Consider the following 110945-nt stretch of genomic DNA (forward strand, 5'->3'; position numbering starts at 1 on the left):
TGGAAGGGCCATCGCTCAACGGATAAAAGGTACTCCGGGGATAACAGGCTGATACCGCCCAAGAGTTCATATCGACGGCGGTGTTTGGCACCTCGATGTCGGCTCATCACATCCTGGGGCTGAAGCCGGTCCCAAGGGTATGGCTGTTCGCCATTTAAAGTGGTACGCGAGCTGGGTTTAGAACGTCGTGAGACAGTTCGGTCCCTATCTGCCGTGGACGTTTGAGATTTGAGAGGGGCTGCTCCTAGTACGAGAGGACCGGAGTGGACGAACCTCTGGTGTTCCGGTTGTCACGCCAGTGGCATTGCCGGGTAGCTATGTTCGGAAGAGATAACCGCTGAAAGCATCTAAGCGGGAAACTTGCCTCAAGATGAGATCTCACTGGGATCTTGAATCCCCTAAAGGGCCGTCGAAGACTACGACGTTGATAGGTTGGGTGTGTAAGCGCTGTGAGGCGTTGAGCTAACCAATACTAATTGCCCGTGAGGCTTGACCATATAACACCCAAGCAATTTGCTGACGCAGATTGCGGTGGTGAAGACGAAAGACCCGAAAATTCGTAAGACCACAAATATCGCATATCCGGATTCGCTGGGCTGTCCATCTGGACATTCTGGCAACAGAATTTCTTGACGACCATAGAGCATTGGAACCACCTGATCCCATCCCGAACTCAGTAGTGAAACGATGCATCGCCGATGGTAGTGTGGGGTTTCCCCATGTGAGAGTAGGTCATCGTCAAGATTCATTTCGCAAAACCCCTATCTGCGCATGCAGGTAGGGGTTTTGTCTTTTTGGGCAAAAAAGCCTGGCCTGCCACTGCTTCTCTCTGTGATTGCGATACAAGGCCTCTCCTGCAGGCCCTTTTCCTATGCAAGCCAACAGCCCATGGCTATCATGCCTCCCTTATTCCAAGTCGAGACTGGCATGCTGAAGTTGTTGAATCTCCTCAAGGACGGTCGGTTCCATTCCGGAGAAGCTCTGGGGGCAGCCCTAGGGGTGAGTCGCAGCGCAGTTTGGAAGCAGCTGCAGCATCTGGAAAGTGAGCTGAACCTCACCATTCACAAGGTTCGTGGGCGCGGTTACCAGTTGGCCGCGCCACTGGCTTTGCTTGAGGCCCAGGCAATCGCCGAGTTCGCCGTGGGCGAACAGTGGCCGGTATTCATCCACGAAACCATCGATTCGACCAATGCCGAAGGCTTGCGCCTTGCCAGTGAAGGGCAGGCGGCTCCATTCCTGGTTCTGGCTGAGCGCCAGAGCGCCGGACGCGGTCGGCGCGGCCGGCAGTGGGTCAGTCCATTTGCTGAAAATCTCTATTACAGCCTGGTGCTGCGCGTCGATGGAGGCATGCGTCAGCTCGAGGGGTTGAGCTTGGTAGTGGGGTTGGCGGTAATGCGCACCTTGCAGGCGTTCGGTGTAAAGGATGTCGGGCTCAAATGGCCTAACGATGTGCTGGTGCGTGGGCAGAAGATCACCGGGATTCTCCTGGAGTTGGTGGGCGATCCTGCAGATGTCTGTCATGTAGTGCTAGGCATTGGTGTCAATGTAAACATGCAGGTAAACGAACAGGTCGATCAGCAGTGGACCTCTATGCGGCGTGAGGTTGGAGCAGCCATAGATCGCAATCACTTGGTAGCGCTGCTCAGTCAGCAGCTACAGCACGAATTGGCGCGCCATCGCCGCTACGGCTTTGCTGCATTCCAGGAGGAGTGGGAGCAGGCACACTTGTGGCAGGGGCGCAATGTATCGCTTGTTGCTGGTAGTACACGTATTGATGGCGTGGTTCTTGGCGTCGACGGGCAGGGTGGTTTGCGCCTTGAGGTGGACGGGATGGAAAAGAGCTTCAGTGGTGGTGAGCTCAGTTTGAGGTTGCGTGATGATTCTTGAGCTCGATTGCGGTAACAGCTTCATCAAGTGGCGGGTGATCCATGTCGCCGATGCTGTGATTGAAGGTGGCGGGATCGTCGATTCCGACCAGGCGCTGGTGGCCGAAGTGGCTGCGCTCGCTTCAGTACGCCTCACGGGATGCCGTATTGTCAGTGTGCGCAGCGAAGAAGAAACCGATGCGCTTTGCGCGTTGATTGCTCAGGCATTTGCCGTGCAGGCAAGAGTTGCCCACCCTGTCCGTGAAATGGCAGGTGTGCGCAATGGCTATGACGACTATCAGCGTCTGGGTATGGATCGTTGGCTGGCGGCGCTGGGGGCATTTCACCTGGCCAAGGGCGCGTGCCTGGTGATTGACCTGGGTACCGCGGCCAAAGCGGACTTCGTGTCTGCAGATGGCGAGCATCTGGGGGGCTACATCTGCCCGGGTATGCCATTGATGCGTAGCCAGTTGCGCACTCACACCCGTCGTATCCGCTATGACGATGCCTCTGCGGAGCGCGCATTGAACAGCTTGTCACCAGGTCGCTCGACTGTCGAAGCGGTGGAGCGCGGTTGCGTATTGATGCTCCAGGGCTTTGCCTACACCCAGCTTGAGCAGGCTCGTGTGCTATGGGGTGAGGAGTTCACCGTGTTCCTCACTGGCGGTGATGCGCCGCTGGTGAGGGCGGCCCTGCCACAGGCGCGGGTCGTGCCTGACCTGGTTTTCGTTGGCCTGGCAATGGCCTGCCCATTGGATTGAGGTGCCTATGCGCTGGTTGTTTCTGCTGTTACTGGTGCTCAACGTCTTTTACTACGTATGGCATCAGCAGGAAGCCCCGCTGAAGGTCAAGGAAGTCGCCCCATTGTCGCTGTACAAGGGGAATCAGCAAGAAATCCGTCTGTTGCGTGAGACAGGTGTGTCGGCACCGCCCAAGCGTCGTGATGAATGCCTGGTAGTCGGAGGCGTGAAGGGGCAGGAGCAGTTGGATGCGCTGCGTCAACGCCTGCTGAGTCTGGATATTGCCACCTCGCCGGTTGCAGGACAGCTGCCTGGGGCGGATGGTCGCTGGCTCAAGGTTGCTCCAGAAAGCGAGCGTTTGTTGGACCAAACGGTGCTCTTGGCTCTTTCCAATGATTTCAAAGACTTAAAACATAAAATTATTTTCTGCCAGGGTATTGCAACTGGCGAATAGCTTGATAGAATGGCGCCCGCTTCACAGGGAACACCACTCAGGTGGTAGAGCTGGAAGCGGTGTCAAAGCAGCTAAGTTTCAGATTTGATTGAAAAAATTTGAAAAAACGCTTGACACTAGGGCGGCAGACAAATAGAATGCCGGCCACATCTGGAGGGATTCCCGAGCGGTCAAAGGGGACGGACTGTAAATCCGTTGCGAGAGCTTCGAAGGTTCGAATCCTTCTCCCTCCACCAGTTTTAGCGAGAGCCGCAAGCTCCGCGGGTATAGTTTAGTGGTAGAACCTCAGCCTTCCAAGCTGATGATGCGGGTTCGATTCCCGCTACCCGCTCCAAGTTTGCTGGATTTTGCACAAAGTGTTTCGCTCTTGTAGCTCAGTTGGTAGAGCACACCCTTGGTAAGGGTGAGGTCAGCGGTTCAAGTCCGCTCAAGAGCTCCATATAAACAAGGCAGATATGAAAATATCTGCCTTTGTTTTATCAGCGCAAGACTATTTCTTCTGCGGAGGATTGTATCGATGGCTAAGGAAAAGTTTGATCGTTCCCTTCCCCACGTTAACGTCGGCACTATCGGCCACGTTGACCACGGTAAGACCACTCTGACCGCAGCTCTGACTCGCGTTTGCTCCGAAGTTTTCGGTTCGGCAATCGTTGAGTTCGACAAGATCGACTCGGCTCCGGAAGAAAAAGCGCGCGGTATCACCATCAACACCGCTCACGTTGAGTACAACTCGACCATTCGTCACTACGCTCACGTTGACTGCCCAGGTCACGCTGACTACGTGAAGAACATGATCACCGGTGCTGCCCAGATGGACGGCGCGATCCTGGTTTGCTCGGCCGCCGATGGTCCGATGCCACAAACCCGTGAGCACATCCTGCTGTCCCGTCAGGTAGGCGTTCCGTACATCGTGGTCTTCCTGAACAAGGCTGACCTGGTAGACGACGCTGAACTGCTGGAACTGGTCGAGATGGAAGTTCGCGACCTGCTGTCCACCTATGACTTCCCAGGCGACGACACCCCGATCATCATCGGTTCGGCTCGTATGGCGCTGGAAGGCAAAGACGACAACGAAATGGGCACTACCGCTGTTAAGAAGCTGGTAGAAACTCTGGACAGCTACATTCCTGAGCCAGTTCGTGCCATCGACCAGCCGTTCCTGATGCCGATCGAAGACGTATTCTCGATCTCGGGTCGTGGTACCGTTGTTACCGGTCGTATCGAGCGTGGTATCGTCCGCGTTCAGGATCCGCTGGAAATCGTTGGTCTGCGTGACACCACCACCACCACCTGCACCGGTGTTGAGATGTTCCGCAAGCTGCTGGACGAAGGTCGTGCTGGCGAGAACTGCGGCGTTCTGCTGCGTGGCACCAAGCGTGACGACGTTGAGCGTGGTCAGGTTCTGGTCAAGCCAGGTTCGGTCAAGCCGCACACCAAGTTCACCGCAGAAGTCTACGTCCTGTCGAAGGAAGAAGGCGGCCGTCACACTCCGTTCTTCAAAGGCTACCGTCCACAGTTCTACTTCCGTACCACTGACGTGACCGGTAACTGCGAGCTGCCGGAAGGCGTTGAAATGGTAATGCCAGGTGACAACATTCAGATGACTGTTACCCTGATCAAGACCATCGCAATGGAAGACGGTCTGCGCTTCGCTATCCGTGAAGGCGGTCGTACCGTCGGCGCCGGTGTCGTAGCAAAAATTATTGAATAAGTAGTTGATTTACTTGATCAGGCCGGTATAATGGCCGGCCTGATACAGCGTTACAGGTCAGTAGCTCAATTGGCAGAGCGACGGTCTCCAAAACCGTAGGTTGGGGGTTCGATTCCCTCCTGACCTGCCATTTCACCTCGGTGTGATGGCTTTCTTCTTACAGGATCCTCCTCGATGACCCCCAAAACTGAAGCCCAAGAATCGCGTTTTGATCTGTTCAAGTGGCTGGCTGTAGTGGCTTTGGTGGTTGTTGGTGTCGTGGGTAATCAATATTACTCCGCCTCTCCAATCCTGTATCGCGTTCTTGTGCTTCTCGTCCTTGCTGCTGTCGCGGGCTTTGTGGCTCTGCAGACTGCGAAGGGCAAGTCGTTCTTTGCGTTGGCGAAGGAAGCTCGTACCGAGATTCGTAAAGTCGTGTGGCCGACCCGCCAGGAAACCACCCAGACCACGCTGATTGTCGTGGCTGTCGTGCTGGTTATGGCACTGCTGCTGTGGGGGCTCGACTCCCTGCTCGGCTGGGCGGTCTCCTTGATCGTTGGCTAAAGGTGTCCCGTGGCTAAGCGTTGGTATGTTGTGCATGCTTACTCGGGTTACGAGAAGCATGTAATGCGCTCCCTCATCGAGCGCGTCAAGCTGGCTGGCATGGAAGACGGTTTCGGCGAGATCTTGGTCCCGACCGAAGAAGTCGTCGAAATGCGCAATGGCCAGAAGCGCAAGAGTGAGCGTAAATTCTTCCCTGGCTATGTACTGGTCCAGATGGAGATGAATGAAGGGACTTGGCACTTGGTCAAGGACACCCCTCGCGTGATGGGCTTTATCGGCGGTACTGCTGACAAGCCTGCGCCGATTACCGATAAAGAAGCTGAGGCCATCCTGCGTCGCGTTGCCGACGGTAGCGATAAGCCGAAGCCCAAGACGCTGTTCGAGCCAGGTGAAGTGGTTCGAGTCATTGATGGTCCGTTCGCTGACTTCAATGGTAGTGTCGAAGAAGTTAACTACGAAAAGAGTCGCCTGCAGGTTGCGGTGCTCATTTTCGGTCGCTCTACTCCGGTGGAGCTCGAGTTCAGCCAGGTCGAAAAGGTCTAGGCGGACGAAGCATCCCATACCCCGCAGCCCTGTGTGCTGCGGGGTTTTGTCGTCACTGGGATAAAACGCAAGTCATCCGGGGAGCCATCAGGCGTTCGTACCCGATTTTGGAGTAGCTCATGGCTAAGAAGATTCAGGCTTACATCAAGCTGCAAGTTAAGGCCGGCCAGGCCAACCCAAGCCCACCCGTTGGTCCAGCTCTGGGTCAACATGGTGTGAACATCATGGAATTCTGCAAGGCCTTCAACGCCCGTACCCAGGGTCAAGAAGCCGGCCTGCCGACTCCAGTGATCATCACTGTCTACAGCGACCGTAGCTTCACCTTCGAGACCAAGAGCACCCCTGCCTCGGTTCTGCTGAAGAAAGCTGCTGGCCTGACCAGTGGTTCGGCTCGCCCGAACACCGTTAAAGTCGGTACCGTTACCCGTGCTCAGCTGGAAGACATCGCGAAAGCCAAACAGGCTGACCTGACTGCCGCTGACCTGGACGCTGCTGTACGCACCATCGCTGGCTCTGCCCGCAGCATGGGCCTGAACGTGGAGGGTGTGTAATGGCTAAGCTGACCAAACGCCAAAAGGCAATCGCCGAGAAAATCGAAGCAGGCAAGGCCTACAACTTCGAAGAAGCGGCAACTCTGCTGGCCTCGCTGCCTGCTGCCAAGTTCGTCGAGTCCTACGACATCGCTGTTAACCTCGGTGTTGACCCGCGTAAATCCGACCAGGTCGTACGTAGCGCTACCGTGCTGCCACACGGCACTGGCAAGACCGTTCGCGTTGCTGTCTTCACCCAGGGTCCAGCTGCTGAAGCTGCTCTGGCTGCCGGCGCTGATCGCGTAGGTATGGACGATCTGGCTGCCGAAATGAAAGGCGGCGACCTGAACTATGACGTCGTTATCGCATCGCCTGATGCCATGCGCGTTGTAGGTCAGCTGGGTCAGGTTCTGGGTCCTCGCGGCCTGATGCCTAACCCGAAAGTTGGTACCGTGACCCCAGACGTAGCCACCGCCGTGAAAAACGCCAAGGCTGGTCAGGTTCGCTACCGTACCGACAAAAACGGTATCATCCACACCTCCGTTGGCAAGATCGGCTTTGAAGCTGACAAGCTGAAGGAAAACGTTGAAGCCCTGATCGCTGACCTGAAGCGTATCAAGCCAGCTTCCTCGAAAGGTATCTACGTTAAGCGCGTTACCCTGAGCACCACCATGGGCCCAGGTCTGGTCATCGATCAGAGCTCGCTGAACGTGTAAGAACATGGCGGCGCGACCAGTCGCGCCGCCAGCAAAAATTGGGGTCCCTGCCTGGCGGGGGCTATCCAAGACCGTAGGCGGCGCAAGCCTTAAAATATCAGCCCACGCAGATGGTGCTCCCGATTCGTTACCGAATCAGACACCAAAACGACATCCGGCCTCGGCCAGATGAAACGGTAAAAACCAGGAGTAAACCCGTGGCAATTAAACTCGAAGACAAGAAGGCCATCGTCGCTGAAGTCAACGAGGCTGCCAAAGTCGCTCTGTCCGCTGTCGTGGCTGATGCCCGTGGTGTGACTGTAAGCGCAATGACCGGACTCCGTAAAGAGGCCCGCGAAGCTGGCGTATACGTACGTGTAGTGCGTAATACCCTGCTCAAGCGCGCTGTTGAAGGCACCGAATTCTCGATCCTCAACGACGCGTTCAAAGGCCCGACCCTGATTGCTTTCTCCAACGAACACCCGGGCGCTGCTGCTCGTCTGTTCAAAGAGTTCGCCAAGGGTCAGGACAAGTTCGAGATCAAGGCAGCTGCGTTTGACGGCAATTTCATTGCAGCGAACCAGATCGACGTGTTGGCTACCCTGCCGACCCGCGACGAAGCTATTGCACGACTGATGAGCGTTATTCAAGGCGCCACCAGCAAGCTGGCTCGTACTCTGGCAGCCATTCGCGACCAGAAAGAAGCTACCGCCGCCTAAGGCGTGCGAACTCTTTCAAAATCATACGTTTAATTTGATGGCTGCGTAGGCTGTCACCCCAATACAGGATTGAGTCATGTCTCTGACTAACGAACAAATCATCGAAGCAATCGGCCAGAAAACCGTTCTGGAAGTTGTTGAGCTGATCAAAGCAATGGAAGAAACCTTCGGCGTTACCGCTGCTGTTGCCGCTGCTGGCCCAGCTGCTGCTGCTGCCGTTGTTGAAGAGCAGACCGAGTTCAACGTTGTTCTGGTTGAAGCCGGCGACAAGAAAGTGAACGTGATCAAAGCCGTTCGCGAACTGACCGGTCTGGGCCTGAAAGAAGCCAAAGAGAAAGTCGATGGCGCTCCTCAGGTTGTAGCTGAAGGCGTTTCGAAAGAAGCCGCTGAAGACGCTAAGAAGAAGCTGGAAGAAGCAGGCGCTAAAGTCGAGCTGAAGTAATCTCGACCTTGCGATGCCAGCCTGAGCGTTGAGCGAAAGGCTGATGGCTGGTGGCTTATGCCACCGGCCTTTTTCCGTTATTGGTGGCCGGTCAGGCCGGTCCCGATAACGAGCTGCAAGACACCCATGTGGGTGGCGCAAACCAAGGGGTTTGCACGATTTTCTGGCTGCTCCCGCCGGGAGAAGCCAAACAAGCAGGTGACCAAGCTGGGGAACGCTGATGGCTTACTCATACACTGAGAAAAAACGTATCCGCAAGGACTTTAGCAAGTTGCCGGACGTCATGGATGTGCCTTACCTCCTGGCCATCCAGCTGGATTCGTATCGCGAATTCCTGCAAGCGGGAGCATCCAAGGATCACTTCCGCGACGTCGGCCTGCACGCGGCCTTCAAATCGGTATTCCCGATCATCAGCTACTCCGGCAATGCTGCCCTGGAGTACGTAGGCTATCGCCTGGGCGAACCCGCCTTCGATGTGAAGGAATGTGTCCTGCGTGGCGTGACCTTCGCGGTCCCACTGCGGGTCAAGGTGCGCCTGATCATCTTCGACAAGGAATCGTCGAACAAAGCGATCAAGGACATCAAAGAGCAAGAAGTCTACATGGGTGAAATCCCCCTGATGACTGAGAACGGTACCTTCGTTATCAACGGTACCGAGCGTGTGATCGTTTCCCAGCTGCACCGTTCGCCTGGTGTGTTCTTCGACCACGACCGTGGCAAGACCCACAGCTCGGGCAAGCTGCTGTACTCCGCTCGCATCATCCCTTACCGCGGTTCCTGGCTGGACTTCGAGTTCGACCCGAAGGACTGCGTGTTCGTGCGTATCGACCGTCGCCGCAAACTGCCGGCCTCGGTGCTGCTGCGCGCCCTGGGTTACAGCACTGAAGAAGTGCTGAATACCTTCTACACCACCAACGTGTTCCACATTTCCGGCGAAAAACTCAGCCTGGAACTGGTGCCACAGCGTCTGCGTGGTGAAGTTGCGGTCATGGACATCCATGACGAAACCGGCAAAGTCATCGTCGAGCAAGGCCGCCGTATTACCGCGCGCCACATCAACCAGCTCGAGAAGGCCGGCGTCAAGCAACTGGACGTTCCAATGGAATACGTCCTGGGTCGCACTACCGCCAAGGCTATCGTGCATCCGGCTACCGGCGAAATCCTCGCCGAATGCAACACCGAGATGACCACCGAGCTGCTGATCAAGGTCGCCAAGGCGCAGGTTGTCCGTATCGAGACCCTGTACACCAACGACATCGATTGCGGTCCGTTCATCTCTGACACTCTGAAGATCGATACCACCAGCAACCAGCTGGAAGCTCTGGTCGAGATCTACCGCATGATGCGTCCAGGCGAGCCGCCAACCAAGGATGCAGCCGAGACCCTGTTCAACAACCTGTTCTTCAGTGCCGAGCGTTACGATCTGTCCGCCGTAGGCCGCATGAAGTTCAACCGTCGTATCGGTCGTACCGAGATCGAGGGTTCGGGCGTGCTGAGCAAGGAAGACATCGTCGAGGTTCTGAAGACCTTGGTCGATATCCGTAACGGCAAAGGTATCGTCGACGACATCGACCACCTGGGTAACCGCCGCGTACGTTGCGTCGGCGAGATGGCCGAGAACCAGTTCCGTGTTGGCCTGGTGCGTGTCGAGCGCGCGGTCAAGGAACGCCTGTCGATGGCGGAAAGCGAAGGCCTGATGCCGCAAGACCTGATCAACGCCAAGCCGGTAGCGGCGGCGGTGAAAGAGTTCTTTGGCTCCAGCCAGCTGTCCCAGTTCATGGACCAGAACAACCCTCTCTCGGAGATTACCCACAAGCGCCGCGTCTCTGCACTCGGCCCTGGCGGTCTGACCCGTGAGCGTGCCGGCTTCGAAGTCCGTGACGTACACCCGACCCACTATGGCCGTGTGTGCCCGATCGAGACCCCTGAAGGTCCGAACATCGGTCTGATCAACTCCTTGGCGGCCTACGCCCGCACCAACCAGTACGGCTTCCTGGAAAGCCCGTACCGCGTGGTTAAGGAAGGCGTTGTCAGTGACGACATCGTGTTCCTGTCGGCAATCGAAGAGGCGGATCACGTCATCGCACAGGCTTCGGCCGCGATGAACGACAAGAAGCAACTGATCGATGAGCTGGTAGCAGTTCGTCACCTGAACGAATTCACCGTCAAGGCGCCGGAAGACGTCACCCTGATGGACGTTTCGCCGAAGCAGGTTGTTTCCGTTGCAGCGTCGCTGATTCCGTTCCTCGAGCACGACGACGCCAACCGTGCGTTGATGGGTTCGAACATGCAGCGTCAGGCTGTACCAACCCTGCGTGCCGACAAGCCGCTGGTAGGTACCGGCATGGAGCGCAACGTTGCCCGTGACTCCGGTGTCTGTGTGGTTGCTCGCCGCGGTGGTGTGATCGACTCGGTCGACGCTAGCCGTATCGTTGTTCGCGTTGCCGACGACGAAGTGGAAACCGGCGAAGCAGGTGTGGATATCTACAACCTGACCAAGTACACCCGTTCGAACCAGAACACCTGCATCAACCAGCGTCCGCTGGTGAGCAAAGGTGACAAGGTTCAGCGTGGTGACATCATGGCCGACGGCCCGTCCACCGACATGGGTGAGCTGGCTCTGGGTCAGAACATGCGCATCGCGTTCATGGCGTGGAACGGCTTCAACTTCGAAGACTCCATCTGCCTGTCCGAGCGTGTGGTTCAGGAAGATCGCTTCACCACCATCCACATTCAGGAACTGACCTGTGTGGCGCGTGACACCAAGCTCGGCCCAGAGGAAATCACTGCGGACATCCCGAACGTGGGTGAAGCCGCACTGAACAAGCTGGACGAAGCCGGTATCGTTTACGTAGGTGCTGAAGTTGGCGCTGGCGACATCCTGGTTGGCAAGGTCACGCCAAAAGGCGAAACCCAGCTGACTCCGGAAGAAAAACTGCTGCGCGCAATCTTCGGTGAGAAGGCCAGCGACGTTAAGGACACCTCCCTGCGTGTGCCAACCGGCACCAAGGGTACTGTCATCGATGTACAGGTCTTCACCCGTGATGGCGTGGAGCGCGATAGCCGCGCGCTGGCCATCGAGAAGATGCAGCTCGACGAGATCCGCAAGGACCTCAACGAAGAGTTCCGCATTGTTGAAGGTGCAACCTTCGAGCGTCTGCGTTCTGCCCTGAACGGCCAGGTGGTTGATGGTGGTGCGGGCCTGAAGAAAGGCACCGTGATCACTGACGAGGTGCTGGACGGTCTGGAGCACGGCCAGTGGTTCAAACTGCGCATGGCTGAAGATGCACTGAACGAGCAGCTGGAAAAGGCTCAGCAGTACATCGTCGACCGTCGCCGTCTGCTGGACGACAAGTTCGAAGACAAGAAGCGCAAGCTGCAGCAGGGCGATGACCTGGCACCGGGCGTACTGAAGATCGTCAAGGTTTACCTGGCAATCCGCCGTCGCATCCAGCCGGGTGACAAGATGGCCGGTCGTCACGGTAACAAGGGTGTTGTCTCGGTCATCATGCCGGTTGAAGACATGCCGCACGATGCCAACGGTACTCCGGTTGACGTCGTACTGAACCCGCTGGGTGTACCTTCGCGTATGAACGTTGGTCAGATCCTTGAAACCCACCTGGGCCTCGCGGCCAAGGGTCTGGGCGAGAAGATCGACCGCATGCTCGAAGAGCAGCGTAAAGCTGCTGAGCTGCGCGTGTTCCTGACCGAGGTCTACAACGAGATCGGCGGTCGTCAGGAAAACCTCGACGAGTTCACCGACGAAGAGATCCTGGCCCTGGCTAACAACCTGAAGAAAGGCGTGCCGATGGCTACCCCGGTCTTCGATGGTGCCAAGGAGCGCGAGATCAAGGCCATGCTGAAGCTGGCCGACCTGCCAGAGAGCGGCCAGATGGTGCTGTTCGACGGCCGTACCGGCAACAAGTTCGAGCGTCCTGTGACCGTTGGTTACATGTACATGCTCAAGCTGAACCACTTGGTGGACGACAAGATGCACGCGCGTTCCACTGGTTCCTACAGCCTGGTTACCCAGCAGCCGCTGGGTGGTAAGGCGCAGTTCGGTGGTCAGCGTTTCGGGGAGATGGAAGTGTGGGCGCTGGAAGCATACGGCGCGGCATACACCCTGCAAGAAATGCTCACAGTGAAGTCGGACGACGTGAACGGCCGTACCAAGATGTACAAGAACATCGTGGATGGCGATCACCGTATGGAGCCGGGCATGCCCGAGTCCTTCAACGTGTTGATCAAAGAGATCCGTTCGCTCGGTATCGATATCGATCTGGAAACCGAATAACACGTGACGCGAAGGGGAGTGGGGCAGGTAATGCCCGCTCCCTGCTCCGCCAGGAGGAAAGGCCTTGAAAGACCTACTGAATTTGCTGAAAAACCAGGGTCAAGTCGAAGAGTTCGACGCCATCCGCATCGGTCTGGCGTCGCCTGAAATGATCCGTTCGTGGTCGTTCGGTGAAGTTAAGAAGCCGGAAACCATCAACTACCGTACGTTCAAGCCTGAGCGTGACGGCCTGTTCTGCGCCAAGATCTTTGGCCCAGTCAAGGACTACGAGTGCCTGTGCGGCAAGTACAAGCGCCTCAAGCACCGCGGCGTAATCTGCGAGAAGTGCGGCGTTGAAGTTGCCCTGGCGAAGGTTCGTCGTGAGCGCATGGCGCACATCGAGCTGGCCTCGCCGGTTGCCCACATCTGGTTCCTGAAGTCGCTGCCGTCCCGTATCGGCCTGCTGATGGACATGACCCTGCGTGATATCGAGCGCGTGCTCTACTTCGAGAGCTATGTCGTTATCGACCCGGGCATGACTACCCTGGAAAAGGGCCAGCTGCTGAACGACGAGCAGTACTTCGAAGCGCTGGAAGAGTTCGGTGACGACTTTGACGCCCGCATGGGTGCCGAGGCTGTCCGCGAGCTGCTGCACGCTATCGACCTGGAGCACGAGATCGGCCGCCTGCGCGAAGAAATTCCGCAGACCAACTCGGAAACCAAGATCAAGAAGCTTTCCAAGCGTCTGAAGCTGATGGAAGCTTTCCAGGGCTCGGGCAACCTGCCTGAGTGGATGGTCCTGACCGTCCTGCCAGTGCTGCCGCCGGACCTGCGTCCGCTGGTTCCGCTGGATGGTGGCCGTTTTGCGACCTCCGACCTGAACGACCTGTATCGTCGGGTGATCAACCGTAACAACCGTCTGAAGCGCCTGCTGGATCTGTCGGCGCCGGACATCATCGTGCGCAACGAAAAGCGCATGCTGCAGGAAGCGGTCGACGCCCTGCTGGACAACGGCCGTCGTGGTCGCGCCATCACTGGCTCGAACAAGCGTCCGCTGAAGTCCCTGGCCGACATGATCAAAGGTAAGCAAGGTCGCTTCCGTCAGAACTTGCTCGGTAAGCGTGTTGACTACTCGGGCCGTTCGGTAATTACCGTAGGTCCGACCCTGCGTCTGCACCAGTGCGGTCTGCCGAAGAAGATGGCCCTCGAGCTGTTCAAGCCGTTCATTTTCGGCAAGCTGGAAATGCGTGGTCTGGCGACCACCATCAAGGCTGCCAAGAAGATGGTCGAGCGCGAGCTGCCAGAGGTGTGGGACGTTCTCGCCGAAGTGATTCGCGAACACCCCGTACTGCTCAACCGTGCACCGACTCTTCACCGTCTGGGTATCCAGGCGTTTGAACCCGTACTGATCGAAGGTAAGGCTATCCAGCTGCACCCGCTGGTCTGTGCTGCGTACAACGCCGACTTCGACGGCGACCAGATGGCCGTTCACGTGCCGCTGACCCTGGAAGCCCAGCTCGAAGCGCGTGCGCTGATGATGTCGACCAACAACATCCTGTCGCCAGCCAACGGTGAGCCAATCATCGTTCCGTCGCAGGACGTTGTACTGGGTCTGTATTACATGACCCGTGAAGCGATCAATGCCAAGGGCGAGGGTCGCGTGTTCGCCGACCTGCAGGAAGTCGACCGCGTATTCCGCGCCGGCGAAGCCGCCCTGCACGCGAAAATCAAGGTTCGTATCAACGAAACCGTGAAAGAGCGTGATGGCTCGGTGGTCAAGAACACCCGCATCGTCGACACCACCGTCGGCCGTGCGCTGCTGTTCCAGGTTGTGCCAGCAGGTCTGCCGTACGACGTGGTCAACCAGCCGATGAAGAAAAAGGCGATCTCCAAGCTGATCAACCAGTGCTATCGCGTGGTTGGTCTGAAAGAGACCGTTATCTTCGCCGACCAGCTGATGTATACCGGTTTCGCTTACTCGACCATTTCTGGCGTTTCCATCGGTGTTAACGACTTCGTTATCCCAGACGAGAAAGCCCGCATCATCGGTAACGCTACCGACGAAGTGAAGGAAATCGAGAGCCAGTACGCCTCCGGTCTGGTAACCCAGGGCGAGAAGTACAACAAGGTCATCGACTTGTGGTCGAAGGCGAACGACGAAGTGTCCAAGGCGATGATGGCCAACCTCTCGAAAGAGAAGGTCATCGACCGCGAAGGCAAGGAAGTCGAGCAAGAGTCCTTCAACTCGATGTACATGATGGCTGACTCGGGTGCGCGGGGTTCCGCAGCCCAGATCCGTCAGCTGGCCGGTATGCGTGGTCTGATGGCCAAGCCGGACGGCTCCATCATCGAGACGCCGATCACTGCGAACTTCCGTGAAGGTCTGAGCGTACTTCAGTACTTCATCTCGACTCACGGTGCTCGTAAGGGTCTGGCGGATACCGCACTGAAAACCGCTAACTCCGGTTACCTGACTCGTCGTCTGGTGGACGTTGCCCAGGATCTGGTTGTGACCGAGATCGACTGCGGCACCGATCAGGGCCTGGTGATGACGCCACACATCGAAGGCGGCGACGTTGTAGAGCCGCTGGGTGAGCGTGTATTGGGTCGTGTCATCGCCCGTGACGTGTTCAAGCCAGGCACCGAGGACGTTATCGTTCCGGCCGGTACCTTGGTCGACGAGCAGTGGGTTGAGTTCATCGAGCTGAACAGCATCGACGAAGTGATCGTGCGTTCGCCGATCAACTGCGAAACCCGCTACGGCATCTGCGCCAAGTGCTACGGTCGTGACCTGGCTCGCGGTCATCAGGTGAACATCGGTGAAGCTGTCGGCGTTATCGCTGCCCAGTCGATCGGTGAGCCGGGTACCCAGCTGACCATGCGTACGTTCCACATCGGTGGTGCCGCAAGCCGTACTTCGGCTGCCGACAGCGTCCAGGTGAAGAATGGCGGTATGGTGCGTCTGCACAACCTGAAGCAGGTTGAGCGTGCCGACGGTAACCTGGTTGCCGTATCGCGTTCGGGTGAGTTGGCGATTGCCGACGAGTTCGGTCGTGAGCGTGAGCGCTACAAGCTGCCTTACGGTGCGGTGATTTCGGTCAAGGAAGGTGAAAAGGTCGAAGCTGGCGCCATCGTTGCCAAGTGGGACCCGCACACTCACCCGATCGTTACCGAGCTGAAAGGTACCGTGACCTTCGTGGGCATGGAAGAAAACATCACCATCAAGCGTCAGACCGATGAACTGACTGGCTTGACCAACATTGAAGTACTGGACGTCAAGGATCGCCCTGCCGCAGGCAAGGAAATCCGTCCAGCAATCAAGATGGTCGATGCCTCAGGCAAGGACCTGTACCTGCCAGGTACCGACGTACCTGCCCAGTACTTCCTGCCAGCCAACGCCCTTGTCGGTGTGGCTGACGGTGCGCAGATCGGTGTTGGTGACGTTATCGCGCGTATCCCGCAAGAAACGTCGAAGACCCGTGACATTACCGGTGGTCTGCCGCGTGTTGCCGACCTGTTCGAAGCGCGTCGTCCGAAAGAAGCCTCGATTCTGGCTGAAGTCAGCGGCACCATCGCATTCGGTAAAGAGACCAAGGGCAAGCGTCGCCTGGTAATCACTCCGACCGACGGTAGCGATCCGTACGAAGAGCTGATTCCGAAGTGGCGCCACCTGAACGTCTTCGAAGGTGAACAGGTAAACCGCGGCGAAGTTATCTCCGACGGCCCGAGCGATCCGCATGACATCCTGCGTCTGCTGGGTGTGAGCGCGCTGGCGAAGTACATCGTCAACGAGATCCAGGATGTTTACCGTCTGCAAGGCGTGAAGATCAACGACAAGCACATCGAGACCATCCTGCGTCAGATGCTGCGCAAGGTCGAGATCTCCGAGTCGGGCGATTCCAGCTTCATCAAGGGCGACCAGATGGAACTGACTCAGGTGCTGGTAGAGAACGAGCGTCTCGCTGGCGAGGACAAGTTCATCTCCAAGTTCACCCGTGTGCTGCTGGGTATCACCAAGGCCTCGCTGTCCACCGAGTCGTTCATCTCCGCGGCTTCCTTCCAGGAAACCACCCGCGTACTGACCGAAGCGGCTGTAACCGGCAAGCGCGACTACCTGCGCGGCCTGAAAGAGAACGTGGTCGTGGGTCGTCTGATCCCGGCTGGTACTGGTCTGGCCTACCACAGCGAGCGTAAGCGTCGCCGTGATGCCGACAAACCGCTGCGTGTAAGCGCCAGTGAAGTGGAAGCTGCACTGACCGAAGCGCTGAATTCCAGCGGTAACTAAGTACAGGGCAAGGCCCCGGCAAGCCTCGGGCGAGCATCGGCGACATGAAATGTTGCCGATGATCGGGCGGGGAGGGCCGGGGCCTCGTCTTGACTGGGTGCAAGATCCTCTTTAGACTTTTGTACCCTTAAATTTGGTGAGGCTCCGTCTCGCCAATTTTTGGCTTTCTTGCAAGACAATAGAGTCGCAAGACAATCAGTGGAGCTAGTAGATGGCAACTATCAACCAGCTGGTACGTCAGCCGCGTAAGCGTTCGGTCGAGAAGTCCGACGTTCCTGCGCTGCAGAACTGCCCGCAGCGTCGTGGCGTGTGCACCCGTGTGTACACCACCACGCCGAAAAAACCTAACTCGGCACTGCGTAAAGTATGCCGTGTGCGTCTGACCAACGGTTTCGAGGTTTCCTCGTACATCGGTGGTGAAGGCCACAACCTGCAAGAGCACAGCGTCGTCCTGATTCGTGGCGGCCGTGTAAAAGACTTGCCAGGTGTTCGTTACCACACCGTTCGCGGCTCTCTGGATACTTCGGGCGTTAAAGGCCGTAACCAGGGTCGTTCGAAGTACGGTACCAAGCGTCCGAAGTAATCGGTCGTTTGCAGACATCCATTTTTTTGAGTCGATAAGAGTAAGGTCGGGCGTGGGTCGAATGACCTGGTCCCGGGCTAACCTGAAGACCGTTTGAGGGCTTATCATGCCAAGACGTCGTGTAGCAGCAAAACGTGAGATCCTTGACGATCCGAAGTACGGATCCCAGATCCTCGCGAAGTTCATGAACCACGTGATGGAAAGCGGCAAGAAGGCCGTAGCCGAGCGCATCGTTTACGGTGCCCTGGATACCGTCAAAGCACGCAAGAACAGCGACCCCCTGGAAATCTTCGAGAAAGCTCTCGACGCCATCGCTCCGCTGGTCGAAGTAAAGTCCCGTCGTGTCGGCGGTGCCACTTACCAGGTTCCGGTTGAAGTTCGTCCATCCCGTCGTAACGCTCTGGCAATGCGCTGGCTCGTAGACTACGCCCGCAAGCGCGGCGAGAAGTCGATGGCTCTGCGTCTGGCCGGCGAGCTGCTGGATGCTGCCGAAGGCAAGGGTGCTGCAGTCAAGAAGCGTGAAGACGTTCACCGTATGGCTGAAGCCAACAAAGCGTTCTCGCACTACCGCTTCTAATTCAAGCATCAATCTTTTTGCGAGGGCTTTATGGCTCGTACTACAGCAATTAACCGCTACCGTAACATTGGTATCTGTGCCCACGTTGACGCGGGCAAGACCACCACTACCGAGCGGATCCTGTTCTACACAGGTCTGAGCCACAAAATGGGCGAGGTGCATGACGGCGCCGCGACCACCGACTGGATGGTGCAGGAGCAGGAGCGGGGTATCACCATTACCTCCGCTGCCGTTACCACCTTCTGGAAGGGTTCCCGTGGTCAGTATGACAACTACCGCGTAAACGTCATCGATACCCCTGGCCACGTTGACTTCACCATTGAAGTAGAGCGTTCGCTGCGTGTACTCGACGGCGCGGTCGTTGTGTTCTGTGGCACCTCCGGCGTTGAGCCGCAGTCCGAAACCGTATGGCGTCAGGCCAACAAGTACGGCGTTCCGCGTGTTGTTTACGTGAACAAGATGGACCGTGCTGGTGCAAACTTCCTGCGCGTCGTAGGTCAGATCAAGAACCGTCTGGGTCACACTCCGGTTCCTGTTCAGCTGGCCATCGGTTCGGAAGATAACTTCCAGGGTCAGGTTGACCTGATCAAGATGAAGGCTATCTACTGGAACGACGACGACAAGGGTACTACCTACCGCGAGGAAGAAATTCCTGCGGATATGGTCGAGCTGGCTAACGAATGGCGCAACAACATGGTTGAAGCCGCCGCCGAAGCCACCGAAGAGCTGATGAACAAGTACCTTGAAGAAGGTGAGCTGTCCGTCGAAGAGATCAAGGCAGGCCTGCGCGCGCGCACCCTGGCCAGCGAGATCGTTCCGGCTGTCTGCGGTTCGTCGTTCAAGAACAAGGGTGTTCCCCTGGTTCTCGATGCCGTTATCGACTTCCTGCCAGCTCCGACCGAGATCCCTGCGATCAAGGGTATCCACCCTGACCTGATCGACGTGCCTAAGGACGAAGTCAAGCCAGAGCAGTTCGACGAGCGTCATGCTGACGACGACGAGCCGTTCTCGGCCCTGGCCTTCAAGATTGCCACCGACCCGTTCGTTGGTACTCTGACCTTCGTTCGCGTTTACTCGGGCTTCCTGACCTCCGGTGACTCCGTCATCAACTCGGTCAAAGGCAAGAAAGAGCGCGTTGGTCGTATGGTCCAGATGCACGCCAACCAGCGTGAAGAGATCAAAGAAGTACGTGCAGGCGACATCGCTGCTCTGATCGGCATGAAGGACGTCACCACTGGTGATACCCTGTGCAACGCCGACAAGCCGATCATCCTTGAGCGTATGGACTTCCCTGAGCCTGTGATTTCGCTCTCTGTAGAGCCGAAAACCAAGCAGGACCAGGAGAAGATGGGTATCGCACTGGGCAAGCTGGCTCAGGAAGACCCATCGTTCCGCGTCAAGACCGATGAAGAAACCGGTCAGACCATCATCTCCGGTATGGGTGAGCTGCACCTGGATATCCTCGTTGACCGCATGAAGCGCGAATTCAACGTCGAAGCCAACATCGGCAAGCCGCAGGTTTCGTACCGCGAGAAGATCACCAAATCCAACGTCGAGATCGAAGGCAAGTTCGTTCGTCAGTCGGGTGGTCGTGGTCAGTTCGGTCACTGCTGGGTTCGCTTCTCCGAGCCGGACGTGGACGACAAGGGCAACATCACTGAAGGTCTGGTGTTCTCCAACGAAGTCGTTGGTGGTGTGATTCCTAAGGAATACATCCCTGCGATCCAGAAGGGTATCGAAGAGCAGATGAAAAACGGCGTTGTTGCCGGTTATCCTCTGATCGGCCTGAAGGCCGCGGTATTCGACGGTTCGTACCACGACGTCGACTCCAACGAAATGGCGTTCAAAATCGCTGCTTCGATGGCGACCAAGCAACTGGCCCAGAAGGGCGGTGGCGTGGTTCTCGAGCCGATCATGAAAGTCGAAGTTGTAACCCCGGAAGACTACCTGGGTGACGTGATGGGTGACCTGAACCGTCGTCGTGGTCTGGTCCAGGGTATGGATGAGTCGGTCTCTGGCCGTGTCGTCCGTGCTGAAGTACCGCTCGGAGAAATGTTCGGTTACGCAACCGACGTTCGTTCCATGTCTCAGGGTCGCGCAAGCTACTCCATGGAATTCTCCAAATACGCCGAAGCTCCGTCGAACATCGTCGAAGCACTCGTTAAAAAACAAGGCTAATCCCCTTTAGGCAAGAGGTTCACTGTCGTGGCTAAAGAAAAATTTGATCGTTCCCTTCCCCACGTTAACGTCGGCACCATCGGCCACGTTGACCACGGTAAGACCACTCTGACCGCAGCTCTGACTCGCGTTTGCTCCGAAGTTTTCGGTTCGGCAATCGTTGAGTTCGACAAGATCGACTCGGCTCCGGAAGAAAAAGCGCGCGGTATCACCATCAACACCGCTCACGTTGAGTACAACTCGACCATTCGTCACTACGCTCACGTTGACTGCCCAGGTCACGCTGACTACGTGAAGAACATGATCACCGGTGCTGCCCAGATGGACGGCGCGATCCTGGTTTGCTCGGCCGCCGATGGTCCGATGCCACAAACCCGTGAGCACATCCTGCTGTCCCGTCAGGTAGGCGTTCCGTACATCGTGGTCTTCCTGAACAAGGCTGACCTGGTAGACGACGCTGAACTGCTGGAACTGGTCGAGATGGAAGTTCGCGACCTGCTGTCCACCTATGACTTCCCAGGCGACGACACCCCGATCATCATCGGTTCGGCTCGTATGGCGCTGGAAGGCAAAGACGACAACGAAATGGGCACTACCGCTGTTAAGAAGCTGGTAGAAACTCTGGACAGCTACATTCCTGAGCCAGTTCGTGCCATCGACCAGCCGTTCCTGATGCCGATCGAAGACGTATTCTCGATCTCGGGTCGTGGTACCGTTGTTACCGGTCGTATCGAGCGTGGTATCGTCCGCGTTCAGGATCCGCTGGAAATCGTTGGTCTGCGTGACACCACCACCACCACCTGCACCGGTGTTGAGATGTTCCGCAAGCTGCTGGACGAAGGTCGTGCTGGCGAGAACTGCGGCGTTCTGCTGCGTGGCACCAAGCGTGACGACGTTGAGCGTGGTCAGGTTCTGGTCAAGCCAGGTTCGGTCAAGCCGCACACCAAGTTCACCGCAGAAGTCTACGTCCTGTCGAAGGAAGAAGGCGGCCGTCACACTCCGTTCTTCAAAGGCTACCGTCCACAGTTCTACTTCCGTACCACTGACGTGACCGGTAACTGCGAACTGCCGGAAGGCGTTGAAATGGTAATGCCAGGTGACAACATTCAGATGACTGTTACCCTGATCAAGACCATCGCAATGGAAGACGGTCTGCGCTTCGCTATCCGTGAAGGCGGTCGTACCGTCGGCGCCGGCGTTGTGGCCAAAATCATCGAGTAATCACTCGACCGATTGAAAAAACCCCCGCTCAGCGGGGGTTTTTTTTATTGGGTTGACACTAATTGGGGGCGTCTATAGAATCACGCCTCCTTTTAGCGGGCGTAGTGCGTCCGTTGGGAACAGCCTGGAGTCTGAAATCCAATGCAAAATCAGCAAATCCGTATCAGGTTGAAGGCTTTCGACCATCGCCTGATCGACCAATCCACCCAGGAAATCGTGGAAACCGCGAAACGTACTGGTGCACAAGTGCGTGGTCCAATTCCACTGCCTACCCGCAAAGAGCGTTTCACCGTTCTGGTCTCCCCGCACGTCAACAAAGACGCGCGTGATCAGTACGAGATTCGCACTCATAAGCGTGTTCTGGACATCGTCCAGCCAACGGATAAAACCGTTGACGCGCTGATGAAGCTTGATCTGGCGGCAGGTGTGGAAGTACAGATCAGCCTCGGCTAAGACTTCGGTCTAGTCGTGTAACGCTCTGAAATGGGCGGCCATAGCGGGTGAAAGCCCCGTACACTCATGAGGTTTACAACATGACTATTGGTGTAATCGGTCGCAAGTGCGGTATGACCCGCATTTTCACCGAAGAAGGTGTCTCCATTCCGGTCACGGTCATTGAGATCGAGCCGAATCGCGTCACCCAGTTCAAAACTGAAGAAACCGATGGCTACCGTGCAGTGCAAGTCACTGTCGGCGAGCGTCGTGCTTCGCGTGTGACTGCCGCTCAGGCAGGCCACTTCGCCAAGGCCAACGTTGCCGCTGGTCGCGGTGTTTGGGAGTTCCGTCTTGAAGAAGGCGATTTCCAGGCTGGCGATCTGATCAAAGCTGAACTCTTCACTGCAGGCCAGCTGGTTGACGTTACTGGTCAGTCCAAAGGTAAAGGCTTCGCCGGTACCATCAAGCGCTGGAACTTCCGTGGTCAGGACAACACCCACGGTAACTCCGTGTCGCACCGTGTTCCTGGTTCCATCGGCCAGTGCCAGACTCCTGGTCGTGTGTTCAAGGGCAAGAAAATGTCCGGTCACATGGGCGCCGAGCGCGTGACTGTTCAGTCCCTGGAAGTAGTTCGCGTAGACGCTGAACGCAACCTGCTGCTGATCAAGGGTGCCGTACCTGGCGCTACTGGCGGCGACGTGGTTGTACGTCCAGCTGTCAAGGCTCGCGGTTAAGGGGAAACTGACATGCAACTTAATGTAAATGACGCTCAGGCGATCGAAGTTTCCGAACTGACTTTCGGTGGCGAATTCAACGAGACGCTGGTTCACCAAGCAGTCGTGGCCTACATGGCTGGCGGCCGTCAGGGTACCAAGCAGCAGAAGACCCGTTCCGACGTGGCTGGTGGCGGTAAGCGCCCATGGCGTCAGAAGGGTACTGGCCGTGCTCGTGCTGGTACCACTCGTGGTCCGATCTGGCGTGGCGGTGGTGTAACCTTCGCAGCTCGCCCTCAAGATCACTCGCAAAAGCTCAACAAGAAGATGTATCGCGCAGCACTGCGCTCCATCCTCGCTGAGCTGGTGCGTAGCGACCGTCTGGTCGTGGTTCAGGACTTCGCTGTTGAAGCACCGAAAACCAAAGATCTGCTGAACAAGCTGAACGGCATGGGTCTGAGCGACGTATTGATCGTTTCCGACGCTGTTGATCAGAACCTGTACCTGGCTGCTCGTAACCTGCCGCACGTCGATGTACGTGACGTACAAGGTTCCGACCCGGTCAGTCTGATCGCATACGAGAAAGTGTTGATCACTGTCTCGGCCGTGAAGAAATTCGAGGAGCTGCTGGGATGAACCAGGAACGCGTATTCAAAGTCCTCCTTGGCCCGCACGTTTCCGAGAAGGCTACCGTTCTGGCTGAGAAAAAAGGCCAGTTCGTATTCAAGGTTGCTACTGATGCAACCAAGCTGGAAATCAAGAAAGCTGTCGAAGGCCTGTTCAACGTAAAAGTTGAAAACGTGTCGACTGTTAACGTTCTGGGTAAAACCAAGCGTACCGCACGTGGTCTGGGCAAGCGTAATGACTGGAAGAAGGCGATCGTCTCCCTTCAGCCAGGCCAAGATCTCGATTTCAGCAGCAGTGCTGAGTAAGGAAGGGGTGCATCATGGCAATCGTTAAATGCAAACCGACTTCCCCTGGCCGCCGTTTCGTGGTCAAGGTGGTCAACAAGGAGCTGCACAAAGGCGCTCCTCACGCACCGCTGATCGAGAAAAAATCGAAGTCTGGTGGTCGTAACAACAATGGCCGCATTACCACTCGTCACGTTGGTGGTGGTCACAAGCAGCATTACCGTCTGGTCGACTTCCGTCGCAACGACAAAGATGGCATTCCAGCCACTGTCGAGCGTATCGAATACGATCCAAACCGTACTGCTCACATCGCCCTGCTGTGCTACGCAGACGGTGAGCGTCGCTACATCATCGCGCCTAAAGGCGTGAGCGCTGGCGACCAGCTGATCGCAGGTGCCCTGGCCCCAATCAAGGCCGGTAACTCCCTGCAGCTGCGCAACATTCCAGTAGGTAGCACCATTCACGGCATCGAACTGAAGCCGGGTAAAGGTGCTCAGATCGCTCGTTCCGCTGGTGCTTCGGCTCAGCTGATCGCTCGCGAAGGTGTCTACGTGACCCTGCGTCTGCGCTCTGGTGAAATGCGTAAAGTCCTGGCTGAGTGCCGTGCGACCCTGGGCGAAGTCTCGAACTCCGAGCACAGCCTGCGTTCGCTGGGTAAAGCTGGTGCCAAACGCTGGCGCGGCGTTCGCCCAACCGTTCGTGGTGTTGCCATGAACCCGGTTGACCACCCACACGGTGGTGGTGAAGGTCGTACCTCCGGTGGTCGTCATCCGGTATCGCCATGGGGCTTCCCAACCAAGGGTGCTAAAACCCGTGGTAATAAGCGTACCGACAACATGATCGTCCGTCGTCGCAAGTAACTAGAGGGATACGACAGTGCCACGTTCTCTGAAAAAAGGTCCTTTTATCGATCTTCACCTGTTGAAGAAGGTCGAAGTGGCGGTGGAGAAGAACGATCGCAAGCCAGTTAAAACCTGGTCGCGCCGTTCGATGATCCTGCCACAAATGGTCGGTCTGACCATCGCGGTTCACAACGGTCGCCAGCATGTTCCAGTTCTCGTGAACGAAGACATGGTCGGCCACAAACTGGGCGAGTTCGCCGGTACCCGCACCTATCGCGGGCACGTGGCTGACAAGAAAGCCAAGCGTTAAGGGGTAAGGAAATGGAAGTAGCCGCTAAGTTGTCGGGCGCTCGCATCTCCGCCCAGAAAGCCCGCTTGGTCGCCGACCAGATCCGCGGGAAGAAGGTGGGCGAAGCGCTCAACCTGTTGGCCTTCAGCAGCAAAAAAGCCGCTGAAATCATGAAGAAAGTCCTCGAGTCGGCCGTAGCCAACGCCGAACACAACGAAGGCGCAGACGTTGATGACCTGAAGGTCTCCACCGTCTTCGTCAACGAAGGGCGTTCGCTGAAGCGCATCATGCCACGTGCCAAAGGCCGTGCTGATCGCATCGTCAAGCGGTCTTGCCATATCACTGTCAAGGTTGCGGACAAGTAACGGAGTCGATCAGATGGGTCAGAAAGTACATCCCACTGGCATTCGCCTGGGAATCGTCAAGGAGCACACCTCCGTCTGGTACGCAGACGGTGCTACTTACGCAGATTACCTGTTGAAGGATCTGAAAACGCGTGAGTACCTCCAAGACAAACTAAAAAGCGCGTCCGTAAGCCGTATCGATATTCATCGTCCGGCTCAAACTGCACGCATCACCATCCACACCGCTCGTCCCGGTATCGTTATCGGTAAGAAAGGTGAAGATGTCGAGAAGCTGCGTCAGGACCTGACCAAGCAGATGGGTGTGCCTGTGCACATCAACATCGAAGAGATCCGCAAGCCGGAACTCGACGCTATGCTGGTTGCGCAGAGCGTAGCTCAGCAGCTGGAACGCCGTGTAATGTTCCGTCGCGCCATGAAGCGCGCGGTACAGAACGCCATGCGTATTGGTGCCAAGGGCATCAAGATCCAGGTGAGCGGTCGTCTCGGCGGTGCTGAGATTGCTCGTACCGAGTGGTATCGCGAAGGTCGTGTGCCTCTGCACACCCTGCGTGCCGATATCGACTACAACACCTACGAAGCTCACACCACTTACGGTGTGATCGGTGTGAAGGTTTGGATCTTCAAAGGCGAAGTTATTGGTGGTCGCCAAGAAGAACTGAAACCACAAGCACCAGCGCCTCGTAAAAAAGCTGCTAAGTAAGGGGTACGCCAAATGTTGCAACCAAAGCGTACAAAATTCCGCAAGCAGATGACTGGCCACAACCGTGGTCTGGCACTGCGCGGTAGCAAAGTCAGCTTCGGCGAATTCGCCCTGAAAGCTGTTGCTCGCGGTCGCCTCACCGCTCGCCAGATCGAGTCCGCACGTCGTGCGCTGACCCGTCACGTTAAGCGTGGCGGTAAGATCTGGATCCGTGTGTTCCCGGACAAGCCGATCTCCAAAAAACCTCTTGAGGTTCGTATGGGTAAAGGTAAGGGCTCCGTGGAATACTGGGTTGCCCAGATCCAGCCAGGCAAAGTCCTGTACGAGATCGAGGGTGTTTCTGAAGAGCTGGCGCGCGAAGCTTTCGCCCTGGCTGCTGCAAAGCTGCCTCTCGCCACCTCCTTTGTTAAGCGGACGGTGATGTGATGAAAGCGAATGAACTTCGTGAAAAATCGGCACAGCAACTGAACGAGCAACTGCTCGGCTTGCTGCGCGACCAGTTCAATCTGCGTATGCAGAAAGCAACTGGCCAGTTGGGGCAGTCGCACCTGCTCTCGCAAGTTAAGCGTGACATCGCTCGCGTGAAAACTGTGCTCAACCAGCAGGCAGGTAAGTGATCATGGCTGAAGCTGAAAAAACCGTCCGTACGCTGACTGGCCGTGTCGTCAGCGACAAAATGGACAAGACCATCACCGTTCTGATCGAGCGTCGCGTAAAGCACCCGATCTACGGTAAATACGTTAAGCGTTCGACTAAGCTGCACGCGCACGACGAAGCCAACCAGTGCAAGATCGGCGACAAGGTTTCCATCCGTGAAACCCGTCCGCTGGCCAAGACCAAGTCCTGGGCACTGGTTGAAGTCCTCGAACGCGCTGTTGAAGTCTAAGGGCTAGGGGTCGGAGAAATTTTATGATTCAGACTCAATCCATGCTCGATGTGGCCGATAACAGCGGCGCTCGTCGCGTCATGTGCATCAAGGTACTCGGCGGTTCGCACCGCCGTTACGCCGGTATCGGTGACATCATCAAAGTAACCGTCAAGGAAGCAATTCCGCGCGGTAAGGTCAAAAAAGGCCAGGTGATGACCGCTGTCGTCGTACGTACCCGTCATGGTGTTCGTCGCGCTGACGGTTCCATCATTCGTTTCGACGGCAACGCTGCTGTTCTGCTGAACAACAAGCAAGAGCCGATCGGCACTCGCATCTTCGGGCCAGTGACCCGTGAACTTCGTACTGAGAAGTTCATGAAGATCGTCTCGCTCGCCCCTGAAGTGCTGTAAGGAGATCCGACATGCAAAAGATTCGTCGTGACGACGAGATCATCGTGATCGCCGGCAAAGACAAAGGTAAGCGCGGTAAGGTGCTGAAGGTTCTGGCTGATGACCGTCTGGTTATCGGTGGCGTGAACCTGGTCAAGCGTCATACCAAGCCTAACCCGATGGCGGGCGTACAGGGCGGTATCGTCGAGAAAGAAGCGCCTCTGCACGCTTCCAACGTTGCCATCTTCAACGGTGAAACCAACAAGGCTGACCGCGTTGGTTTCAAAGTAGAAGACGGTAAAAAAATTCGTGTCTTCAAGTCGACCCAAAAAGCGGTTGATGCTTGAACACTGCTAGGTAGAAGACCATGGCACGACTGAAAGAGATTTACCGGAACGAAATCGCTCCTAAGCTTAAGGAAGAACTTAAGCTGTCGAACGTTATGGAAGTTCCGCGCGTTACCAAGATCACCCTGAACATGGGTCTGGGCGAAGCGATCGGCGACAAGAAAGTCATCGAGCACGCTGTTGCCGACCTGGAAAAGATCACCGGTCAAAAGCCGGTCGTGACTTTCGCTCGCAAATCCATCGCTGGCTTCAAAGTCCGCGAAGGCTGGCCGATCGGCGTCAAGGTGACCCTGCGTAGCGACAAGATGTACGAATTCCTGGACCGCCTGCTGGCGATCTCCCTGCCTCGGGTTCGCGACTTCCGCGGCCTGAATGCCAAGTCCTTCGATGGTCGTGGCAACTACAGCATGGGCGTGAAAGAGCAGATCATCTTCCCGGAAATCGACTACGACAAGATCGATGCTCTGCGCGGTTTGGACATCACCCTGACCACCACTGCTCGTTCGGACGACGAAGGCCGCGCTCTGCTGCGTGCTTTCAAGTTCCCGTTCCGCAACTGATTGGAGTAGGAAAATGGCCAAGAAGAGCATGAAAAACCGCGAGCTGAAGCGTCAGCTCACGGTAGCAAAGTTCGCTAAGAAGCGTGCTGAGCTGAAAGCGACCATCGTCAACCTGAACGCCTCTCCAGAAGAGCGTTTCGCTGCCGTTGTCGCTCTGCAGAAGCAGCCACGCGACGCTAGCGCCTCGCGCCTGCGCAACCGTTGCCGCCTGACCGGTCGTCCTCACGGTGTATACCGTAAGTTCGGCCTGGGCCGTAACATGCTGCGTCAAGCTGCAATGCGCGGTGACGTACCAGGCCTGGTCAAGGCCTCCTGGTAATCGCTGCAGGGAAGGCACGGGTGGAAGGGGAGCAATCTTCCGACCGCCGGTGACCTTGCCAACAAACAAGCCCCTATATGGGGCTTGTTTCGTTTCTGCCTTGTGTCTAGAATGACCGGCTCACCTGAGCCTGGGTTTTTGCCCAAACCGTTCGGGTGGTTGTCATAGCCGCAAGGCTAATAATTCTTGTATCAGGAGCATCTAGCCCATGAGTATGCAGGACCCGTTAGCGGACATGCTAACTCGCATCCGTAATGCCCAGATGGCTGAAAAGTCCGTCGTAAGCATGCCTTCCTCTACCCTGAAGGTCGCGGTTGCCAAAGTTCTGAAGGACGAAGGTTACATCGCTGGCTACCAGGTAACTGGTGAGGCCAAGCCTTCCCTGTCGATCGAACTGAAGTACTTCGAAGGCCGTCCGGTCATCGAGGAACTGAAGCGCTCCAGCCGTCCAGGCCTGCGCCAGTACAAGGCCGTCACCGATCTGCCGAAAGTACGTGGCGGTCTGGGCGTGTCTATCGTCTCCACCAACAAAGGTGTGATGACTGATCGCGCTGCGCGCGCTGCCGGTGTCGGCGGCGAAGTTCTGTGCACAGTGTTCTAAGGGGGGATAGACATGTCTCGCGTCGCTAAGAACCCCGTTAAGCTGCCATCCGGTGTCGAAGTCAAATTCGCCGGTCAGCAGCTTTCGGTGAAGGGTGCCAAAGGTACTCTCGAACTGAACGTTCACTCGTCTGTTGAAGTTACCGAAGAGTCTGGTGAGCTGCGTTTCGTCGCTCGCAATGGTGACCAGCAAGCTCGTGCCATGGCCGGTACCACCCGCGCTCTGGTCAACAACATGGTCCAAGGCGTGAGCCAAGGCTTCGAGCGCAAGCTCCAGCTGGTCGGTGTTGGTTACAAGGCACAGGCTAAAGGCACCGTCCTGAACCTGGCCCTGGGCTTCTCTCACCCAGTGGACTACGAACTGCCAGCCGGTATCACCGCTGAAACACCTAGCCAGACCGACATCCTGATCAAGGGTATCGACAAGCAGCTGGTAGGTCAGGTGGCCGCTGAAATCCGCGACTTCCGTCCGCCAGAGCCTTACAAAGGTAAAGGTGTGCGTTACGCGGACGAAGTAGTCCGTCGTAAAGAAGCCAAGAAGAAGTAGGGCCTAGTAAATGACCGACAAAAAAGTTATTCGACTGCGTCGCGCTCGCAAAGCACGTCTCAAGATGCACGAACTCGAAGTCGTGCGCCTGTGCGTGTTCCGCTCCTCGCAGCACATCTACGCCCAGGTCATTTCGGCCGACGGCAGCAAGGTTCTGGCAAGCGCCTCGACCTTGGACAAAGACCTGCGTGATGGCGCCACTGGCAACATCGACGCGGCCACTAAGGTTGGCAAGCTGGTAGCTGAGCGTGCGAAAGCCGCCGGTGTATCTCAAGTTGCCTTTGACCGTTCCGGCTTCAAGTACCATGGCCGCGTCAAAGCGCTGGCTGATGCTGCTCGTGAAGGCGGGCTGGAGTTCTAAGTTATGGCAAATAACGATCAAAAGCGCGACGAAGGCTACATCGAGAAGCTGGTTCAAGTTAACCGCGTTGCCAAAACCGTAAAAGGCGGCCGTATCTTCACCTTCACCGCGCTGACCGTGGTTGGTGATGGTAAAGGTCGTGTTGGCTTCGGCCGTGGCAAGTCGCGCGAAGTACCAGCCGCGATCCAGAAGGCCATGGAAGCTGCTCGCCGCAACATGATCCAGGTTGACCTGAAGGGCACCACCCTGCAGTACGCCACCAAGGCTGCCCACGGCGCCTCGAAGGTTTACATGCAGCCTGCCTCGGAAGGTACCGGTATCATCGCCGGTGGCGCAATGCGTGCTGTCCTGGAAGTTGCTGGTGTTCAGAACGTTCTGGCCAAGTGCTACGGTTCGACCAACCCAGTGAACGTGGTTTACGCCACCTTCAAGGGTCTGAAAGCCATGCAATCTCCTGAATCCATTGCCGCCAAGCGTGGCAAGAGCGTCGAGGAGATCTTCTGATCATGGCAACCGTAAAAGTAACGCTGATCAAGAGCGTCTCGGGCCGTCTGCCTAACCACAAGCTGTGTGTTAAAGGCCTGGGTCTGCGTCGCATCGGTCACACTGTAGAAGTCCAGGATACTCCCGAGAACCGCGGGATGATCAACAAGGCTTACTACATGCTGAAGGTCGAGGGCTAATCGATGAAACTCAATGATCTGAGTCCAGCGCCGGGTTCCCGTCGCGAGAAGCATCGTCCAGGTCGTGGTATCGGTAGCGGTCTGGGTAAGACCGGCGGCCGTGGCCACAAAGGTCAGACTTCCCGTTCGGGTGGTTCGATCGCTCCTGGCTTCGAAGGCGGTCAACAGCCGCTGCACCGTCGCCTGCCGAAGTTCGGCTTCGTTTCCCTGAAAGCCATGGACCGCGCTGAAGTGCGTCTGTCCGAGTTGGCCAAAGTGGAAGGCGACGTGATCTCCGTGCAATCCCTGAAGGATGCCAACGTGATCAACCAGCACATTCAGCGTGTGAAAATCATGCTGTCTGGCGAAGTTACTCGCGCAGTCACCATCAAGGGTATCGCAGCCACCAAGGGTGCGCGTGCGGCTATCGAAGCAGCTGGCGGCAAATTCGAGGAATAAATGGCTAAGCAAGGTGCTCTCTCTTCGCTCGGTAAGGGCGGGATGTCGGAACTCTGGGCTCGTCTGCGCTTTCTGTTCATGGCGATCATCGTCTATCGGATAGGTGCGCATATCCCGGTTCCCGGCATCAATCCGGACCGTCTGGCGGATCTGTTTCGGCAGAATGAGGGGACCATTCTTAGCTTGTTCAACATGTTTTCCGGTGGCGCGCTCGAGCGCATGAGCATCTTTGCACTGGGGATCATGCCGTACATTTCGGCATCGATCATCATGCAGTTGATGACGGCGGTCAGCCCGCAACTGGAGCAGTTGAAGAAGGAAGGTGAAGCTGGCCGTCGCAAGATCAGCCAGTACACCCGCTACGGCACCGTTATCCTGGCACTGGTCCAAGCCATTGGCATGTCCATTGGCCTGGCCAACCAGGGCGTGGCGTTTTCTGTAGGCCTGGGCTTCCATGTCGTCGCTGTTTCCACTTTCGTGGCAGGCGCGATGTTCATGATGTGGCTGGGCGAGCAGATCACCGAGCGCGGTGTGGGCAACGGTATCTCGATGTTGATTTTCGCGGGTATCGTTGCCGGTCTTCCGAGAGCAATCGGGCAGTCTTTCGAGTCTGCACGCACAGGCGATATCAACATTTTCGCCCTGGTCGCCATCGGTTTGCTGGCAGTAGCGATTATCGGTTTTGTGGTGTTCATTGAGCGTGGTCAGCGTCGTATCGCCGTTCATTACGCCAAGCGTCAGCAGGGCCGCAAGGTCTTCGCTGCGCAGACTAGCCACTTGCCGCTGAAGGTGAACATGGCGGGGGTTATCCCGGCCATTTTCGCGAGCAGCATTTTGCTGTTCCCGGCTTCGCTGGGTGCCTGGTTTGGTCAGTCCGAAGGTATGGGCTGGCTGCAGGACATCTCGCAGTCGATCGCTCCTGGTCAGCCGTTGAACATTCTGCTGTTTAGTGCAGGGATCATTTTCTTCTGCTTCTTCTACACAGCGTTGATGTTCAACCCGAAAGACGTAGCGGAAAACCTGAAGAAGTCCGGTGCCTTTATTCCGGGTATCCGTCCTGGTGAGCAGTCGGCGCGCTACATTGATGGCGTTCTGACCCGTTTGACCATGTTCGGTGCTCTTTACATGATGGCCGTCTGCCTTCTGCCCCAGTTCCTGGTGGTGGCAGCAAATGTGCCGTTCTACCTTGGCGGGACCTCGTTGCTGATTGTGGTAGTGGTTGTGATGGACTTCATGTCCCAAGTACAATCGCACCTCGTTTCGCACCAGTACGAATCCCTGATGAAGAAAGCCAACCTGAAAGGCTACGGTGGCAGCGGTTTGCTGCGCTGATACGCCCCTAAGGTTCGAGGAGTCGGTAATGAAAGTTCGTGCATCGGTGAAAAAGCTGTGCCGTAACTGCAAGATCATCCGTCGCGAAGGCGTCGTACGAGTGATCTGCAGCGCGGAACCGCGTCACAAACAGCGCCAAGGCTGAGTGTGATCTGCGCTTCAAACCCAGCAGCTAGTGTGCTGCTGGGTTGATTATTCGTTTCTACAGCGATATTATCTCGCGCCCTATTTCTTGGCTTCCGGGGCGTAGGTAGCTGTCAATTGGAGTCCCACTGAATGGCCCGTATTGCAGGCGTCAACATTCCAGATAACAAGCATACTGTTATCTCGCTGACCTACATCTATGGTGTCGGTCGCACAACTGCACAGAAGATTTGTGCAGACGCTGGTGTAAACCCAGCCGCTAAGATCAAGGATCTGAGCGACGAGCAAATCGAAACCCTGCGTGGCGAAGTCGCGAAGTTCACCACCGAAGGTGACCTGCGTCGTGACATCAACATGAAGATCAAGCGCTTGATGGACCTGGGTTGCTACCGCGGCCTGCGTCATCGTAAAGGTCTGCCGGTTCGCGGTCAGCGCACCAAGACCAACGCACGCACCCGTAAGGGCCCGCGTAAGCCGATCCGCAAGTAATCGCCCAGGAATATAGACATGGCAAAACCTGCTGCTCGTCCTCGTAAGAAAGTCAAAAAGACAGTGGTTGATGGCATCGCCCACATCCATGCTTCTTTCAACAACACCATCGTGACCATCACCGACCGTCAGGGCAATGCTTTGTCCTGGGCGACCTCCGGTGGTTCGGGTTTCCGTGGTTCGCGCAAATCCACCCCGTTCGCAGCTCAGATCGCTGCTGAGCGTGCTGGTCAAGCTGCGCTGGAATACGGTCTGAAGAACCTCGACGTTAACGTCAAGGGTCCAGGTCCAGGTCGTGAGTCCGCCGTTCGTGCATTGAACAGCTGCGGCTACAAGATCGCCAGCATCACCGACGTGACGCCAATCCCGCACAACGGGTGCCGTCCGCCGAAGAAGCGTCGCGTGTAATCAGGAGACAGAAGAATGGCACGTTACATTGGTCCAAAATGCAAACTGTCTCGTCGTGAAGGCACCGATCTGTTCCTGAAGAGCGGCGTTCGCGCTCTGGAATCGAAGTGCAATATCGAAGCAGCCCCAGGTATCCACGGCCAGCGCCGTGGCCGTCAGTCCGACTACGGCACCCAGCTGCGTGAGAAACAAAAAGTCCGTCGTATCTACGGTGTTCTGGAGCGTCAGTTCCGCGGTTACTACCAAGCTGCTGCCTCGAAAAAAGGCGCAACCGGTGAGAACCTGCTGCAACTGCTCGAGTGCCGTCTGGATAACGTCGTTTACCGTATGGGCTTCGGCTCGACTCGTTCCGAGTCCCGTCAGCTGGTTTCGCACAAAGCGATCAGCGTCAACGGTAAGACTGTAAACATTCCATCCTACCAAGTTCGTCCGGGTGACGTGGTCGCAGTCCGCGAGAAATCGCTGGGCCAGTTGCGCATTGTTCAAGCCCTTGAACTGTGCGCCCAGCGTGGCCGCGTTGAGTGGGTTGACGTGGATGCTGCTAAAAAGTCGGGCGTTTTCAAGAACGTTCCTGCTCGCAGCGACCTGTCTGCCGACATCAACGAAAACCTGATTGTCGAGCTCTACTCCAAGTAAGGGCTAGAAAATAGGTGCATCCATGCAGATTTCGGTAAATGAGTTCCTGACTCCCCGCCACATTGATGTGCAGGTAGTCAGTCCGACCCGCGCCAAAATTACGCTCGAGCCTCTCGAGCGTGGTTTCGGCCATACCCTGGGCAACGCGCTGCGCCGCATCCTGTTGTCCTCCATGCCTGGCTGTGCAGTAGTCGAGGCCGAGATCGATGGCGTACTCCATGAGTACTCCGCGATCGAAGGTGTTCAGGAAGACGTAATTGAAATCCTGTTGAACCTGAAAGGTCTCGCTATCAAACTGCATGGTCGTGACGAAGTTACGCTGACCTTGTCGAAAAAGGGTTCGGGGGTGGTTACCGCTGCCGATATTCAGCTGGATCACGATGTCGAGATCGTCAACCCCGATCACGTAATCGCGAACCTGGCGTCGAACGGCGCTCTGAACATGAAGCTCACTGTAGCTCGTGGTCGTGGTTACGAGCCGGCCGACTCCCGTCAAACCGACGAAGACGAAAGCCGTAGCATTGGCCGTCTGCAGTTGGACGCCTCCTTCAGCCCGGTGCGTCGTATCGCCTATGTGGTCGAGAACGCCCGTGTTGAACAGCGTACCAACCTGGACAAACTGGTCATTGATCTGGAAACCAACGGCACCCTGGATCCTGAAGAGGCTATCCGCCGCGCTGCGACCATTCTGCAACAGCAGCTGGCCGCGTTCGTCGACCTCAAAGGTGACAGCGAGCCTGTCGTAGTCGAGCAGGAAGACGAGATCGATCCGATCCTGCTGCGTCCGGTTGACGACCTGGAACTGACTGTACGTTCGGCCAACTGCCTCAAGGCGGAGAACATCTACTACATCGGCGACCTGATTCAGCGTACCGAAGTAGAGCTGTTGAAGACTCCTAACCTGGGTAAGAAGTCCCTGACTGAAATCAAGGACGTTCTGGCCTCTCGTGGTCTGTCTCTCGGCATGCGCCTCGACAACTGGCCGCCTGCAAGTCTTAAGAAAGACGACAAGGCGACCGCCTGATCGTCGTAATCACCGAACGTAGTGTTTGGTAAGGAATGAATCATGCGTCATCGTAAAAGTGGACGTCACCTGAGCCGTACCAGCTCTCACCGCAAGGCTATGTTCCAGAACATGGCAGTGTCGCTGATCGAGCACGAGCTGATCAAAACCACCCTGCCGAAAGCCAAGGAACTGCGCCGCGTTGCCGAGCCGCTGATCACCCTGGCCAAGGAAGACAGCGTTGCTAACCGTCGTCTGGCCTTCGACCGTACCCGTTCGAAGTCCGCTGTTGGCAAACTGTTCAACGACCTGGGCAAGCGTTACGCCACCCGTCAGGGCGGCTACCTGCGCATCCTGAAGTGCGGTTTCCGCGCTGGCGACAACGCGCCTATGGCGTACGTCGAGCTGGTTGATCGTCCGGTCGGCGGTGCTGTAGAAGCTGCTGAGTAAGACGTTCTGTCTGCTACAAAAAACCGGGCCTAGTGCCCGGTTTTTTGTTTTTACATCTATTGTTTATTTCTATTGATGTAAGTCATGTAATGAATTTGTTCCTGTAATCTTGCTCGTCAATACTCTCTCTACAGCCGATTAGCCGGCCCTTGAAGACCGAAAAGGAGAGCCCATGAGCAAGATTCTCACCACCGCCAGCGGTGCACCTGTAGCCGACAACCAGAACTCCCGCTCCGCCGGCCCGCGCGGTCCGCTGTTGCTCGACGACTTCCACCTGATCGAGAAGCTCGCCCATTTCAATCGCGAGAACATTCCTGAGCGTCGCGTCCATGCCAAAGGCTCGGGCGCCTACGGTACCTTTACCGTTACTCACGATATCACCGGCTATACCAGCGCCAAGCTGTTCGAAGAGGTCGGTAAACAAACCGAGACTTTCTTACGCTTCTCCACCGTTGGTGGCGAGCGCGGCTCTGCAGATACCGAGCGTGACCCGCGTGGCTTCGCGGTGAAGTTCTACACCGAGGAAGGCAACTGGGACATCGTCGGTAACAACACGCCAGTGTTCTTCATTCGCGACCCATTGAAGTTCCCGGACTTTATCCACACCCAGAAGCGCCACCCGCAGTCCAACCTGAAGAACGCTCAGATGATGTGGGACTTCTGGTCGCATTCCCCAGAAGCGCTGCACCAGGTCACCATCCTCTTTTCCGATCGTGGCATTCCGGACGGCTATCGCCACATGCATGGCTTTGGCAGCCACACCTACAGCCTGATCAATGCAAAGGGTGAGCGCACTTGGGTCAAGTGGCACTTCAAGACCCAGCAAGGCATCAAGAACCTCACCCCGACAGACGCTGCACGCCTGGCAGGTACCGACCCGGATTACGCTCAGCGCGACCTCTTCGAGGCCATTGAGCGTGGCGACTACCCGCGCTGGACTGTCTGCATTCAGGTGATGAGCGAAGCCGAGGCTGCCAGCCGCGACGAGAACCCATTCGACGTGACCAAGACCTGGTCGCAGAAGGATTATCCGCTCATCGAGGTGGGTGTGCTGGAGCTCAACCGCAACCCGCTCAACTATTTTGCAGAGGTCGAGCAGGCCGCGTTCGGCCCGAGCAATATGGTGCCCGGCGTCGGTCTTTCACCGGACCGCATGCTGCAAGGCCGTGTATTCGCCTACGCCGACGCGCACCGCTATCGCGTTGGCACCAACCACCAGCAATTGCCAGTCAACGCGCCACGTTGTCCGGTCAACAGCTATCAGCGCGACGGCTCGATGGCCACCGGCAGTTACGGTAGTGCACCGAACTACGAGCCAAACAGCTACAGCGATGCCCCGAAACAGTCGCCACGTCATGCTGAGCCAGCATTGGCCCTGAATGGTTCGGCTGATCGCTACGATCACCGTCAGGACACTGACTACTTCAGTCATGCCGGCGCGTTGTTCCGTTTGATGAGCGATGAGCAGAAAGCCCTGCTGATCAGCAACATCGCCGGTACCATGGCGGGTGTCAGCGAAGACGTGATTCAGCGTCAGCTACAGTACTTCTTCAAGGCGGATCCGGCCTATGGCGAAGGGATTGCGAAGGCTTTGGGCATCAATCTCGCCTAAGTCGAAGTGATAAGAAGAACCGCCCTCATTTGGGCGGTTTTTCAATGAATATCACTACTGTTTAACCGATTTTTTGCGTCTGATTGCGCGTTTTTCAGTGACCATAGGCAAAAGCTGGTTCACACTATGTGGCATAGACGTTTTCACATGGAGAATCAGGGCGATGCAAGGCCACCCGGATGTAATCAACTATCTCGTCACGCTGCTGAAGGGCGAACTGGCGGCACGCGACCAGTACTTCATTCATTCGCGCATGTACGAAGACTGGGGCCTGTCCAAGCTCTACGAGCGCATCAACCACGAGATGGAGGAAGAGACGCAGCACGCCGATGCCCTGATGCGTCGTATCCTCATGCTCGAAGGGACCCCTGACATGCGTGCGGATGACCTGGAGGTTGGTAGCACCGTGCCGGAAATGATCGAGGCAGACCTCAAGCTCGAATACAAGGTGCGCGGTGCGCTTTGTAAAGGCATCGAGCTGTGCGAACTGCACAAGGACTACGTCAGTCGTGACATCCTGCGTGCGCAGCTGGCCGACACCGAAGAAGATCACACCTACTGGCTTGAGAAGCAGCAGGGCCTGATCAAGGCCATCGGGCTGGAAAACTACCTGCAGTCGCAGATGTAAGTTATCCACTCAAGTAAAAGCCCCTGGCACCCTCGGTACCAGGGGCTTTTTCATTGCGCTGGTAATACTCAGGCCCGATCCCGCTCCAGCAATGGTTTCAGGTAATGGCCGGTATATGACTGCTTCATCTCGCTCAGCTCTTCTGGCGTACCGCAGGCAATGATCTGCCCACCCTTGGAGCCACCCTCAGGCCCCAGGTCAACCAGCCAGTCGGCGGTCTTGATCACATCCAGGTTATGCTCGATCACCACCACGGTATTGCCGTGGTCGCGCAGGCGATGCAATACGTCCAGCAGCTGCTGGATATCGGCAAAGTGCAGGCCGGTGGTAGGTTCGTCGAGGATGTACAAGGTCTTGCCGGTATCGCGCTTGGACAGTTCGCGCGACAGCTTCACCCGCTGCGCCTCACCGCCGGACAACGTGGTCGCTGATTGCCCCAGTTTGATGTACGACAGGCCCACATCCATCAATGTTTGCAGCTTGCGCGCCAGCGCCGGCACCGCATCGAAGAACTCGCGGGCATCCTCGATGGTCATTTCCAGCACCTCGTGGATGTTCTTGCCCTTGTACTTGATCTCCAGGGTTTCGCGGTTGTAGCGCTTGCTCTTGCACACGTCACACGGCACGTAGATGTCCGGCAGGAAGTGCATTTCCACCTTGATCAGGCCATCGCCCTGGCAGGCCTCGCAACGCCCCCCCTTGACGTTGAACGAGAAACGCCCCGGGCCATAACCACGCGAGCGTGACTCCGGTACACCGGAGAACAGCTCGCGGATCGGCGTGAAGATGCCGGTGTAGGTCGCCGGGTTGGAGCGTGGTGTGCGGCCGATCGGGCTCTGGTCGATATCCACCACCTTGTCCAGGTGCTGCAGGCCGTCCATGCTGCTGTGCGGTGCGGCTTCCAGGCTGCTTGCGCCATTGAGGGCGGTGGCGGCCAAGGGGTAAAGGGTATTGTTGATCAGCGTCGATTTGCCCGAGCCGGATACACCGGTCACGCAGGTCAGCAGGCCGATTGGTACTTCCAGGTCGACGTTCTGCAGGTTGTTGCCACGTGCGCCTTTGAGCTTGAGCTGCAGCTTCTTGTTGCGCGGTGTGCGCTTGGCCGGCACGACGATCTTCTTGCGCCCGGACAGGTACTTGCCAGTCAGCGAATCGGGATGGTCCATGACCTCCTGAGGCGAGCCCTCGGCGACGATCTGCCCACCGTGAACACCGGCGCCCGGGCCGATATCCACCACGTAGTCGGCCAGCCGAATGGCGTCCTCGTCGTGTTCCACCACGATCACCGTGTTGCCCAGGTCGCGCAAATGGTTGAGGGTGGCCAACAGGCGGTCGTTGTCGCGTTGATGAAGGCCGATGGACGGTTCATCGAGGATGTACATCACCCCCACAAGACCGGCGCCGATCTGGCTGGCGAGTCGGATACGTTGCGCTTCACCGCCGGACAGGGTGTCGGCGCTACGATCCAGGGTCAGGTAGTCGAGGCCGACATTTACCAGGAACTGAAGTCGTTCGCAGATTTCCTTGAGGATTTTTGCCGCGATTTCGCCACGCCGGCCAGTAAGGGTCAGTTGACCAAAGTAGTTGCTGGCTTCACCGATCGGCAAATTGGTTACCGCCGGCAGGGTTTTCTCGCCCACCCACACGTGGCGCGCCTCGCGGCGCAGGCGCGTACCCCGGCAATCCGGGCACGGTTGCGTACCAAGGAATTTGGCCAGTTCTTCACGCACGGTGGCCGACTCGGTTTCGCGGTAGCGGCGCTCAAGGTTCGGCACAATGCCTTCGAAAGGGTGCGATCGCTTGACGATGTCGCCTCGGTCGTTGAGGTACTTGAAATCGACAGTCTGCTTGCCGCTGCCCTGCAGGATCACTTTCTGGTGTTCGGCTGACAGCTCGCCGAAAGGCTCCTCCAGGCTGAAGCCGTAGTGCGCAGCCAACGAACCGAGCATCTGGAAGTAGTACACGTTACGCCGGTCCCAGCCGCGGATCGCGCCTTCGGCCAAGGTCAGTTCGGTGTTGACCAGGCGTTTGGTGTCGAAGAACTGCTTGACCCCCAGGCCGTCGCAAGTCGGGCAAGCGCCAGCCGGGTTGTTGAAGGAGAACAGCTTCGGTTCCAGCTCGCTGATCGCGTGGCCGCACACCGGACAGGCGAAGCGGGCGGAGAAGATCGTCTCTTCGCCTTGTTCGTCGTCCATCGGTGCCACCAGGGCAATACCGTCGGCCAGCTTCAACGCGGTCTCGAACGATTCGGCCAGGCGCTGTTGCAGGTCGGCGCGGACTTTGAAGCGGTCCACCACCACATCGATGCTGTGCTTCTTCTGCTTGTCCAGCTTGGGCAACTCATCGAGTTCGTAGAGCTTGCCGTTGACCCTGGCCCGCACGAAGCCTTGGGCCCGAAGCTCGTCAAACACTGCCAGGTGCTCGCCCTTCCGCTCGCGCACCACCGGCGCGAGCAGCATCAGCTTGCTGCCTTCCGGGCGCTCCAGCACCAGGTCGACCATCTGGCTGATCGTTTGCGCCTCCAGCGGGATATCGTGGTCCGGGCAGCGTGGAGTACCGACGCGGGCGTACAGCAGGCGCAGATAGTCGTAGATTTCGGTGATGGTGCCGACCGTGGAGCGCGGGTTGTGCGAGGTCGACTTCTGCTCGATCGAAATCGCCGGCGACAGGCCTTCGATGGTGTCGACGTCGGGCTTTTCCATCATCGACAGGAACTGCCGGGCGTAGGCCGACAGCGATTCCACATAGCGGCGCTGGCCTTCGGCGTACAAGGTATCGAACGCCAGGGACGACTTGCCGGAACCGGACAGGCCGGTGATCACGATCAACTTGTCCCGGGGCAGGGTCAGGTCGATGTTCTTCAGGTTGTGGGTACGTGCCCCACGAATCAGGATCTTGTCCACTGCGGCCTCGCTTGGCGGGCATAAACAAGGAAGTATACGGCGCGCCAGTATGACGCGGCAAAGCGTCGCGTAGATGCCGTCAAGCTGTCGGACTGATAGAATCGCCGCCGGTTCACACGAGGTTAATCCATGCACGACACCCACAACGAGCGCATGAGTGGCGGCGAAACCCGCGCCGCTGGCGGCCTTGCCCTGGTCTTTGCCTTTCGTATGCTGGGCATGTTCATGGTCTTGCCGGTACTGGCCACCTACGGCATGGACCTGGCTGGCGCCACGCCTGCCCTGATCGGCCTGGCCATTGGTGCCTATGGCCTAACCCAGGCGATATTGCAGATCCCGTTCGGGATGATTTCCGACCGCATCGGTCGTCGGCCGGTGATTTATCTGGGGCTGGTGATCTTCGCCCTGGGCAGTGTACTGGCGGCCCAAGCCGACTCTATCTGGGGCGTGATTGCCGGGCGCATCCTGCAGGGCGCGGGGGCAATTTCTGCTGCGGTCATGGCACTGCTGTCGGACCTCACCCGCGAACAACACCGGACCAAGGCCATGGCCATGATCGGCATGAGCATCGGCCTTTCGTTTGCTGTCGCCATGGTCGTCGGTCCATTGCTGACAAGTGCCTTTGGTTTGTCAGGTTTGTTCCTGGTCACGGCTGGGCTTGCCCTGGTCGGCATGCTGTTGATCGCGTTTGTCGTGCCCAACACCCACAGCATTTTGCAGCACCGCGAGTCGGGTGTGGCGCGCCAGGCCATCGGCCCGACCCTGCGCCATCCGGACCTTCTGCGCCTGGACGTAAGCATTTTCATCCTGCACGCCATCCTCATGGCCAGCTTCGTTGCGCTGCCGCTGGCGTTCGTCGAGCGTGGCGGCCTGCCCAAGGAGCAGCATTGGTGGGTGTACCTGACCGCGCTGTTCATCTCATTTTTTGCAATGGTCCCGTTCATCATCTACGGCGAAAAAAAGCGCAAGATGAAACGTGTGTTGGCCGGCGCGGTCAGTGTCCTGCTGCTGACGGAGATATACTTCTGGGAGTGGGCTGACGGTTTGCGCGGACTGGTGATTGGCACCGTGGTATTCTTTACCGCATTCAACCTGCTGGAGGCTTCGCTGCCTTCTCTGGTGAGCAAGGTGTCGCCTGCCGGTGGCAAGGGGACGGCAATGGGGGTGTATTCCACCAGCCAGTTCCTCGGTGCAGCGTTAGGCGGGATTCTTGGCGGCTGGCTGTTCCAGCACGGTGGGCTGAACACGGTGTTCCTCGGTAGCGCGGTGCTGTGTGCTATCTGGCTGATCGTCGCCTTGCGCATGAACGAGCCGCCATATGTGACCAGCCTGCGCATGCCCCTGACGCCTGAGGCTGTCCGGGAAGCCGGCCTGACCGAGCGCCTGATGGCCATGCCGGGTGTGACCGACGCTGTGGTGGTGGAAGAAGAAGCCGCCATCTATATCAAACTGGATACGAAAATTTTGGACCGTGCGACCCTCGAGCGACTGGTGAATCCAGCCTCTTCGGCGTGCGAAGCCTAGGAGAACGTTATGGCCCGTGGGGTTAACAAAGTCATTCTGGTCGGTACCTGTGGCCAGGATCCCGAAGTCCGCTACCTGCCCAACGGTAACGCCGTGACCAACCTGAGCCTGGCCACCAGCGAGCAGTGGACTGACAAGCAGTCGGGCCAGAAGGTCGAGCGTACCGAGTGGCACCGTGTGTCGCTGTTCGGCAAGGTTGCCGAAATCGCTGGCGAATACCTGCGCAAGGGTTCGCAGTGCTACATCGAAGGCAAGCTGCAGACCCGCGAGTGGGAAAAAGACGGCATCAAGCGCTACACCACCGAGATCATCGTCGACATCAACGGCACCATGCAGCTGCTCGGCGGTCGTCCGCAAGGCCAGCAGCAGGGCGGCGACCCGTACAACCAGGGTGGCGGCAATTATGGTGGTGGCCAGCAGCAACAGTACAACCAGGCACCGCCACGCCAGCAGGCCCAGCGCCCGCAACAGGCCCCTCAGCGCCCAGCGCCGCAACAGCCTGCGCCGCAGCCGGCGGCTGACTTCGACAGCTTCGATGACGATATTCCGTTCTGATCAGAGCGGTAAGGCGTTCAGCAAGACCAGAAACCCAGGGCAGTTGCCCTGGGTTTTTTTATGGGCAGCACCGCGTATCTGGCATCGCTTTCAGTAGAACAACCGAGGTTCCGGCGAATCCAGCAGGCTTGCCAGCTTGGTCAGGGCAAAGCCCAGTGCCTGGCGGCTGGGTGCCATCAGGGCGATGCGCACACCGCTGGTGGCGTGGCTGCGTTCTGGCAGGAACTGGCTGCCGCTGACCACCGTTACGCCGTTGTCACGCGCCAGGTTGGCAAACTCGTCGCTGGTCCACGGTTCTGGCAGCTCCAGCCAGATATGGAAGCTGTGGGGCTGACTGCGGATCTTGTATTGGCCAAGAATCTCCCGGGCCATGTGCTGGCGCGCGGCCGCCTCCTGCTGCTGCATACGCACCAACTGGTCGGCCTTGCCGCTGTTGATCAGGTTACTGGCCAATTGCGCCATCAGAGGTGATGGCATCCACACGCTGCTGCGTACCATCGATGATAACCGCGACAGGGTTTGCGGCGGGGCGTACAGGTAGCCGATGCGCAGCGCCGGCAGCACGCTTTTGGACAGGCTGGTGAGGTATACCGAGCGTTCAGGCGCATAAGCTGCAAGCGGCTTGTAGTCCGGGCTGGGCTCGAGAAAACCGTAGATATCGTCATCCACGATGAACAGGTCGAACTCACGGGCGATCTCGGCGATAGCCTGGCGCCTTGCTGGGGGCATGATCGAGTTGGTCGGGTTCTGGTGCGTGGTGACGCACACCAGCAGGGAAGGGCGGTGTTCCAGGCAGGCCGCGCGCAATGCCTCCGGGATGAGCCCGTGTTCGTCCATGGCGACGCCGCGCAGGCGCCGGCCCAGGCTGTGGGCCAGGGATATGATGCCCGGGTAGCAGAGCGACTCGCACAGCACCACATCGTCACTCTTCGACAGGCTGCTGATGGCCACCAGCAGCCCATGTTGGGCGCCAGCGGTCAGTACTACCTGCTGCCAGCGAGCATCAGGCAGCCAGCGCTGTATCCAGGTCGCACCGGCTTGTTTGTGGGACGTGTGGCCACCTTCTGTCACATAGTCGAGTACCTGCCCCAAGTCCGATGAGGCGGCCAGTTCGCTGATAGCCGTGCCTAGCCACTCGCTCATGTGAGCGTCGTTGGGCTTGATGATCGAGAGGTCGATCTGGCTACTCTCGCCGGCAACGGGTGTGGGCACCGACGGGGCGGGTAATGGCTGCCGCAGCTGCCTGACAAATGTGCCTCGGCCTACCTCGCCAGCCACCAAACCACGCTTGGCTGCTTCGTCGTAGGCCCTGCCAATCGTGCCGGGGGTTACATTCAGCGCCTCGGCGAGGTCCTTGAGCGTGGGTAAGCGATCGCCTTCTGCAAGCCGACCACGTTCGATGTCCTGTTCAAGGGCATCAGCGATCATCAGGTAAACCGGCTGTGTTTGATGGCTGTATTGGGGGACCCACATGGAGATGGCACCAGGCTCTGCAAGAGCGCGAAAGCCTAGCATGAAAGCTCGGATGCAAGTAATGATGGTAATTGGTTAAATTGAGTTGAGTTTATTTTAGATTGAATCGATTCAATTTTTGAAATTACAATCATCGCACCGATCAGGCCAGCCGCTCTCAGGCTGCGCCTGGCATAACGCTCCACTGGATGGACTTTGCTATGGACATGTTGGGTTCTTACTGGGCGGAGCACTGGTTGCTGGCAATCCTCATGCTTGGCGCGATCGCTTTTGTTGCGGGCTTCGTTGACAGCATTGCCGGTGGTGGAGGTTTGTTCCTGGTGCCGGGTTTTCTGCTGGTTGGCATGCCGCCCCAGGTGGCACTGGGCCAGGAAAAACTGGTCAGTACCCTTGGCACGCTGGCGGCTATCCGCAACTTCCTGGCCAACAGCAAGATGGTCTGGCAGGTAGCGTTGGTCGGGGTGCCATTTTCGCTATTAGGCGCCTACCTGGGGGCACACCTGATCGTATCGATCTCGCAGGAAACGGTGGGCAAGATCATCCTGGCACTAATCCCCCTCGGCATTCTCATTTTCCTTACCCCCAAGGATCGTCCGGTCGAGGAGCGCGAGCTGTCTTCGCGAATGCTGTACACCGTAGTGCCGTTGACGTGCCTGGTCATTGGCTTCTATGACGGCTTCTTCGGCCCCGGTACCGGCAGCATGTTCATCATCGCTTTCCATTACCTGCTGCGCATGGACCTGGTCTCCAGTTCAGCCAACTCCAAAACCTTCAACTTCGCTTCCAACATCGGTGCTTTGGTGGCGTTCGTCAGCGCAGGCAAGGTCGTCTACCTGCTGGCATTGCCACTTGTGGCCTGCAACATCCTCGGTAACCACCTGGGCAGTTCCCTGGCCTTGCGTAAAGGCAACGACGTGGTGCGCAAGGCGTTGGTGTTCTCGATGCTCTGTCTGTTCACCAGCCTGGGCGTGAAGTACCTCACCTGACCCATTGATAGGAGATAACGAATGAAAACCGCATTTGTAACCGGTGCTTCCTCAGGCTTTGGCCGCGCCATCTGCTGCACCCTGATCGGCAAAGGCTACCGTGTGATCGGTGCAGCCAGGCGCATGGACAAACTGAAAGCACTGGAGGCCGAACTGGGCGTAAATTTCATTCCGCTGGCGCTGGATGTCACTGATTCAGTGTCGCTCGAGAAGGCGGTCGAGCAGATGCGTGAGGCGTCGCTGCAGATCGATCTGCTGGTCAACAACGCGGGGCTGGCGCTGGGCGTGGACCGTGCCCAAACCAGCAGTGCCGCAAACTGGCAGCAGATGATCGACACCAACATCACCGGCCTGGCCATGGTCACCCACAAGATCCTGCCGCAGATGGTGGAAGCCGATAGCGGCATGATCATCAACATCGGCTCGATCGCCGGCACTTACCCCTACCCGGGCGGTAACGTGTATGGCGCCAGCAAGGCGTTCGTCCGCCAGTTCAGCCTCAACCTGCGTGCCGACCTGGCTGGCACCCGGGTGCGGGTGAGCAACATCGAGCCGGGGCTGTGCTCAGGCACGGACTTCTCGGTGGTGCGCCTCAATGGCGACATGGACGCCGTGCAGGCCTTGTATCGGGATGTAGAGGCCCTCCTGCCGGAGGACATCGCAGCAACGGTAGCCTGGGTTGCCGAGCAGCCGGCGCACGTGAATATCAATACCATCGAGATCATGCCTGTGGCGCAGAGCAGTGCGGCGCTGAATGTGGTGCGCAACCTGCCACGTGCCTGATCGGTGCCACACCACTGACCCAGGTCATCGCACCTTCTGGATTCTTGACTAGTCTTATCCTTTGGCGGCCATCAATTGGCCGCCACCGTGACTACCAAGAGGCGCCGGCAATGTTCCGCGCGTCCACCACCTGATCAGGAGTGCACGATGGACCTGAACCGTCGGCAGTTCTTCAAGGTCGCCGCCGTCGGCCTTGGAGGCTCGAGCCTTGCGGCGTTGGGCATGGCCCCAACGCCGGCATTCGCCGAGCAGGTGCGTCACTTCAAGCTGGCGCATACCAAAGAAACCCGTAACACCTGCCCCTACTGTTCGGTCGGCTGCGGCCTGATCCTGTACAGCCAGGGTGATGCGGGGAAAAACGTCAAACAGAACATCATCCATATCGAAGGGGACGCCGACCACCCGGTCAACCGCGGCACACTTTGCCCGAAAGGCGCCGGCTTGCTGGACTTTATCCACAGCCCGAGCCGCCTGCAGTACCCCGAGGTTCGCAAGCCGGGCAGCAAAGAGTGGGTGCGGGTCAGCTGGGACGAGGCACTGGACCGCGTCGCCGACCTGATGAAGCAGGACCGCGATGCCAACTTCATCGAGAAGAATGCCCAAGGCCAAACGGTCAATCGCTGGCTCACCACCGGTTTTCTTGCCGCTTCCGCTGCTTCCAGCGAGGCTGGCTACCTGACCCACAAGGTCATCCGCGCAACAGGCATGCTGGGGTTCGATAACCAGGCACGTGTCTGACATGGCCCGACGGTGGCAAGTCTTGCCCCGACGTACGGCCGTGGCGCCATGACCAACCACTGGTCCGATATCGCCAACGCGAATCTGGTCCTGGTGATGGGTGGCAACGCAGCAGAAGCGCATCCGTGCGGCTTCAAGTGGGTGACCGAGGCCAAAGCGCACAACAAGGCGCGGCTGATTGTGGTCGACCCGCGGTTTACCCGTACCGCTTCGGTGGCGGACTACTACGCGCCGATCCGTACCGGCACCGATATCGCCTTCATGGGCGGGCTGATCAACTACCTGCTCAGCAACGACAAGATCCAGCACGAGTACGTGCGCAACTACACTGACGTGTCGTTCATCGTCAAAGAGAACTATGGCTTCGAGGATGGGCTGTTCAGCGGCTACGACGAGGCCAAGCGTGTGTACGCCGACAAGTCCGGCTGGGGTTACGAGCTGGGTGAGGACGGCTATGCCAAGGTCGACCCGACATTGCAGCACCCTCGCTGCGTGTTCCAGCTGATGAAGCAGCATTACAGCCGCTATACCCCGGAACTGGCGAGCATGACCTGTGGCATGCCACAGGACGCCATGATGAAGGTCTGGGAAGAGATCGCCTCCTGCTCGGTTCCGGGCAAGACCATGACGATCCTTTATGCGCTAGGTTGGACGCAGCATTCGATCGGTGCGCAGATTATCCGCAGTGCGGCCATGGTCCAGTTGCTGCTCGGCAACGTCGGCATGCCCGGAGGCGGGGTCAACGCCCTGCGCGGGCACTCCAACATCCAGGGCCTGACCGACCTCGGCCTGCTGTCCAACTCGCTGCCGGGCTACCTGACCCTGGCGGGTGACGCCGAGCAGGACTACGCCGCCTACATCGACAAGCGCGCTTCCAAGCCGCTGCGGCCTGGGCAGTTGTCGTACTGGCAGAACTACGGCAAGTTCCACGTCAGCCTGATGAAGGCCTGGTACGGCGCCAACGCCACGGCGGAAAACAACTGGGGTTATGACTGGCTGCCCAAACTCGATGTACCGGCCTACGACGTGCTGCGCATGTTCGAGATGATGGGCCAGGGCAAAGTCAATGGTTATATGTGCCAGGGCTTCAACCCGATCGCCGCGCTGCCGGACAAAAACCGCGTCACTGCGGCACTGGGCAAGCTCAAGTGGCTGGTGATCATGGACCCCTTGGCCACCGAGACCTCGGAATTCTGGCGTAACGTCGGGCCGTTCAACGATGTCGACACGGCCTCTATCCAGACCGAAGTGATCCGCTTGCCCACTACCTGCTTCGCCGAGGAAGACGGCTCGCTGGTCAACAGCAGCCGCTGGCTGCAATGGCACTGGAAGGGTGCCGACGGCCCTGGCGAAACGCGCACCGACGTGCAGATCATGAGCGAGCTGTTCCTGCGCCTGCGCCAACGTTACCAGGCCGAAGGTGGCGCCTACCCTGACGCGATAAGGAATATCAGCTGGCCGTACAAGATCCCTGAAGAGCCCTCCCCGGAGGAGCTGGCCAAGGAGATGAACGGCTGGGCGGTGGCCGATGTCACCGACCCGACTGGCGCGGTGATCAAGGCGGGCCAGCAACTGGCGGGTTTCGGTCAGCTCAAGGACGACGGTAGCACCGCGTCTGGCTGCTGGATCTTCGCCGGTAGCTGGACCGAACAGGGCAACCAGATGGCTCGCCGCGACAACAGCGACCCGTATGGCATGCATCAGGTGCAGAACTGGGCCTGGGCCTGGCCGGCCAACCGCCGCATCCTTTACAACCGTGCCTCCAGCGACCCGCAAGGCAAGCCGTGGGACCCGGAGAAAAAGCGCCTGGTATGGTGGAACGGAAAGGCCTGGACCGGCACCGACGTGCCGGACTTCAAGGTCGACTCGCCGCCCGAGGCGGGGATGAACCCCTTCATCATGAACCCCGAAGGCGTGGCGCGTTTCTTCGCCATCGACAAAATGGCCGAAGGCCCGTTCCCCGAGCACTATGAGCCCTTCGAAACGCCGATCGGCATCAACCCGCTGCACCCGCAGAACAAGAAGGCCACCAGCAACCCGGCCGGGCGCATCTTCGATTCTGTGTGGGACACCCTCGGCACGCATGACGAGTTCCCTTATGCGGCGACCACCTACCGGCTGACCGAGCATTTCCACTTCTGGAGCAAGCATTGCCGGCTCAACGCCATTGCCCAGCCCGAGCAGTTCGTCGAGATAGGCGAGGTGCTGGCCAACGAGAAAGGCATCAAGGCCGGAGACCGGGTACGGGTGTCGAGCAAGCGTGGGCATATCGATGCGGTGGCGGTGGTGACCAAGCGGATTCGCCCGCTGCAGGTCAACAATCAGACCGTGCACCAGATCGGCATTCCGCTGCACTGGGGCTTCACCGGCGCTACCCGGCATGGCTACCTGACCAATACCTTGGTGCCGTTCCTCGGTGACGGCAACACGCAGACGCCAGAGTCCAAGTCGTTCCTCGTGAAAGTGGAGAAACTCTGATGGCCAGCCAAGACATCATCGCCCGCTCGGCCACCACTACCGTGCCGCCCTCGGTGCGTCAGCAGGAGGAGGTCGCCAAGCTGATCGACACTACCAAGTGCATCGGCTGCAAGGCCTGCCAGGTGGCGTGCTCGGAGTGGAATGAACTGCGTGACGAGGTTGGCCACAACCACGGCACCTACGACAACCCCCAGGACCTCACTGCCGAGACCTGGACACTGATGCGCTTTACCGAGCACGAGCGCGACGACGGCAACCTGGAGTGGCTGATCCGCAAGGACGGCTGCATGCACTGTGCCGACCCAGGTTGCCTGAAGGCCTGCCCGAGCCCGGGCGCGATCATCAAGCACGCCAACGGTATCGTCGATTTCAACCAGGACCACTGCATCGGCTGCGGCTACTGCATCACCGGCTGCCCGTTCAACATCCCGCGCATCTCGCAGAAAGACCACAAGGCGTACAAGTGCACCCTGTGTTCCGATCGCGTGAGCGTGGGGCTGGAGCCGGCGTGCGTGAAAACCTGCCCGACCGGGGCGATCGTGTTCGGCAGCAAGGACGAGATGAAAGTGCATGCGGCCGAGCGCATCGTCGATCTGAAGTCGCGGGGCTACGACAAGGCCGGGTTGTACGACCCGGATGGCGTCGGTGGTACCCACGTGATGTACGTGCTGCACCATGCCGACACGCCGAAGCTGTATGCCGGCCTGCCGGACCAGCCAGTGATCAGCCCGTTGGTGGGGTTGTGGAAGGGCTTCACCAAGCCGCTGGCGCTGTTGGCCATGGGCGCGGCGGTGCTGGCGGGGTTCTTCCACTATGTGCGGATCGGCCCACAGCGTGTCGAGGAGGAGGAACACCCGACACCGCCGGACGAAAGCGTGCATCAAGTGGACCCGTCGGTCCATGTCTATGATCCGAAGCAGCCCGGTGGGCAAGGGGAGCAGCGGCCATGAACGACAACAAACCCATCCTGCGCTACAACGCCAACGAGCGTAGCAACCACTGGGTGGTGGCGATCCTGTTCATCCTGGCTGGGCTGTCGGGGCTTGCGCTGTTCCATCCGGCGCTATTCTGGCTCAGCAACCTGTTCGGCGGCGGGCCGTGGACGCGCATTCTGCATCCCTTCATCGGGGTGGCGATGTTCGTGTTTTTCCTCGGCCTGGTATTGCGCTTCTGGCGGGCCAACTTCATCACCGCCAATGACCGCCTGTGGCTGCGCCGGGTGGACCGGGTAATGCGCAACGAGGAGGAGGGCGTACCGCCGATCGGCAAGTACAATGCCGGGCAGAAGCTGCTGTTCTGGACCCTGCTGGTGTGCATGCTGGTATTGCTGGTCAGTGGCGTGGTGATCTGGCGCGCATACTTCAGCCATTGGTTTGGCATCGATGCCATTCGCTTGTCTGCGCTGCTGCATGCGCTGGCGGCCTTCGTGCTGATTCTCAGCATCATCGTGCACATCTACGCCGGCATCTGGATCAAGGGCTCGATCGGCGCCATGCTGCATGGCTGGGTCAGCCGCGCCTGGGCACGCAAGCATCATGAGTTGTGGTACCGCGAAGTGACCGGCGACAAGACGCCGGGTGATCACGGACGAAAAGAAGGATGAGCGCTTGAGCACCCTACTTGAACCCGGGCAGATCGAAGCGTCGGCAGTCACGCCGCCATTTCTGCACCTACCCCCCGCCAACCTGTTTGAACTGCGTGCCGCGCGCCTGGAGTATCTGGCTGAGGGCAACGCGCTTGGCGACTACCTGAGGTTGATTGCGCGGTTATGCCGCATCCAGCAGCAGCTTGTGGATAACCCGCCCGGCGGCATGCCCGTGGCCGAGGAGCGTCAGCGCCTGTGCATGGATCATGGTTTGCCGCCGCTGGCGGCTGACAGCCTGGTGCGTGAAGGCCCATGGCTGGTCTGGTTGCAGGCACTGCTAGAGCACCTCAGCGGCGAACGCAGTGGCCCGCTGGGTGAGGCGCTGCAGGTGCTACGAGGCAGTGATGACAATCAGCGCAAGGGCTGGGGCATTGCTTTGCTGGCAGGCCAGTACGATGGTGTGCCTGCAGCACTGGTGCCGTTTCTCGGGGCCGCGCTGCAGGCGGCCTGGTCCAGCTGGTTGCTGGCGCTGCCCGCACACCAGCTCGAGCCTGCCGGCAGCCTGGCCCAATGCCCGGCTTGTGGTTCGCCGGCGATGGCCGGGGTGGTGCGCAACCGTGGAAAGCACAACGGCTTGCGTTACCTGGCCTGTTCGTTGTGTGCCTGTGAGTGGCATGTGGTGCGGGTCAAGTGCGTGTACTGCGAGTCGAGCAAGGACTTGCGTTACACCAGCCTTGAGGATGATCGCCATGCGCCAGGCAAAGCGCCGCTGCGCGCGGAATGCTGCCCCGGGTGCGACAGCTACCTGAAGCAGAACTACCTGGAGAACGATGCGGCGGCCGAGCCGCTGGCCGATGATCTGGCCAGCCTGGCCCTGGATATACGTCTGGACGGGGAGGGCTTCCATCGCCTGGCGCCCAACCTGATGCTCGCCCCGGGTAGTGGCTGAGGGTCTACACTGAAACACCGACTTGCCTTCGTACCTACAGGTAATTGCGCCAACCTTCCGGATCACGCTGTACTTGTAGGAGCGGGTTCACCCGCGAATGGGCCAGCACAGACAACGGATCAGTCCAAGGTAGTACCGCATGTCCAACAGCCTAGCCAGCGACACCCCACGCCTGCCGTCCATCGATACTCTCCTTCGCCACCCGGCTTGCCTCCCACTGATCGATCGCCACGGCCGCGACGCCGTGCTGAATACCCTGCGCCAGCTGCTCGACGACCTGCGCGAGCCCGCCCGTCATGGCGAAATCGGCAGCGCCGAACTGGCTCCGGAAATCCTCCTTGGCCGCAGCGGCGAACGCCTCGCCCTCCAGCAACGCAGCCAGGTTCGCCGCGTGTTCAATCTCACCGGGACCGTGCTGCACACCAACCTGGGCCGCGCCTTGCTACCGGAAGAAGCCATCGAGGCCATGCAGACCGCCGCTCGTTACCCGCTCAACCTGGAATTTGACCTGGCCACCGGCAAACGTGGCGACCGTGATGACCTGATCGAAGGCCTGATCCGCGAGCTGACCGGCGCCGAAGCCGTCACCGTGGTCAACAACAATGCCGCCGCCGTGCTGCTAGCGCTCAACAGCCTGGGCGCGCGCAAGGAAGGCATCATCTCTCGCGGCGAGCTGATCGAGATCGGTGGGGCGTTCCGTATTCCCGACATCATGGCCCGTGCCGGCGTGAAGCTGCACGAGGTTGGCACTACCAACCGTACTCACGCCCACGACTACGAGGCGGCCATCGGCCCGCGCACTGGCCTGCTGATGCGGGTGCATTGCAGCAATTACAGCATCCAGGGCTTCACCACCCAGGTGCCTACTGCCGTGCTGGCACGTATCGCCCACCAACATCAACTGCCACTGCTTGAAGACCTGGGCAGCGGCAGCCTGCTCGACCTTACCCGCTGGGGCCTGCCCGCCGAACCCACGGTACGCCAGGCTCTGGCCGATGGTGCCGATATCGTCACCTTCAGTGGCGACAAGCTGCTGGGGGGGCCGCAAGCCGGGATCATCGTCGGCCGCAAGGACTTGATCACCAGGATCAAGAAAAATCCGCTCAAGCGTGCCTTGCGCGTGGACAAGATCACCCTCGCTGCACTCGAAGCGGTGCTGATGCTGTACCGCAACCCCGATCGCCTGGCCGAGCGCCTGCCCAGCCTGCACCTGCTGACCCGCAGCCAGGCCGAGATCCAGGCCCAGGCTGAGCGCCTGGCGCCTGAGCTCCAAGCGCGCCTCGGCGAGCAATGGGCCATCCGTGTAGAGCCTGCGTTGGGCATGATCGGCAGTGGCAGCCAGCCGGTTGCGCGCTTGCCCAGTGCCGCGCTGTGCCTGCGCCCGCAAGTGTCGAAGAAGTTGCGCGGGCGTAGCCTGCATGTGCTGGAGCGCGCCCTGCGCGACCTGCCGGTGCCGGTGCTGGGCCGCATTGACGACGATGCCCTGTGGCTGGACCTGCGCCAGCTGGATGACGAAGCCCAGTGGCTGGCCCAGTTGCCAGCCCTGCAGCTGGGGCCGGTGCAGTGATCGTTGGTACCGCTGGCCACATCGACCACGGCAAGACCGCACTGCTGCTGGCGCTGACCGGCCAGGCCGGCGACCAGCGGCAAGAAGAGCGCGCCCGCGGCATGACCATCGACCTTGGTTATCGCTATGCGGCGCTGAGCGAAGGCGCGCCGCTGACCGGCTTCATCGATGTGCCGGGCCACGAGCGTTTTATCCACAACATGCTGGCCGGCGCCCATGGCATCGACCTGGTGTTGTTGGTAGTGGCGGCCGACGACGGTGTCATGCCACAGACCCGTGAACACCTGGCGATCATCGAGCTGCTGGGCATTCCCCACGCTTTGGTGGCGATCAGCAAATGCGACCGGGTCGAGCCGTCGCGTCTGGCCGAGGTGCAGATGCAAGTCAGTGAATTGCTGGCGCCTGGGCCATATGCCGGTGCGCGGCAGTTTCCGCTGTCGAGCATCAGCGGGGAGGGCGTGGACGCGTTGCGTCAGGCCCTGCTGGAGGCCGAAGCAGGAACACGGCAGCGTAGTGTCTTCGGTGGTTTTCGCCTGGCCGTCGACCGTGCCTTTGCGGTTACCGGCGCCGGAGTGGTGGTCACCGGCACGGCACTGGCCGGGCGGGTCAGTGCGGGTGATACGTTGTTGCTGGGCAAGGCCGGCAAGGTGGTACGCGTGCGTGGCCTGCATGCACAGAACCAGGCCGCATTGGTGGCAGAAGCAGGCCAACGGGTGGCGCTGAACATCGCTGCCGAGCGCCTGGCCGTGGAGCAGGTGCACCGGGGCGACTGGCTGGTGCCCGAATGGTTGCATGCGCCCAGTGTTCGGGTGGATATCGAGCTGAACCTGTTACCGGACGAGAAGCGTGCTTTCGAACATTTCAGTGCTGTGCATGTGCACCTCGGCACCCAGGATGTAACGGCCCGAGTCGCCTTGCTCGAAGGCGAAAGCCTGGCTGCCGGCCAACGCATGTTTGCCCAGTTGTTGCTCAACGCGCCGTTGCAGGCCGTGCACGGCGACCGCCTGGTGCTGCGCGATCAGCGCGCCCAGCGCACACTGGGCGGCGGCACGGTGCTCGACCCGTTCGCACCAAGCCGCCAACGCCGCAGCGATGCCCGTCTGCAACAGTTGCAGGTGCTGCGCGATGCAGCGGATCTGGAGCAGGCACTGCCAGCACTGCTCGCCAGTGCACCGGGCGGCATTAGCCCGCAGCGGCTCGAGCGGCAGTTCAACCGCCTGCGGGAAACCTGGCAGTTACCGGACGATGTGCGGGTGGTGGCCACCCGGCAGGGCCAACTGCTGTTCGCCAACGCCCAATGGCAGGCGCTCAAGCAGCAGGTTCTGGAACAGCTGGCGCGCTTTCACGAGCAAGAGCCCGACCAGCTTGGCCCTGACCGTGATCGCTTGCGGCGCTTTGTAGCCTTGCCCCTGGAACGGCCGGCATTCGTCAGTTTGCTGGATGAACTGCTCGACGACAGCGCCATCGCCAGCAGCGGGCCATGGCTGCATCTGCCCGATCACAAGGTACAGTTGAGCGAAGCCGACAGTGCATTGTGGGCACGTCTGCAGCCGAAGTTGATCGCAGGGCAATTTGACCCACCCTGGGTCAGGACGCTGGCAAGTGAGGAGAACCATGCCGAAGCCGATGTGCGCCTGTTACTGCGCAAGTTGGCCCGGCTGGGCCTGGTACATCAGGTGGTGCGCGACTTGTTCTACCCCGAGGCGACGCTACAGCGCATGGCAGCGTTGATGCTGGGGCAGGCCAGCGAAACGACGATAGTGCAGGTTGCCGCGTTTCGCGATATGTTGGGCATCGGTCGCAAGCGCAGTGTGCAGATTCTGGAATACTTCGACCGCATCGGCCTGACCCGGAGGGTGGCCGACCAGCGTCACATCCGCGCCGACAGCGCTCTGGCCCTACAGCACGCCAGGCACTGAGTTCAAGGAAGGCAATCGCGCCCGGTGGCGCGGCCGGGCTTCAAACCCGGTTGGGGACGGCAGCCGTTCCCGGGCAGGTTCGACTCCCGCTGCCTTCCGCCATTTTTTCACCCTTTAGGGCCTCTTCGCGGGTGAACCCGCTCCTACACAGGAAACGCTATCGTCGTAGGCGCGGGTTTACCCGCGAAGAGGGCCCTCAAGGGCGCTGATCAAGCCCGCTCGCCACACAAATCCAGGACAAACCAGTGGTCAGCTGCGTCGGCATCCAACCCTGCGCCCAGTAACGCCACCATCTTGCCCAGCGCCGCTTCACGGGTCATGCCACCGCCACTGACCAGCCCGGCCCCGCGCAAGCGGTTACCCGCTGCATAGGTGTCGAACACCACCGAGCCTTCCGGGCACTGGCTGATAGCCGCCAACATCACGCCGCGCTGGCGCGCTGCGCTCAGCACATTCAGCAGCGCCTGGTCATCCGACGGCCCTGTACCGCTGCCGTAGCACTCCAGCAGCAAACCCTGCACACCACTGTCGAGCAAGGCCTGCAAATGCCCGGCCTGAAGCCCTGGGAACACCGGCACAACCGCCAGGTTGACCGGCTTGCGCGGCTGCTTGTAGCCCAGTTCGGCAGGGATCGCATCGGCCCGCTCAGCGTCACGATGACGTGGCAGCGCAGCAAAGGCATCGAACGCTTCGCTGCGCAGCTTCGACGCCCGACAGCCATGCAGCAGCTGGCCGTGGAAGTACAGCTGCACGCCATCTTCCAGGCCGTGTTCGAACTGGCGCAATGCGCCGCACAGGTTGTCCCAGGCATCGCTGTCCGGGGCACCTGCCGGCAGCATCGAGCCGGTCAGCACTACCGGTGCTGGCAGGCCCAGCAACAGGAACGACAACGCAGCAGCGCTGTAGGCCATGCTGTCGGTACCGTGCAGCACCAGCACGCCATCGTGGCCCGCGACATCCACCGCCGCGACGATGGCATCGCGCATCGCCAGCCAGTTGTGCTGTTGCATATTGGCGCTGTCGAGCAGCGGGTTCAGCTCTTGCAGCGCCCATTGCACCTGGGGTGCATTGGCCATCTGGGCAAAGTGTTCACGCATCCGCGCGTCAAAACCACCGGCCGGTGCCAGGCCTTCCGGGGTTTCGAGCATGCCGATGGTGCCACCGGTATAGAGAACGAGAAGATTCTTTACTGCGCGCATGGAAAGCATCCGTAGCGGTGAGCGGACAAAGAAAAGCCGCCCGCGGAAGGGGCGGCTGGGCAGGGGAGGATATCAGCGCTGCGTCTGAACTTGGCCGACTGCTTTGTCAGTGGCTGTTTCCACCTGAGGATTGGCAGGCCAGGCATTGCGGTCCAGGTCCAGGTCGGCAAACTTGGACGAGTCGAACACAGGCTGCTTTACACCGGCCTTGCGCTGGTCGTCATAGTCGCGCATGACCCGCAGGCCGACCTTGAACAGCAGGGCCAGGGCCACCAGGTTGACGAAGGCCAGGCAGGTCATGGTGATGTCGGCGAAGGCGAACACGGTCGACAGGTCTTGCATCGAACCCCACACGACCAGTGCCAGCACCAGGCCACGGAACACCATCAACACTACGCGGTTACGGCTGAGGAATTGCAGGCTGTTCTCGCCGAGGTAGTAGTTGTAGAGGATGCAGGTAAAGACAAACAGCGACAGCGCCACGCTGACGAACACGCGACCCCAGTCACCGACTACGGCGGCCAGCGAGTTCTGGGTCAGGACGATGCCGTCACCTTCGAAGCCCGGGGTGTAGAAGCCCGACAGCAGGATCAGCAAGGCGGTGCAGGTGCAGATCACGAAGGTGTCGAGGAACACGCTGAAGGCCTGGACCACGCCCTGTGCGCCCGGGTGTTTCACCGCGGCCACGGCGGCGACGTTCGGCGCGCTGCCCAGGCCTGCTTCGTTGGCGAACACGCCACGTTTCACGCCCATGACGATGGCGCTGCCGAGCAGGCCGGCAAACGCCGGGTCGAGGCCGAAGGCGCTCTTGAAGATGGTTTCCAGCATGGCTGGCACGTGTTCGATCTGGGTGCCGATTACGTACAGGGTCACGCCGATGTAGGCCAGGGTCTTGACGGGTACCAGCAGGTCCGACACCGCCGCGATGCGCTTGATGCCGCCGATGAAGGTGATGGCCAGCAGTACGGCCAGGACAATACCGGTGTGGCTTGGGTCGAAGGCAAACGCATTCTGCAGCGAGTGGGTTACGGTGTACGACTGCAGGCCGATGAAGGCGAAACCGTAGGTGACCAGCAGCAAGATCGAGAACACGATGGCCATGCTCTTGCGCTTCAGCCCGTGCTGGATGTAGTAGGCCGGGCCGCCACGGTACAGGCCGTCGCCATCAGCGCGCTTGTACACCTGGGCCAGGGTGCACTCGAAGAAGCTGCTGGACATGCCCACCAGTGCGGTAACCCACATCCAGAACACGGCACCAGGGCCACCCAGGGTCACTGCGATACCGACACCGGCGATGTTGCCGGCGCCCACGCGGCCGGCCAGGCTCAGCATCAGGGCCTGGAAGGAGCTCAGCTGGCCTGCCTGGCCACGCAGCGATTCCTTGAACACGCTGAACATATGGGTGAAGTGGCGGAACTGGACGAACCGGGAGCGAATGGTGAAATAGCTACCCAGCCCTACGATCAGCACGATGAGGAGTTTCCCCGAAAGGAAATCGTTGATTACTTCGAGCATTGGAAAATGACCTCGATTCTTATTCTTCGTGTGGAAAGACCAGCGGACGGCAGGCGCACCGCTATTCGTTGGGGCGCATGGTTGGCTATGACAAGAGTGGTTACAATTTCGCGGATTGCTCTGACTTGATGCGACTTGATGCTACAATGGCGTCATTCGCGTCACCTGGACTCCGCATATGAGCGATCACTTCGCTACAAACCTCAAACTTGCCTGCAGCCACTACCGCTCTATTTCCGAAGTTTGCCGCCAGCTGTCGATCAACCGCGCGCAGTTCAACAAGTACCTGAGCGGGCAAAGCCGTCCGACGGCTTTCAACCTGAAGCGTATCGGCGACTTCTTCGGTGTCGAGGATTACGAACTGAACCTGCCCGCCGAGCAGTTCGCCCGTCTGATCGGTGCGCGGGTATCGCCCCAGGCCCAGCAGCCCAGTGACCCGATCAGCGAGTTGTTCCGCCCGTTGCACGAACATGGCGGCAACCTTTCGCGCTATTGCGGTTACTACTTCGAGTACTCCAACTGCATGTCGGTGCCGGGCACGATCCTCGTGTCGCTGGTGCACCTGTGGGAAGAACGCGGCCGTTTTCTGTTCGAGCGCCAGGAACGGCAGGAGCGCTCCAGCGCCACCGATCAGCATGCCGAGGTGCGCTGCCGCTACTTGGGTGCGGCGTTCCAGCTGCAGGACCGGATGTTCCTCATCGACTACGAGTCGCTGACGTTCAACGAAATGAGCCAGACCATCCTCATCCCCAGCTTCAAAAGCCGCATTACCCGGCTGAATGGCCTGAAGGCCGGTGTATCCAGCGGCGACCGGCGCAACCCGGCCTGTACCCGGGTGGTGTGGGAATACCTGGGCGAGGAGATCAATCGCATCAATGCGTATCGGCAGGTGAAACTGTACCGGCCGGATGATCCGCGTATAGATGACGATGTGCGTGAGCGGTTGAGTGTGGCGCCGTTGCGCAACGGTCTGTTCGAGATCGAGTAATGCTCAATGCCTCAAGCATTGTCGAGGATGAACGTTGCTACTGCGTCCGCAACCTGGTCCGCTATTGCGGGAGTACTGCGCAAATGAGCTGCGATGCCATGGTCGCAGTCGGTAAGAAACAGACATTGCAAACGCGACGCTGGAACTGCTCGCATCAAGGCGAGGGTAACTTCTTCAGGAATCGGGCTATAGCGTTCAGTGCCGGCAAGCCACAGGTTGCCAGCGCTGGTGCCGGGGCCTTTGCCGAATCGCTGGGAGTTGAGCCCGTCGTACTCGCCGATCACCATCAATACTCTTCCACGAAACTGGTTGAGGAAGGTATAGCTATCGCTCTCCAGAAAACCGAAAGGCTTGTTGATGGCGGCAGTGAATGCCGGGCCGAACGGCGCCTGGTGGGCATCGTCTGGATAAACTGCAGGGCAGATCAATACGATGCTGTCCACTTGTGGCAACTGTGCTGCAAGCTTAAGCGTAATTGCCGCGCCAAGGCTGTGGCCGATGAGCGTTCGGCATCGAGGCGCGATATGCGCGTGAAAACGCTTTGCTTCATCAAGGTTCGTCGCCAGTGACGGCGCCATTGCGCCTGGCTCGCTGGCGAGGCTGTGACCTGACAGATTGCCAGTGAGTGAACCAATGCCTGCGGCTTGCAGGCGATAAAGCAGGGGGTTGAGCCGGGTAAAGTCGGAACGCGCGCCCCCCAAAACGAATGCGGGGGCTGCGCGCTCGATATCAGGTACCAGCAATCGCGCCTGTTGCTGGTAGTTTTCAAAGACTTCATTGATGAACAGCTCTTTGCCCGGGGCGGGCTCGTCAAACTGCCACTTCACGCGCTGCGGGGAAGCCTTTTGAATGTGCATGGTGCTCTCTAGAAGAACTGGTTGAGCCATTCGCCGAGCGGGTTGCCGGTATCGAGCAGCAGTTTGAGTGCCATGATGCAGCAGACACTGACCAGCAGCGGTTTTATGAGGCGCGAGCCGAAGCGCACTGCGCAGCGAGCCCCCAATTGTGCGCCCAGAAAGGCGGCGAGCGCCATTGCCAGCGCCAGCGGCCAGATGATCGCCCCGCTGAGAGAAAAGACTGATAGTGCGCCCAGGTTACAGGCTGCGTTCAAAAGCTTGCTGGTGCATACGGCTTGAATGAGATGCTGGCCCAAGAGGACCACGCAGGCCAGCATGAAGAACGAGCCGACTCCGGGGCCGAAGATGCCGTCATAAAAGCCAATGATGGGTGCAGCCGTCACGCAGAATAGGCTAGTCGATACCTTTGCCTTGCGCGCTTGTTCATTCGGCTTTGGACTGAAGGCAAAGTAGGCGGCGATCAGGATCAGCAGTGGTGGGACGCACGCCTGCAAAACGCTTTTGGGGACGTAAGTTATCGACAAGGCCCCCAACGCCCCACCGATAAACGCCATGACAGCCATGGGACTGCCTCGTCTCCAGTCGATCATGCCTTTGCGGGCGAAGGCGCACGTAGCCGAAACCGTAGCCGAAGCTGCCTGGAACTTGTTAGTGGCAATAGCTGCCAAGGGTTCTACACCGGCAATAAACAACACCGGGAGCGTGATAAGGCCACCGCCGCCGGCGATAGCATCAAAAAAGCCGGCCATCAGTGCAACCAGTGCGAGTAGCAGAACAAACGTCAAGTCGATTTCGATCATGGGGTATTTTCCTGTGCTCAACCACGTACCAGCAGCGGGTCTTCAGCGAGCACCAACGGTACGGCGAAGGGGGAGTATCCGAATTGACGGATAAGCAGGCGCCGGTTGTCCTGGACCTTGTCGCGGCCGTGCAAGGCTCGGCTGTTGTTGATCAACAATGCGCTGTCAGGTTGCAGGGCAAACGTCAGCGGTTGTGCAGTGCTCAGTGCTTTTTGAAAGGCGTTGAACGCGCGCGCCGCAGCGCTGCAGGCACGTTCATTCAGACTGAAGCGATAGCTGTTGTATCGAACAGAGAAACCACCATTGGGCTCGAACTGCAGCATTGAAACTGCTTTGCCAGCACTGCCCTGTCCCTGAGCGAAGCAGTCACTGCGTGTGAAGTCGAAAGACTTTGAAGTCAGCGCAAGTGTGTCCAGGCTACTCAAGCGTTCGATGACTTCCCGGAGCGGGAAGACATTCGTAGGTTCATTGGCGGGGTTCCAGTGCGCAGTGAGAATCAGTGCTGAGGGCGCAGGGGAGTGAGCGTTGCTGGCGTTTGTTGAGCAGTTGTAAGGTGCTTCAGTGTGTGGCCCTAAGCGCAAGCCCGCATGCGAGCTGGTTTCAACCTCCAGGCAGGGATCTTCGTCGGGGCGTGGGACGCGGCCACCGCCCTTGAAGTTGCCGACCAGGCGGACCTGTTTGCCATCGTTGTCGATATCGAAGGCGAAACTGCGGTGGCGTACGAGCTCCAGCAGGAGTTGATTGCGCGAGGCAAGGTATTGGCAGCGAGGGCTTTGCGCCAGGGCGGTAATGTCGGGTAGGTATTCTGGTATTGGCTCGTTGGCACAGTACATGTGCCTGTACATCAAGGCAGATAGATGGCCTTCACTGAAGCGCTGTAGGAGCGCACGCTGTTCTTCACTCAAGGCTTTTTCGAGTTGATCGGCGAATATACGAGCCTGAAGTGCTACTCCTTTAGCCTCCGGTCCACCCAAATCAGCAAGGGTTTGGCTTGCAAAGGCTATGGCCTGGCTTTGCTCTGGGTAGAAATCCAGATAGGCAGCTTCCGAATGAGGCATCGAACGTTCCTTGTCGTTTTTGTGTGAAACTCCCTGGCTGGCAAGTGGGGAGTCGACTATTCAATGCAGTTATGCCGTGACGTGGTAGTCAGCCCATTCCTCGTGTGTCGTAGGAAATTTCTGTCTGTGGCGGTATTGAGCGGTGAAACTGTGGAATCACGCCCTGTGGCATCGAACGGGGCCGGTGTTGGACTTCCCGGGCAGGAAACCGCAAAATGACTCTTTTTTCTCATCAACCTCTCCGGATCTGCTGACTCTATGCGTATGCGCCTAATGCTGTTGGGTGGTGGCAATGCCCTCGGGCAAGCGCTGATTCGTCTTGGGGCCGAGGAGGACATCGCATTCCTGGCACCGCGCCCGCCCGAGAACGGCTGGGCGCCCTCAAGCCTCACTCAGTTGCTCGATGACCATCGCCCCGACGCGCTGGTGAACCTGGCCTATTACTTCGACTGGTTCCAGGCCGAGTCGGTCAGCGAGCAGCGCCTGGCCCAACAGGAGCGGGCGGTGGAGCGGTTGGCAGAGCTGTGTCAGCACCATCAGATCACCTTGGTGCAGCCATCCAGCTACCGTGTGTTCGATGGTTCGCGGGCCACGGCCTATAGCGAAAAGGACGAGCCAGTGCCGCTGGGCTTGCGTGGCCAGGCCCTATGGCGCATCGAGCAGAGCGTGCGTGCGGCCTGCCCGCAGCATGTGTTGCTGCGCTTTGGCTGGTTGCTGGACGAGAGCATCGATGGCGCATTGGGCCGCTTCCTGACCCGTGCCGAGCAACCACAGGAGCTGCTGCTGGCCGATGATCGACGTGGCAACCCGACGCCGGTCGATGATGCTGCCCGAGTGATCCTGTCGGTGCTCAAGCAACTTGATTGCAATGCGCCGCTGTGGGGCACCTACCATTACGCCGGCAATGAGGCGACCACGCCGCTGGCGCTGGGCCAGGCGATCCTCGCCGAGGCCGGTCAATACCGCCAGCTGGCCGTTCAGGCCCCCACGCCGCAGGCCCATGCCGCGCGCCCGGATGCCAGCGAAGAGCCACAGCACGCGGTACTGGCCTGCAAGAAAATCCTTCATACCTTCGGTATCAAGCCGCGTGCCTGGCGCGCTGGCTTGCCACCTCTACTGGACCGGTTCTACCGCCATGGCTGACGCCCCCATCCTGATCACCGGCGGTGCCGGCTTCATTGGCTCCCACCTGTGCGATGCGTTGTTGGACAAAGGCTACGCCGTACGCATTCTCGACGATTTCTCCACCGGCCGGCGAAGCAATCTGCAGGTCGACCACCCACGGCTGGAACTGATCGAAGGTGATGTTGCCGATGCAGGGCTGGTCACTCAGGCGGCGGCTGGCTGCCGTGCTGTGGTGCATCTGGCAGCAGTAGCGTCGGTTCAGGCCTCGGTCGAAGACCCGGTGCGCACCCACCAGAGTAACTTCATCGGTACCCTCAACGTTTGCGAAGCCATGCGCGTGCATGGCCTGCGTCGGGTGCTCTTCGCCTCCAGCGCAGCGGTGTACGGCAACAATGGTGAAGGGGAGTCGATTTCCGAAGACACGCCCAAGGCGCCGTTGACCCCTTATGCCGTGGACAAGCTGGCCAGTGAGCAGTACCTGGACTTCTACCGTCGCCAGCATGGTCTGGAGCCGGTGGTGTTTCGCTTCTTCAACATCTTCGGGCCACGGCAGGACCCTTCCTCACCGTATTCCGGGGTGATCAGCATCTTCTGCGAGCGTGCTGTGCAGGGCTTGCCGATTACAGTGTTCGGTGACGGCGAACAGACCCGGGACTTCCTTTATGTGGGCGACCTGGTGCAGGTGATGGTGCAGGCACTGGAGCAGCCGCAGGTCGAGGAAGGGGCGGTGAATATCGGGCTGAACCAGGCGACCTCACTGAACCAGTTGCTGGCCGCGCTGGAGAAGGTTGTGGGGAGCTTGCCAGCGATCAGCTATGCGGCGGCGCGATCGGGTGATATCCGCCATTCGCGAGCGGATAACCACCGGTTGTTGGCGCGGTTCGAGTTTGCGCAGGTGACGCCGATGGTTGAAGGCCTGACAAAACTTCTCGGTAAAGGCTGAACCCCTCGGGGCTGCTCAGCAGCCCTGACATCACCCATGCCGCACCCTTCTGCGCTGGCAATCTTCGGGATGTAAAACCCGCCCATCCTGGCCACGGACCTGCAATATCTCAAGCGCCTGCCCCGTCACGCCGTCCACCAGCTCCGAACGCGCTTCTCCCGCCTCGAACAGAAACCGCTCCCCCCACTGCCTCAAACCAACCACCACTGGAAACACCGACCGCCCTTTATCGGTCAGCACATATTCTTTGTAGGCACTACCATCCGACGCCGGCTGTGTCATCAGCAACCCACTTTCCACCAACAGCTTTAGCCGCGAGGTGAGGATGTTCTTCGCCAGCCCCAGGTTCTTCTGAAATTCACTGAAACGCCGTAGGCCGTCAAAGGCATCGCGCAGGATCATCAGCGCCCAACGGTCACCCAGCACCTCCAGAGCCCGGGCCACGGGGCACTGCGCATTGTTTTCATCGAGCATGGGGCAAGCCTGTCTTGATTATCTGGTTGCAGATTAAAACCACATTTGCTAAATAGCCAGCATGTGGTTTCAAATTGAAACCAGATTCCAGAGGCTTTGCCGGATGACACCTTCGCTGACACGCTGGATAACCCTGTTGCTTGCCACCACCAGTGCGATGGCTGTGGCGACGGTGTACTTCGCTCAACCGCTGCTTGAGTCGATGGCTGCTGAGTTGGGGGTGGCGCAGCAGCAGATTGGCTGGGTCGTTGGCGCGACCCAGGGGGGTTACGCCCTGGGGCTGCTACTGATTGTGCCGCTCGGGGACTTGGTCGACCGTAAACGTCTGTTGCTTGGCCAGTTGCTGTTCTCGGCGCTTGCGCTGGTCGGCGTTGGCATGGCGCCGAACTGGGCAATATTGCTGCTGGCTCTGGCTATCGCCGGGTTGATGGCAGTCATGGTGCAGGTGATGGTGGCTCATGCCGCGAGCCTGGCCTCACCTGGCCAGCAAGGGCAGGCGGTAGGCACCGTCACCAGTGGTGTGGTGCTGGGTATTCTGCTGGCACGGCTGGCTTCGGGCGGGCTCGCTGACCTGGCCGGTTGGCGAAGTGTGTACCTGGTCGCCGCAGGGCTCTTGATGCTGTTGGCGCTGGTGCTGTGGCGCAGTCTGCCCGGCGGGCAGCCGATGAGGAGTCGGCCGGGTTACCGGGCGCTGATCATGGCTCAGTTCAGCCTGTATCGGCACGACCGGTTGCTGCGCCAGCGCGGCGTGTTCGGTGTGTTGATCTTCGCCGCATTCAGCGTGCTGTGGAGTGCCATGGTCATGCCGCTCAGTGCTGCGCCGCTGGCGCTGAGCCATACCGAGATCGGCCTGTTTGGCCTGGCAGGTGTCGCGGGTACGCTGGCGGCTTCGCATGCCGGTCGTCTGGCCGACCTTGGAAGGGGGGAGCGTACGACCGGGGTGTCGTTGGCCCTGCTGACGCTGTCGTGGCTGCCAACAGCGTTCGTCGAGCATTCATTGCTGGCCTTCGTGCTGGGTGTGCTGATGCTGGACTTTGCCGTGCAGGCAGTGCATGTCACCAACCAGAGCCTGTTGCTGGTCGGACGTGGTGCGATGGCTAGCCGATTGATCGGCGCTTACATGTGTTGCTATTCGCTGGGCAGCGGTTTGGGGGCGGTGTTGGCGAGCTGGGTGTTTGCACACTGGGGCTGGGTTGCGGTGTGTGGGCTTGGCATGGGCATCAGTGCCGCCGCACTGTGCTACTGGCTATGGCTGCAACGCGCGAGGGCGGCCGAGGCCGCCCTGCAATGTTCAGGTCAGAACTTGTAGCCAAGGCCGACCATGTATACCCACGGGTCGACGTCGACGTCGACCTTGGTCTTGCTGTAGCCAAGGGCGGTCGGGCCGTTGAGGCTGGCCTTGGTGTCGATGTCGACGTACCAGACCGAGGCGTTTACCAGCAGGTTGTCGGTCAGCATGTAGTCCATGCCCAGTTGGCCGGCGATACCTACCGAGTCCTGCAGCTTGAGGTTGCTGAAGCCTTGTTCCTTGCGTGCGCTGCTCAAGTCTTCGTCAAAGAACAGGGTGTAGTTGATACCGACGCCAGCGTACGGCTGGAAGCGCGAATTTGGCTCCATTGGGTAGTACTGCAGCGACAGCGTTGGCGGCAGTTGCTTGATGTCCGCCAGCTTGCCGTCCAGCCCGCCGCCCAGACCTTTTACGCCGACGGTGTGCTTGAACGGGGTAGCTGCCAGCAGCTCCAGGCCGATGTGGTCGGTGAGCATGTAGGCAAAGGTCAGGCCCAACTGGGTATCGCTGTCCAGGGTCGCCTTGGTGCCCGACACCTTGTTGCCGTCGAACTTGAGGTCGCCGCTGCTCTCGTTCGGGGCGGTGGTGATGGCGCCTGCGCGCAGGATCATGTCCCCCGCCTGATAGGCGTGGGCGGCAGGGGCGGCGAGCGCAAGGGCCACAAGCGAGGCACCCAGCAAGGACTTGTTCATGGAAGCTCCCAAAGGACGTTATTAATCGAGTAGTCCAATGGTACGGAGCTGGTTAAACGGAAAGTTTGACCCAGCTCAACGAAGCGTCTTCACGAATTCGAAACAGTTCTCATCTCAGCTCATAAGCGTAGATTTTCTCGGCTTCCATCTGGTAGCCGGCGTCGGCCAACTCGCTGCTGGAAGCTCTAACCTGCATCTTTCCCTCGATCCAGTAGGGCTGGTAGAGGTCTTCGACGCGCACGCCCATCTCGCTGAAAATGTGAACGATCTGGTTCGGCGGTGGCGGCGGCACGTGGATGCACGCGCCATAGTAAGGGACCAGCAGGAATTCGGTGGTGCGGCCTTCTTCGCTGACCTCCAGTGGCACGATGTAGCCGGGAAGTTTGACCTGTTGGCCGTCGAGGCTTTTTACCACTGGCGCGTCGGGCGCCTGTTGGCGCGCGGGAGGTGCGGATTCGGCAGACAGGGCGTTGCTGAGCTGTGACATGTCGTGCAGCGGGGTGAGTTGCGGCGGGACGACCGGCGCACCTTCAGGGATCAGTGCGGGCCAGTCGAGCTCCTTGGGTTCGGCGGCCCATAGAGGCATCGCTACCAGCAACAGCAGGGCCAGCAGCATGTGCATTGCCGGCCTCTTCGCGGGCGTGCCTGCGAAGCAGGCGGTGAGGTGTTTGATCATTACGCGCACTCAGAGGTGTATGGACAGGCCGTCAGCCAGCGATTGCCGGTAAGCCCGCCACGCCGGCACGCTGCCCATCAGCAACGCGGCCCCCAGGATGATCGCCAGCAAGGTCCACTCATGCGCGCTCGGCAGCGCCAGGGGCAGATACAAACCGTAGTTGGCCTGCACATACCCCTGCGCCAGGGCGATCCCTGCATAGAGCAAACCCAGCCCGGCGAAAATGCCGACAGCCGCCAGCGACAGCGCCTCCAGTACCAGCAGCCCGGCGATATGCCACGGCCGTGCCCCGACCGAACGCAGTATCGCCATCTCCCGGCGGCGCTCATTGAGGCTGGTGAGAATCGCCGTAAGCATCCCGATCAAGCCCGTCAGCACCACGAACAGCGACACCACGAACAGCGCCTGCTCCGCGGTGCCCATCAAGCTCCACAACTCCTGCAAGGCCACGCCAGGCAGGATCGCCAGCAATGGCTCACTGCGATACTCGTTGATCTCCCGTTGTAGGCTGAAGGTGGCGATCTTGTTGTTCAGGCCCAGCATGAACGCGGTAATGGCGGCAGGTTGCAGGTCCATCGTACGCGCCTGATCGGCGCTGATCCGCCCGGCACCGCGGGCCGGTACACCGTTGTGCCAGTCAATATGGATCGCCTCCATGCCGGCCAGGCTGATATGCAGGGTGCGGTCGACCGGCGTGCCGGTACGCTTGAGCACACCGACCACGGTAAACGGCTTGTCGTCATGCTTGACCAGGCTGATTGCAGCTACGCCGTGGGCCAGCACCAGCTTGTCACCCAACTTGTAGTGCAATGCCTCGGCCACTTCGGCACCGAGCACCACTTCGAACGGGTCGCCAGCAAACTCCCGACCTTGGCTCAGTTCCAGGTGCTGGCGTCGGCCGTACTGGTAATGGCTGAAATAAACCGTGGTGGTGCCCATCACCCGGTAACCGCGGTGCGAATCGCCCAGCGAGATCGGAATAGCCCATTTTACCCGGGGGTCCTTGGCGTACTGTTCATAGCTGTCCCAGCGGATGTTGTTGGTGGCGTTGCCGATGCGGAACACCGAATACAGCAACAGGTTCACCGAGCCAGAGCGCGCACCGACGATCAGGTCGGTACCACTGATGGTGCTGGCGAAGCTGGCACGAGCCTCGGTACGAACCCGCTCCACAGCCAGCAGCAGGCACACCGACAGGGCGATGGCGAAGGCCGTGAGGCAGGCGGTAAAGCGGCGATTGGCCAGGCTGGCCAAGGCAAGGCGGAGCAGGTACATCAGGCCTCCCGGGGCTTGACGGCACGGTTGAGTTCAGCCAGGGACAGGTGGCGGTCGAACAGCGGCGCCAGGCTCTGGTCGTGGCTGACGAACAGCAGGCTGGAACCGGCGGCGCGGCATTCGGCGAACAGCAGGTGGATGAACGCTTCGCGGGTATCGGCATCCAGCGCCGAGGTCGGCTCGTCGGCAATCACAAGTTCGGGCTGGCCGATCAGTGCGCGGGCAGCGGCAACCCGCTGCTGCTGGCCGATCGACAGGCTGTCGGCGCGGCGCGCGAGCAGCGCCGGATCGCCCAGCCCCAGGTGCGCCAACAACGTGCTGGCGGCCTGGTCGACACTGCCATGGCGCTGCTCGGCGCGGGCCTTGCGGCTGTTCGAGAAACGGCAGGGTAGCTCGACGTTCTCACGCACTGACAGGAACGGCAGCAGGTTGAACTGCTGGAAGATGTAGCCGGTGTGGTCGACCCGGAAGCGGTCACGGGCGCCTTGGCCAAGGCTGCCAAGATCCTGGCCGAGCAAATGGATGCTGCCCTGATCGGGTACGGTTACCCCGCCCAGCAAACCTAGCAGCGTGGTCTTGCCACTGCCGCTGGGGCCTTTCAGGAACACCGCTTCGCCGGCATCCAAGCGGAACGCCGGAATATCCAGCAGCGGCGCCTGGCGGGGCCAGGCGAACACCAAGTCCTGCAGTTCAATCAACGCCTGGCTCATTTCAGAAGGCGACCACAGCCTTGGCTGGCGAGGTCTCGACGCCTTTCTGGCCATTCGGGCCGATCAGTTGCACATTGATTTTCTGCGTGGCCGGGAAGGTCTTGTACAGCGGGGTGAGGTCGATCTGGGCCAGTTTTTCCGGGGTGGCGCAGGTCAGCTGGTAGTGGGCATTGATGTCGCTGTGCACGTGGCCTTTCTCATGCTCGTCACCGTCGTCGTCCGCTTTGGCGGCGTCACCGAACAGCGGGCTTTCCAGTTCCTGCTGGTCTTCCTTGCAGCCTGCGGCCGCCGCGAGGCCGAACAGCTTCAGGGGTTGTTCCAGTTGCTGGCGCACGGCGGCGACCTTGGCCTTGTCGGCATCGCTGCTGGCGGCATGCTCGAAGCCGACCAGGTTCATGGCCGGGCTGTCCAGTTCCAGCTCCAGGGTATTGCCATCGAGCACGGCGTTGAGCTTGGCCACGCCATGCTCATGGGCGCCAAGAGTCCCATGGGCGTGATCGTGATCATGGTCATCGTGGGCATGGGCCACGGCTAGTGGCAGCAAGGCGAGGGACAGGGCGAGTAGCAGGCGACGCATGGACAACTCCGAGGCGGGCTGTAATATTGAGTTATGTTATAACAAATTTTCTGCCGGCTGCCAGCCTGGGTGGTGCAGGTTTCATGTTCCTGTAGCATGGGTGCATTGACCTTGTTCAAAGGATGCATCGTGAGAATTCGTGGACAGATTGGTGACTGGCCGGTGGACCTGACCATTGAGCTGGCGCCTGAAGAGTGGGCGCAGCTGGGGCGAGAAGTGCCGAGACAGGAAGTGACTGCAGAAGCAGCCCCGATGATCACTGCTGTGCCTGGTCAGGAAGATGGGCAGTGGGCACGTGCGCGTGAGCTACTGCAGCAGGCAGGGCATCTCAGAGGCCCCCAGTTGCTGGAGCAACTGGAGGCGCTGGTAGGTAGTGTCGGCGCGGGTAAACGACTGTTGGTCAGGCTGCGACATAGTCCGGATGTGAGGGTGGAGAGCGCCGGTGATGCGCCGGTTTACCATTGGGTTGGCCCAGGCAAGGCCGACTGACCTGTCATTTTTGCCAGTTGCGAAGTATTGACGTGCTGGTACAAGTTACCAGCACGTCAATATCACCGGTGGCCAAAGTGGATATCAACGAAGTCGTAAGTGGAGAAACGCTCTCAGGTGTAGACAACCTCTACGGCTGGCCTTTCATACTGTTTTTCAATAGGGTTGAGTTCAATCGATATTGGAATGCTCATGTGCTTGCGCCGCAAGGCCTAGGGTTCACCTCAGCGAATATCGAGTTTGAAATCAAAACATCAACGCAAACGACAGAGTTCTATCGCTGCGCCTTGGGGCCGTCAAGATTGCAGATGCTCGGCGGTGAAGGCCGGCCAGCCCGGCTGGTGGTTAGGCGGAAAATCCTTTCCTGCGTAAATCTTCACCTGTACCGATCACTAGGTGCGCCTAAAAGAATGGTTACCGAAGTGCGGCACATCCTGGAGGAGCAGGGCATTGAGCTTTGCCTGGAAATAGACATCGATTCCAACGTTGGTGTATATGAAAGTGAGGGTGGGGTAACACTAGGATGGGCTAACAACCCCGTATTCTATCTTTCCAGTACGTATGACGGCTCGCTCCGTGATGAGCTGGGGGCGTTGCCCTATGCCCTGTATTTCAGGGGGCGTGCTGATTCCGATAAATTCATCCAGTTGGATCGAATCCATCCACTGAGCGATAATGTACTCAAGCCCCTGCATTTTCAGCTTCGCTCAGTAGACCCAGAGTCGACGTGGATTGCTCTGCATCCTTTGGTTGAGCGGAACGGTCGCGGTGTGTTTCCGAATACCTATCCGCCTATTCCTGAATCAAGGGCAGGGGTGTCCATCCTCCTTGATTCGAGACGTTACTCATCACTGAACGAGCAAGATATCCATGACTGCCCCAGCCTTTTGCTCCCAGCGGGGCTAATGCGTGGTGGGGCCTGGCAGTGGGATGGCGCCATCGTGAAGAGCGCCTATGAGCCTCAAACGAATGTGCGCACACTCGCACAGCCCGAAGTTGAAGGTGAGCATTTTGGCCTTACCCCCTTGGTGCGGGTAATAAATGGCAGTGACACAGTAACGCTAAAACTTTTGCCCAGTGGTGCCATCGATCAGCCGCCCCTCTGGTGGAGTCAATACGACGGGCGGGTAGATCCAGAGGGTTGGGCGTGCACGTTCATACCCCGCAACTGGCTATCACGCAGCAATCATGACGACGCTGAATCTGCGGAGCAGGAAACCCGTGGTATCGAGCGGGTCTGCGAATATTGCGTGGTTCAGGCGAGCGTGGCATCCAGTAACTTTACGTCCACGATTGTCGTCCTGCGAGGCGCGCCGAGCGGTTACTTTCGTGCGGCGCTGTGGGGGGGCGTTATAAGTTTGAAATTGTGCTATCAAGTAGGTAACGAAGAAGTTGCAGTCCCTTTGAGCAACATTTCATGGAATGGACATAACTGCTTTATCACTGGCGGCGGCGCGATAGAGCCCTTTGGAGATGAACCCTATTGTATTGTACGGGCGCACGATACACGGAATGAGCATATCTGGGCAGTGCTGGTCTTACCCGTCCCGCTTGTTGATGCGGAGACTGTTTTAAGCTTTGGTATTGCCTGAGGCATGTAGAACCCGTTGAAGCGGCTGCCTGATGCCAGGCAGTCGCCCCCGGTGTCGGTTGTCAATACATTGCAGCGAACAGCTTGCGGCGGTAGGCATTGACCAGCGGGTGATCGTTACCCAGCAATTCGAATACCTGCAACAACGCCTTCTGCGGCAACCCGTTCTCGTAGCTTCGATTACGCTGGAACAGCTTCAGCAGGCTGTCCAGAGCTGGCTCGTACTGCTGGCGTGCCAGTTGCTGAATGCTCAGCTGATAGGTCGCCTCATCATCCTGCGGGTTTTGCGCCAGGCGGCTTTTCAGGTCGGCCACTTCCGGTAGGCTGGCAGCCTGGCGCAGGAAGGTCAGCTGGGCCTTGGCGCCGGCCAGCGCGGCCTTGTGCTCATCCGTCTTGACGGCATCCAGCACCACTTGGGCTTCGCCCAGCTCCCCACGCTCGGCCAGGCAGCGGGCGTACAGAATCAGCGCCTCGGCATTGTTGTTGTCTTCACCCAGCAGTGCCTGCAGCAGGGCTTCGGCCTCGGCAAAGCGGCTTTCGGCAAACAGCGACTTGGCTTGCTCCAGTGGCGAAGCAGTGGGGGCGGCGGGCAGTTGCACGTGCGGCTCGAGCATGGCGCGGATCGCTGATTCCGGCTGTGCTCCGGCAAAACCGTCGACCGGCTGGCCATCCTTGAACAGCACCACGGTCGGCAGGCTGCGTATGCCGAACTGGGCTACCACTTGCTGCTCGATGTCGCAGTTGATCTTGGCCAGCAGCAGCTCGCCCTGGTAACCCTCGGCGATCTTCGCCAGCAACGGCATCAGTGCCTTGCACGGCGCGCACCACTCGGCCCAGAAGTCCACCAGCACCGGCTTGTGGAAGGAGTTTTCGATCACCAGCTGTTGGAAGGTGGCATCGGTGGCATCGAAGATGTACGGCGTTTCCTGACTCATCGCGACTCTCGCAAATCCGTGAATAGCACCACTATAAAGGCTCGCGACTGGCGTGGTACAGGCTGACCCGGCGGAATTCGTGCGGCTCGGCCAGGTCTGGCAGGGTCAGCGCCTCGAGCACGCCCAGTTGCTGGTACAGCGGGTGACGGAAGTCGCGTACCCGTGAATCGGCCACCAGCGCCTGGCGCCCACGGCCAAGAAAGGCATCCAGCAGCGGCAGGTTGGCGCGGTCGTACAGCACATCGGCAACCAGGATCAGGTCGAAACGGTCATCTTCGGCGAAGAAATCCTCGCTGTAGCTCAGTTCCACACCGTTCAGTTCAGCGTTCGCACGACAGGCATCGAGTGCCAGTGGGTCAAGGTCGCAGGCCACTACCTCCAACGCACCCGCGCGCGCTGCAGCAATGCCGGCGATACCCGAGCCGGCGCCGAAGTCCAGCACCCGCTTGCCGGCGACCCATTCCGGGCGCTCGGCCAGGTAGCGGGCCATGGCCAGGCCACTGGCCCAGCAGAAGCTCCAGTAAGGCGGGTCTTCAAGAATGCGCCGGGTTTCTTCGCTGCTGAAGGCGCGGTCCATGTTCTGGTCGTCGATCAGCCACAACTTCAGGTCGCAGTCGGGCAGTTCGCTGACGACCAGGCGCGCTTCGCCGATCAGGCCGCTGAGGGCCTGTTGCAGAGCCAGCGGCATCACTTAAGGCGCCTTCTCGAAACGCAGCGGGCCGGTGGCCTGGGTTTGTGCCTGGGTAATGCGCACCGGGGGCAGGTGCATGATCAGCTGGCCGGAGTTGCTGGCGCGGCCACGCAGTTCGACCCGGGCACCGGGCGGGAAGGCTTCGGGGTTGAAGCGCAGGTGGTAGGGCAGTGCCTGGCCGGTACCGGTCAGATTACTGCTGGCCAGCAGGCGCTGCGGGCGGTCGCGTTCGTCGATCACCAGCAAGGCCAGTTCCACCTCGGCACCCGCCGGAATTTCCAGCAAAGTGCCGCTCAGCTCGCGCTGGTAGGCCGGCAACGGGCCCAGTACTTCGGCCTTGGCCGAGGGGGCTGGCGCGGGCGCCGGGTTGTCGGTCTTTGGCCTGTCGCTGCCGCAGGCGGCAAGCAAAGCGGCGCAGCACAGCACGACGAGCGCTCGGTAGTGCATGGGGGAGTCCTTCACGGGCATATTTCCCATGGATGTTAACCCCTTTGGCTTGTCTTGCCAGTGCAATGCGCTACCATGGCCCTCCCTTTTTTTGTTGCCTGCCACCATGCACTGTCCCTTTTGCGGTGCCAACGACACCAAGGTCATCGACTCTCGCCTCGTCGCCGAGGGCGAGCAGGTGCGCCGCCGCCGTGAATGCGTGGCCTGCGGCGAGCGCTTCACCACCTTCGAAACCGCCGAGCTGGTGCTGCCCCGGCTGATCAAGCAGGACGGCACGCGCCAGCCCTTCGACGAAGAAAAGCTGCGCGCTGGTATGCAACGGGCCCTGGAAAAGCGTCCGGTCAGCGTCGAGCGCCTGGAAGCTGCGCTGGCGCACATCAAGAGCCGGCTGCGTGCCACAGGCGAGCGCGAAGTCAAATCGCTGGTGGTCGGTGAAATGGTCATGGCCGAGTTGCGCAAACTCGATGAAGTGGCCTATATCCGCTTTGCTTCGGTGTACCGGCGCTTCCAGGACCTCGACGAGTTCCGCGAAGAAATCGACCGCCTGGCCCGTGAGCCAGCTAAAGAGTGAACATGCCCAGCCAAGCTGCCATTCTCGACGCTCACTACATGGCCCGCGCGCTGGAGCTGGCGCGTAAAGGCCTGTACACCACCCACCCGAACCCGCGCGTAGGCTGCGTGATCGTGCGCGATGGCGAAGTGGTCGGTGAAGGCTGGCACGTGCGCGCCGGCGAGCCCCATGCCGAAGTGCATGCTCTGCGCCAGGCCGGTGAACTTGCCCGCGGTGCTTGTGCCTACGTCACCCTGGAACCATGCAGCCACCATGGCCGTACGCCACCGTGTGCCGAAGCACTGGTCAAGGCCGGCGTGGCGCGTGTAGTCGCAGCCATGCAGGACCCTAACCCGCAAGTGGCGGGACAGGGCCTGCGGCGCCTGGCCGAAGCCGGAATCGAAGTGGCCAGCGGAGTGCTCGAAGCCGAGGCCCGCGCCCTCAACCCAGGCTTCCTCAAGCGCATGGAGCACGGCCTGCCGTTCGTTCGCGCCAAGCTGGCCATGAGCCTGGACGGCCGCACCGCCATGGCCAGTGGTGAAAGCCAATGGATCACCGGCCCGGCCGCGCGCTCAGCCGTGCAGCGCTTGCGCGCCCGCTCCAGCGTGGTGCTGACCAGCGCCGCCAGCGTGCTGGCAGACAACGCACGCATGACCGTGCGTGGTGCCGAGCTGGGCCTGGATGCCGAAACTACTGCCCTGGCTCTTAGCCGCACACCCTTGCGGGTGCTGGTCGATGGCCGTCTGCGCCTGCCACTGGCGGCGCCATTCTTCCAGGCCGGCCCGGCTCTGGTGGTGACTGCTGTCGCAGATGACCCGCGCTATGCCGCTGCCGGCCACGAATTGCTCAGCTTGCCGGGCGACAATGGCCAGGTCGACCTGGCGGCGCTGCTTCGCGCCCTGGCTGCCCGCGGCGTCAACGAAATCCTGCTGGAAGCCGGTGCCGGCCTGGTCGGTGCCTTCGCACGGCAAGGCCTGGTCGACGAGTACCAGCTGTTCGTCGCTGGCACCTTCCTCGGCTCTCAGGCCCGGCCGCTGCTGGACTGGCCGATGGACAAGATGAGCGAAGCACCACGGCTGAAAATTACCGAAATGCGCGCAGTGGGCGATGACTGGCGGGTCACGGCCATCCCCCTGCCGGCGCCCGGCGTATAATGCCGGGCTTGCCCCGCGCAAACCGTTTTTGAGGAAGACCCCATGTTCACCGGCATCATCGAATCCATCGGCACCATCCGCAGCCTGACTCCCAAGGGTGGTGACGTGCGCGTCTACGTAGAAACCGGCAAGCTCGACCTGGGGGACGTCAAGCTCGGCGACAGCATCGCCGTCAACGGTGTATGCCTCACGGCCGTAGAGCTGCCGGGTGACGGCTTCTGGGCCGATGTCAGCGTCGAAACCCTCAAGCGCACCGCCTTCATCGACCTCAAGAGCGGCAGCAAGGTCAACCTGGAAAAAGCCCTGACCCCCACCACCCGCCTGGGCGGGCACCTGGTCAGCGGCCACGTCGACGGGGTTGGCGAAATCATTTCGCGCAGCGATAACGCCCGCGCCATCCAGTTCCGCGTGCGTGCACCGAAGGAACTGGCCAAGTACATCGCCCACAAGGGTTCGATCACCGTCGACGGCACCAGCCTGACGGTCAATGAGGTCAATGGCGCCGAGTTCGAGCTGACCATTGTCCCGCACACTCTGTCCGAAACCATCATGGCCGATTACCGTGCAGGGCGTCGGGTAAACCTTGAGGTCGACCTGCTGGCCCGTTACCTGGAGCGCTTGCTGCTGGGTGACAAGGCCGCCGAACCGAGCAAGGGCAGTGGCATTACCGAAAGCTTCCTGGCCGCCAATGGCTTCTTGAAATCCTGATTGAGAAGGGGGTGCCGCGTGGCGCTCAACAGCATCGAAGAACTGGTCGAAGACATCCGCCAGGGCAAAATGGTCATCCTGATGGATGACGAAGACCGCGAGAACGAAGGCGACATCATCATGGCGGCCGAATGCTGCCAGCCGGAGCACATCAACTTCATGGCCAAGCATGCCCGTGGCCTGATCTGCATGCCGATGACCCGCGAGCGTTGCGAAACGCTGAAGCTGCCGTTGATGGCACCGCGCAACGGCTCGGGCTTCGGCACCAAGTTCACCGTGTCGATCGAGGCCGCCGAGGGCGTCACCACCGGTATTTCCGCCGCCGACCGCGCCCGCACTGTGCAGGCTGCTGCTGCCAAGGACGCCAAGGCCGAAGACATTGTCAGCCCTGGTCACATCTTCCCGCTGATGGCCCAGCCAGGCGGTACGCTGGCGCGTGCCGGCCACACCGAAGCCGCCTGTGACCTGGCGCGCATGGCCGGTTTCGAGCCAAGTGGCGTGATCTGCGAAGTGATGAACGACGACGGCACCATGTCGCGCCGCGCCGAACTGGAAGTGTTCGCCGCCGAGCACGGCCTGAAGATCGGCACCATTGCCGACCTGATCCACTACCGCATGATCCACGAGCGCACCGTGCAGCGTGTTTCCGAGCAATCGGTGGAGAGCGAGCTGGGTGAGTTCAACCTGGTCACCTACCGTGACGCGGTCGAAGGCGACGTGCACATGGCCTTGACCCTGGGCAAGATCTGCGCCGAAGAGCCGACCTTGGTACGGGTACACAATATGGACCCACTGCGTGACCTGCTGCTGGTCAAGCAGCCAGGCCGCTGGAGCCTGCGCGCGGCCATGGCCGCAGTGGCCGAAGCCGGCAGTGGCGTGGTGTTGCTGCTGGGGCACCCGCTGGACGGCGACGTGCTGCTTGCGCACATCCGCGAAAGCGCGGGCGATGCGCCGGCCAAGGCACCGACCACCTACAGCACTGTGGGTGCCGGTTCGCAGATCCTGCGCGACCTCGGTGTGCGCAAGATGCGCCTGATGAGTTCGCCGATGAAGTTCAACGCGATATCCGGATTCGATCTGGAAGTTGTAGAATACGTGCCCTCCGAGTGACTTGAGGCGGCATTGACGCCCTCTGCTCGAGTCCAGACCCCTGTCGAGGCCGCTTGTATGCGGCCTCGCTCTTGAAGATGAGAATATCGGAATGACCCTGAAGACCATCGAAGGTACCTTCATCGCCCCCAAAGGTCGCTATGCTTTGGTGGTTGGCCGCTTCAACAGCTTCGTTGTCGAAAGCCTGGTAAGCGGTGCCGTTGATGCCCTGGTACGCCACGGTGTCAGCGAAAGCGACATCACCATCATCCGTGCCCCGGGTGCATTCGAGATCCCGCTGGTAGCACAGAAGGTCGCCCAGCAAGGCGCCTACGACGCGATCATCGCCCTGGGCGCCGTGATTCGTGGCGGTACCCCGCACTTCGAATACGTGGCGGGCGAGTGCACCAAGGGCCTGGCCCAGGTGTCCATGGAGTTCGGTGTTCCGGTGGCCTTCGGCGTACTGACCGTCGACTCCATCGAGCAAGCCATCGAGCGTTCTGGCACCAAAGCCGGCAACAAAGGTGCTGAAGCTGCCCTGTCCGCACTGGAAATGGTCAGCCTGCTGGCGCAGTTGGAGGCCAAGTGATTAGCGACGAAAGCGATCGTTTCAACCCGCGCGATCCAAAACCTGCGGATGCCGGCAAGCCCTCGAAGAGCGCCAAGCGCCGCGAAGCCCGCAAGCTCGCGACCCAGGCCCTCTACCAGTGGCACATGGCCCAGCATTCGCTGAACGAGATCGAAGCGCAGTTCCGGGTGGATAACGATTTCACCGATGTCGACGGTGCCTATTTCCGCGAGATCCTGCATGGGGTCCCGGCAATCAAGGGCGAAATCGACAAAGCGCTGGTGCCTTGCATGACCATCGCACTGGAAGAGCTCGACCCGGTCGAGCTGGCCGTGCTGCGTCTGTCCACCTGGGAACTGATCAAACGCGTCGACGTGCCGTACCGCGTCGTGATCAACGAAGGCGTGGAGCTGGCCAAGGTCTTCGGTGCCACTGACGGCCACAAGTTCGTCAACGGCGTGCTCGACAAGCTAGCCCCGGCGCTGCGTGAAGCAGAAGTCAAGGCGAACAAGCGCTGATCCTGGCGCTGCCTGGTCATGGGTGAGTTCGAGCTGATCAACCATTACTTCGCCGCTGCGCCCTGTGCGCAGGGTGGCGAGGGCGTGGCGCTGGGTATCGGCGACGACTGTGCCCTGCTGGACCTTCCCCCCGGTGAGCAACTGGCGGTGTCGACCGACACCCTGGTCGCCGGGGTGCACTTTCCTGCTGTTTGCGATCCGTTGCTGCTTGGCCAGCGATCGTTGGCTGTGGCGGCCAGTGACCTGGCAGCCATGGGCGCGATTGCAATCGGCTTTACCCTCGCACTGACCCTCCCTGACGTTGGCCCTGACTGGCTGGCGGCCTATGCCGACGGCCTTGGTCGCATGGCCCACCGTTGCCGCATGAGCCTGATCGGTGGTGACACGACGCGCGGCCCCTTGAGTATCACCGTCACCGTGTTCGGCCGCGTGCCGGCTGGCCAGGCCTTGCGCCGCAGCGGTGCAAGGCCGGGTGACCTGTTGTGTGTCGGCGGTTCGCTGGGCAAGGCCGCCGGTGCCTTGCCCTTGGTGCTGGGCGAGCGCGAGGCGCCTGCCGCGCAGGCCGAGCCGCTGCTGGCCCATTACTGGTCACCGATGCCGCAGCTCACCCTCGGTGCCCTGCTGCGTGGCCGGGCCACGGCGGCGCTGGACATCTCCGACGGGCTGCTCGCCGACTGTGGGCATATTGCCAAGGCATCCGGTGTCGCGTTGGAGGTGAACCTGGCGCAAGTGCCAGTGTCTCCTGCTCTGGAGGCCTTCCTCGGCCGTGAAGCAGCCGTGCAGGCGGCGCTTACCGGTGGCGACGATTACGTACTGGCCTTCACCTTGCCACCCGAGGCGCTGGCGCCCTTGGCAGCCTTCGATTTTATCGAAGTGCATACCGTCGGTCGTGTGCTCGAAGGGCAAGGCGTGACCTTGCGCGACGCGCAGGGCCAGGACATAACCCCCGTCCAGCGGGGCTATCAACACTTTAGGGAGAGACCGTGACCGATCACCCCAACCAGGTGCCTGCGGAGTTCGTTCCGCCTTCGGTCTGGCGCAACCCGTGGCACTTCATCGCTTTTGGCTTCGGTTCTGGCACCTTGCCCAAGGCGCCAGGTACCTGGGGCTCGCTGGTGGCCATACCGTTTATCCCGCTTTGGCAGATGTTGCCCGACTGGGGATACTGGCTGTTGCTCGGCGTGAGCATGCTGTTTGGCTTCTGGTTGTGCGGCAAAGTTGCCAATGACTTGCGTGTACACGACCATGAAGGCATTGTCTGGGACGAGATTGTCGGCATGTGGATCACCCTCTGGCTGGTGCCGGAGGGCTGGCAGTGGCTGTTGGCAGGGTTCCTGATGTTCCGCTTCTTCGACATCCTCAAGCCGTGGCCGATCCGCTGGATCGATCGTCATGTGCACGGGGGCGTCGGCATCATGCTCGACGATATCCTGGCCGGCGTGTTTGCCTGGCTGGGCATGCAGGTTCTGGTGTGGGCGGTTGCCTGAAACAGGGAGTGCGTGAATGGCCGTAAGGACTGTACTGCTGGCAATGCTGCTGAGTATTGCCCCGTGGGTAACGGCTGCCGAGGGTATCCCGAAACAGATCCATCTGGTTAGCGAGGAGTGGCTCGACTACACCAATGCCGACGGTACCGGGGTGGCCTGGGATGTGCTGCGCAAAGTGTTCGAGCCGGCCGGCGTCGAGGTGGTTACCCAGAGCGCGCCCTACAGCCGGGCGGTTGGCCTGGTCAAGCGCGGCGAGGCTGATGCCTGGGTTGGCTCGTACAAGGAAGAGAACGACGACAACCTGTACCCGCGCTGGCACTTCGACATGGACCACATTTATGCCCTGGGGCTGGCCAGCAAACCTGCGCCTACCCTGGATACCATCGGCAAGTACCGGTTGGCTTGGGTGCGTGGTTATGATTACGGCAGCTACTTGCCCAATGTGCACGAATTCCGCGAAATCCAGCGTCGCGAGGGCATTTTGCCGATGCTCGAGCACGACCGGGTGGACTACTACATCGACGCACTGACCGAGGTCGACTACGTGCTAGGGCAAGCCTCCCAGCCTGAGCGCTTCCGCCGTACCCACGTGGCCGAGTTGCCGTTGTACCTGGCTTTTGCCCGTAACGACCAGGCCAAGGCCCTGTGCGACCTGTTCGACAAGCGCATGAAGGAGCTGGTGCGTAGCGGCGAACTGAAACCGATTTTCGAGCACTGGAAACAGCCCTATCCGTTCAACGCCGGTAGTCACCCGCACTGAGGCTGAATACACCAAGGTACATCGCGGCCCCCTGTGGCAGCGGGCTTGTGATTGAGCGATGGCTTTTTAATAAGTATCGAACTTTTCGATCTTAAGCCACCGTATACAGCCAGCCCACATCCCCCAACCTGCTGATACAATCGGCCCACGAGAAATTTCCTACTTATTCCAGGAGCACAACGTGCCCGTCGTCTTTGTTGCCGCCTCTAAACTCCCGACGCCCTTCGCGACCTTCACCATGCATGGCTTTCTCGACGAAGCCACAGGCCGTGAGCATGTGGTGCTCAGCCTGGGTGATATCGCGGACGGCCAGCCGGTACTGGGGCGCCTGCATTCCGAGTGTCTGACCGGCGATGCACTGTTCAGCCAGCGCTGCGACTGCGGCTCGCAGCTGGAAGCCGCGCTGCAGGCCATCGCCCGCGAAGGCCGTGGGGTGCTGTTGTACCTGCGTCAGGAAGGCCGTGGCATCGGCCTGCTGAACAAGATCCGCGCCTACGAGCTGCAGGATGGTGGCGCCGACACCGTCGAAGCCAACGAACGCCTGGGCTTCGCTGCCGACCAGCGTGACTACGCCATATGCCTGCCGATGCTCGAGCACCTGGGCGTGAAGTCGCTGCGCCTGATGACCAACAATCCGCGCAAGGTCAAAGCCCTGACCGACATGAACATCGTGGTTGCCGAGCGTGTGCCGCTGCACACCGGGCATAACCCGCACAACCGCTACTACCTGGCGACCAAGGCCGGCAAGTTGGGCCACATGCTGGGCAACGAACACCAGGGCGAGGTGCCCCAGGCGTGACTCGCGCCGAGGTCAAGCGGCGCCTGGCGCTGGCCTGGTGGCAGTACCTGGCGGTGGGCCTGGTGCCGCTGCCAGTCATGGCTTGGGCCTTTGGGGGCGGTGATGCACTGATCCCGGTGTTGGCCATGCCACTGTTCATCGCCGGTGCGGCCACCATGTTCCTCAGCCTGCCGCGCTTCGGTGCCTACAAGCGCGCACTTATCGCCACCTCAAAGGTGCTCGGTACGGGCGAAGAAGCCGCTGCCTGGATCGAACTGGCGCGGGTGCGGCGCATGGCCATGCTGTATGCCTGCTTCCCGGCTTGGGTCGCCGCACTGTCGGTGCTGGTCGGTCTGGAGGCAGTGCCGCAGATCCTCCTCGCATTGTCTACCGTTGTAGTGCTGTACCTCTATCGCATTCCGCGCCAGCTGGGCTGATGCGACTGCTACCTGGCCTGCTGGCGTTGTTCGCCTGCACTGTACTGGCTGCAGAACCGCTGCGTGTCGTCAGTCTGGCCCCCTCGATGAGCGAGATCATGCTTGAGCTGCAGGCAGACGACCTGCTGGTGGGCGTGCTCGACGGTGGCGAACGGCCGGCTGCGCTGCGCCATTTGCCTTCGGTCGGGCGCCAAGGGCAACTGGACATGGAGCGCCTGCTCAGCCTGCGCCCCGACCTGTTGCTGCTGTGGCCAGGCAGTGTGCCACCGGCCCAGCGCGACCAACTCAAGCGCCTGGGTATGGCCACCTTCAGCGCCGAACCCCACGACATCAGCCAGCTGATCGAGCAGATCGAGGCCATTGCCGGGCGTATCGGGCGTGCCGAGCAAGGCCATTCCTACGCACGAGCCCTGCGTGAGCGGCTGCAGCAGCTGCGCCAGCAGTATCGGCGTGACGAACCCTTGCAGGTGTTTTATCAAGTCTGGGATCGGCCGTTGTACACGCTCGGTGGCCGACAGGTCGTGACCGACGCCCTGGCCGTGTGCGGGGCGCGCAATGTGTTCGCCGACCTTGGCCAGCCGGCGCCACAGGTGAATGTGGAGTCCGTGCTGCAGCGTAATCCGCAGGTCATCCTGGCAGCTGATGAGGCGCAACTGGCCAGCTGGAAGGCTTGGCCGCAGATTCGAGCGGTGGCTGATGGGCGCCTGCTGGTGGTGCCGGACAAAGGGCTGGAGCGCCCCAGCGGGCAGATGATCGAAGCCACCGCCCGCTTGTGTGCGTTGCTGGACGCTAAAGCGCCGGTGTCCAGGTGATGCTGAAGAGCACAGTGCGGCCCTCTTCGCGGTAAGGGTGATACGCACCCTCGTAGCTATAAAGGGCGCGGCTGTAGCTGCGGTCCAGCAGGTTATCCAGCTTGGCTTCGAGTTTCAGTTCGTCGTTAGCCGCCCAACTGCCGCGCAAACCTAGCAGGCCATAGCCACCGATGCGGTTACGGTTGGCCTCATCGTCATAACTGCTGCTGACCGCCTGCCAGCTGGCACCCACGCTGAAACGCCCGAACTCACGGTCCAGGTCCAGGCTCAAGGTGCGGCGGGCGCGGCGGGCGAGGGTGTGGCCAGTGTCGCGGTCGCGTGGGTCGGTCAGCGCCAGGCCAAGCTGGCTGTGCCAGGCGCCCCATTGCTGCGCCAGCGCCATTTCCACGCCATTGATTCGTGCCGAGGCGACGTTACGGGGTATCGAGTCCTGGCCAAAGATGATCGCGTCGCGCAGGTCGGTGCGGTACAGCGAAGTCTCCAGCCGGCTCTCTGCAGTCAGCTGGCTGCGCCATTGCAGCTCGTAGCTTCTGGAGTGCTCTGGGTCCAGGTTCGGGTTGCTGAACTGTGGGTAATACAGGTCGTTGAACGTTGGCGCGCGAAAGCCTTCGCTGTAGGACAGCAGCACATCGTTGTGCGCGTCCAGCGGTACGGTCAGGCTGCCGCTCCAGGTGGTCTGGCCACCAAACTGCTGGTTGCGGTCATGGCGCACGCCCAGCTCAGTGGAAATCTGCTCGCCCTGGTAGCGGTGCTGGGCGAACACGGCACGGTTCCAGCGGCTGTCCTCAGTGAAGTCGGTACTGCCGTGTACGCGGTCTTCGTACCAGTCGCCACCGATCAATATGGTGTGCTGTTCGCCGAGGGCCAGGTCGTTCTGCCAGGTGGCCTGATCGCGGTAGGTGTTGAACACGAAACGCTCAGCGCTGAGCTTGTCGCGTTTGTCGTCTCGGTTCTCGCCATGGGCCAGTTCAAGGCGTGAATGCCAGGTTTCGGTGACCTGAACGTCAACGTAACTGCCCAGGCTGCTGACGCTGAAGTCGGTGTAGGGTTGTTGACCGAAGCTCTCGAAGGTAACGGGGTCGAAGCCGCCGAACGGGTTGTCGTACTCGCTGCGCCCACGGCTGTCGAGCAGGTTCAAGCCGGCCTCGAAGCGCTCACCGAAGGTGTGGCTCAGGCTCAGGTTCAACGCCTTGTTGCGGTAGGCGTCGTGGTCACCATCACTGTCGAAGGATGGCCCGGTCGAGTCGATGCCGGCAGTTTCGTCCAGGCTGGCGCCAAGGTTGAAGCGGGTCGTGTCGTTGCCGCCAGAAAGCCCCAGGCTGCGTTGGAATGTCTGGTTGCTGCCGGCGGCCATGCGCAGGCGTGGCTGCAGACCGGGGCCACTGCTGCGTCGGGTGAAGATCTGGATCACCCCGCCAATGGCATCGCTGCCGTACACCGCTGAGCGCGAGCCGCGCAGTACTTCGATGCGCTCGATCTGGTCGATGTCCAGAAACTGCAGGCCGCTGTCGCCCGAGGTGGCATTGGCGATGCGCACGCCATCGACCAGCACCAGGCTTTGCGCGGCCTTGGTGCCACGGATAAAGATGCCCGGCAGGCTACCACGGCCACCGGTAGGTGCTACTTGCACGCCCGGCACGCGGGAGAGCAAGTCGGTGACGCTGGAGGGTTGCAGGCGGTCGATGTCGGTGCGGGTGAAAACCGTGTTGGCTGCACTGGTGGCTGTACGCGATTCGACCTGGCGGCTGGCGCTGATCAGCACGTCGGGGAGTTTGAGGGCGTCGTCGCGCTCAGCGGCCAGAAGGAATGTAGGGGCACAGAGAATCGTGGTACAGGCTAATTTTTTCATGGGCAGTTCCAAAGGATTTCCACAGCACTGTGCTGTCCCCGTAGGAGCGGGTTTACCCGCGAAAGGGCCGGGCCTGCAGGCCAATTTTCACCCGCCGTTCACCGTTGTTGCCGCTACCGTATTCGCGGGTAAACCCGCTCCTACAGTGAGCACACATCGGTGATCGGGCGCAGGCCGTCGTAGGAGCGGGTTCACCCGCGAAAGGGCCGGGCCTGCAGGCCAATTTTCACCCGCCGTTCACCGTTGTTGCCGCTACCGTATTCGCGGGTAAACCCGCTCCTACAGTGGGCACACATCGGTGATTGGGCGCAGGCCATCGTAGGAGCGGGTTCACCCGCGAAAGGGCCGGGCCTGCTGGCCAATTTTCACCAGTCGTTCACCGTTGCCGCCGCTACCGTATTCGCGGGTAAACCCGCTCCTACAGTGGGCACACATCGGTGATCGGGTGCAGTCCGTCGTAGGAGCGGGTTCACCTGCGAAAGGGCCGGTCCTGCTGGCCAATTTTCACCAGTCGTTCACCGTTGTCGCCGCTACCGTATTCGCGGGTAAACCTGCTCCTACAGTGGGCACACATAGGTGATCGGGCGCAGGCCGTCGTAGGAGCGGGTTCACCCGCGAAAGGGCCCTAGAGCCCGAGCCTGGCCATGCGGGCCTTCACCGAAGCCTCGATCCCGGCCGCATCCAGCCCGCACTCAGCCAGCATTTGCGCAGGCTTGGCATGCTCGACATAGATATCCGGCAGCCCCAGGTGCAGAAGCGGCTTGAGCACTGCCTGGCTGGCAAGGAACTCACCCACCGCAGCGCCCGCGCCACCCATGATGGCGTTTTCTTCAATGGTTACCAGCAGTTCATGGCTGCCTGCTAGCTCCAGCACCAGCGCCTCGTCCAGCGGCTTGACGAAGCGCATGTCGACCACCGTGGCGTTGATCTGTTCGGCCACTTGCATGGCCTCGGCCAGTTGTACGCCGAACACCAGCAAGGCCACTTTCTCGCCTTGGCGGCGGACCACACCCTTGCCGATCTCCAGTGGTTGCAGGTCACCGCTGATCGGCGCATTCGGGCCGGTACCACGCGGGTACCGTACAGCGGCCGGACCGTTGTACAGGTGGCCGGTGCTGAGCATCTTGCGCAGTTCGTTCTCGTCGCTGGGGGTCATCACCAGCATGCCCGGGATGCAGCGCAGGTACGACAGGTCGTAGCTGCCGGCGTGGGTCGGGCCGTCCTCGCCGACCAGGCCGGCGCGGTCGATGGCGAACAGCACGTCGAGGTTCTGCACCGCCACGTCGTGGATCAGCTGGTCGTAGGCGCGCTGCAGGAAGGTGGAGTAGATCGCCACCACCGGCTTGCTGCCCTCGCAGGCCATGCCGGCCGCCAGGGTCACGGCATGCTGCTCTGCGATCGCAACGTCGAAGTAGCGCTCAGGGTAGCGCTCGCTGAAGTCGACCAGGTCCGAGCCTTCCTTCATTGCCGGGGTAATGCCCACCAGGCGGTTGTCGGCGGCGGCCATGTCGCACAGCCACTGGCCGAACACTGCGGAGTATTTCGGACCGCTGGCTTTCTTCGGCGCAGCTGGCTTGTCGGCCGGCTCCAGCTTGGTAATGGCGTGATAGCCGATCGGGTCAATCTCGGCAGGGGCGAAGCCTTTGCCCTTCTTGGTCACCACATGCAGGAACTGCGGGCCCTTCAGGTCACGCATGTTGCGCAGGGTGGCGATCATGGTGGGCAGGTCGTGGCCGTCGATCGGGCCGATATAGTTCCAGCCCAGTTCTTCGAACAGTGTGCCTGGCACCAGCATGCCCTTGGCGTATTCCTCGGTGCGACGGGCAATTTCCCAGGCGCCTGGCAGTCGCGACAGCACTTTCTTGCTGCCTTCGCGCATGCTCGCGTAGGTGCGGCTGGAGAGGATCTTGGCCAGGTAGTTGGACAGGCCGCCGACGTTGCGCGAAATCGACATGTCGTTGTCGTTGAGGATCACCAGCATGTCGGCATTGACTTCCTGGGCGTGGTTCAACGCCTCGAACGCCATGCCGGCGGTCAGCGCGCCATCACCGATCACCGCGATCGACTTGCGTGCGCTGTTCTGCAGACGGGCAGCAATGGCCATGCCCAGCGCGGCGCTGATCGAGGTGCTGGAGTGGCCAACGCCAAAGGTGTCGTACTCGCTTTCGCTGCGGCGCGGGAAGGCCGCGATGCCGTCCTTCTGGCGCAGGCTGAGCATGCGGTTACGACGCCCGGTGAGGATCTTGTGCGGGTAGGCCTGGTGCCCTACGTCCCACACCAGCCGGTCGTCCGGGGTGTCGAACACGTAGTGCAGGGCGATGGTCAGCTCGATCACGCCCAGACCGGCACCAAAGTGCCCACCGGTCTGCCCGACGGTGTAGAGCAGTTCCTGGCGCAGTTCGTCGGCCAGCGTCTCCAGGTCGGCTTCGGCCAACCGGCGCAGGCCGGCAGGCGTGTCAGCGCGGTCGAGCAACGGCGTGACCGGGCGTTCGCGGGGGATCTCTTGAAACGTCGTGGGCATCAGGCGAGTCGTTATAGGTGTGTGAAGACGCGGCAGTTTACCCCATTGTGGGAAAAGTGCCCATTCGACCACAGGTTACGCGGTCCCCTGTGGGGGCGGGTTTACCCGTGAATGCGTCGGCAAATTCAAGATCGCATTCGCGGGTAACCCGCTCCTACAGGGATAGGTGAAGCTGTTTAGTTACGGCGTTCGACGATGTAACGCGCCAAGGCCCGCAGCGGTTCGGCCGTTTCGCCGAACCCTTGCAGTGCAGCCAGCGCCTGGTCGCGCAGTTCGATTGCATAGGCTTTGGCGGCTTCCAGGCCCAGCAGGGCCGGGTAGGTCGGTTTGTCACGCGCTATGTCTGCACCTTGGCGTTTGCCCAAGGTAGCAGTGTCGCTTTCCACGTCGAGGATGTCGTCCTGCACCTGGAATGCAAGGCCAATGGCCTGTGCATAAGTCTGCAGGGCATCCAGCTGCGCCTGTTCGGCACGGGCACTGGCCAGGGCGCCGAGGCGTACGCTGGCTTCGATCAGCGCGCCGGTCTTGTGCCGGTGCATGAACTCCAGCGCCTGCTGGTCCAGCTTCTGGCCCACCGAACCGAGATCGATCGCCTGGCCGCCAACCATGCCGGCCGGGCCGGCAGCTTTGGCCAGTACCTGAACCATGGCCAGGCGAATGCTGTCGATCTGAGGGCTCAGGCATGGGTCGAGCAGGGCACTGAAAGCCAGGCTCTGCAAACCGTCGCCCGCGAGGATTGCGCACGCTTCGTCAAACGCCTTGTGGGTGGTCGGCTGGCCGCGACGCAGGTCGTCGTCGTCCATGGCCGGGAGGTCGTCATGCACCAGCGAGTAAGCATGGATCAGCTCTACCGCGCAGGCTGCGCCGTTGGCTTGTTCGGCCGGGGCGCCCAAGGCTTCGCAGGCCGCATAGGCCAACAGCGGGCGCACGCGTTTGCCGCCGTTCATCACGCTGTAGCGCATGGCGGCGTAGAGGCGTTCCAGCTCTTTGCTCGGGGCGATGAACAGCGGTTCGAGGGCTGCGTCGACTCGGGCCTGGCAACTGGCCTGGTAGGTGCCAATCATGCTTCCGGCTCCGCGTCGAAGGGCTGGGCAGCCAGTTCACCGTCGCGCTCCAGCAGAATTTGCACCTTCTGTTCGGCCTGGGCCAGGGCGCCCTGGCAGTCACGGGTCAGGGCGATGCCTTGTTCAAAGGCGGCCAGCGACTCTTCCAGCGACAACTCGCCGTTCTCCAGGCGCTCGACCAGTGCTTGCAGGTCTGCGAGGGATTGCTCGAAATCGAGGGAGGCTTTTTTGCGGGCCATGGCGACTGTCTCGGTGGCATTCAGAACGGCGCGACACTAGCAGAGCGGGGCGGGGGGAGCAAACTTCCGGCAACTGCATCGGCTGATGCAGACCGATGGAGGAGCGGCCCTGTGTCGCGAAAGGGCCGCTCACACAAGGACCGCAAAGCGTCCCGGTTCGGTGGATCAGGCCGGCTCTGCTTCCCGTTCCAGCATCGCCTCACGGTACCGCGCCAGCTCCTCGATGGTCAGCACCGGCAAATTGTACTGCCGTGCATATACCGCTACCTGCTCACCACGGGCCATGCTGCCATCGGGGTTCATCAACTCGCACAGCACCGCCGCCGGGCGCAGGCCGGCCAGGCGCGCCAGGTCTACCGAACCTTCGGTGTGCCCACGGCGGGTCAGCACACCGCCATTGCGGGCGCGCAGCGGAAAAACATGCCCCGGGCTGACGATATGGCGCTGTTCGGCGCTGGAACGCAGTGCTGCGTCAATGGTGGTGATGCGGTCTTGGGCGCTAACCCCGGTGGTGATACCTTCGGCTGCCTCGATGGTGACGGTGAAACCGGTGCCGTGGCGGGCCTGGTTGTTCTGCACCATGGGCGCCAGTTGCAGTTCGTCGACGGTGGCTTCGTCCAGGCACAGGCAGACGATGCCGCTGCAATCGCGAATCATCATGGCCATGGTCTGCAGCGTAATGTTCTCGGCGGCGGCAATGATGTCCGCTTCGTCCTCGCGGTCGTCATAGTCGAGCAACAGTACAGGGCGCCCGGCCTGGAAGGCGGCGATGGCGGCGGAAACAGTGGGAAATTGCGTGTGGTGCTGGGTGAACATGAAACGCTCCTCGTGAATGATCGATGAACGTCTCGGGGCGAACAAAATGCGCGCGCAAGGGCGCCCGGATGGCCCCTGCATGACGCCTTCTTTCATCCGGACTATGACCGTCGGCTCTGGAGTTGCACCAGATCTGCTGACCCCCGACATGGTCGGGGCGCTCGCGGGCTCATCTTTCGATTTACCGCCGGTGGGGACTTACACCCCGCCCTGAAGACCGACCAAGCATACAGCACAGGGCCACCCCAGTGGCAACCCGCGGTTCTACTACCTTCGACGAGACTTGCAGCAGTAACCATCTACCCCTTTGCACTTGCCGCAGCGCTTACCTTCGTGACGGTCACATTGGCAAACCTAGGAAACGAACCGTCATGTCCTCTCTCTATCCTTTTACCGATACCGATCTCCATCTCGCATTCAGAAAGGTCGTCGACACTTTGTTCGACAAGAAGCGCGACTACGTCGACGGCGTGCTCAAGCCCAAAATGCTCATCATTGCCGGTACACAAGGCTCGGGTAAGACGTACTTGCTGGAAAACACGCTGCTGAAGAGCGGGCGCTACGACAATTATGTTCGCCTTTACGAAACCCATTTTCGTGAACTGCACCCTCATTATCGGGCGATGGAAGACAAAGGCGTGCTGCATGTCTATGAGCATACCGAGTCGTTCATCTGGCGGCTGGGGGCCATGATTTGCACGTATGCGATGGAAAACAAATACAACATCATCATGGAAACCGCGCTCGACAGCCCTCATTTCGCTGATTTTCCACCTGAAGCTGCCCGGCAGGGCTATCAGAGCGAGGTCCATCTGATAGCGTGTCAGAAAGAGTTCAGCCACTGGTCGACCCTGGACCGTGTGGTCAACAGCGTTGGCAATCATGAGATCGAGCGTGTGGTCAGCCTGACGCAGATCGAAGAGGCGCAAATCAATGGCAGGTCCATCATCGATGCTTTCGAAAACGCCTGTATCGAGGTACCGGGTTCCGAAATCGTGATCTATCGACGTGGCCTGGAGACGGAAAAGAACAGCCTGCCGGTCTGTCACAGCACCTGTCCTGAAAAAGGGCTCCTCGTGCCCCAGCAGACCTACCAGGGCAGAGCATTCTTCCGCGGGGCAGACCTGAAGATCAACTTCAAGGTCCAGCGCAGTCCCCAGGCCGATTTCCCCTGTTCCTATATTCAGTATGCGCAGGTGGTGCATGCCGGCCTGCTGGGTTCGGAACACCGTCGGGCGATGGCCGAACTCAATTGCAAAACCCCCGGCCAGGCTCAGAGGCTGATGTCGCAGTTGCCTGTCGATGTCTACCGCGAGCTGTGCCTGTACGTGCTCAAGTACGCGCAACGTTGAGCCGGGCAGGCACAGGGCTGGTCACTGGCCAGACATGCCTTCGATCACCCTGCGCAGGGAGGCGCCCAGCATGGGCCCATGCCCCAGACCCTCGAAGCGCTCAAAGCGCACGTCGAGGCCTTTGATCGCGGCCAGATCTGCCGCCAGTTGGCGCGCAGGCAACTCGTCGTTCTCGTGCGGCGAACCATGCGGGCTGGCGGGCTCCTGCCCGCCGCGCATCAGCAACAGGTGCGGGCGCGCCTCCCCCAGGCGTGAGGAAAGTCCTTGCGCCTCCCGGACAATCACACCATCGCGCCACCACAGTGACGGGCTGGCAGCAGCGTAAAGGCTGAATTCGCCGGGGCAGGTAAACAGTGCGTGAAGCACAGCCAGGCCACCATAGGAGTGCCCCCACAGCGTCTGTCGTTGCGGATCGATCGGCGCCACAGCCGACACCATCGTGCGCATGCGCCCGGTCAGAAGCTTCAGGAACGCATCGACCCCGCCGCTGGGCTGGCCGGTCAGCGGATCACGCTGCTGCACCTGCTCCGGCAGCGCCGGGGTGTAGTCCAGCGTGCGGCCGGCCCTGTCGATGCGCAGTTCGGTCCGGTAACCCACCGCCACCAGCAGGGGCGCCTGGCCCGCGGCGAGCCTGTCCAGTTGCTGCTGATCCAGCGTCCCCAGTGCAGCATTCCCATCGAGCATCCACAGCACCGGGTACCCCGATGCTGGCGCTGGACGATTCGGCTTGCCAACCCACAGGCGGTAGTGACGCAGGCCATCGGCCGAGTCCAGATCAAGCTGGCTGAAGTGATAGGCCAGGTCCTGGCGCTGTAACACCGACGTGTCCATCTTCTGGTCATGCTCGGGCTGGGCCAGGACAAGAGGGGCCGCCAGGGCAAGTGCCAAGGCCAGCATCAGGGTCTTCTTGCTCATCGGGCGTCTCGTCAGGGCTTTGCAAGGAGCGCAAGGCTTGAGCGCCCAGATGATAACCAGTCCCGATCGAGCGTAAAGCGCATTAACTTTCTAAACAGTCTCAGGCCGCAGGCAAGGTCATGTGCAGGCACAGGCCCGGGTGCCCATTGCTGGCCCACAACCGCCCGCCTTGCAGTTCGATGGCGCGGCGGGCGATAGCCAGGCCCAGGCCGAAGCCTGCGCCACTGTCGGCCAGGCGCTGGTAGGGCTTGAAAATGCGCTCAAGGTCGGTATCCGGTACGCCTGGCCCTTGGTCGCTCAGGCGCAGGTGCCAGCATGCGCCCTCGCGCCAGCCATCAAGGCTGACCCGGCCTTCGGTCGGCGAGTGGCGAATGGCATTGCGCAACAGGTTTTCCAGGGCCTGGGCCAGACTGTCCAGATGGGCCTGCAGCAGGCAGTCAGTGCCAAGTGAACACGGCAGGCGCGCACGGTCCCAGCCGCTTTCGAAACAGACGTCCTCGCACAGGGCTTCCCACACGGAAAGCACCAATACCGGCTCGGTCGACAGGCTGGGTTGTTCGGTGTCCATCCACGCCAGGTCGAGGGTGTTTTCCAGCAACTTCTGCATGTCGGCCACCTCACGGTCCAGGCGCTCGCGCAACTGCGGCGGTGGCAAGTCGCTGTCATGGGCGATGCGCAGCCGCGCCAGCGGCGTGCGCAGTTCGTGAGACAGCGTGCGCAACAGCAGGCGCTGTTGCTCAAGGCTCTGGCGCAGGCGCCCGGCCATGTGCTCGAAGGCCTGAGCCAGTTCGCCCAGCTCATCACGGCGTTGCTGCAGGGGCAGGGCGGGGCTGTCAAGGTCATCGGCCCGCAGGGCGTCGGCGCGGTCGCGCAGGCGGTTCAGCGGCACGACAAGGTGCCGGTATAGCGCAAGGCCCAGCAGCAGGGCCAGCAGCGCGGGGGCAACGCCATGAGTCACCACATGGGTCCAGGGTGTCAGGCCTGTGGGTAGCAGCCGTTCGGGCAGTTGCAGCACCAGGCGGCCATGCTCGGGGTGTTGCGGAAATTCGATGCTGACGTATGGCAATTCATCCTGCAGGCGCCGGCTCATCGGCCAGTCGAGCTTGCGCATGAATGTCAGGTGGCTGGCTTCCTCGGCGCTCAGCGGGGTGGTGCCAAGGCTCTGAAGGTGTGGACCTATCACGGCCACCCAGGTGTCCTCGGCCAGTGCCACCTGCTTGCGCCAGGCTTCGGTGCCGGCTGCGCCGTCCTGCTCCCACGCCTGTTCGGCCTGTTGAGCATAACGCGCCAGGTAGTCCTGGTCGGCCTGGGACAGAAAATAGGTACTGCGTTCCACCGAAAGGCCCCAGGTCCAGATGAGCCAGATCAGCAACAGGCAGAAGCTGACTTGCAGCAAGGCCAGTTTCCACAGCAACGGGTGGCGACGCATCAGGTCTGCTCCGTGTCGACCAGGATGTACCCTTGGCCACGCACGGCCTGGATCTGCAGGTGCTGGGCGTTGATGTCGGCCAGTTTGCGGCGCAGGTTGCACACATGCACATCCAGGCCTCGGTCCAGTCGGGTATAGGCCCTGTGCAGCACGGTCTGGTACAGGAAGGGCTTGCTCAACGCTTCGTCGGGGTGGGCCAGCAGCGTGACCAGCAAGCGGAATTCGGAAGCGGTAAGGCCAGCGGCGTTGCCGTTGTGGATAACGTCCTGGCGGTCGTGGTCCAGCATCACCTCCCCCACGTCGGGACGCAGCGCCGTACCACGATCGAATGCCACGCGACGCAGCAAGGCATCTACCCGTGCGTCCAGCTCTGCCAGGCTGAAGGGCTTGGGCAGGTAGTCGTCTGCACCACGGGTGAAGCCGCTGATGCGATCCTGCTCGGCCCCTAGTGCCGACATCAGCATGACCGGCACGGCCTGCTGGCGGCGCAGGGCGTCGAGCAGGCTGAGGCCGTCGATGCCTGGCAGCATGATGTCCAGCAGCACCAGTTCAAACTGCGATTGCTGTATGGCATTCAGGGCCTGGGTGCCGCTGGCGCAGGCGTGCACCTGGAAACCGCGGTTGCGGAAATGACGGTCCAGGTCCTGAAGCAGGCGTGGGTCGTCTTCGGCAAGGAGAAGTGAGGTGGGCACGGCGAGCCTTGATGAGAACTTTTATCAGTTGCGAATCATCCCACTGGCTGCAGGGAAAGGGCAACGGCTTGATGTGTTAAGAAGGTTAATCCTGCTGCACCCTGGTTTTCGCTCCGGTATCGTTCGCAAAAAGCAACTTGTTTCGTTTGCGATTCAATATCATTTGGGCGAAGGGTGTGTCATGACCGGTTTCAAAAGTGTGGGCAGCTTACAGCGGGTTCGGGGATGGCTGGCGCTGGGGTTGCTGGCGCCGTTTTCTTTATCGGCAGTGGCCGAAACGGTAGCGGCCCAGGTGGCGGCCGAAGACAACTCGCTTGATCTGCCTGCATTGACCATCGAAGGCAACCGCCTGTACGACATGCTGCCTTCGGAAGAAACCGGCGGTTACAGCGTCGACGCCGCTACCGTGGGCACCAAGACGCCGGCAGCGCTCAAGGACATCCCGCAGTCGATCACCGTCTACACCCAGGACTACGTCAAGGATCGCCAGTTCGTGCACCTGGATGACCTGGCCAAGTACACCGCTGGCCTGCGCACCCTGACCAATGACAGCGGCCGCTCGTCGATCTACGCCCGTGGCTACGAGTACAGCGAGTTCAATATCGACGGCCTGCCGGCGCCCATGGCCAGCATCTTCGGTACTGTCCCGTCGTTGGCGGCGTTCGATCGCGTCGAAATCATGCGCGGGCCGGCCGGGCTGTTCAGCAGTACCAGCGAGCTGGGTGGCATCGTCAACATGGTGCGCAAGCGCCCGACCGCCGAGTTTCAGGGGCATATCGAAGGCAGCTACGGCACCTGGGACACCAATCATGAGGAAATCGACCTGAGCGGGCCGCTGGACGAGGCCGGTCGCGTGCGCGGGCGCTTCATCGCATCCCGTGACGACACCAATGGTGAAGTGGACTACAACGCCAACACCAGCAACACCTACTACGGTGCGCTGGACATCGACCTGGACGACGCCACCACTCTGTCGTTCGGCCTGATGCATGAAGTGAAGAACATCACCCCGCACAACGGCTACCCGGCCACGTTGTCCGGCGAGGTGCCCGACTTCAGCCATTCGCGTTTCCTGGGCGCCGACTGGAACTACTTCGACGGCAAGACCACCGACTTGGTCGCCGAGCTGACACACCGCTTCGACAATGGCGGTTACGGCCGTGTCGCGGCTCGTGGCTCGCACCGCGACACCAACTATCTGTACGCCTTCACTGCAACCAATGCCACCACAGGCGCCAACTCCGAGCGCGCCAGCGCCCGTGATTTCACGCAAGACACTTATTCGCTGGACGCCAGCTACAGCCAGCCGTTCGAGACCTTCGGGCAGGTAAGCGAGTTTGTGGTCGGGAGTGACTACAAGAACTACGACACCGAGTACCTCAACGGCACCACCAATCTCGGCGCGATCAACGTGAATACTTACTCGCCGAAGCAGTTCGCCAAGCCGTCGCCCAACTACAGCACCGAGACCGGCATGCAGGAAGAGGAGTACGGCCTGTACTCCAAAGTGACCTTCCGCCCGGTGGAACGCCTGGCGCTGATTGCCGGTGGCCGCTTCAGCTGGTATCGCGGTGACTTCTACACCACCACCCTTAGCAGCGGCGCCACCACCAATGACAGCAAGCGCGTCGACGGCCACTTCACCCCTTATGGTGGCCTGGTCTATGACCTGACCGACAACCACGCGCTGTACGCCAGCTATTCGCAGGTGTTCAAGCCGCAGTCCGACACCGACAGCAATGGTCGGGTGCTGAAACCGCGTGAAGGCGAGCAGTACGAGTTCGGCCTCAAGAGCAGCTACTTTGGCGGCGACTTGAATACGCGCTTCTCGGTATTCCGCCTGACCGACAAGAACCGCGCTACCACCGTGTACGATGCTGATGGTGTGGCCACCACCGACTCCGTTGCATCCGGTAAGACCCGCGTGAAGGGCGCGGAAGTGGAAGTGAGCGGCAAGCTGACGCCAAACTGGGAACTGCTGGCTGGCTACACGTGGATGGAGACCGAAACCGTCAAGGGGGACGCCGAAACCACGTTCTTCATCATGCCGCGCAACCAGGCTTCGCTTTGGAGCAAGTACACCATCAGCCAAGGGCCGCTGACTGGCTTGGCCGTGGGTGGCGGTATATCGGCGATGAGCAACTTCCATTCCGAGAGTGGCGGCGTGCGTATCGATGCACCCGGCTATGCCACGGTGGATGCGATGCTGTCTTACCCGGTGACTTCGAAGCTGACGGCCACCCTCAACGTCAACAACCTGTTCGACCGGGACTACCTGTCGCGGGTGGGGTCTACCTCGACGTTCAACTTCTACGGGCCATCGCGCAGCATGATGGTTGGGGCGCGGTATGACTTCTGACGAAGTCTGTGGCTGCTAGGTGCGCCGTAAAACAAGGCCGCGCCGGCAAAGGGCGCGGCCTTCAGGCTGAATGATGAGAAACGTGGGAGCGTATCTGCATCCTCGGGTATCAGGGCCATAAAGTTGTGAGGCCGCGTGTTAATAAGTAGCGTGCTTTTAATTCAAGAAAATTAAATCTACGCGGGGTGCCATTGATGCTTTATTTCCTGCCATTGGGTGTCTGACAACCACTTGTCTGCCACCGGAAAGAAAATATTCTCCTCGGCATCCATATGGTCATAATATTTCTTGATGAAGTCTTCGATCGTGTCGGCGATTACTCTCGCTTCTTGCGTTGACTGCTCCAACATCTTGAGCTGTCCGGCAATTCGCTTGAAGGCTTTATGATCTTGCTCGATAGCCATGACCCGTTGGTGAATCGGTGCGTCGGTTGCCAGCAAGGCCAGCCGAATAAGCTCTTCATTTTCATGGTGGTGTCGCTCTGCATCACCATGCAAGGCTTCCAGCTGCTTAAACAACAGCTTGCAGTCATCGGCACCCGCGGATCCGTGCCTTATCCTCTCCAGTAACTCTTTGATCTGAGTAATTTTGGTAGCCACCTCATGATGATAGGCGTGCAGCTCTTTCAACATGGCGTTCATGCTAAGTCCTCATCACTACACCAAGCCGTTACAGATTAAATATTATTATTAAGCAATCTCCAAGGATAGCTGCACGTGTCGGCCTACATCTAATCTTTTAATTATAGTCTAGTGCGAAACGCTCACCTTCAAAAAAGCCGCCCCCTTGGAAGATTTCGAAATATCAATTTGATGTCTCTATGCATTGCAAGAAGACGCAGGCACACCAGGATCGCTTGCGTGCTGTCCTTGAACAGCGGGGGGCTGAGCACAACAGGAGGTGCAAGGGGCTGCGTGCTATGCACGTAGGTCGGGGGTGGATACCCGCGGATTGTGACTGCTGTTTTTAAAGGCTTGTTAAATTAAGAAGCCGGCTTATGGTTGGTTTTTAAAAACTATTCATATGATTAGTATTGGTTTTTAACCTTTTTAAAGCGTTGAAACCCGCCACTTTTGGGTCGTTTTTGACCGGCTTTTTCTGCGACTTATGACGGCTGATTCATGGGAGGATCGTAATCAGCCTTCATGGGTATGCTCCGCACCATCACGGTGAATAGGCTTCTTCTGAGCCGGCTTTGAGTGGTGATCACTGCCGGTTTCGTCATGGCCGTGGTGTTCAGGTGCGGGCTCTGGTGATGGTGATTCGGGATGGTGTGCCTCTGCATGTCCCCTGTCATGATGATCTTTCCCCGAGACTGCCTCTGCAGGGTGATTGGGCACGTTGTCGCCGTGTTGGCCTTCATGGCTGTGCATTTCACTTTCACCTCCACCATGCTGGTGACCGCCACTGATCGCTACCATCGCGTTGTACTGTTGGGCGTTCATCTGGGGTAGTTGATCCAGAAATGCAACGAGTCCCCAGATGTACTCATCGCCCATGCTCTTGCCCCAGGCAGGCATGCCAGAGGCTTTGATGCCGTGCTTGATGGTCCAGAATGCTACGGCGGGTTTACCACCGACCCCAAGCTTGCCAAGGTTGGGAGGAGACGGATAAAGCGCCTGGCTGAGCTCTGTTTTCTCGACGCCAGGGGCAAGATGGCAACCGATGCACATGGCGTTGTAGTTGCCGGCGCCGACACGAATCAGGTTTTCATCCTTGAGGTTCGGTACCTCGATGTTTCTTGCGCGTACCTCAATGGAGCGATCCCGAGCCATGACCAGAAATGCATGCACTGCAGGGAAATGCGGATCGTCAGCGCCGACGTTGACCAGGCCAAGGTAAGCTGCACCCAATACCCCTGCACTGGCGGCGGCACCCGCTACTACGAGCGTTGTAATTGTTCTTTTCATGTAAGGCTCTCAAAACCACATGCGGATACCGGCAACGAAACGCGCTTCATCCACATCCCCACCCTCATCGCGGATGAAGTCTGCGGTCTTGCCGTAGGAGCGGCTCCAGGTGACGCCTATGTAGGGTGCGAACTGACGGACGATTTCATACCGTAGCCGCAGTCCGACTTCGGTATTCGCGAGGCCGGAACCTACGTCGCGCGCGGAATCGTTCTTGCCATAGAAATTGGCTTCAACTGTTGGCTGCAGGACGAGGCGATTAGTCAGGAGAATGTCGTAGTCGCCTTCCAGGCGAGCGGCGGTCTGACCGTTTTCACCGATGAATGCAGTGGCTTCGGCTTCGAAGTCGTAAAGTGCCATACCCTGAATACCGAACGCCGCCCAGGTCTGGGGGGATTCGGGTTTGAAGTCCTGGCGCACCCCGGCAACCACATCCCACCAGGGGCTTATAGAACGGCCATAGAGGACTTGCAACTCGGCATCTTCAGTGACGCCGTTAGTGCGTTCACCTTCGGAGCGGAGCCAGAGCCGGTTGATATCGCCGCCTATCCAGCCAGAAGCGTCCCACGACAGCGCACTGCCGTCGTCTGCGTCCTGATACTCCAGTTGATCCAGCAAGAAGAAGCTGTTGATCGCGCTGTCGTGCATCTGATGCCCGCCCAGTGGGGGGAAGGCCGCTTGGCGGTCCGCGTCCGTTAGTTCGGGAATCGGGGTACGGCTGCTGGTCGCAGGCTCGCCAGAGCCATGGTTCATCGTAGAGTGATCCATCGCCCCATGGTCCATGCCTGGCATCGAGTCATGCGACGGGGCCCTGCCCATTTTCATGGACCCGTGCCCCATTGCCGAATGGTCCATTTCGTCAGCGGCAAAGCTGGGCACAGCGCCTAGCATGCCGGCTGAAAGGGTCAAGGCCAGCAGCGATGGTCGCGCCAGGCTATTGGCCATCTTTCCCTGCCTTAGCTTTGTCGCTGCCATGTGATTCCATCATTTTTTTGTGGTCCATGCCCTTCATCGAGTCATGGTCCATACCCATCATGGATTCATGATCCATGCCCTTCATCGAGTCATGGTCCATACCCATCATGGATCCATGATCCATGCCCTGGGAACCTTTGCCTTTCGTAGCATCGGCAGTTTTCTGGGCGTGCTGCTCATGGTCATCGCTGGACCACGACAACGGGGCATAAATAGCAAACAGGCCAGCCATCGCAGCGGAGAGGAAAAACGTGCTTCGTTTCATTGGTTTGCTCATCTCGGATCTCCCGTTCATTCGTCCACACGGACTTCTCGGAACATGCCCGTTTCCATATGGAACATGAGGTGACAGTGATAGGCCCAACGCCCCAAAGCATCCGCAGTTACGCGATAGCTTCGTTTTGAGCCTGGTGGCATGTCGATGGTGTGTTTTCGAACCATGAAGTTGCCGTTCTCATCCTCCAGGTCGCTCCACATGCCATGAAGGTGGATGGGGTGAGTCATCATGGTGTCGTTAATCAAGGTGATACGAAGGCGCTCTCCGTACTTGAGGCGCAGGGGGGCGGCATCGGAAAACTTGATGCCGTCGAAGGACCAGGCGAATTTCTCCATGTGACCCGTCAGGTGCAGCTCGATTTTCCGGCTAGGCTCTCGTCCATCTGGGTCGATGAAGGTGCTCCGCAGGTCTGCATAGGTCAGGACGCGGCGGCCGTTGTTACGTAGCCCGATGCCCGGGTCATCCAATTTTGCCGTCGGGGTCATCGTCTGCATGTCGACCAATGGGTTGTTGAGCTCTGAGTCTGGATGACTCTGCATTTCCTTACTCATGCCGGCCATGCTGCCGTGGTCCATGCCAGCCATCTTGCTGTGATCCATGCCGGCCATGCTGCCGTGGTCCGTGCCAGCCATTTTGCTGTGATCCATGCCAGCCATTTTGCTGTGATCCATGCCGGCCATGCTGCTGTGGTCCATGCCAGCCATCTTGCTGTGATCCATGCCGGCCATGCTGCCGTGGTCCATGCCAGCCATCTTGCTGTGATCCATGCCGGCCATGCTGCTGTGGTCCATGCCAGCCATTTTGCTGTGATCCATGCCGGCCATGCTGCTGTGGTCCATGCCCATATCATTCATGGAAATGAGGGGGCGTGGGTCAACGGTTGGAACAGCAGCTTGCAAGCCTTCACGGATGGCCAGGGTGCCCCTGGAAAAGCCCGTACGGTCCATGGATTGAGCGAAGATGGTGTATGCCTGTTCGTCTTCTGGCTCAACAATGACATCGTAGGTTTCGGCTACTGCGATACGGAACTCGTCGACCGAGACCGGATGGACATACTGCCCATCTGCTGCAACCACTGTCATTTTCAGGCCAGGAATGCGTACATCGAAATAAGTCATGGCGGAGCCGTTGATGAACCGAAGCCGGATTTTCTCGCCAGGCTTGAAAACACCCGTCCAATTTCCATCCGGAGCCTGGCCGTTCATGAGGTAGGTGTAGGTATACCCGCTCACATCCGCGAGATCAGTGGGGCTCATCTTCATCTCGGCCCACATCTTGCGATCGGCCATCGCAGCAGACCAGCCCATTTCGCTTACGTCGTTGACGAAGTCACCCACGGTCCGCTTGTGGAAGTTGTAGTAGTCAGACTGCTTCTTAAGCTTGGATAGAACGTGGGCAGGGTCCTCATCCGTCCAGTCGCTTAGCATAACCACGTAATCCCGGTCATAGGCGAAAGGCTCGGGTTCTTTCGCGTCGATGACCAGTGCGCCATACACCCCGACTTGCTCCTGGAAGCCAGAGTGGCTGTGGTACCAGTAGGTGCCGTTTTGATGGAGTTTGAACTTGTACTCATACATGCCATCTGGTGCGATGCCATGGAAGCTCAGGCCTGGGACACCGTCCATGTTCGCCGGCAGGATGATGCCGTGCCAGTGGATCGAGGTGTCCTGTTTCAAGCGGTTGCGCACACGAAGCGTAACGATATCGCCTTCACGCCACCGAAGCGTTGGGCCAGGTACAGAACCATTGATTGCCATGGCTGTCCGTTTTGCACCTGTGATATTCACCGGCAGTTCACCGATGTAGAGATCAAAGTCGGTGCCCGTCAGCACATTCGGCTGGCCAGGACTGGTCAACGCCCACACTGGCATGCGCCACATGCCCAACCCGCCGAGTATTCCGGTAGCAGCCAGGCCTTTGACGAAGGAGCGTCTGGTGGTTTTACTTTGCATGCCGTTGCGCCCACTCATATGGATTGCTGGTGTCCAGGCTGCTGGATGTAGCAACCTACGGTTTCAATAGCGCTCCCATCAGCCTCGACGACGTTCAAAAGAGCACAAGCTTTACGGGGGAAAGAAGCTCGACGCTGCCATCGTTTTGATGCTGGGGTAATTACATTTTTGGAAGCGCGTCTCAGCAACTCGTGTGCCGGTTTGCTTGCCTTCCTAATCAAGCGGACAGGCCTGATGGCGCTATGCTCAAGGACAATCTAGCTACCTGATGCTGTCAGATAACTGAGCCCGACATTACTTTTCTGTCAGCTTCCCGTGGGTTGCGTTACTTGCTGCAAACTGAAAGGGCCAAGAGCAGGGGGCAATTTCTTCATTGCGAGTAATGGGCAGGGCTTCTCCTTGGCGCAACGGGTAAAGAAGACCGAGTAACCTCGTACCAAGGAACAGCACTTCGCTTGCGCCTCAATACGCAATCACTCACAAACTACGATGAAATGCTGACGCGATTCCGTCGTGTATCACGCTGCTCGACAGTTCTGGGGTGATCAAGCTATTGAGCCGTCAATGGCTTCGACGATGCTATCCCGAGATTTTCAGGCCAAGTGAGAAATAGCTTGCCTTCATTCTCATGCCGACTTGGCACAGATAGATGCGGGGGATGTGCTTTGACAGAGCATGGGCTGACCTTGGCCTAGCACAAATTCTCTTTTACTTCAGAGGGTTAGGAATTAAAAAGCCGGCTTGTGGCCGGCTTCTCGGGGACGCTTCCGACTAATTTATGGTAAGTCGCAATCGCCTTAACTGTGTGGCCATCAAGGGCCTGAAAGAGATGGCAGATGCCCGTGTGGGATATCGCCGAGCCCTCTGGAACGCGGCTCGCGCCGGTCGGGGCTTAATGTGCGGCGTAGCATACAAGGGCGGGCGCAGGATGCCCAGCAAAAAATTGCCCAGGGCGCTTCAACTGGGCCGCTGCTGGCGGAAATGTGACCAGTGGAACACCCAGCCAAGAATTTCCAGGCCCTGCGCCTGACGCTGGGCAGCGGTGTAGCGTTCGACCGTGTAGTTGCGCCGGTCATGGCTGTGCAGGTACAGGGTGTCGTGCGGGCCAAGACTGAGGTTGTTTACCCTGAGCATGCCGTTTTGCAGCAGGGCATAGGTTTCGCCCTCGACCACCCGGGTCATGCCCAGATCAATGGCCAGGGTAGCTTCCAGGGGAATCAGCGGGAGCATGTTGCTGGCCGGCATTGCCAGGCAGATTGCGTTGCCGGCTTGCACACCCAAACCCTTCAGGGCTTTTGCCGGCAAGCGCAGGTGCTTGCTGCTCACTGGCGACAGCAAGCCGTTGCTCACTTCGTAGTAGGGCACCTTCAATAACCGGCCACGATGGCCCGACAGCGGGGTAAGCGGGTTGGCGGGCACTGGCCGTGGAAGGCCGTTGCGCAGGAGTGGATTGGGGTGTTTGGGGCCTTCACCGGTGCGCAGCCAACGTCGGTGCACACAGAACAGATCGGCCAGTTCGTCCAGCCGGGCCAAAGGTACACCGCGTTTGAACCAGTTGTTGACGTGCTGTGCTGTGACGCTGCGCTGGGCGGCGAAATCGGAAGGGGTTAGGCCACATTCTTGGAGCAGGGCCCTGAGGCGGTCGCCGGAAGTGTTCATGGCGGCGAGTGTAGCGGCGAATTGCCAGACAGGATATGAACCGGATGTTGACGGGGTTTGTATGAAAAGTGGTTGTTTGTAAGGCTCTGGTGTAGGACGGCGTAGGATTTATTACCAGTAATGTGCGTACTGCCCATTCCTGCATAAAAAAACCCCGCCTAAGCGGGGTTTCTCCTGCAATCGGAATCAGCCCTTGTAGGCAGCGACCGATTTGGTGATCGCGGCACGGGCGGCGTCGGCGCCTTCCCAGCCTTCGATCTTGACCCACTTGCCCTTCTCGAGATCTTTGTAGTTGGCAAAGAAGTGCTCGATCTGCTGGATCAGCAGGGCTGGCAGGTCGGTGTATTCCTTGACGTCAACGTACAGCTGCGACAGCTTGTCGTGAGGAACAGCGATGACCTTGGCGTCGCCGCCACCGTCGTCGGTCATGTTCAGCACGCCAACCGGACGGGCGCGGATAACCGAGCCTGGGGCCACTGGGTAAGGGGTAACCACCAGCACGTCCAGCGGGTCACCGTCGTCAGCCAGGGTGTTCGGGATGAAGCCATAGTTGGCTGGGTAGAACATTGGGGTAGCCATGAAACGGTCGACGAACAGCGTGTCGCTGTCCTTGTCGATTTCGTATTTGATCGGCGCGTGGTTGGCCGGGATCTCGATGGCGACGTAGATGTCGTTCGGCAGGTCTTTGCCCGCCGGAATCTTGCTGTAGCTCATTGGGCAGTGCCCCCGTGTTTGACCAAAAAGTGGCGGCGATTATAGGCACATTCTGCCGGGGCATGCCACGCTTGGCCTGATGTGCGGGCCCGTCAGGCGTGGCTTTCGCGGTACTCGGGGTGTTCCGCCTGCAGCTGGCACAGGCGCGCCAGCGGGTCCTGGCGGTAGAACAGCGACAACTGGCGGTAGACCTGTGGATAAGCCTGATGAAGCAGGTCAGGGGCACTAAAGAAGTACTCGCTGGTAACGGCAAAGAACTCTGCCGGGTTTTCCGCAGCATAGGGGTCGATGGCAGTTTCGGCGTCGGGGTTGGCGTCCAGTTGCTGGTTGAGGTCGTCGTACGCCTGCTGCATGGCGCTTGCCCACTCATCAACGGGCATGCCGCTGTGCAGCGGTGGCAGGCCGTTGGCATCGCCGTTGAGCATGTCGAGCTTGTGCGCCAGCTCATGGATGACCAGGTTGTAAGCCTCCCAGCCACCACTGGCCTGCACGCCGTTCCAGGCCAGGATGATCGGCCCCTGCTGCCAGGCCTCGCCGCTGTGTTCGCCGTCCCACACATGCTCCACGCCACTGGCATCGCGGTGGCGCTGGGGGCTCTTGAAGTCGTCGGGGTACAGGATGATTTCGTGGAAGCCTTGGTACCAGTTCAGCTCACCCAGGTGAAGCAGGGGTAACTGTGCCTGGGCAGCCAGCAACAGGCGCTGTTCGTCGTCCAGCTCGACACCGGGCAGGCAGGTGAGGTGCTTGTCGAGCAGGAACAGGATGCAGGCTTCGCGCAGCCAGCGGTCTTCAGCGTCGCTGATGCCGTCCAGCATCGGCAGCCGCTCGCGTACGGCCTGCCATTGCTGTGGCGTGATCGGGTAACGCGCCAGAGTACGCTTGCGCCGCCAGGCGCTGAATGACCACATGCCGTTTGTTCTTTACCTGTTCAGTGAGCCTTGGCCGTACGGCCCAGGCGCCCACGCAGCAAGCCGAGAATCATCGGCACCAGCGACAGGATGATGATGCCCACCACCATCAGCGACAGGTGCTGCTTGATGAACGGCACGTTGCCGAAAAAGTAGCCCAAGGTGACCAGGCCGCCGACCCAAAGCAGCGAACCGGCAACGCTGAAGCCGAGGAAGCGTGGATAGTGCATGTGAGCGATGCCCGCGACGAACGGTGCGAAGGTGCGCAAGATGGGCAGGAAGCGCGCCATGGTCACGGTCTTGCCGCCATGGCGTTCATAGAAATCGTGGGTACGCTGCAGGTAGTCGCGGCGGAAGATCTTGGAGTTGGGGTTGTTGAACAAACGCTCACCGGCTGTTCGGCCTATCACGTAATTGGTGCTGTCGCCCAGGATTGCAGCGGCCATCAGCAGGCCGGCCAGCAGCACCGGGTCCATGCCGCCACCCGCCGCAACGGCGCCGGCGATGAACAGCAACGAGTCGCCCGGCAGGAATGGCATCACTACCAGGCCGGTTTCGCAGAAGATCACGGTGAACAGGATGGCGTAGATCCAGGGACCGTAATTGGTGACCAGCAGATCGAGGTAGGCATCGAGATGCAGGATAAGGTCCAGCGGGTTGAAATCCATGTACAGCACCTGTGTTCTTGGGCGTAGGCTTGGTTACCGGGGGGAGGGTAAATTTTCACACATGACAGGTGAGCCATTATACGGCTAAGTCAGGAACATGCCCGGAGAGTTTGTAGCGGGGGGTTACGGTAGAGGGGTATTCCTTTGCCAACCGCTTCGCGGGCACGCCCGCTCCCACAAGGATCACTACCTTGCTTGTGGAAGCGGGCGGTGCCAGTCAATCCTGGCTGATTGGCAGGATGTAGCTCTTGAACTCGGTATCCTCACGAAACCCGATGGATTCGTAAGTCTTGTGCGCCACTTCATTGTTCGCGCTGGTTGACACGCGCATGCGCACGGCATTGGTCTCCTTGGCCATTTTCTTCGCTTCGCGAATCAGGTGGTCGGCGACCAGCATGCGCCGGGAGTCCTCGGCTACATAGATATCGTTGAGAATCCATACCCGCTTCAACGACAGCGACGAGTAGCTCGGGTACAGCTGGCAAAAGCCCAGCAGTTTGCCGTCGTCATCATCCGGAAGTGCCAGGTAAATCACCGATTCGTCCCGCTTCAGGCGCTTTTCCAAAAAACTGCGCGAGCTGTCGGGGTAGGGCAGTTGCCCGTAGAACTCACGGTATTTGACGAACAACGGGGTGAGCAGGTCGAGGTGTTCCAGGGTTGCTTTGATGATGCGCATGTGCGGCCCTCAGAGTCCATTTGGGAAACAGCGGAATGCCAGCAGCGTTCAAGGGCATGCTGCCCAATGCACGGCACAAGTGCAATCCGCCTTCCGTGACAGGTTTTTTACTCTTTGCCGAGCAGGAAGTTACCTTTCTGGCTGGCGCTGTCTTCATTCTCCAGGCTATGGACCTCGGCTTCGTCCTTCAGATTCACCCCGGAAAGCTGGCGCCGGCAGGCTTCGCGCATCAAGTACAACAGGCGGTGCGCCGCCATGCCATAGCTCAGCCCCTCCAGGCGGATATTGGAAATGCAGTTGCGGTAGGCATCGGTCAGGCCGACCTTGGGTGCGTAAGTGAAATACAGGCCAAGGCTGTCGGGCGAGCTCAGCCCCGGGCGCTCGCCGATCAGCATCACCGTCATCCGGGCGCCCAGCAGCTCGCCGACCTCGTCGGCCACTGCCACGCGGCCCTGCTGCACCAGCACCACCGGGGCGCTGGTCCAGCCGTCGGCGGCAGCCTGTTCGTCGAAGCGGGTCAGGAACGGTAGCGTGTGGCGATGCACGGCCAGTGCCGAGAGGCCGTCAGCCACCACGATGGCCAGATCGACGCCGCCGGGGTTGGCCTGGGCGTGCTGGCGAAGCGTCGTAATCGAGTCTTCGTTCAGCCGCCGTCCAAGGTCCGGGCGCTGCAGGTACTGGTGGCGGTCGCTGGCAGCGCTGTGCAACACCAGGCTTTCGCGCCCGCGGTCACTCAGCTGGCTGGCCAGGCCGGCGTGGTCGAAAGCCAGGTGCACGGCATCTCGTGCCTGGGCATGCGCGAACTGGAAGTCCAGCTGCGCCCCGGTCGGCAGGCTGGTGCCGGTGCGGCCCAGGGCGATGCGCGCCGGGGTCAGGTTGCGCAGGGCCAGCCAAGGGTTGTCGGGGGTAGGCGTGCGATGGTCCATGGTCGTCCCTATGCAAGCTGTGCCAAGGCCTGGCGGAAAGCCGGCGGCAGGTTGTCACCGAAGCGCACCCGGCCATCGGCCTGGGTGAAGATGCCGGTGCGGGCCAGCCATGCCTCGAATTCCGGGCCGGGCTTCAGGCCCAGGGTCTGGCGCGCGTACAACGCGTCGTGGAACGAGGTGGTCTGGTAGTTGAGCATGATGTCGTCGGAGCCGGGGATGCCCATGATGAAGTTGATGCCGGCCACACCCAGCAGCGTCAGCAAGGTGTCCATGTCGTCCTGATCGGCTTCGGCATGGTTGGTGTAGCAGATATCGCAACCCATCGGCACGCCCAGCAGCTTGCCGCAGAAATGGTCTTCGAGGCCGGCGCGGATGATCTGCTTGCCGTTATAGAGGTATTCCGGGCCAATGAAACCGACCACGGTGTTGACCAGGAACGGCTTGAAGTGACGGGCCACGGCATAGGCGCGGGTTTCGCAGGTCTGCTGGTCGACGCCGTGGTGGGCGTTGGCCGAGAGCGCGCTGCCCTGGCCGGTTTCGAAATACATCAGGTTCTGCCCGAGGGTGCCGCGTTTCAGCGACAGACCCGCTTCGTAGCCTTCCTGCAACACGTTCAGGTTGATGCCGAAGCCGGCGTTGGCCGCCTCTGTGCCGGCGATGGACTGGAACACCAGGTCCAGTGGCACGCCGCGGTTGATTGCTTCAATCGAGGTGGTGACGTGGGTCAGCACGCAGGACTGGGTGGGGATGTCGTAGCGCTGGATGATGGCGTCGAGCATTTCCAGCAGGGCGCAGATTGAAGCGATGCTGTCGGTGGCCGGGTTGATGCCGATCATGGCGTCGCCGTTGCCGTACAGCAAGCCGTCGAGAATGCTGGCGGCAATACCGGCCGGTTCGTCTGTCGGGTGGTTGGGTTGCAGCCGGGTCGACAGGCGCCCGCGCAGGCCCATGGTGCCGCGGAACCGGGTGACCACGCGGATTTTCTGCGCCACCAGCACCAGGTCCTGCACGCGCATGATCTTCGAAACGGCAGCGGCCATTTCCGGGGTCAACCCGGGCGCCAGGGCGCGCAGGCTGTCTTCGTTGGCTTCCTCGCTCAGCAGCCAGTCGCGCAGGCCACCCACGGTCAGGTGGCTGACCGGGGCGAAGGCCTGGGCATCGTGGGTGTCGATGATCAGGCGGGTCACTTCATCTGCTTCGTAAGGGATCAGTGCTTCATTGAGAAAGTGCGTCAGCGGAATATTGGCCAACGCCATCTGCGCGGCGACGCGCTCACCGTCGTTGCTGGCCGCGACACCTGCCAGGCAGTCCCCGGAGCGTGCCGGGCTGGCCTTGGCCATCACGTCCTTGAGGCTGTCGAAGCGGTAGACCAAGTGGCCGACCGTGTGTACGAAACTTGCCATACAGAATCTCCAGAGCCGCGGGTTGCCCCGCGGCGGGTGGCGGCGATCAGTGCAGGGCCTCTTCGGCCTTCTGGATCGCGGCGAATTCCTCTTCCGGTGTGCCCGCAACCAGGTGGTGGCGGCTGTAGAAAGCAAAGTAGGCAATTAATACCGCATAGATCACTGCAGCGCCAATGACTACCCGCGGGTCAACCAGGAATCCGGCGACCACGGCGATGCACGCCAGCACCAGCGCCAGGCCGGATGTGAAGATGCCACCCGGGGTGCGGTAGGGGCGTTCCATCTTTGGCCGGCGGATGCGCAGGGTGATGTGCGCAGCCATCATCAGCACGTAAGACAGGGTAGCGCCAAACACTGCCACCAGGATCAGCAAGTCACCCTGGCCCGTCAGCGACAGGGCAAACCCGATGATGCCGGGGATGACCAAGGCCAGTACCGGGGCCTTGCTCTTGTTGGTTTCCGACAGTTTGCGCGGCAGGTAACCGGCGCGGGACAGGGCGAAGATCTGCCGGGAATAGGCATAGATGATCGAGAAGAAGCTGGCGATCAGCCCGGCCAGACCGACCAGGTTGACGAACCCGCCCATCCAGGTGGAGCCGCCGTAGGCCTTCGACAGGGCTTCGACCAGCGGGTTACCGGAGGCCTTCAGCGCCTCGGAGCCTGCGCCGCCTGGGCCGACCACCAGGATCAGCAAGGCGAAGGCCAGCAGTACCAGCATGGCGCCGATCAGGCCGCGTGGCAGGTCACGCTTGGGGTTCTTGGTTTCTTCTGCGGCCAGCGGCACGCCCTCGACGGCAAGGAAGAACCAGATGGCGTAGGGGATGGCTGCCCACACGCCGACATAGCCAAACGGCAGGAAGCTGCTGGCGCCGACGGCGTCCGTTTTGGCGATGTCGAACAGGTTGGCTGCATCAAAATGGGGCACCATGCCTATCAGGAATACGGCCAGGGCAATGGCGGCGATGGCGGTGATGATGAACATCAGCTTCAGTGCCTCACCCACGCCGAAAATGTGGATGCTGATGAACACGATGTAGAACGCCAGGTAGATCATCCAGCCGCCGATACCGAACAGCGATTGGCAGTAGGCGCCGATGAACACCGCGATGGCGGCAGGGGCGATGGCGTATTCGATCAGGATCGCCGTGCCGGTCAAAAAGCCGCCCCAGGGGCCGAAGGCACTGCGGGCAAAGCCATAGCCGCCGCCAGCGGTGGGGATCATCGACGACAGTTCGGCCAGCGAGAAGCACATGCACAGGTACATGGTTGCCATCAGCAAGGTGGCCAGGAACATGCCGCCCCAGCCGCCCTGCGCCAGGCCGAAGTTCCAGCCGGCGTAATCGCCGGAAATGACGTACGCCACGCCCAGGCCGACCAGCAGTACCCAGCCGGCGGCGCCTTTTTTCAGTTCACGTTGCTGGAAATAGTCAGAGCCGACTTTCTCGAAGTCGACGGAAGAGCCTACCGGCGATCCGGCGGAATGTTCGCTTGGCATAGATTCACCTGTTTTTTTTCTTGGTGGCCGGAAGGGTTCCGGGCCGATGGTGATGGGTGCTGCAGGAAGCGAGCCAGAGCGGTTGGTGCACGGTTACCGCCCTGGGTTTAAGGTATGCCGGCCTGGCCGCTTCGCGGGTGAACCCGCTCCTACAGGCATTGCGCAAGATTCAACACCAGCGCAGGACCTGTAGGAGCGGGTTTACCCGCGAAGAAGGCGACGCGGTCTAGAAGAAGCCCAACGGATTGATGTCGTAGCTCACCAGCAGGTTCTTGGTCTGCTGATAGTGATCCAGCATCATCTTGTGCGTCTCACGCCCAACCCCCGACTTCTTGTACCCGCCGAACGCGGCATGCGCCGGGTACAGGTGGTAGCAGTTGGTCCACACACGGCCAGCCTTGATGCCGCGGCCCATGCGGTAGGCACGGTTGATGTCGCGGGTCCACACGCCGGCGCCCAGGCCGAACTCGGTGTCGTTGGCAATCGCCAGCGCTTCGGCTTCGTCCTTGAAGGTGGTGACGCTGACCACCGGGCCGAAGATTTCTTCCTGGAACACGCGCATCTTGTTGTTGCCCTTGAGCAGGGTCGGCTGGATGTAGTAACCGGTAGCCAGCGAACCTTCCAGCTTCTCGACCTTGCCGCCGGTGAGCAGCTCGGCGCCTTCTTCCTGGGCAATCTGCAGGTACGAGAGGATTTTTTCGAACTGCTGCTGCGAGGCCTGCGCGCCGACCATGGTGTCGGTGTCCAGCGGGTCGCCGCGCTTGATCTGCAGCACCTTCTTCATCACCACTTCCATGAACTGCGGATAGATCGACTCTTGCACCAGGGCACGCGACGGGCAGGTGCACACTTCACCCTGGTTGAAGAACGCCAGCACCATGCCTTCTGCCGCCTTCTCGATGAAGCTTGGCTCGGCCTGCATGATGTCTTCGAAGTACACGTTCGGCGACTTGCCACCCAGTTCGACGGTGGACGGGATGATGTTCTCGGCGGCGCATTTCATGATGTGCGAGCCCACCGGGGTAGAGCCGGTGAAGGCGATCTTGGCGATGCGTTTGCTGGTGGCCAGGGCTTCACCGGCTTCGCGGCCATAGCCTTGCACTACGTTGAGCACGCCAGGTGGCAACAGGTCGCCAATGACTTCGAGCAGCACGGTGATGCCCAGCGGCGTCTGTTCGGCAGGCTTGAGCACCACGCAGTTACCAGCGGCCAGTGCCGGGGCAAGCTTCCAGGCAGCCATCAGGATCGGGAAGTTCCAGGGGATGATCTGCCCGACCACGCCCAGTGGCTCGTGGATATGGTAGGCCACGGTGCCTTCATTGATTTCGGCAGCGCCGCCTTCCTGGGCGCGGATGCAGCCAGCGAAATAGCGGAAGTGGTCGACCGCCAGCGGAATGTCGGCGTTGAGGGTTTCGCGGATCGGCTTGCCGTTGTCCCAGGTTTCGGTAATGGCCAGCAATTCGAGGTTCTGCTCGATACGGTCGGCGATCTTCAGCAGCACGTTGGAGCGATCCTGCACTGAAGTGCGGCCCCAGGCGTCGGCCGCAGCATGGGCGGCATCCAGGGCCTTCTCGATGTCTTCGGCAGTAGAGCGGGGGAATTCAGCGATCAGCTTGCCATTCACCGGGGAGGTATTTTCGAAGTACTGCCCCTTTACCGGAGTAACGAACTCACCACCGATGTAGTTGCCGTAGCGGCTCTTGAAGGAAACCTTCGCGCCTTCGGTACCGGGATGTGCATAACGCATGGTGTGTCTCCTTGGTATTGTGCTTTTTAGGGAGTTGGAAAGCATAGAGCAAGGGTTGGGCCAGTGTTGGCCACGCCAGGCAAATCAATGACTTGAGTCATTTTTACGGGACTGATCAAGGGCCGCTGTACCGGTGCCGGTACGCCTGGGGTGACATTTTGTGCCGTTTGCGACACATCACAGGCGTGTGCATTGCAAAGCCTACCCGGGTGGAGGATGCTGGGCTGACGCTCTATCTGCGGAGAATTACAACAATGCAGAGCAATCACTTCACGCGCCATGCCCGTCAGGTGCATAGCGTTGCCCATGGTGGGGCCGGG

115 protein-coding genes, 5 tRNA genes, 2 rRNA genes and 1 riboswitch (2 of these 123 cut by a window edge) are annotated in these 110945 nt (G+C 60.0%); of the genes, 84 read left to right on the forward strand and 38 right to left on the reverse strand.

Going from position 1 to position 110945, the window contains the following annotated elements; all coding sequences use genetic code 11:
* From ACZ889_RS06175 to bfr, 52 genes are all read left to right on the forward strand, one after another.
* Positions 1-497: ribosomal RNA gene (locus tag ACZ889_RS06175) — 23S ribosomal RNA — on the forward strand (it extends 2396 nt beyond the left edge of the window).
* Positions 498-628: 131 nt separating this feature from the next.
* Positions 629-744: ribosomal RNA gene (gene rrf / locus ACZ889_RS06180) — 5S ribosomal RNA — on the forward strand.
* Positions 745-927: 183 nt separating this feature from the next.
* On the forward strand, positions 928-1887 hold the full coding sequence (gene birA, locus ACZ889_RS06185; RefSeq protein ID WP_003255506.1) for a bifunctional biotin--[acetyl-CoA-carboxylase] ligase/biotin operon repressor BirA: 960 nt from the start codon (positions 928-930) through the stop codon (positions 1885-1887).
* Entirely contained in the window at positions 1877-2626 is a 750-nt protein-coding gene (locus tag ACZ889_RS06190) for a pantothenate kinase (protein ID WP_004575793.1), read from the forward strand. The genes birA and ACZ889_RS06190 overlap by 11 nt, the downstream gene beginning before the upstream one ends.
* A 7-nt stretch (positions 2627-2633) precedes the next feature.
* On the forward strand, positions 2634-3059 hold the full coding sequence (locus ACZ889_RS06195) for a hypothetical protein (protein WP_003255504.1): 426 nt from the start codon (positions 2634-2636) through the stop codon (positions 3057-3059).
* Positions 3060-3211: 152 nt separating this feature from the next.
* Positions 3212-3295: transfer RNA gene (locus tag ACZ889_RS06200), tRNA-Tyr, on the forward strand.
* A 24-nt stretch (positions 3296-3319) separates the two neighbouring features.
* Positions 3320-3393: transfer RNA gene (locus ACZ889_RS06205), tRNA-Gly, on the forward strand.
* 29 nt (positions 3394-3422) lie between these two features.
* Positions 3423-3498 (forward strand) — tRNA-Thr (locus ACZ889_RS06210).
* A gap of 78 nt (positions 3499-3576) precedes the next feature.
* Positions 3577-4770: an elongation factor Tu gene (gene tuf, locus ACZ889_RS06215; RefSeq protein WP_003255489.1), complete on the forward strand. Its 1194-nt coding sequence runs from the start codon at positions 3577-3579 to the stop codon at positions 4768-4770.
* Positions 4771-4824: 54 nt separating this feature from the next.
* Positions 4825-4900 (forward strand) — tRNA-Trp (locus ACZ889_RS06220).
* Positions 4901-4944: 44 nt separating this feature from the next.
* Positions 4945-5313: a preprotein translocase subunit SecE gene (secE, locus tag ACZ889_RS06225; protein WP_003255502.1), complete on the forward strand. Its 369-nt coding sequence runs from the start codon at positions 4945-4947 to the stop codon at positions 5311-5313.
* Between the two features lie 9 nt (positions 5314-5322).
* A complete protein-coding gene (gene nusG / locus ACZ889_RS06230; protein WP_003255501.1) occupies positions 5323-5856 on the forward strand; it encodes a transcription termination/antitermination protein NusG in 534 nt (177 codons plus the stop codon).
* Between the two features lie 119 nt (positions 5857-5975).
* Positions 5976-6407, forward strand: coding sequence for a 50S ribosomal protein L11 (rplK, locus tag ACZ889_RS06235; RefSeq protein WP_003255500.1), 432 nt, complete (start codon positions 5976-5978; stop codon positions 6405-6407).
* Complete coding sequence (rplA, locus tag ACZ889_RS06240) at positions 6407-7102, forward strand: 50S ribosomal protein L1 (protein ID WP_003255499.1); 696 nt, start codon at positions 6407-6409, stop codon at positions 7100-7102. The genes rplK and rplA overlap by 1 nt, the downstream gene beginning before the upstream one ends.
* 197 nt (positions 7103-7299) lie before the next feature.
* Positions 7300-7800: a 50S ribosomal protein L10 gene (gene rplJ / locus ACZ889_RS06245; RefSeq protein WP_003255497.1), complete on the forward strand. Its 501-nt coding sequence runs from the start codon at positions 7300-7302 to the stop codon at positions 7798-7800.
* Positions 7801-7876: 76 nt separating this feature from the next.
* Positions 7877-8242, forward strand: coding sequence for a 50S ribosomal protein L7/L12 (gene rplL / locus ACZ889_RS06250; RefSeq protein WP_003255496.1), 366 nt, complete (start codon positions 7877-7879; stop codon positions 8240-8242).
* A 220-nt stretch (positions 8243-8462) separates the two neighbouring features.
* Entirely contained in the window at positions 8463-12536 is a 4074-nt protein-coding gene (gene rpoB, locus ACZ889_RS06255; RefSeq protein WP_003255495.1) for a DNA-directed RNA polymerase subunit beta, read from the forward strand.
* Between the two features lie 64 nt (positions 12537-12600).
* Positions 12601-16800: a DNA-directed RNA polymerase subunit beta' gene (gene rpoC / locus ACZ889_RS06260; protein ID WP_003255493.1), complete on the forward strand. Its 4200-nt coding sequence runs from the start codon at positions 12601-12603 to the stop codon at positions 16798-16800.
* A gap of 211 nt (positions 16801-17011) precedes the next feature.
* The gene (gene rpsL, locus ACZ889_RS06265; RefSeq protein ID WP_003255492.1) at positions 17012-17383 is read left to right on the forward strand and encodes a 30S ribosomal protein S12; all 372 of its coding nucleotides are present in this window, start codon (positions 17012-17014) and stop codon (positions 17381-17383) included.
* A 106-nt stretch (positions 17384-17489) separates the two neighbouring features.
* A complete protein-coding gene (gene rpsG, locus ACZ889_RS06270) occupies positions 17490-17960 on the forward strand; it encodes a 30S ribosomal protein S7 (protein ID WP_003246741.1) in 471 nt (156 codons plus the stop codon).
* Positions 17961-17990: 30 nt separating this feature from the next.
* Positions 17991-20138: an elongation factor G gene (fusA, locus tag ACZ889_RS06275; RefSeq protein WP_003255490.1), complete on the forward strand. Its 2148-nt coding sequence runs from the start codon at positions 17991-17993 to the stop codon at positions 20136-20138.
* A 27-nt stretch (positions 20139-20165) separates the two neighbouring features.
* Positions 20166-21359, forward strand: a complete 1194-nt coding sequence (gene tuf / locus ACZ889_RS06280; RefSeq protein ID WP_003255489.1) for an elongation factor Tu — start codon at positions 20166-20168, stop codon at positions 21357-21359.
* A gap of 141 nt (positions 21360-21500) precedes the next feature.
* Positions 21501-21812 carry a 30S ribosomal protein S10 gene (rpsJ, locus tag ACZ889_RS06285; RefSeq protein ID WP_003186070.1) on the forward strand — a complete coding sequence of 104 codons (312 nt, stop codon included), beginning with the start codon at positions 21501-21503 and terminating at the stop codon, positions 21810-21812.
* An 80-nt stretch (positions 21813-21892) separates the two neighbouring features.
* Positions 21893-22528: a 50S ribosomal protein L3 gene (rplC, locus tag ACZ889_RS06290; protein ID WP_003255486.1), complete on the forward strand. Its 636-nt coding sequence runs from the start codon at positions 21893-21895 to the stop codon at positions 22526-22528.
* Between the two features lie 12 nt (positions 22529-22540).
* Positions 22541-23143, forward strand: a complete 603-nt coding sequence (gene rplD / locus ACZ889_RS06295; protein WP_003255485.1) for a 50S ribosomal protein L4 — start codon at positions 22541-22543, stop codon at positions 23141-23143.
* Positions 23140-23439, forward strand: coding sequence for a 50S ribosomal protein L23 (gene rplW / locus ACZ889_RS06300; RefSeq protein WP_003255484.1), 300 nt, complete (start codon positions 23140-23142; stop codon positions 23437-23439). The genes rplD and rplW overlap by 4 nt, the downstream gene beginning before the upstream one ends.
* Positions 23440-23453: 14 nt before the next feature.
* A complete protein-coding gene (rplB, locus tag ACZ889_RS06305; protein ID WP_003255483.1) occupies positions 23454-24278 on the forward strand; it encodes a 50S ribosomal protein L2 in 825 nt (274 codons plus the stop codon).
* 16 nt (positions 24279-24294) lie between these two features.
* Complete coding sequence (rpsS, locus tag ACZ889_RS06310) at positions 24295-24570, forward strand: 30S ribosomal protein S19 (RefSeq protein ID WP_003255482.1); 276 nt, start codon at positions 24295-24297, stop codon at positions 24568-24570.
* Positions 24571-24581: 11 nt separating this feature from the next.
* Positions 24582-24914, forward strand: a complete 333-nt coding sequence (rplV, locus tag ACZ889_RS06315) for a 50S ribosomal protein L22 (RefSeq protein WP_003103908.1) — start codon at positions 24582-24584, stop codon at positions 24912-24914.
* Positions 24915-24927: 13 nt separating this feature from the next.
* Positions 24928-25614 carry a 30S ribosomal protein S3 gene (gene rpsC / locus ACZ889_RS06320; RefSeq protein ID WP_003255481.1) on the forward strand — a complete coding sequence of 229 codons (687 nt, stop codon included), beginning with the start codon at positions 24928-24930 and terminating at the stop codon, positions 25612-25614.
* Between the two features lie 12 nt (positions 25615-25626).
* On the forward strand, positions 25627-26040 hold the full coding sequence (gene rplP / locus ACZ889_RS06325) for a 50S ribosomal protein L16 (protein WP_003255479.1): 414 nt from the start codon (positions 25627-25629) through the stop codon (positions 26038-26040).
* Positions 26040-26231, forward strand: a complete 192-nt coding sequence (gene rpmC / locus ACZ889_RS06330) for a 50S ribosomal protein L29 (protein WP_002555481.1) — start codon at positions 26040-26042, stop codon at positions 26229-26231. The genes rplP and rpmC overlap by 1 nt, the downstream gene beginning before the upstream one ends.
* Positions 26232-26233: 2 nt before the next feature.
* Positions 26234-26500: a 30S ribosomal protein S17 gene (gene rpsQ / locus ACZ889_RS06335; protein ID WP_003255478.1), complete on the forward strand. Its 267-nt coding sequence runs from the start codon at positions 26234-26236 to the stop codon at positions 26498-26500.
* 23 nt (positions 26501-26523) lie between these two features.
* The gene (rplN, locus tag ACZ889_RS06340; RefSeq protein ID WP_002555479.1) at positions 26524-26892 is read left to right on the forward strand and encodes a 50S ribosomal protein L14; all 369 of its coding nucleotides are present in this window, start codon (positions 26524-26526) and stop codon (positions 26890-26892) included.
* 11 nt (positions 26893-26903) lie between these two features.
* On the forward strand, positions 26904-27218 hold the full coding sequence (rplX, locus tag ACZ889_RS06345) for a 50S ribosomal protein L24 (RefSeq protein WP_003255476.1): 315 nt from the start codon (positions 26904-26906) through the stop codon (positions 27216-27218).
* A 20-nt stretch (positions 27219-27238) separates the two neighbouring features.
* On the forward strand, positions 27239-27778 hold the full coding sequence (gene rplE / locus ACZ889_RS06350; RefSeq protein ID WP_003255474.1) for a 50S ribosomal protein L5: 540 nt from the start codon (positions 27239-27241) through the stop codon (positions 27776-27778).
* A 13-nt stretch (positions 27779-27791) separates the two neighbouring features.
* Positions 27792-28097, forward strand: coding sequence for a 30S ribosomal protein S14 (gene rpsN, locus ACZ889_RS06355; RefSeq protein ID WP_003255472.1), 306 nt, complete (start codon positions 27792-27794; stop codon positions 28095-28097).
* 208 nt (positions 28098-28305) lie between these two features.
* Entirely contained in the window at positions 28306-28698 is a 393-nt protein-coding gene (rpsH, locus tag ACZ889_RS06360) for a 30S ribosomal protein S8 (RefSeq protein ID WP_003255471.1), read from the forward strand.
* Positions 28699-28710: 12 nt separating this feature from the next.
* A complete protein-coding gene (gene rplF / locus ACZ889_RS06365) occupies positions 28711-29244 on the forward strand; it encodes a 50S ribosomal protein L6 (RefSeq protein ID WP_003255469.1) in 534 nt (177 codons plus the stop codon).
* A gap of 10 nt (positions 29245-29254) precedes the next feature.
* The gene (rplR, locus tag ACZ889_RS06370) at positions 29255-29605 is read left to right on the forward strand and encodes a 50S ribosomal protein L18 (protein ID WP_003255467.1); all 351 of its coding nucleotides are present in this window, start codon (positions 29255-29257) and stop codon (positions 29603-29605) included.
* Positions 29606-29608: 3 nt separating this feature from the next.
* Positions 29609-30109: a 30S ribosomal protein S5 gene (rpsE, locus tag ACZ889_RS06375; protein ID WP_003255465.1), complete on the forward strand. Its 501-nt coding sequence runs from the start codon at positions 29609-29611 to the stop codon at positions 30107-30109.
* Positions 30110-30111: 2 nt separating this feature from the next.
* Complete coding sequence (gene rpmD, locus ACZ889_RS06380; RefSeq protein ID WP_003255463.1) at positions 30112-30288, forward strand: 50S ribosomal protein L30; 177 nt, start codon at positions 30112-30114, stop codon at positions 30286-30288.
* 3 nt (positions 30289-30291) lie between these two features.
* Positions 30292-30726: a 50S ribosomal protein L15 gene (gene rplO, locus ACZ889_RS06385; RefSeq protein WP_003255461.1), complete on the forward strand. Its 435-nt coding sequence runs from the start codon at positions 30292-30294 to the stop codon at positions 30724-30726.
* A complete protein-coding gene (secY, locus tag ACZ889_RS06390; protein ID WP_003257108.1) occupies positions 30727-32058 on the forward strand; it encodes a preprotein translocase subunit SecY in 1332 nt (443 codons plus the stop codon).
* A 28-nt stretch (positions 32059-32086) separates the two neighbouring features.
* Positions 32087-32203 (forward strand): 50S ribosomal protein L36, encoded by a 117-nt coding sequence (rpmJ, locus tag ACZ889_RS06395; RefSeq protein WP_002555468.1) that lies wholly within the window; start codon positions 32087-32089, stop codon positions 32201-32203.
* Positions 32204-32334: 131 nt separating this feature from the next.
* Positions 32335-32691, forward strand: coding sequence for a 30S ribosomal protein S13 (gene rpsM / locus ACZ889_RS06400; protein WP_003255457.1), 357 nt, complete (start codon positions 32335-32337; stop codon positions 32689-32691).
* A gap of 18 nt (positions 32692-32709) precedes the next feature.
* On the forward strand, positions 32710-33099 hold the full coding sequence (gene rpsK, locus ACZ889_RS06405; protein ID WP_003255454.1) for a 30S ribosomal protein S11: 390 nt from the start codon (positions 32710-32712) through the stop codon (positions 33097-33099).
* 15 nt (positions 33100-33114) lie between these two features.
* Positions 33115-33735, forward strand: coding sequence for a 30S ribosomal protein S4 (gene rpsD / locus ACZ889_RS06410; RefSeq protein WP_003255453.1), 621 nt, complete (start codon positions 33115-33117; stop codon positions 33733-33735).
* A gap of 22 nt (positions 33736-33757) precedes the next feature.
* Positions 33758-34759, forward strand: coding sequence for a DNA-directed RNA polymerase subunit alpha (locus ACZ889_RS06415; RefSeq protein WP_003255452.1), 1002 nt, complete (start codon positions 33758-33760; stop codon positions 34757-34759).
* 42 nt (positions 34760-34801) lie between these two features.
* Positions 34802-35188 carry a 50S ribosomal protein L17 gene (gene rplQ, locus ACZ889_RS06420; protein WP_003255451.1) on the forward strand — a complete coding sequence of 129 codons (387 nt, stop codon included), beginning with the start codon at positions 34802-34804 and terminating at the stop codon, positions 35186-35188.
* 172 nt (positions 35189-35360) lie between these two features.
* The gene (locus ACZ889_RS06425; protein WP_476257248.1) at positions 35361-36800 is read left to right on the forward strand and encodes a catalase; all 1440 of its coding nucleotides are present in this window, start codon (positions 35361-35363) and stop codon (positions 36798-36800) included.
* 163 nt (positions 36801-36963) lie between these two features.
* On the forward strand, positions 36964-37428 hold the full coding sequence (bfr, locus tag ACZ889_RS06430) for a bacterioferritin (RefSeq protein ID WP_003255449.1): 465 nt from the start codon (positions 36964-36966) through the stop codon (positions 37426-37428).
* A gap of 68 nt (positions 37429-37496) precedes the next feature.
* On the opposite strand, the gene uvrA is transcribed toward bfr, so the two are convergent.
* On the reverse strand, positions 37497-40331 hold the full coding sequence (gene uvrA / locus ACZ889_RS06435) for an excinuclease ABC subunit UvrA (RefSeq protein ID WP_476257249.1): 2835 nt from the start codon (positions 40329-40331) through the stop codon (positions 37497-37499).
* 129 nt (positions 40332-40460) lie between these two features.
* On the opposite strand from uvrA, the gene ACZ889_RS06440 reads away from it, so the two are divergent.
* Together ACZ889_RS06440 and ACZ889_RS06445 are read left to right on the forward strand one after the other, a co-directional pair.
* A complete protein-coding gene (locus ACZ889_RS06440) occupies positions 40461-41855 on the forward strand; it encodes an MFS transporter (protein ID WP_180688938.1) in 1395 nt (464 codons plus the stop codon).
* 9 nt (positions 41856-41864) lie between these two features.
* A complete protein-coding gene (locus ACZ889_RS06445) occupies positions 41865-42410 on the forward strand; it encodes a single-stranded DNA-binding protein (RefSeq protein ID WP_003255446.1) in 546 nt (181 codons plus the stop codon).
* Between the two features lie 90 nt (positions 42411-42500).
* On the opposite strand, the gene ACZ889_RS06450 is transcribed toward ACZ889_RS06445, so the two are convergent.
* The gene (locus ACZ889_RS06450) at positions 42501-43883 is read right to left on the reverse strand and encodes an aminotransferase-like domain-containing protein (RefSeq protein WP_180688937.1); all 1383 of its coding nucleotides are present in this window, start codon (positions 43881-43883) and stop codon (positions 42501-42503) included.
* 200 nt (positions 43884-44083) lie between these two features.
* On the opposite strand from ACZ889_RS06450, the gene ACZ889_RS06455 reads away from it, so the two are divergent.
* From ACZ889_RS06455 to ACZ889_RS06495, 9 genes are all read left to right on the forward strand, one after another.
* Positions 44084-44869 (forward strand): sulfite exporter TauE/SafE family protein, encoded by a 786-nt coding sequence (locus tag ACZ889_RS06455; protein ID WP_180688936.1) that lies wholly within the window; start codon positions 44084-44086, stop codon positions 44867-44869.
* Positions 44870-44890: 21 nt separating this feature from the next.
* Positions 44891-45652: an SDR family NAD(P)-dependent oxidoreductase gene (locus tag ACZ889_RS06460; protein WP_180688935.1), complete on the forward strand. Its 762-nt coding sequence runs from the start codon at positions 44891-44893 to the stop codon at positions 45650-45652.
* A 147-nt stretch (positions 45653-45799) separates the two neighbouring features.
* On the forward strand, positions 45800-48868 hold the full coding sequence (fdnG, locus tag ACZ889_RS06465; protein WP_146034175.1) for a formate dehydrogenase-N subunit alpha: 3069 nt from the start codon (positions 45800-45802) through the stop codon (positions 48866-48868).
* Positions 48868-49818 (forward strand): formate dehydrogenase subunit beta, encoded by a 951-nt coding sequence (gene fdxH, locus ACZ889_RS06470; RefSeq protein ID WP_129932192.1) that lies wholly within the window; start codon positions 48868-48870, stop codon positions 49816-49818. Before fdnG ends, fdxH begins: the two co-directional genes overlap by 1 nt.
* A complete protein-coding gene (locus tag ACZ889_RS06475; protein WP_011953329.1) occupies positions 49815-50471 on the forward strand; it encodes a formate dehydrogenase subunit gamma in 657 nt (218 codons plus the stop codon). The genes fdxH and ACZ889_RS06475 overlap by 4 nt, the downstream gene beginning before the upstream one ends.
* A 4-nt stretch (positions 50472-50475) precedes the next feature.
* Positions 50476-51402 (forward strand): formate dehydrogenase accessory protein FdhE, encoded by a 927-nt coding sequence (gene fdhE, locus ACZ889_RS06480; RefSeq protein ID WP_180688934.1) that lies wholly within the window; start codon positions 50476-50478, stop codon positions 51400-51402.
* A gap of 139 nt (positions 51403-51541) precedes the next feature.
* Positions 51542-52969 (forward strand): L-seryl-tRNA(Sec) selenium transferase, encoded by a 1428-nt coding sequence (gene selA, locus ACZ889_RS06485; protein ID WP_476257250.1) that lies wholly within the window; start codon positions 51542-51544, stop codon positions 52967-52969.
* Positions 52966-54888, forward strand: coding sequence for a selenocysteine-specific translation elongation factor (gene selB, locus ACZ889_RS06490; protein ID WP_476257251.1), 1923 nt, complete (start codon positions 52966-52968; stop codon positions 54886-54888). Before selA ends, selB begins: the two co-directional genes overlap by 4 nt.
* A gap of 6 nt (positions 54889-54894) precedes the next feature.
* A tRNA-Sec gene (locus ACZ889_RS06495) sits at positions 54895-54990 on the forward strand.
* A 107-nt stretch (positions 54991-55097) separates the two neighbouring features.
* On the opposite strand, the gene ACZ889_RS06500 is transcribed toward ACZ889_RS06495, so the two are convergent.
* Both ACZ889_RS06500 and ACZ889_RS06505 read right to left on the reverse strand, forming a co-directional pair.
* Positions 55098-56096: an asparaginase gene (locus ACZ889_RS06500; RefSeq protein ID WP_180688932.1), complete on the reverse strand. Its 999-nt coding sequence runs from the start codon at positions 56094-56096 to the stop codon at positions 55098-55100.
* Positions 56097-56159: 63 nt separating this feature from the next.
* On the reverse strand, positions 56160-57602 hold the full coding sequence (locus tag ACZ889_RS06505; protein WP_010951788.1) for an alanine/glycine:cation symporter family protein: 1443 nt from the start codon (positions 57600-57602) through the stop codon (positions 56160-56162).
* 178 nt (positions 57603-57780) lie between these two features.
* Here ACZ889_RS06505 and ACZ889_RS06510 point away from each other — a divergent pair, with 178 nt between their 5' ends.
* Positions 57781-58590, forward strand: coding sequence for a helix-turn-helix domain-containing protein (locus tag ACZ889_RS06510; protein WP_014589490.1), 810 nt, complete (start codon positions 57781-57783; stop codon positions 58588-58590).
* A gap of 11 nt (positions 58591-58601) precedes the next feature.
* Here the strand turns inward: ACZ889_RS06510 and ACZ889_RS06515 are convergent, their stop codons facing one another.
* The 3 genes from ACZ889_RS06515 to ACZ889_RS06525 are packed head-to-tail and all read right to left on the reverse strand — an operon-like array spanning position 58602 to position 61305.
* Positions 58602-59447 carry an alpha/beta hydrolase gene (locus ACZ889_RS06515; RefSeq protein ID WP_476257252.1) on the reverse strand — a complete coding sequence of 282 codons (846 nt, stop codon included), beginning with the start codon at positions 59445-59447 and terminating at the stop codon, positions 58602-58604.
* 8 nt (positions 59448-59455) lie between these two features.
* Positions 59456-60247 (reverse strand): TSUP family transporter, encoded by a 792-nt coding sequence (locus ACZ889_RS06520; protein ID WP_014755162.1) that lies wholly within the window; start codon positions 60245-60247, stop codon positions 59456-59458.
* Between the two features lie 17 nt (positions 60248-60264).
* Positions 60265-61305, reverse strand: coding sequence for a Fe(II)-2OG oxygenase family protein (locus ACZ889_RS06525; protein ID WP_180688930.1), 1041 nt, complete (start codon positions 61303-61305; stop codon positions 60265-60267).
* A gap of 258 nt (positions 61306-61563) precedes the next feature.
* On the opposite strand from ACZ889_RS06525, the gene ACZ889_RS06530 reads away from it, so the two are divergent.
* Entirely contained in the window at positions 61564-62448 is an 885-nt protein-coding gene (locus ACZ889_RS06530) for a sugar nucleotide-binding protein (protein WP_003255419.1), read from the forward strand.
* Positions 62441-63373 carry an NAD-dependent epimerase/dehydratase family protein gene (locus tag ACZ889_RS06535; RefSeq protein WP_180688929.1) on the forward strand — a complete coding sequence of 311 codons (933 nt, stop codon included), beginning with the start codon at positions 62441-62443 and terminating at the stop codon, positions 63371-63373. Before ACZ889_RS06530 ends, ACZ889_RS06535 begins: the two co-directional genes overlap by 8 nt.
* Before the next feature lie 30 nt (positions 63374-63403).
* On the opposite strand, the gene ACZ889_RS06540 is transcribed toward ACZ889_RS06535, so the two are convergent.
* Positions 63404-63847 carry a winged helix-turn-helix transcriptional regulator gene (locus tag ACZ889_RS06540; RefSeq protein ID WP_010951791.1) on the reverse strand — a complete coding sequence of 148 codons (444 nt, stop codon included), beginning with the start codon at positions 63845-63847 and terminating at the stop codon, positions 63404-63406.
* Between the two features lie 103 nt (positions 63848-63950).
* Here ACZ889_RS06540 and ACZ889_RS06545 point away from each other — a divergent pair, with 103 nt between their 5' ends.
* A complete protein-coding gene (locus ACZ889_RS06545; RefSeq protein WP_180688928.1) occupies positions 63951-65156 on the forward strand; it encodes an MFS transporter in 1206 nt (401 codons plus the stop codon).
* On the opposite strand, the gene ACZ889_RS06550 is transcribed toward ACZ889_RS06545, so the two are convergent.
* The 5 genes from ACZ889_RS06550 to ACZ889_RS06570 form a co-directional block, all read right to left on the reverse strand.
* Positions 65144-65827, reverse strand: a complete 684-nt coding sequence (locus ACZ889_RS06550; RefSeq protein ID WP_476257253.1) for an OmpW/AlkL family protein — start codon at positions 65825-65827, stop codon at positions 65144-65146. The genes ACZ889_RS06545 and ACZ889_RS06550 overlap by 13 nt on opposite strands.
* Before the next feature lie 109 nt (positions 65828-65936).
* Positions 65937-66449, reverse strand: a complete 513-nt coding sequence (locus ACZ889_RS06555) for a DUF3299 domain-containing protein (RefSeq protein WP_180688927.1) — start codon at positions 66447-66449, stop codon at positions 65937-65939.
* Between the two features lie 63 nt (positions 66450-66512).
* Entirely contained in the window at positions 66513-67778 is a 1266-nt protein-coding gene (locus tag ACZ889_RS06560) for an ABC transporter permease (protein WP_180688926.1), read from the reverse strand.
* Positions 67778-68488 (reverse strand): ABC transporter ATP-binding protein, encoded by a 711-nt coding sequence (locus ACZ889_RS06565; protein ID WP_180688925.1) that lies wholly within the window; start codon positions 68486-68488, stop codon positions 67778-67780. The genes ACZ889_RS06560 and ACZ889_RS06565 overlap by 1 nt, the downstream gene beginning before the upstream one ends.
* 1 nt (position 68489) lies before the next feature.
* Positions 68490-69065 (reverse strand): DUF2796 domain-containing protein, encoded by a 576-nt coding sequence (locus ACZ889_RS06570; RefSeq protein WP_110745240.1) that lies wholly within the window; start codon positions 69063-69065, stop codon positions 68490-68492.
* Between the two features lie 129 nt (positions 69066-69194).
* Here ACZ889_RS06570 and ACZ889_RS06575 point away from each other — a divergent pair, with 129 nt between their 5' ends.
* Both ACZ889_RS06575 and ACZ889_RS06580 read left to right on the forward strand, forming a co-directional pair.
* Positions 69195-69554, forward strand: a complete 360-nt coding sequence (locus tag ACZ889_RS06575) for a hypothetical protein (protein ID WP_180688924.1) — start codon at positions 69195-69197, stop codon at positions 69552-69554.
* A gap of 77 nt (positions 69555-69631) precedes the next feature.
* Positions 69632-71146 carry a hypothetical protein gene (locus ACZ889_RS06580; RefSeq protein WP_180688923.1) on the forward strand — a complete coding sequence of 505 codons (1515 nt, stop codon included), beginning with the start codon at positions 69632-69634 and terminating at the stop codon, positions 71144-71146.
* A 61-nt stretch (positions 71147-71207) separates the two neighbouring features.
* On the opposite strand, the gene trxA is transcribed toward ACZ889_RS06580, so the two are convergent.
* Genes trxA through ACZ889_RS06595 form a run of 3 tightly spaced genes read right to left on the reverse strand, consistent with a single transcriptional unit; the run spans position 71208 to position 73218 of the window.
* Positions 71208-72080 (reverse strand): thioredoxin, encoded by an 873-nt coding sequence (gene trxA / locus ACZ889_RS06585; protein ID WP_180688922.1) that lies wholly within the window; start codon positions 72078-72080, stop codon positions 71208-71210.
* A gap of 31 nt (positions 72081-72111) precedes the next feature.
* Positions 72112-72768, reverse strand: a complete 657-nt coding sequence (locus ACZ889_RS06590; RefSeq protein ID WP_180688921.1) for a class I SAM-dependent methyltransferase — start codon at positions 72766-72768, stop codon at positions 72112-72114.
* A gap of 3 nt (positions 72769-72771) precedes the next feature.
* Positions 72772-73218 carry a YbaY family lipoprotein gene (locus tag ACZ889_RS06595; RefSeq protein ID WP_047605326.1) on the reverse strand — a complete coding sequence of 149 codons (447 nt, stop codon included), beginning with the start codon at positions 73216-73218 and terminating at the stop codon, positions 72772-72774.
* A gap of 106 nt (positions 73219-73324) precedes the next feature.
* On the opposite strand from ACZ889_RS06595, the gene nrdR reads away from it, so the two are divergent.
* The 12 genes from nrdR to ACZ889_RS06655 all read left to right on the forward strand — a co-directional run bounded on the left by nrdR (position 73325) and on the right by ACZ889_RS06655 (position 82079).
* On the forward strand, positions 73325-73789 hold the full coding sequence (nrdR, locus tag ACZ889_RS06600; RefSeq protein WP_003255402.1) for a transcriptional regulator NrdR: 465 nt from the start codon (positions 73325-73327) through the stop codon (positions 73787-73789).
* A gap of 2 nt (positions 73790-73791) precedes the next feature.
* Positions 73792-74922, forward strand: coding sequence for a bifunctional diaminohydroxyphosphoribosylaminopyrimidine deaminase/5-amino-6-(5-phosphoribosylamino)uracil reductase RibD (gene ribD / locus ACZ889_RS06605; protein WP_019750311.1), 1131 nt, complete (start codon positions 73792-73794; stop codon positions 74920-74922).
* A 42-nt stretch (positions 74923-74964) separates the two neighbouring features.
* On the forward strand, positions 74965-75630 hold the full coding sequence (locus ACZ889_RS06610) for a riboflavin synthase (protein ID WP_003255399.1): 666 nt from the start codon (positions 74965-74967) through the stop codon (positions 75628-75630).
* Positions 75631-75648: 18 nt separating this feature from the next.
* Positions 75649-76740 carry a bifunctional 3,4-dihydroxy-2-butanone-4-phosphate synthase/GTP cyclohydrolase II gene (gene ribBA / locus ACZ889_RS06615; RefSeq protein WP_003255398.1) on the forward strand — a complete coding sequence of 364 codons (1092 nt, stop codon included), beginning with the start codon at positions 75649-75651 and terminating at the stop codon, positions 76738-76740.
* A gap of 91 nt (positions 76741-76831) precedes the next feature.
* On the forward strand, positions 76832-77308 hold the full coding sequence (ribH, locus tag ACZ889_RS06620) for a 6,7-dimethyl-8-ribityllumazine synthase (protein WP_003255395.1): 477 nt from the start codon (positions 76832-76834) through the stop codon (positions 77306-77308).
* Positions 77305-77805, forward strand: coding sequence for a transcription antitermination factor NusB (gene nusB, locus ACZ889_RS06625; RefSeq protein WP_003255393.1), 501 nt, complete (start codon positions 77305-77307; stop codon positions 77803-77805). Before ribH ends, nusB begins: the two co-directional genes overlap by 4 nt.
* An 18-nt stretch (positions 77806-77823) precedes the next feature.
* Positions 77824-78792, forward strand: a complete 969-nt coding sequence (gene thiL, locus ACZ889_RS06630; RefSeq protein WP_476257254.1) for a thiamine-phosphate kinase — start codon at positions 77824-77826, stop codon at positions 78790-78792.
* The gene (locus ACZ889_RS06635) at positions 78789-79292 is read left to right on the forward strand and encodes a phosphatidylglycerophosphatase A family protein (protein ID WP_003255391.1); all 504 of its coding nucleotides are present in this window, start codon (positions 78789-78791) and stop codon (positions 79290-79292) included. Before thiL ends, ACZ889_RS06635 begins: the two co-directional genes overlap by 4 nt.
* Before the next feature lie 16 nt (positions 79293-79308).
* Complete coding sequence (locus tag ACZ889_RS06640) at positions 79309-80052, forward strand: substrate-binding periplasmic protein (protein ID WP_003255390.1); 744 nt, start codon at positions 79309-79311, stop codon at positions 80050-80052.
* Positions 80053-80233: 181 nt separating this feature from the next.
* Positions 80234-80851, forward strand: a complete 618-nt coding sequence (gene ribA / locus ACZ889_RS06645; protein ID WP_003255389.1) for a GTP cyclohydrolase II — start codon at positions 80234-80236, stop codon at positions 80849-80851.
* Positions 80848-81267, forward strand: a complete 420-nt coding sequence (locus ACZ889_RS06650) for a hypothetical protein (protein WP_003255388.1) — start codon at positions 80848-80850, stop codon at positions 81265-81267. Before ribA ends, ACZ889_RS06650 begins: the two co-directional genes overlap by 4 nt.
* Positions 81267-82079, forward strand: coding sequence for a cobalamin-binding protein (locus ACZ889_RS06655; RefSeq protein WP_003255386.1), 813 nt, complete (start codon positions 81267-81269; stop codon positions 82077-82079). The genes ACZ889_RS06650 and ACZ889_RS06655 overlap by 1 nt, the downstream gene beginning before the upstream one ends.
* Here the strand turns inward: ACZ889_RS06655 and ACZ889_RS06660 are convergent.
* From ACZ889_RS06660 to ribB, 5 genes are all read right to left on the reverse strand, one after another.
* Positions 82057-83928, reverse strand: coding sequence for a TonB-dependent receptor domain-containing protein (locus tag ACZ889_RS06660; RefSeq protein WP_476257255.1), 1872 nt, complete (start codon positions 83926-83928; stop codon positions 82057-82059). The two genes, ACZ889_RS06655 and ACZ889_RS06660, sit on opposite strands and share 23 nt — an antisense overlap.
* A gap of 625 nt (positions 83929-84553) precedes the next feature.
* Positions 84554-86449 carry a 1-deoxy-D-xylulose-5-phosphate synthase gene (dxs, locus tag ACZ889_RS06665; protein WP_010951809.1) on the reverse strand — a complete coding sequence of 632 codons (1896 nt, stop codon included), beginning with the start codon at positions 86447-86449 and terminating at the stop codon, positions 84554-84556.
* Positions 86450-86625: 176 nt separating this feature from the next.
* Positions 86626-87513 carry a (2E,6E)-farnesyl diphosphate synthase gene (gene ispA / locus ACZ889_RS06670; protein WP_003255382.1) on the reverse strand — a complete coding sequence of 296 codons (888 nt, stop codon included), beginning with the start codon at positions 87511-87513 and terminating at the stop codon, positions 86626-86628.
* Positions 87510-87752, reverse strand: coding sequence for an exodeoxyribonuclease VII small subunit (locus tag ACZ889_RS06675; protein ID WP_003255380.1), 243 nt, complete (start codon positions 87750-87752; stop codon positions 87510-87512). Before ACZ889_RS06675 ends, ispA begins: the two co-directional genes overlap by 4 nt.
* A 165-nt stretch (positions 87753-87917) precedes the next feature.
* A complete protein-coding gene (gene ribB / locus ACZ889_RS06680) occupies positions 87918-88568 on the reverse strand; it encodes a 3,4-dihydroxy-2-butanone-4-phosphate synthase (RefSeq protein ID WP_476257256.1) in 651 nt (216 codons plus the stop codon).
* A gap of 80 nt (positions 88569-88648) precedes the next feature.
* A riboswitch (FMN riboswitch) is annotated at positions 88649-88790 on the reverse strand.
* Between the two features lie 149 nt (positions 88791-88939).
* Between ribB and ACZ889_RS06685 the strand changes: the two genes are divergently transcribed.
* Positions 88940-89920: a zeta toxin family protein gene (locus ACZ889_RS06685; protein WP_476257257.1), complete on the forward strand. Its 981-nt coding sequence runs from the start codon at positions 88940-88942 to the stop codon at positions 89918-89920.
* Between the two features lie 21 nt (positions 89921-89941).
* On the opposite strand, the gene ACZ889_RS06690 is transcribed toward ACZ889_RS06685, so the two are convergent.
* The 3 genes from ACZ889_RS06690 to ACZ889_RS06700 all read right to left on the reverse strand — a co-directional run bounded on the left by ACZ889_RS06690 (position 89942) and on the right by ACZ889_RS06700 (position 92956).
* The gene (locus tag ACZ889_RS06690; protein ID WP_047605330.1) at positions 89942-90835 is read right to left on the reverse strand and encodes an alpha/beta hydrolase; all 894 of its coding nucleotides are present in this window, start codon (positions 90833-90835) and stop codon (positions 89942-89944) included.
* A gap of 100 nt (positions 90836-90935) precedes the next feature.
* The gene (locus ACZ889_RS06695; RefSeq protein ID WP_054889214.1) at positions 90936-92264 is read right to left on the reverse strand and encodes a HAMP domain-containing sensor histidine kinase; all 1329 of its coding nucleotides are present in this window, start codon (positions 92262-92264) and stop codon (positions 90936-90938) included.
* Positions 92264-92956 (reverse strand): response regulator transcription factor, encoded by a 693-nt coding sequence (locus ACZ889_RS06700; RefSeq protein ID WP_012051067.1) that lies wholly within the window; start codon positions 92954-92956, stop codon positions 92264-92266. The genes ACZ889_RS06695 and ACZ889_RS06700 overlap by 1 nt, the downstream gene beginning before the upstream one ends.
* 181 nt (positions 92957-93137) lie before the next feature.
* Between ACZ889_RS06700 and ACZ889_RS06705 the strand changes: the two genes are divergently transcribed.
* Positions 93138-95315, forward strand: coding sequence for a TonB-dependent siderophore receptor (locus ACZ889_RS06705; RefSeq protein ID WP_047605332.1), 2178 nt, complete (start codon positions 93138-93140; stop codon positions 95313-95315).
* 176 nt (positions 95316-95491) lie between these two features.
* Here the strand turns inward: ACZ889_RS06705 and ACZ889_RS06710 are convergent, their stop codons facing one another.
* From ACZ889_RS06710 to exaC, 14 genes are all read right to left on the reverse strand, one after another.
* Positions 95492-95956, reverse strand: coding sequence for a hemerythrin domain-containing protein (locus ACZ889_RS06710; protein WP_003255371.1), 465 nt, complete (start codon positions 95954-95956; stop codon positions 95492-95494).
* 495 nt (positions 95957-96451) lie between these two features.
* Complete coding sequence (locus ACZ889_RS06715) at positions 96452-97225, reverse strand: c-type cytochrome (protein ID WP_476257258.1); 774 nt, start codon at positions 97223-97225, stop codon at positions 96452-96454.
* A 9-nt stretch (positions 97226-97234) separates the two neighbouring features.
* Entirely contained in the window at positions 97235-98170 is a 936-nt protein-coding gene (locus ACZ889_RS06720) for a copper resistance protein B (protein ID WP_180688916.1), read from the reverse strand.
* Positions 98160-98495, reverse strand: coding sequence for a hypothetical protein (locus tag ACZ889_RS06725; protein ID WP_128573901.1), 336 nt, complete (start codon positions 98493-98495; stop codon positions 98160-98162). The genes ACZ889_RS06720 and ACZ889_RS06725 overlap by 11 nt, the downstream gene beginning before the upstream one ends.
* Positions 98492-100429: a copper resistance system multicopper oxidase gene (locus tag ACZ889_RS06730; protein ID WP_476257259.1), complete on the reverse strand. Its 1938-nt coding sequence runs from the start codon at positions 100427-100429 to the stop codon at positions 98492-98494. The genes ACZ889_RS06725 and ACZ889_RS06730 overlap by 4 nt, the downstream gene beginning before the upstream one ends.
* A 957-nt stretch (positions 100430-101386) precedes the next feature.
* Positions 101387-102088 (reverse strand): LexA family transcriptional regulator, encoded by a 702-nt coding sequence (locus tag ACZ889_RS06735; protein WP_180688913.1) that lies wholly within the window; start codon positions 102086-102088, stop codon positions 101387-101389.
* Positions 102089-102274: 186 nt separating this feature from the next.
* Positions 102275-102802, reverse strand: coding sequence for an inorganic diphosphatase (gene ppa, locus ACZ889_RS06740; RefSeq protein WP_003255365.1), 528 nt, complete (start codon positions 102800-102802; stop codon positions 102275-102277).
* 92 nt (positions 102803-102894) lie between these two features.
* Positions 102895-103710, reverse strand: coding sequence for a M90 family metallopeptidase (locus ACZ889_RS06745; RefSeq protein WP_161774216.1), 816 nt, complete (start codon positions 103708-103710; stop codon positions 102895-102897).
* A gap of 20 nt (positions 103711-103730) precedes the next feature.
* Positions 103731-104378: a DedA family protein gene (locus tag ACZ889_RS06750; protein WP_003255361.1), complete on the reverse strand. Its 648-nt coding sequence runs from the start codon at positions 104376-104378 to the stop codon at positions 103731-103733.
* Between the two features lie 217 nt (positions 104379-104595).
* Positions 104596-105054, reverse strand: coding sequence for a GNAT family N-acetyltransferase (locus ACZ889_RS06755; protein ID WP_003255360.1), 459 nt, complete (start codon positions 105052-105054; stop codon positions 104596-104598).
* Positions 105055-105161: 107 nt separating this feature from the next.
* Entirely contained in the window at positions 105162-105980 is an 819-nt protein-coding gene (eutC, locus tag ACZ889_RS06760) for an ethanolamine ammonia-lyase subunit EutC (protein WP_003255358.1), read from the reverse strand.
* Between the two features lie 8 nt (positions 105981-105988).
* On the reverse strand, positions 105989-107383 hold the full coding sequence (locus ACZ889_RS06765) for an ethanolamine ammonia-lyase subunit EutB (protein WP_003255356.1): 1395 nt from the start codon (positions 107381-107383) through the stop codon (positions 105989-105991).
* Between the two features lie 46 nt (positions 107384-107429).
* Positions 107430-108878 (reverse strand): ethanolamine permease, encoded by a 1449-nt coding sequence (eat, locus tag ACZ889_RS06770; protein WP_108078535.1) that lies wholly within the window; start codon positions 108876-108878, stop codon positions 107430-107432.
* A gap of 226 nt (positions 108879-109104) precedes the next feature.
* Positions 109105-110625: an acetaldehyde dehydrogenase ExaC gene (gene exaC, locus ACZ889_RS06775; RefSeq protein ID WP_003255353.1), complete on the reverse strand. Its 1521-nt coding sequence runs from the start codon at positions 110623-110625 to the stop codon at positions 109105-109107.
* A 254-nt stretch (positions 110626-110879) separates the two neighbouring features.
* On the opposite strand from exaC, the gene ACZ889_RS06780 reads away from it, so the two are divergent.
* On the forward strand, positions 110880-110945 hold the 5' end (the start) of the coding sequence (locus tag ACZ889_RS06780) for a sigma-54-dependent Fis family transcriptional regulator (RefSeq protein ID WP_180688912.1). 1950 nt of this gene lie beyond the right edge of the window; only the first 66 of its 2016 coding nucleotides appear in the window; its start codon is at positions 110880-110882; its stop codon lies beyond the right edge, outside the window.

The organism is Pseudomonas sp. TE3895, assembly GCF_056278855.1.

What these genes read in the sequence shown, in the direction of transcription:
- rpsE (WP_003255465.1), top strand. Translation starts at nt 29,609, where the DNA reads ATGGCAAATAACGATCAAAAGCGCGACGAAGGCTACATCGAGAAGCTG.
- ACZ889_RS06515 (WP_476257252.1), bottom strand. Translation starts at nt 59,447, where the DNA reads ATGCACATTCAAAAGGCTTCCCCGCAGCGCGTGAAGTGGCAGTTTGAC.
- ACZ889_RS06505 (WP_010951788.1), bottom strand. Translation starts at nt 57,602, where the DNA reads ATGCTCGAAGTAATCAACGATTTCCTTTCGGGGAAACTCCTCATCGTG.
- ACZ889_RS06455 (WP_180688936.1), top strand. Translation starts at nt 44,084, where the DNA reads ATGGACATGTTGGGTTCTTACTGGGCGGAGCACTGGTTGCTGGCAATC.
- ACZ889_RS06525 (WP_180688930.1), bottom strand. Translation starts at nt 61,305, where the DNA reads ATGCCTCATTCGGAAGCTGCCTATCTGGATTTCTACCCAGAGCAAAGC.
- secY (WP_003257108.1), top strand. Translation starts at nt 30,727, where the DNA reads ATGGCTAAGCAAGGTGCTCTCTCTTCGCTCGGTAAGGGCGGGATGTCG.
- ACZ889_RS06595 (WP_047605326.1), bottom strand. Translation starts at nt 73,218, where the DNA reads ATGCACTACCGAGCGCTCGTCGTGCTGTGCTGCGCCGCTTTGCTTGCC.
- rpsH (WP_003255471.1), top strand. Translation starts at nt 28,306, where the DNA reads ATGAGTATGCAGGACCCGTTAGCGGACATGCTAACTCGCATCCGTAAT.
- ACZ889_RS06195 (WP_003255504.1), top strand. Translation starts at nt 2,634, where the DNA reads ATGCGCTGGTTGTTTCTGCTGTTACTGGTGCTCAACGTCTTTTACTAC.
- rplQ (WP_003255451.1), top strand. Translation starts at nt 34,802, where the DNA reads ATGCGTCATCGTAAAAGTGGACGTCACCTGAGCCGTACCAGCTCTCAC.
- rpmD (WP_003255463.1), top strand. Translation starts at nt 30,112, where the DNA reads ATGGCAACCGTAAAAGTAACGCTGATCAAGAGCGTCTCGGGCCGTCTG.
- ACZ889_RS06745 (WP_161774216.1), bottom strand. Translation starts at nt 103,710, where the DNA reads ATGTGGTCATTCAGCGCCTGGCGGCGCAAGCGTACTCTGGCGCGTTAC.
- rpsM (WP_003255457.1), top strand. Translation starts at nt 32,335, where the DNA reads ATGGCCCGTATTGCAGGCGTCAACATTCCAGATAACAAGCATACTGTT.
- ACZ889_RS06460 (WP_180688935.1), top strand. Translation starts at nt 44,891, where the DNA reads ATGAAAACCGCATTTGTAACCGGTGCTTCCTCAGGCTTTGGCCGCGCC.
- eutC (WP_003255358.1), bottom strand. Translation starts at nt 105,980, where the DNA reads ATGGACCATCGCACGCCTACCCCCGACAACCCTTGGCTGGCCCTGCGC.
- rpoB (WP_003255495.1), top strand. Translation starts at nt 8,463, where the DNA reads ATGGCTTACTCATACACTGAGAAAAAACGTATCCGCAAGGACTTTAGC.
- rplD (WP_003255485.1), top strand. Translation starts at nt 22,541, where the DNA reads ATGCAACTTAATGTAAATGACGCTCAGGCGATCGAAGTTTCCGAACTG.
- trxA (WP_180688922.1), bottom strand. Translation starts at nt 72,080, where the DNA reads ATGAGTCAGGAAACGCCGTACATCTTCGATGCCACCGATGCCACCTTC.
- ACZ889_RS06445 (WP_003255446.1), top strand. Translation starts at nt 41,865, where the DNA reads ATGGCCCGTGGGGTTAACAAAGTCATTCTGGTCGGTACCTGTGGCCAG.
- rpsQ (WP_003255478.1), top strand. Translation starts at nt 26,234, where the DNA reads ATGGCTGAAGCTGAAAAAACCGTCCGTACGCTGACTGGCCGTGTCGTC.
- rplC (WP_003255486.1), top strand. Translation starts at nt 21,893, where the DNA reads ATGACTATTGGTGTAATCGGTCGCAAGTGCGGTATGACCCGCATTTTC.
- eat (WP_108078535.1), bottom strand. Translation starts at nt 108,878, where the DNA reads ATGCCAAGCGAACATTCCGCCGGATCGCCGGTAGGCTCTTCCGTCGAC.
- rpmC (WP_002555481.1), top strand. Translation starts at nt 26,040, where the DNA reads ATGAAAGCGAATGAACTTCGTGAAAAATCGGCACAGCAACTGAACGAG.
- ACZ889_RS06510 (WP_014589490.1), top strand. Translation starts at nt 57,781, where the DNA reads ATGAGCGATCACTTCGCTACAAACCTCAAACTTGCCTGCAGCCACTAC.
- thiL (WP_476257254.1), top strand. Translation starts at nt 77,824, where the DNA reads ATGGGTGAGTTCGAGCTGATCAACCATTACTTCGCCGCTGCGCCCTGT.
- rplL (WP_003255496.1), top strand. Translation starts at nt 7,877, where the DNA reads ATGTCTCTGACTAACGAACAAATCATCGAAGCAATCGGCCAGAAAACC.
- selA (WP_476257250.1), top strand. Translation starts at nt 51,542, where the DNA reads ATGTCCAACAGCCTAGCCAGCGACACCCCACGCCTGCCGTCCATCGAT.
- rplW (WP_003255484.1), top strand. Translation starts at nt 23,140, where the DNA reads ATGAACCAGGAACGCGTATTCAAAGTCCTCCTTGGCCCGCACGTTTCC.
- rpsJ (WP_003186070.1), top strand. Translation starts at nt 21,501, where the DNA reads ATGCAAAATCAGCAAATCCGTATCAGGTTGAAGGCTTTCGACCATCGC.
- rplN (WP_002555479.1), top strand. Translation starts at nt 26,524, where the DNA reads ATGATTCAGACTCAATCCATGCTCGATGTGGCCGATAACAGCGGCGCT.
- rpsN (WP_003255472.1), top strand. Translation starts at nt 27,792, where the DNA reads ATGGCCAAGAAGAGCATGAAAAACCGCGAGCTGAAGCGTCAGCTCACG.
- rpmJ (WP_002555468.1), top strand. Translation starts at nt 32,087, where the DNA reads ATGAAAGTTCGTGCATCGGTGAAAAAGCTGTGCCGTAACTGCAAGATC.
- ACZ889_RS06555 (WP_180688927.1), bottom strand. Translation starts at nt 66,449, where the DNA reads ATGCACATGCTGCTGGCCCTGCTGTTGCTGGTAGCGATGCCTCTATGG.
- ACZ889_RS06475 (WP_011953329.1), top strand. Translation starts at nt 49,815, where the DNA reads ATGAACGACAACAAACCCATCCTGCGCTACAACGCCAACGAGCGTAGC.
- secE (WP_003255502.1), top strand. Translation starts at nt 4,945, where the DNA reads ATGACCCCCAAAACTGAAGCCCAAGAATCGCGTTTTGATCTGTTCAAG.
- rplP (WP_003255479.1), top strand. Translation starts at nt 25,627, where the DNA reads ATGTTGCAACCAAAGCGTACAAAATTCCGCAAGCAGATGACTGGCCAC.
- rpsK (WP_003255454.1), top strand. Translation starts at nt 32,710, where the DNA reads ATGGCAAAACCTGCTGCTCGTCCTCGTAAGAAAGTCAAAAAGACAGTG.
- ispA (WP_003255382.1), bottom strand. Translation starts at nt 87,513, where the DNA reads ATGATTGGCACCTACCAGGCCAGTTGCCAGGCCCGAGTCGACGCAGCC.
- ACZ889_RS06440 (WP_180688938.1), top strand. Translation starts at nt 40,461, where the DNA reads ATGCACGACACCCACAACGAGCGCATGAGTGGCGGCGAAACCCGCGCC.
- ACZ889_RS06500 (WP_180688932.1), bottom strand. Translation starts at nt 56,096, where the DNA reads ATGCTTTCCATGCGCGCAGTAAAGAATCTTCTCGTTCTCTATACCGGT.
- ACZ889_RS06725 (WP_128573901.1), bottom strand. Translation starts at nt 98,495, where the DNA reads ATGAACGGGAGATCCGAGATGAGCAAACCAATGAAACGAAGCACGTTT.
- ACZ889_RS06765 (WP_003255356.1), bottom strand. Translation starts at nt 107,383, where the DNA reads ATGGCAAGTTTCGTACACACGGTCGGCCACTTGGTCTACCGCTTCGAC.
- ACZ889_RS06415 (WP_003255452.1), top strand. Translation starts at nt 33,758, where the DNA reads ATGCAGATTTCGGTAAATGAGTTCCTGACTCCCCGCCACATTGATGTG.
- ACZ889_RS06530 (WP_003255419.1), top strand. Translation starts at nt 61,564, where the DNA reads ATGCGTATGCGCCTAATGCTGTTGGGTGGTGGCAATGCCCTCGGGCAA.
- rplV (WP_003103908.1), top strand. Translation starts at nt 24,582, where the DNA reads ATGGAAGTAGCCGCTAAGTTGTCGGGCGCTCGCATCTCCGCCCAGAAA.
- ribD (WP_019750311.1), top strand. Translation starts at nt 73,792, where the DNA reads ATGCCCAGCCAAGCTGCCATTCTCGACGCTCACTACATGGCCCGCGCG.
- ACZ889_RS06675 (WP_003255380.1), bottom strand. Translation starts at nt 87,752, where the DNA reads ATGGCCCGCAAAAAAGCCTCCCTCGATTTCGAGCAATCCCTCGCAGAC.
- fdxH (WP_129932192.1), top strand. Translation starts at nt 48,868, where the DNA reads ATGGCCAGCCAAGACATCATCGCCCGCTCGGCCACCACTACCGTGCCG.
- rplB (WP_003255483.1), top strand. Translation starts at nt 23,454, where the DNA reads ATGGCAATCGTTAAATGCAAACCGACTTCCCCTGGCCGCCGTTTCGTG.
- rplF (WP_003255469.1), top strand. Translation starts at nt 28,711, where the DNA reads ATGTCTCGCGTCGCTAAGAACCCCGTTAAGCTGCCATCCGGTGTCGAA.
- rplE (WP_003255474.1), top strand. Translation starts at nt 27,239, where the DNA reads ATGGCACGACTGAAAGAGATTTACCGGAACGAAATCGCTCCTAAGCTT.
- ribH (WP_003255395.1), top strand. Translation starts at nt 76,832, where the DNA reads ATGACCCTGAAGACCATCGAAGGTACCTTCATCGCCCCCAAAGGTCGC.
- ACZ889_RS06730 (WP_476257259.1), bottom strand. Translation starts at nt 100,429, where the DNA reads ATGCAAAGTAAAACCACCAGACGCTCCTTCGTCAAAGGCCTGGCTGCT.
- fusA (WP_003255490.1), top strand. Translation starts at nt 17,991, where the DNA reads ATGGCTCGTACTACAGCAATTAACCGCTACCGTAACATTGGTATCTGT.
- ACZ889_RS06640 (WP_003255390.1), top strand. Translation starts at nt 79,309, where the DNA reads ATGGCCGTAAGGACTGTACTGCTGGCAATGCTGCTGAGTATTGCCCCG.
- ACZ889_RS06545 (WP_180688928.1), top strand. Translation starts at nt 63,951, where the DNA reads ATGACACCTTCGCTGACACGCTGGATAACCCTGTTGCTTGCCACCACC.
- dxs (WP_010951809.1), bottom strand. Translation starts at nt 86,449, where the DNA reads ATGCCCACGACGTTTCAAGAGATCCCCCGCGAACGCCCGGTCACGCCG.
- bfr (WP_003255449.1), top strand. Translation starts at nt 36,964, where the DNA reads ATGCAAGGCCACCCGGATGTAATCAACTATCTCGTCACGCTGCTGAAG.
- rpsL (WP_003255492.1), top strand. Translation starts at nt 17,012, where the DNA reads ATGGCAACTATCAACCAGCTGGTACGTCAGCCGCGTAAGCGTTCGGTC.
- ACZ889_RS06690 (WP_047605330.1), bottom strand. Translation starts at nt 90,835, where the DNA reads ATGAGCAAGAAGACCCTGATGCTGGCCTTGGCACTTGCCCTGGCGGCC.
- ACZ889_RS06425 (WP_476257248.1), top strand. Translation starts at nt 35,361, where the DNA reads ATGAGCAAGATTCTCACCACCGCCAGCGGTGCACCTGTAGCCGACAAC.
- ACZ889_RS06705 (WP_047605332.1), top strand. Translation starts at nt 93,138, where the DNA reads ATGACCGGTTTCAAAAGTGTGGGCAGCTTACAGCGGGTTCGGGGATGG.
- nrdR (WP_003255402.1), top strand. Translation starts at nt 73,325, where the DNA reads ATGCACTGTCCCTTTTGCGGTGCCAACGACACCAAGGTCATCGACTCT.
- ACZ889_RS06450 (WP_180688937.1), bottom strand. Translation starts at nt 43,883, where the DNA reads ATGTGGGTCCCCCAATACAGCCATCAAACACAGCCGGTTTACCTGATG.
- ACZ889_RS06660 (WP_476257255.1), bottom strand. Translation starts at nt 83,928, where the DNA reads ATGAAAAAATTAGCCTGTACCACGATTCTCTGTGCCCCTACATTCCTT.
- rplK (WP_003255500.1), top strand. Translation starts at nt 5,976, where the DNA reads ATGGCTAAGAAGATTCAGGCTTACATCAAGCTGCAAGTTAAGGCCGGC.
- ACZ889_RS06710 (WP_003255371.1), bottom strand. Translation starts at nt 95,956, where the DNA reads ATGAACGCCATGTTGAAAGAGCTGCACGCCTATCATCATGAGGTGGCT.
- ACZ889_RS06685 (WP_476257257.1), top strand. Translation starts at nt 88,940, where the DNA reads ATGTCCTCTCTCTATCCTTTTACCGATACCGATCTCCATCTCGCATTC.
- rplX (WP_003255476.1), top strand. Translation starts at nt 26,904, where the DNA reads ATGCAAAAGATTCGTCGTGACGACGAGATCATCGTGATCGCCGGCAAA.
- ACZ889_RS06570 (WP_110745240.1), bottom strand. Translation starts at nt 69,065, where the DNA reads ATGCGTCGCCTGCTACTCGCCCTGTCCCTCGCCTTGCTGCCACTAGCC.
- rplR (WP_003255467.1), top strand. Translation starts at nt 29,255, where the DNA reads ATGACCGACAAAAAAGTTATTCGACTGCGTCGCGCTCGCAAAGCACGT.
- ACZ889_RS06520 (WP_014755162.1), bottom strand. Translation starts at nt 60,247, where the DNA reads ATGATCGAAATCGACTTGACGTTTGTTCTGCTACTCGCACTGGTTGCA.
- ACZ889_RS06565 (WP_180688925.1), bottom strand. Translation starts at nt 68,488, where the DNA reads ATGAGCCAGGCGTTGATTGAACTGCAGGACTTGGTGTTCGCCTGGCCC.
- ACZ889_RS06720 (WP_180688916.1), bottom strand. Translation starts at nt 98,170, where the DNA reads ATGGCCAATAGCCTGGCGCGACCATCGCTGCTGGCCTTGACCCTTTCA.
- ACZ889_RS06540 (WP_010951791.1), bottom strand. Translation starts at nt 63,847, where the DNA reads ATGCTCGATGAAAACAATGCGCAGTGCCCCGTGGCCCGGGCTCTGGAG.
- rpsG (WP_003246741.1), top strand. Translation starts at nt 17,490, where the DNA reads ATGCCAAGACGTCGTGTAGCAGCAAAACGTGAGATCCTTGACGATCCG.
- rplA (WP_003255499.1), top strand. Translation starts at nt 6,407, where the DNA reads ATGGCTAAGCTGACCAAACGCCAAAAGGCAATCGCCGAGAAAATCGAA.
- ribB (WP_476257256.1), bottom strand. Translation starts at nt 88,568, where the DNA reads ATGTTCACCCAGCACCACACGCAATTTCCCACTGTTTCCGCCGCCATC.
- ppa (WP_003255365.1), bottom strand. Translation starts at nt 102,802, where the DNA reads ATGAGCTACAGCAAGATTCCGGCGGGCAAAGACCTGCCGAACGACATC.
- tuf (WP_003255489.1), top strand. Translation starts at nt 3,577, where the DNA reads ATGGCTAAGGAAAAGTTTGATCGTTCCCTTCCCCACGTTAACGTCGGC.
- ACZ889_RS06590 (WP_180688921.1), bottom strand. Translation starts at nt 72,768, where the DNA reads ATGCCGCTGGCTCTGCAACAGGCCCTCAGCGGCCTGATCGGCGAAGCG.
- ACZ889_RS06550 (WP_476257253.1), bottom strand. Translation starts at nt 65,827, where the DNA reads ATGAACAAGTCCTTGCTGGGTGCCTCGCTTGTGGCCCTTGCGCTCGCC.
- ACZ889_RS06560 (WP_180688926.1), bottom strand. Translation starts at nt 67,778, where the DNA reads ATGTACCTGCTCCGCCTTGCCTTGGCCAGCCTGGCCAATCGCCGCTTT.
- rpsD (WP_003255453.1), top strand. Translation starts at nt 33,115, where the DNA reads ATGGCACGTTACATTGGTCCAAAATGCAAACTGTCTCGTCGTGAAGGC.
- birA (WP_003255506.1), top strand. Translation starts at nt 928, where the DNA reads ATGCTGAAGTTGTTGAATCTCCTCAAGGACGGTCGGTTCCATTCCGGA.
- ACZ889_RS06755 (WP_003255360.1), bottom strand. Translation starts at nt 105,054, where the DNA reads ATGCGCATCATCAAAGCAACCCTGGAACACCTCGACCTGCTCACCCCG.
- ACZ889_RS06750 (WP_003255361.1), bottom strand. Translation starts at nt 104,378, where the DNA reads ATGGATTTCAACCCGCTGGACCTTATCCTGCATCTCGATGCCTACCTC.
- rpsC (WP_003255481.1), top strand. Translation starts at nt 24,928, where the DNA reads ATGGGTCAGAAAGTACATCCCACTGGCATTCGCCTGGGAATCGTCAAG.
- ACZ889_RS06535 (WP_180688929.1), top strand. Translation starts at nt 62,441, where the DNA reads ATGGCTGACGCCCCCATCCTGATCACCGGCGGTGCCGGCTTCATTGGC.
- ACZ889_RS06610 (WP_003255399.1), top strand. Translation starts at nt 74,965, where the DNA reads ATGTTCACCGGCATCATCGAATCCATCGGCACCATCCGCAGCCTGACT.
- ACZ889_RS06715 (WP_476257258.1), bottom strand. Translation starts at nt 97,225, where the DNA reads ATGAAAAGAACAATTACAACGCTCGTAGTAGCGGGTGCCGCCGCCAGT.
- exaC (WP_003255353.1), bottom strand. Translation starts at nt 110,625, where the DNA reads ATGCGTTATGCACATCCCGGTACCGAAGGCGCGAAGGTTTCCTTCAAG.
- ACZ889_RS06735 (WP_180688913.1), bottom strand. Translation starts at nt 102,088, where the DNA reads ATGAACACTTCCGGCGACCGCCTCAGGGCCCTGCTCCAAGAATGTGGC.
- ACZ889_RS06695 (WP_054889214.1), bottom strand. Translation starts at nt 92,264, where the DNA reads ATGCGTCGCCACCCGTTGCTGTGGAAACTGGCCTTGCTGCAAGTCAGC.
- ACZ889_RS06655 (WP_003255386.1), top strand. Translation starts at nt 81,267, where the DNA reads ATGCGACTGCTACCTGGCCTGCTGGCGTTGTTCGCCTGCACTGTACTG.
- ACZ889_RS06190 (WP_004575793.1), top strand. Translation starts at nt 1,877, where the DNA reads ATGATTCTTGAGCTCGATTGCGGTAACAGCTTCATCAAGTGGCGGGTG.
- rplO (WP_003255461.1), top strand. Translation starts at nt 30,292, where the DNA reads ATGAAACTCAATGATCTGAGTCCAGCGCCGGGTTCCCGTCGCGAGAAG.